Source organism: Vibrio sp. 1078-1 (assembly GCF_033340475.1).
The window spans coordinates 1-115343 of the sequence record NZ_JAWOWM010000011.1; the positions used below are offsets into that span (position 1 = coordinate 1).

Sequence of the window (115343 nt, forward strand, 5' to 3'; positions counted from 1 at the left end):
TTGAATGGGTTCATGTGCAGCTCCATCAGCAAAAGGGGATGATAAGTTTATCACCACCGACTATTTGCAACAGTGCCCATCGGCGTAGTAGTGGATGTGGTCGATGACAAAGCCGGTGCGGGTCAGCGTGCGCCGGAGGATCGGCAGAAAATCGACCAGGAACGAAGTAGCGCGTGTGACGACGGCCGGTACGCCGACACGCGCCACGGCCTCGGCCCAGCGCGCGGCCGGCGGTTGGAGCAGGCCGTTGTGCACCGAACCGTGGTAGGTGCCGACCGCCAATGTGAGCCAGCGCTCTAGCTCGCGCAGCGTCAGGGCGGCCTTGTTTTCGGAATCGTAGTCGCCGCGCTGGTCAGGGTTGGAGAAGGTCGTTCCCGGCAGTTCGTCGTGAATCATCTGCATCGCCGTGCCGATGATCCGTTCCACGATGCCGCCATAGTGCGGCTGTCCCAGCGGGCGATAGTCCAGCCGGATGCCATGCTGCTCGCAACCCCGGCGCAGGGCCTCGCTCTTGAACTCGGCCGCGTTGTCTAGGTAGAGCAGCAAGGGCTTGCCGCTCATCTGCCAATCCATTTCCACGTTCAGTCCTTCCAGCCAAGGGCGCTTGTCGCAGGCGACATGCACGAGGCACAGGCCAACCGAAACGGCAGACGGCGCTTCCAGCGTGACGACCATGCCGAGCACGCAGCGGGTGAACACGTCGATGGCGAGGGTCAGGTACGGGCGGCCAATAGGTTGCCGGTCGCGGTCATCGACCACGATCAGGTCGATGACCGTATGGTCTATCTGCACCTGCTCCAGCGGCGCGGTCACGGCAGGAGGCTCGCCGCCCACACCTTGTAGGTCACGAGCGGCATCCTGGCCTTCCCGCCGGCGGATGACCTTGCGCGGGTCAAGGCTAGCGATCCGTAAGGCCACGGTATTGCGCGCCGGCACTCGCAGTTTTTGAGCCTTGCACACCTGAGTGACTTCGCGGTGAAAGGCCGCTAGGCTGCGCTTCTGCTTGGTCAGGAACCGCTTTTGCAGTAGCTCGTGGATGACGCGCTCGACCGGTTCCGGCAAGCGCCCCTTACCTTTACCTCCACCGGACTGGCCGGGCACCAGATCCGTCACGAGGCCGCTGCCTTGCCGGGCACGCCGGATCAGAACGTATACCTGGCGCCGAGACAAGCCCAGCGCCTGAGCCGCCATATCGGCCGCTTCGTGCCCGACCGTCTCCGACTGCGCCAACGGACTGATGATCTCCGCACGACGGCGCGCACGCTCCCAAGCCTCATCAGGCAGAGTGGCCACGCCTTGTTCTGGAATCCGTGGGGTGTCCGTCGCCATGCTCACCTCGCTTTGGTGCACACGAGTATTGAGCATAGTCGAGATTGGTGCAGATCACTTCTGATATTGAACTGTCAGGAGCTGGCTGCACAACAGCCATTACGCCCAATCAACTGGTGCAGTCGTCTTCTGAAAATGACATCGTTTGCACATGGCATCTGACATCAAGTTAGGGTATGCCTCAGTCTGACAGTGATGAGTCGCAGGCGTTCGGATCGGCATCGGTTTCGCTCCCGGTCTTGGCGCGCGCCTGGAAGCGCTGATAGCACTCCAGCCCGCAGAAGTGCTCGACGTATTCCGCGCCTTCCGGGGTGAAGGCGGCATCGAGCGGGATTTCCTTGCAGCACACGCAGCAACTGGTGGCAGTCGGATCATTTGCATTCATGGTGGCACCCCTCCATTGACTGACGAAGACGGCGAATGCCGCCGCCGGCATCGGCTTGGCGAACAGGAAGCCTTGTCCTGTGTCGCAGTCCGCTTGTCGCAACAAATCAAGACTCGCCGATGTTTCCACGCCTTCGGCCACTACTTCCATGCCAAGCCCATGCGCAAGCTGAATCACGGTGCGCACGATGGTCTGGTCGCGGTGGTCGTTGGCGAGTCCGGCGACAAACGATTGGTCGATCTTGAGCGTGCTGATGGGGCAGCATTTCAGGTGTTGCAGGCAGGAATAGCCGGTGCCGAAGTCGTCGGCGGCGAAGCGCACACCGATCTGTCGCAAAGCTTCCAGGGCGGGGAAGATCGCCGGATCACCGAACGCAACCGATTCGGTCAGCTCAATTTCAAGATACGCGGCGGGCAACCCGGCATCGGCCAGCACGCCCTTTACCCACTTGTCGAAATCTGGCCCCACTTGGCTCGCCGAAACATTGACGGCCAGCCGGAACGGTTGCCATGCCAGCACCCGCCAGTCGCGCATTTGACGGCAGGCTGCGCCCAGCACCCATGCGCCGATTTCCGGCATCAGGCCGGACGATTCGATCACGGGCAGGAACTGGCCCGGCGGCAACAGTCCGAGCGTCGGATGACGCCAGCGCAACAGGGCTTCCGCGCCGACAATCTGCTCACTGCGCAAATCGACAATCGGCTGGTAGTGCAGCTCAAGCTGCCCGCGCTCGACCGCCTGCGCCAGTTGCGCCACTGTCCATTCAATTGGCTGGGAAGCGCTCATGATCGACCTCTGAAGGCCCGCAGCAGCCGCGTCACAGACAGGACAAACAAGCCGGTCAGCGTGAGGGCTGCAATACCCCAGTGCTCGCCGATGAACGCGCCGGCCGTCGTGCCGGCCAGCACAATGGCGAGAATCGGCAAATGACAGGGACAGGTGAGCACCGCCAGCGCACCCCACAGGTAGCCGGTGAACGGCTTGTGTGTCTCGGCCGGCATGCGCTCGGGGCTGTTCATGGCAAACTCTCCGCATGCTGTGCCGGCGCGGTCGGCATGGCGGCCAACTGCACTTCCAGATTGGCCAACGCTTCGCGCCGGCGTTCGACGAACTGACGCAGCACAGCAAGCTGCGCGGCAGTTTCATCGCAGTTCGCCGCATCCAGCGCCCGGCACAGCCGCGCCAATGCGCCGAGGCCGATGCCCGCCTCGAAGGCGGCCCGCACGAAGCACAGTCGCTGCAAGGCGGCGTCATCGAACAGGCCGTAGCCACCCGTGGTGCAGGCGACTGGCCGCAGCAATCCGCGCAGCAGGTAGTCGCGCACGATATGCACGCTCACCCCGGCATCAAGGGCCAGCCGGGACACCGTGTAGGCGTTCATCGAACACCTCCTTTTGGTCGGTTCACGGCAATGCATATACCGTTTCGCCGAGTTCAATCCGCGCGCTGCGAATCCGATGCCGGTGCCGTAGAACATTGGGTCGATATCCGATCACGGTGTCCTAGATGACATGGTCTGCAACAGATGTCGATTAAACTCCTGGCCCAAGCCGAAAGCCTCGTGGACACTGACGATCGCCAATCCTTCCAATCCTTGATGCTTGGAGGCCCAGTCTTCCGCCGTCGGGACAGATGCAAAGAAATGTACATGGCAACAGAAGGACTGACGAACGTCGGCTGCTTCCTGCGGCAATACCAAGGACACCGCCATGCCGGCAGGTTCGACAGCCTGTATCTCGCTGGGTGAAACCGTGAGTGAAACGGGTGCTCCGGTTGCAGCGCAATGCGATGAGACGCGAGCTGTACGGCCGATCAGCGCCGGAAATATCAAGGTGTCCAGCGCGCACCAGGCATACAGACGGCGGTCGTCAATTTCAAAGACATACGAAGTCTCGCGCAAGGTGAGGCCGTAGCCGATGATGTTCCCATCTTTGTCATATTCGGTACTGGTGGCCTGTTCGAGTACGGCGGCCACTCGCTCAGCGGGCCAGTCGAGAATCCCGGCAAGTGTCGTTCGTGAAACCGGACGCCCCTTGGCGAGTTCCCGCAGTAGCGGGACCAAGAGATCCGCAGTACCATTGGTACGATTGACCGAAGTGAGACTTTCTAAAATATATGGGGCGAGCTTCATGGTTCCATCTCCTTTCATCCTGCGCAGCAGGACAATTGTTTGACATCCTTGGTGAAGGTCTGCGCCGCGAGCTTCAGCCCCTCGACCATCGTCAGGTAGGGGAACAACTGGTCGGCCAGTTCCTGCACCGTCATGCGGTTGCGAATGGCGAGAACAGCCGTCTGGATCAATTCGCCGGCTTCCGGGGCGACGACCTGCACGCCGATGAGCCGTCCGCTACCTTCCTCGATGACCAGCTTGATAAAGCCGCGTGTGTCGAAGTTGGCAAGCGCACGCGGCACGTTGTCGAGCGTGAGCGTGCGACTGTCGGTTTCGATCCCGTCGTGATGCGCTTCCGCTTCGCTGTAGCCCACGGTTGCTACTTGCGGATCGGTGAACACCACGGCCGGCATCGCGGTTAGATTGATGGCAGCATCCCCTCCGGTCATGTTGATCGCGGCACGGGTGCCGGCCGCTGCCGCCACATAGACGAATTGTGGCTGGTCCGTGCAGTCGCCGGCCGCGTAAATGTGTGGCGTGCTGGTGCGCATGCCCTTGTCGATGACGATGGCACCCTGCGCATTGACGGTGACTCCCGCCGCGTCGAGTGCCAGGCTGCGCGTGTTCGGTGTCCGTCCGGTAGCGACCAGCAGCTTGTCGGCACGTACTTCACCGTGTCCCGTGGTCAGCACGAATTCGCCGTTCACATGCGCGACCTGGCTGGCTTGCGTGTGTTCCAGTACCTTGATCCCTTCGGCACGGAAGGCCGCTGTGACGGCCTCGCCGATGGACGGGTCGTCGCGGAAGAACAGCGTGTTGCGAGCTAGGATCGTGACCTGGCTGCCCAGCCGGGCGAAGGCTTGCGCCAGTTCCAGCGCGACCACCGACGAGCCGATCACGGCTAGGCGTTCGGGAATGGTGTCGCTGACCAAGGCCTCGGTCGAAGTCCAGTAGGGTGACTCTTTCAGGCCCGGAATCGGCGGCATGGCCGGACTGGCACCCGTGGCGACCAGGCAGCGGTCGAACATCACGACGCGCTCACCACCCTCGTTCAAACTAACGATAAGGCTCTGGTCGTCCTTGAAACGCGCTTCACCGTGCAGAACGGTGATGGCTGAATTGCCGTCCAGGATGCCTTCGTACTTGGCATGACGGAGTTCTTCGACACGGGCCTGCTGCTGGGCCAGCAGCCGCTCGCGCAAGATCGTCGGCGGTGTGGGTGGCATGCCGCCGTCGAATGGGCTTTCCCGGCGCAGATGGGCGATGTGGGCGGCGCGGATCATGATCTTGGACGGCACACAACCGACGTTGACGCAGGTGCCGCCGATGGTGCCGCGCTCAATCAGCGTGACCTGCGCGCCTTGCTCGACGGCCTTCAGTGCTGCCGCCATCGCGGCTCCACCGCTGCCGATCACGGCGACTTGCAACGGGCGCTCGCCGCCGCTGCCCTTGTCGGCGGCACCCATCCAGCCGCGCACCTTGTCGAACAGCCCAGTGCGGTTGTCGGTCGGCGGGGCATCGGCGAGCATCGCTTTGTAGCCCAGGCCAGCCACGGCGGCGGTCAGTGCGTCCGGCGCTGTGCCTGGATCAAGGGCGAGCTGGGCCGCGCCCTTGGCATAGGACACTATGGCAGATTGGACGCCGGGTACTTTTTCCAGCGCTTCCTTGACGTGCGCCGCGCACGAGTCGCAGGTCATGCCGGTGATTTTTAGATGGGTCATGCGACAGATCCTTTTTCGTTTGTGGTAGCAGACAAGGGCGTCAGATGTGCTGCGCTGCCGTTTTCAGTGCCTCACTTCTTGACGCTGGACGGATAGCCCGCGTCTTCGGTGGCCTTGGTCAGCTTCTGCACGCTGGTCTTGGCATCATCGAAGGTGACAACCGCTTCGCGTGTCTCGAAGGTCACGTTAACTTTGCTGACGCCTTCGACCTTGGAAATCGCCTTCTTAACGGTGATCGGACAAGCGGAGCAGGTCATGCCCGGTACGGACAGCGTGACGGTCTGGGTGGCGGCCCACACGGGGGCAACAACGGCAGCGATGGCGAGAGAGGCAAACAGTTTTTTCATGATGAACTCCTGTGATTAATAGAAAAATGGCATGACGTAGGGAAATCCGAGCGCGACCAGAACCAGCGCGGCCACGACCCAGAAAATGAGCTTGTAAGTAGCGCGCACTTGGGGAATCGCACACACATCCCCTGGTTTGCAGGCTTGCGCCGGTCGGTAGATGCGCCGCCAGGCGAAAAACAGCGCCACCAACGCCGCGCCGATGAAGATCGGGCGATAAGGTTCCAACACCGTCAAGTTGCCGATCCAAGCGCCGCTGAACCCCAGGGCGATCAGAACCAGCGGCCCCAGGCAGCAAGCCGAGGCGAGGATGGCGGCTAGCCCGCCAGTGAAGAGCGCCCCGCGCCCGTTTTGAGGTTCAGACATACGCTTGTCCTTTCAAATCTGGATTGGATAGCTTAAGCTTACTTCCGTACCAATGTACGGAGTCAAGCGATATGGAAAAAAATTTGGAGAATCTGACTATTGGCGTTTTCGCCAAGGCGGCCGGGGTCAACGTGGAAACAATCCGGTTCTATCAGCGCAAGGGCTTGTTGCCGGAGCCGGACAAGCCCTATGGCAGCATCCGCCGCTATGGCGAGGCGGATGTGACGCGGGTGCGCTTCGTGAAATCAGCCCAGCGGCTCGGATTCAGCCTCGACGAGATCGCAGAGCTGCTGAGGCTGGATGACGGCACCCACTGCGAGGAAGCCAGCAGCCTGGCCGAGCACAAGCTTCAGGACGTGCGCGAAAAAATGACCGACCTGGCGCGCATGGAAACCGTGCTATCCGAACTTGTGTTCGCCTGCCATGCGCGGCAAGGGAACGTTTCTTGCCCGCTGATTGCTTCGCTGCAAGGGGAGAAAGAGCCGCGTGGTGCCGACGCGGTGTAGCCGAGGGTAGTTACGCCTTAGCGTGCTTTATTTTCCGTTTTCTGAGACGACCCCTAATAGACATATTAATGTAACAGTTTTACGATGTCCGATAATTTATAACATTTCGTACGGTTGGAAAAATGTTACTAAATGCCCGTCAGGCAGGGAGGCCGATATGCCCGTTGACTTTCTGACCACTGAGCAGACTGAAAGCTATGGCAGATTCACCGGTGAACCGGATGAGCTTCAGCTGGCACGATATTTTCACCTTGATGAAGCAGACAAGGAATTTATCGGAAAAAGCAGAGGTGATCACAACCGTCTGGGCATTGCCCTGCAAATTGGATGTGTCCGTTTTCTGGGCACCTTCCTCACCGATATGAATCATATTCCTTCCGGCGTCCGGCATTTTACCGCCAGACAGCTCGGGATTCGTGATATCACCGTTCTTGCAGAATACGGTCAGAGGGAAAATACCCGCCGTGAGCATGCAGCGCTGATACGTCAGCACTATCAGTATCGTGAATTTGCCTGGCCCTGGACATTTCGCCTTACCCGTCTTTTATATACCCGGAGCTGGATAAGCAACGAACGTCCTGGCCTGCTTTTCGATCTGGCGACAGGGTGGCTTATGCAACATCGTATTATTCTCCCCGGAGCCACTACGCTGACCCGGTTGATTTCAGAGGTAAGGGAAAAGGCGACGTTGCGCCTGTGGAACAAACTGGCACTGATACCGTCAGCCGAACAGCGTTCACAGCTGGAGATGCTGCTGGGGCCAACTGATTGCAGCCGCCTGTCTTTACTGGAATCACTGAAAAAGGGCCCTGTGACCATCAGTGGTCCGGCGTTTAATGAAGCAATTGAACGCTGGAAAACTCTGAACGATTTTGGCCTGCATGCTGAAAACCTGAGTACACTCCCGGCTGTGCGCCTGAAAAATCTCGCACGTTATGCTGGTATGACTTCGGTGTTCAATATTGCCAGGATGTCACCGCAGAAAAGGATGGCGGTTCTGGTTGCCTTTGTCCTTGCATGGGAAACGCTGGCGCTGGATGATGCATTGGACGTTCTGGACGCCATGCTGGCCGTTATCATCCGTGACGCCAGAAAGATTGGGCAGAAAAAACGGCTCCGCTCGCTGAAGGATCTGGATAAATCTGCATTGGCGCTCGCCAGCGCATGTTCGTACCTGCTGAAAGAAGAAACACCGGACGAATCGATTCGTGCTGAGGTGTTCAGCTACATCCCAAGGCAAAAGCTGGCTGAAATCATCACGCTTGTCCGTGAAATTGCCCGGCCCTCAGACGATAATTTTCATGAAGAAATGGTGGAGCAGTACGGGCGCGTTCGTCGTTTCCTGCCCCATCTGCTGAATACCGTTAAATTTTCATCCGCACCTGCCGGGGTTACCACTCTGAATGCCTGTGACTACCTCAGCCGGGAGTTCAGCTCACGGCGGCAGTTTTTTGACGACGCACCAACGGAAATTATCAGTCGGTCATGGAAACGGCTGGTGATTAACAAGGAAAAACATATCACCCGCAGGGGATACACGCTCTGCTTTCTCAGTAAACTGCAGGATAGTCTGAGGCGGAGGGATGTCTACGTTACCGGCAGTAACCGGTGGGGAGATCCTCGTGCAAGATTACTACAGGGTGCTGACTGGCAGGCAAACCGGATTAAGGTTTATCGTTCTTTGGGGCACCCGACAGACCCGCAGGAAGCAATAAAATCTCTGGGTCATCAGCTTGATAGTCGTTACAGACAGGTTGCTGCACGTCTTTGCGAAAATGAGGCTGTCGAACTCGATGTTTCTGGCCCGAAGCCCCGGTTGACAATTTCTCCCCTCGCCAGTCTTGATGAGCCGGACAGTCTGAAACGACTGAGCAAAATGATCAGTGATCTACTCCCTCCGGTGGATTTAACGGAGTTGCTGCTCGAAATTAACGCCCATACCGGATTTGCTGATGAGTTTTTCCATGCTAGTGAAGCCAGTGCCAGAGTTGATGATCTGCCCGTCAGCATCAGCGCCGTGCTGATGGCTGAAGCCTGCAATATCGGTCTGGAACCACTGATCAGATCAAATGTTCCTGCACTGACCCGACACCGGCTGAACTGGACAAAAGCGAACTATCTGCGGGCTGAAACTATCACCAGCGCTAATGCCAGACTGGTTGATTTTCAGGCAACGCTGCCACTGGCACAGATATGGGGTGGAGGAGAAGTGGCATCTGCAGATGGAATGCGCTTTGTTACGCCAGTCAGAACAATCAATGCCGGACCGAACCGCAAATACTTTGGTAATAACAGAGGGATCACCTGGTACAACTTTGTGTCCGATCAGTATTCCGGCTTTCATGGCATCGTTATACCGGGGACGCTGAGGGACTCTATCTTTGTGCTGGAAGGTCTTCTGGAACAGGAGACCGGGCTGAATCCAACCGAAATTATGACCGATACAGCAGGTGCCAGCGAACTTGTCTTTGGCCTTTTCTGGCTGCTGGGATACCAGTTTTCTCCACGCCTGGCTGATGCCGGTGCTTCGGTTTTCTGGCGAATGGACCATGATGCCGACTATGGCGTGCTGAATGATATTGCCAGAGGGCAATCAGATCCCCGAAAAATAGTCCTTCAGTGGGACGAAATGATCCGGACCGCTGGCTCCCTGAAGCTGGGCAAAGTACAGGTTTCAGTGCTGGTCCGTTCATTGCTGAAAAGTGAACGTCCTTCCGGACTGACTCAGGCAATCATTGAAGTGGGGCGCATCAACAAAACGCTGTATCTGCTTAATTATATTGATGATGAAGATTACCGCCGGCGCATTCTGACCCAGCTTAATCGGGGAGAAAGTCGCCATGCCGTTGCCAGAGCCATCTGTCACGGTCAAAAAGGTGAGATAAGAAAACGATATACCGACGGTCAGGAAGATCAACTGGGCACACTGGGGCTGGTCACTAACGCCGTCGTGTTATGGAACACTATTTATATGCAGGCAGCCCTGGATCATCTCCGGGCGCAGGGTGAAACACTGAATGATGAAGATATCGCACGCCTCTCCCCGCTTTGCCACGGACATATCAATATGCTCGGCCATTATTCCTTCACGCTGGCAGAACTGGTGACCAAAGGACATCTGAGACCATTAAAAGAGGCGTCAGAGGCAGAAAACGTTGCTTAACGTGAGTTTTCGTTCCACTGAGCGTCAGACCCCTATCAATGTGATCAGCTAACAAATAAACTCTATTCGAAACGACAGCAGTATTTTCTTTAAATAACTCACTGTAAATAGCTAACGTACTCTCAATTAAGTTGAGGAATCCGTAAAACTTTTCAACATCATTGCCATAATTATTAACAAGAGATTTGAGCCTCCACAATTGCTCTTCCAACTTGTCACCTTTCTGCCCAGCGTAAATAAGAGCTTTAATATCTTTTCTTGTCTCCTTGTATGCTGCTTTTTTGAGTAAGGATTTCAGATAACGCATAACAATCGCATTTCGCTGGTGGAGAGGCACAAACCGACGTGTATCGCTACATTCCATATAAAGGTGTAACAATGTATTGATTACTAAGTCATTTACCAATTGTGGATAATCACCACTTTTTCTTCTCATTTATCACACCTCGCACTTAAAGAGTTGGTTTAGAACTGGTGTACCGAAAGTACAGTAATCGGTACACCTTACAACCTGTTCATTCTCGATTTAAACCATAATAACATCCTTAAATATCAGTCTGTTATGATTATTTATCTAGATGCAAAACAATCAAACTGTACCGCCATTCAATTCTAACGTATTAAAGGTACACTTGTTTGTAACTGTACCGTATTTGGCATACTATTGACGGTATACTTGATTTTTTTGAAGAGAAATGATTATGGAAAAGCGGCAACAAAGTCCTGCATTGACTTATTCAGACGTAAAAGGTGTCTGTGACCGTCTACATGCTTCCGGAGAAAAGATAAGCGGCAATCGAGTGATCGCAGAACTTGGCAGAGGTTCCAAAGGAACGGCTCTAGGCTTTGTTAGGCAGTGGCGTGAAGAGCTCGAAGCATCCCAGGCTCATTTAATGGAATCAATGGGATTCAGTGATGCATTTGCTGACTCATTTATGAAAGAGATGGGCAGGTTTCAAACTGCTATTGAATCTCGCTTTGAAGAAACGCTACGTGCTGCTAAAAGTTCCGAAGCAGAGGCTCTTTCTGCCTTAGCTGATGCTGAAAGCAAAATAGAGCGCCTTCAATTTGAAGTTCAAAAGAAAGAACAGTTGGCACAGGAACATAGCGAACAACATGCAGCGGCCAAATCATCTTGGACTACTACTGAACAGACACTGCGTGATCAACTAGAAGAAAAGAGTAGGGTGATTGTTGAACATCGAACTCAGATTGACCGATTAACCACAGACTTAGCCAAAGCGGAGATGCGTCTTGAGGACAGCAGTAAGCTGGTAGAAGAGGCTCAATCTAACCGTGAACAACTACGCTCTGAGTTAAAAGATATCCGCGAAAAACTCACCCAAGCAGAAACACAAAACGCGACTATAAGTGCTCAAAATGAAGCACTCCGTGAATCTTTAAAAGCAGAGAAAGAATCGCATCAAACAACTCAGGATAGAGTTAACCATCTTCAAGAGCGGCTTATGCAATCAGAGAAAGGGTTGGGGCGACTGGAGACAATTAGCGAAGCTCTCGATACCGAAAAAGCAGCTCACGCGGCCACTTCAAAAGCAAAAAGCAAACTTGAATCTGATTTGAATTCCGAACGCAAAGCTCATATCAGTACAAAGAAAAAATTGTCGCAACTTGAGGTGAAAGATTAGTTATGAGCGAAACTAAATTGTTTGGTGAAGCTTTTAAAATCTATAACAAACACCAGCGTGTTGTAGTTCAGTTCCAGTATACAGAGACCCAAAAGGATGAATATCCTTCGGTCACAATCGAGATTGCGCCACTTCTTGGCACTGATGCAAACTGGCAGGAAAAAATTTCCATCCAGTTGACAAGGTATGAGCTTACCAGCTTTACTCAGGTACTGTTCGGCCTTGCTCGTTTATCTGAGGGGGCTTATCACGGTTCTAAGCGTAACAAAGGTTTCAAATTACAACATAATGGACCCGAAGGGATTTCACTATCCTTATCAGAAGCAGGGCAGGTTAAACAGTGTTTGTTTAATCCGCAAGAACGTACTGAATTAGGTTCGTTTATCATTCGACGTCTTGCTATGGGATGGAAAATGACGGTTGCTGATGTGTTGGCAATACTCCGCCAAAGCGCTTTGCTTGAGAGAACAGCTAAAAAAACAGAGAGCTAGCGTTTTGAAACCATAGCGATCATCAGCAATATTACCCACCAAGGCATAGAAAATACAATTGTGGCAGACATAATAGATACACTGTAAAGCCAATAACCAACCACCATTTCGGTTAGTGGATAATAAGCCTCGAAAATGAAGACAATCCCCGTTAATAACACTCCTACGGCTATCGCTCCCTTCCATGCGCTCTGCATATCAGCTTTGCTTGGTGTCGAGTGAAACGCCACAACGCTGCTGATCAGCATCCAGAGCCAGAACTGAGGCTCCGAGCTCACGGAAAGAATCGCAATACCAGCACCAGAAATGCCGTACTGCACAGCATAGAAAGCATCTTTGACTGGATCGCCCGTTATTCCCATAGGAATTTCTACTATGCGCCAAGCCAGCGTATCCAATAAGCCTGGAAGCATTAGCTTTGTAGTTAAGTATATGACTGCACCAGCTCCTATCAAAGGAGCAATACCAATAAAGAAAAGCCCGACATTTTGCAACGGTGACAACACGTTCCATTGATGCTCGACGTATCCCAAGCGGCCATGCCCAGCTGTGTATTCAAAAAACTTTATTTTGGTTATTCGGTGCCGAAAAAGGAACGCCGCAATAGCATGACTGAGTTCATGAATAGGCACTCCAATAGCTGCTGTAGCTAAGTACACCCCCCGGCTGGCTTTATTGCGAAGCGCAATAGGGGTTAACAACTTTCCAATAAGGTTTTGAATAATGACCACCAGCACAATGGGCAGCAAACCAACTAAAAACCATGTCAGAAATGATACGAGCATGTTAAATTACCAACCTCTTACTTGCATTTCGCATTTGCTCATCTTTGATGCGAATATACCTTTGAGTGGTAGTAACGCTAGCATGTCCCATCATATCCTTTAAGGTCATGATATCAACGCCAGTTTCCAATAAGTCGTTCGCGTAAGTCCGACGCAAATCATGAGGAGAGCAATGCTCTAACCCAGCTTCCATTCGTCGAGTTCTCAAGATTTCGTAGATTGCCTGATCTGTCATTCGACTGTCTTGTACATCATCATGTCGTCGAATTCTTGGAAAAAGAGGCCCAGGCTGTTCACCTCGAACATCATTAACCCACAATTTTAATCTTCTAAGCGTTCCGTCGGGCATAAAGGCCAATCGTTCTTTATTACCTTTACCCATAACTGTAATTGCTTGTTCTCGCCAATTTATATGGCCTAGATCTAGGGCCACTATTTCACCTCTCCTTAAACCGCAGCCTAAAAGCACCCCAAAAATTGCACTATCTCTAACTCCTTTACATCGTGAGTCTTCATCACACACTTTGAAAAGCTGGGCAACTTCATGACGTTCTAGCGCTCTCCCTTTGGGAATTCTTTCGCCACGCACATTCTTTATTTGCTTGATATGGTGATAACTTTCCATATCAATCTGCTTCATTGTCCATGCTTCAAGAGCGACGCCTTTTAACCCAGCAAGATAGGTGTTAATGGTGTCTGGAGCTCTTCCTGCATCAATAAGCAAGTCAATAATACCCTGGACATGGTGGCGTCTCATTGTCCCCCAGTCACAATGAAACATGCTTTGGTTGCCCGTCATTTTGGCTACATTATTCAGGAAGTAACCCATTTTTTGACGGCTAAGCTTTGAGCGGAGACTAAGTAAATAGGCTGATGCCGCGTTAGTTTTTATACTGCTCTTAATCTGTTCTGCGGTGATCAGCTCTCCTTGTTGTTCCGCAGTTATTATGTTGTTAGCGTGATATTCCATGTTGGTTTCTCTTCTTTTCATGCACGTTGTATCGAGAGTAGGGGCCACATTCACTGATTATTTTTTAAGCCCTAAAGCTACCATCAATAAATCTACGAACTTCTGGGATATTGTTGGTTGCTTTTCTTCTTTAGGAGCTTTAGCAGCTTGTTCATATTGCTGGATCAAGGGTTCAAACCGTGCTGGATTACATAGCAATTTATATACAGTCATATTTGGGCTCTCAATTGGTTTATTGCTTTCAAAACCGAACTGATCCACCAGGTATTTAGCAACAGCTCCACTGCGTGAACGACCAAAATAGCAGTGAACGTAGATTTTATTCACTCCAGAAGAGATTAGTTGAGATATGAAATTTTTTAGTTTCTCTGCCTGTTCTGAATCAATATAAGAACAATAGCGCATTCGAAACTCATCTTTATGGATGTGGATAGCGTCTTCACTATAGCCTCCATCAAAAAAAGAATCTCTGTATATCAGCTCCCAGGAACCTAGTTCAGCTAAAGGTTTTCCCGGATCGGTGATAGAAATCATTGCTACTCCGGGCTCTGGGTGAATAGTCTCAGCCTCTCTCTGGCTAACAAAAATAACTTTTCCGTTACACATTGGCTTCTCTTCGAGTGTTCTTTTGGGGCAATAAAGGGAATTTTGTCTTTGTTTTGTTAGAACAGCTTTGTATCTGGCTGTTTTTTAATTACTTTTACTCTTTGTTCGTTTGGTGCAATCTTGGTTTTGCTCGCTGTTTCACTAGAACAGTCAATACCTGCTTGCGTCTTTGGGGTGGGAATCTAATAGTTCTTTGGCCTGGCGTTCACCTTCTGCTGTATTAACTGGAAGGGTTGTATAAACACCATAATGGCGCATGTCTACAATATAGTCTCTACAGCATAGAGCTACATTATGAACTTTGCCCTCTGCATCGAGACCACCAAAGGTATGACATGGCTGAGTAAACATTCGCTTGCACTTTGAGCAACGAGCGCTGTTTTTGTTGATCACTCTACTTAGAACTTTTTCAAACTTTGTTTTATTTAGCATATGTTACCTCCAGAACCTAAGCATCTTCCGTGACCGCGTAACAAATAAAATCCATAGCTCCTCGTTAACACCGTGCTCAAGAGTATGTTTTTTCATGTCCTCTTTTAGTTTATAGAACTCCCTTTTAAACAAGACATGCCGTATAAGGGTAACTGCAAAACCAAGAGTTGAAAGTACTGCTGCTACTAGTGCCATTTCAGTTAAATCCACGATTTTCCGCCTCCGTACCTTGTTGTGCCGAAATATGAAAATAAAAGTGTGTAGGTAAAATAAAGTTTGCCAACATACAACTCTATGTAGAATAGAGTTCGCCAAAATGGATAACGCCACTGCTAAACCACCCGGTATATCATGGTTTTAGAATAGGACGGCTATCGTTCCTTTTATCCACTCAAAAAGGTGCTTATACGTGACTTTATGCCCCTCGTGCGCGAAAAGTGAGTCGCAAACTATTCGACCTTTAAATTTTACAAGCTCTACTTTGGAAAAGGTACATTTTCGTAAGTAGAGAATTTAAGGTTAATATTACACCAGTTATTGGCTGTTCTGGAACAATAAAGTTTGTACAGTGACCAGAAAGTTTGTACATAAAGGCAGGTTTGGAATAATAAAGTTTGTACACTAATTTCTAACCTTCGCTAAATCAGAACCTTAGAGACCATGAGTTTTGTAGGGCAGAGCTAGGTCCAGACGCAGCAGCAAGCAGACAATACGCGATAGTAACAAAACTTTATTGTACCGATTGCTGTAAGTGCCTGATCTACTGTCCTAGCTGTGTACAAACTATATTGTGCGAAAACATTGGCTTGTGGCGACAAAAAAGTCCTCCCTCAGGTTGCATATTTCACCACCAGCCAATCCGGTTGGTTTTCGGCTAAAGTCTTGCGAATTATTCCACTCGGAATAATTGACCTTTGGGTGTATAATCCCACGGGGTTCTTATGGGTGAAACAGCATGTTCTTGTTAAACAATACAAATTTTGACATTAGCACTGCCGAGGAGATCCCTGAACGCATTCAGTTATTGATTGACTCATCATCTCCGCTAGAGGCAAATCTAATGACAATCGTAACTCAACGGGAAATGTATCTTGCCAACTTTTCCCGGATGAATGATCAAGAGAAATCCAATTTTGTCGCTTCGTTGACGCGCATGTTCATGCGTAACTCGTGGACTAGATAATTTTCAAGGTGTTTTGTGAATTTCTATCAGAAAGGAGGAAGTGAATATTTATTTGTCTGTGACCTGTTTAAGGAGCTTCGGAAAAAAAGCAACTTATCTCAGGCTGACGCGGCCAACCATATCGGTGTTAACCAATCTTTCATTTCCAAGTTCGAAAATGGTCATACTGGGATTGACCTATTTGATGCATTAGCTCTCCTTGACTTGTATGGTATCGATCATGTTGATTTTTTCTATATGCTTGATCAGTTTAAAAAAAAGGAGATTAGAAAAGGTGCTCTACTCGACTACTTTTTATCAAGAAGCTAAACCTAATTACTCCAAATCCCTTTCATTAGATTAAACATCGAGTAGTTTAAATTCTTGCGTTCATCGCCTTGCGGGTAAGGATGCTTGTCATGATGTTCTTTAGGCACATCTGAAAGTAAAGTGTCCATAACAAGCCAATCACAACTTATTCCTTTGCTTATAAGTGAGTCCTGGACAAAAGCTTCAAAAGCCCTGGCTAACATCTCGCTTCTTTCTATCCAGTATTTTCGCGCTCCCTTCTGGCCTGCCAGTTTCTGTGATTGATTGAAATACTTAGTACCAGAGCAAAGTTGCTTAGTAATGATATTCCTCATAAGGAGAATGTTTTTCCTGAACTTATCAGGTGCGTTTTCCATGTCTACGCCAGTAATAAACTCACTGATCAATTTACCCTCATATCCTCTAGACCTTGCCAGAAGAGCATCAACTCCGTGGAACCACTCGTGAGAAATTGCACCAGGTCCACTCCGCCGAGTCAAATTGATGATATTTAGGTCTGGCTCATAATGGGCGCTTGCTTTCCCCTGCCCCCTTGCGCCGAAAGCTATGCCAAGTTGTCCTCCAAGCCCTATCCATCCGTCTGGTATCTCTAATATATGAGCTAATACCTTGAATGCATAAAAGCTATTGTTTACAAACAGTTGACGTTCTTTGTCTGGCATAGAGCTCCCAAACTGAACTCCTCTAAAATTGAACGTGTTTATGAATTGTTCTGGTGTAACATCATAGCTGAGCTGTATGTTTCTTATCGTTTCGATTTTCTTTCTGGGGATATAGGGCGATACATCTAAATTCATGTGACAACGTAATGCATTTATAGCATCCGTTTCACTTTTGAATTTGTTAGGGAACTCTTCTGTTTCTTTATATACAAACCGTTTTCCTTGTATCGAGCACAGTCGGTAGAATCCCCCCTCGAAGGCCACCGGAAATAGGTCAACATTGTATGGCTTGATTGTATAAGGCCACCCTAATTTTGGCAGCAAATGAATTAAAGATGATTGTCGTAGCGTCAAGGCAAACGGAGTTTTGTAGGTTCTATTTTCACCTCTACCAACAGCGTACAATGGGTAAACATCTCTAATATGTTGCCTACCAGTTTTCTTAGGGATACCCATCCGACTCCGAAATCGTTCCGGTAGCAACTTTACATCATCATTGTCAGCTACGTTTTCAAACAACTCTTGCAAAACAAGTAGTGATTTTTCGTATGCGTTTGTCCATTGCTCTTGACTGACAGATGGCTGAGCTGGACGGGGGTTATTCCTCCAACCAGAATAGTAAACCGATAAATATGCGCATACTTCAACTGACAGACCATCATCACACAATTCTTGCCAATTAGGTTCCGGCCAAATTGATTTAAGGCTAATGTTTGTGTCGCCGTTATCTTTCCCTAATACCAAATGCTTCTTTGCAAAAGGTAAATACTCTCCGGTGTCGTCTAACTTGCCCATATAATAAGACTCTTGGTTCTACTATAGAATTACACTTATACACCAGAGAACACTTAGTTAACTAACGCGGAAATGCCCAATCTCGGCAGATTTATAATGCATGAACAAAGCCTTAAAAATCCAGCCTTCTTACCGATGCTTGTTCGCGTACTTGAGTTGGGTTCAATTGAAGTGCTTGGTTCATATGGTGTACTCCTTTCAAATGGGTACACCAACCCCAAGAGGGTGATGTACCCTCGTGGGTTATAAAAAGTGAATTAATGCTGTTTATTTATGGCGACCAGCTATCGCACATCAGCGCTCAAGGCACTTTCCTAAGAAACCTGTTTAGGATGCTTAGGAAAGCGAGGGGTTTCCCCCTGCGCTTTTGAACTATCCCAGGTTAACGACAGGGATACTTGCAACATTGACATTGAATACCCTGTCTATAACACTTTTTGCGAACTCAGCTACGGCGTATCCAATTGCCGAGTCCTTCTTATTTACACATATTTCAATTCGGGAAAAAGGAGTCAGGGGCAATGTTTCGCCTTCATGCTCAGAGCTATATTCAACAAGACATTCCCCATTTTCATCAGTACAAACATAAAGTTTATTGTTTTTAATCAAAAACCAGTCTGTAGCAAAACTATCGTGGTAAGTAAGACTACTAGTTTTTGTTACAACGACAGCCTGATAAAACCTTTGAACCTCTCCACCAGAAGCAATGTGTTCAACAACATTAATATAGTGGTATTGATATCCATCAATATTGCTATCGGTATCAATAATCACTTCCTGCCTTAATGAAGTGTTAAAAATATACTTAATCATTGTTATCTCCTTAGTTTTTAAGGAGAGAGCCCCTAGAGGGCACATCTCCCTCCAGGGTTAAACTGAAAAATTAATATTTATTCATTCAAAGTTAAAAACCATCGCTTCATTGGAACAGTAACTTCAATCATTCCATTACCACAATAAGCTCCCCAAAAGTTATAAGTAGTCTCAAACATATCGAACTCGAATAGTGTTTGAATATGCTTATCAGTAATGGGGTTAAATGGTCCACCGCAGCCAACATGCATCGCTATGCCATAATCTCGCATATCGAAATCATCTAGGTTTTTTCCACCCACAGAAGCTATCAAATTCTCACCTCTGATTTCACCTTCACGTAAAAGCAAGACTGCTTCTTCGTAACTCGCATATTGTGTCGTTAAATTCACAATATGGCCATGCTTAGGTTTGTGTTGTTCCGATAGTGATTTCAGTAGTTGCTTCACACTCTGAAATCTTGCGTAAAGCCCTGGCGTGAATTGTCCTGCGAAAGTTAAGTTCGGACAGATCAACTCAAGCATGTCGTCAGGTATAGAACTAAGCCCCATTTGCTTTGCAAGCGGCTCAGCTTTTTTCATTGCATCTTCAACTACCATTGGGTTTCGAAGATGTTGCGGCATATCCATAGTTATTCTCCTTTGGTGAGACGAACAGACCCATCAGGTTTGGTTCCCCTCAGTAATTAGATGGTCCGGTAGCTAAAATGCTACCGGAGTTTATTAACAATCTGAGCTGCCTGTTCTGCAAACGGCCCAGAGTAATGTATGTCCATTTTTTTTGAACACCAGACAGTTCCAATTATTAATTGGTTGAAGTTTCTGTCTTTGTAACGTTGACGCATCAATTCTAGATAGGCGCTCTCATCACCTTCCCACCCCAAAGGAGGTGAGAAGGGACAAGTAGCTTCGTTACCTGGCTCAGTGTTTACTTCTGCTAGGTTATACACGCCCATAAGCACCTGCCCTACGCGCAATAAACTCGCGGAGTGTACTAATCGGCGGGAATCCCATCTGTCCTTGAGTTACCAGGACATCGTTCCAATCTATACCTTTTGCACGAGGTGGAATGGGCAGCTTAGGTAACAGCACATGAACTGTATATCCTTGCTTTTCAAGCTTAGATTTCAGCACATTTGCGGAGCGTTCCCCTGTTAGCGACTTATCCTTATCTGCAAAGATAACGACAGTGTGGATGTCTAACTCGTCTGGAACTTCAAAGTTTTCCAAAAGAGTAGCATTCACTGTGGACCATGTAGGGATGTGAGTAGCACGGAACCCAGACAATGCTGTTTCCAAGCCTTCTGCCAAACCTAATACTCCTTCTGTTGGCATACCTAAGCGAACTGCACCGCCAGTGACACTCAATCCATCAGGAACAGGCATCATCTTTTTAGCGCATTCTACTTTGGCCTTCTTACCACTTTTGGTCAGATATGTACGATGTAAAGTAACCAAGTTTCCTTTCGCGTCTCGGATGGCTTGTACTGCGGCTGGAAATTTTCCAACCTCATTACCATCTTCATCGTAATAGGACATACTTGGGTGGAATCGCAGGCTGTCTGTCTGTTCTACTACATCATGTGCAAACAAAAGTTTGCGATTGACGAAATAGGCACGTAACGGCTCAGCTGCTGCACAGTTAAAGGGCAAACATTCATTCCAGATCTTCTCAATTTTTTCACAAAGGCGAGCATTGTAAACACGTTCGCGTTGAGCTCTCTTTTGCATTTCCTCTTGAAGTTCCATCAACCAAGGCTTTGACTGCTCAGCAAAGAGCGGAACAACCTTGCTTTCTGAATGTTCTTGTTCAACTACGGCTTCTTGGTGATGCTCAACAGGGCTACATGAAGAATGATTATCCTCATGTTGTTCTGTCGGAACATTTGAATCAGCCCATGACTCTTCGTTATAAGAACCAGGAGCAGAGTGAGAGACATAGCTGCTGTTTGAAACCTTTGCCTGCGCTACAGACTCTGGTTTAGCAGTACGAACACTCTTAGTTTTCACTTCAACCAACCACGTATTGCGATGTGTTTGAACTGGTTTCTCACCAATGATCTCTCCAGTGCCTTCTTCAAATACAGGCTGCATTACGGTAACAGCTTCACGTCCCAAATTTGTGAGAGTGACTTCATCACCATATACAGCACCGCATTCTCCGATTGCTCTTTCTAGATCAACGCCCCAAATCTTACGTTCATTGCCCGTTGATAAACGAATGTAAGCAAAATAGCTTGGTTCATTTATCGGGTCGTCCTGGTAAGGAGCTTGACCGTGAGCAATTAAAGTGCCCTGATACTTAGGGCGACGATTTGGATCGTATTTGGTGTTATTCACTTTTGCCGGAGCAGATTGCTGTGCTCGGCGCGGTGAACTTGTATTATTGGAGCTTTGCTGACGCTTGAAATGCTTTGGAGCCATCAACAAGTCACCAACTTGCTGTAGGCATTCAGCAAAATCCCACCCTCTTGCTTGGTTTAATAGCTCAAAGCCATCATGCCAAGAACCGCAAGAACAAATAGCACCACCTGTTTCGTGAGCATCTTTGAACATACGGAAGTCTTTTTTTCCACCATGAAACGGACATGTAACATGGGACTTTCCCGCTTTTTTGAGTGCTGGTTCCAGTTCAGGCATTAAATGCGCCAAAATGAAAAGCCATTGACCCTTAGCGAGGCTACGAACTTCGTCTGCTTTATAGAAATATGAGTTATCCATAGTGTTTCTCCTTAGCTGAAACCCCGACATCGAGGCTTCCCTAAGTCCCCCCGTATCAGGGGCTTTAGGGAAACCCCGACACCGGGAAAAAATAGCCAAGGAGGCTCCCCTACCGGAGATGCTCTCCCCGGCTGGGGTTTGATTTTGGGCTATTGACCATTAACTCTGCGTATGGCCTTACCCAAGAAGGATTGCATCAGGTGATTACCTGATGATTTGAAGTAAGTTAGCCAGTCGATCCAATTCCACTTAGCGTAATCATCAAGAGATGGAGGATTAAAAGCTCCCCAAATCTTACTGTTTACGCCTTCGCGGAGAACGTAAGCTACTTTCTCGATTACTTCTTCTTTACTCATTAGAGTAGAGATTTTGCAAGGAGGCATCATAATGAGGCTCTCTGCTTGTTCATGAGTAATCTTCTCTATGGTGCCAGCGTTGATATCCACGACAAACGCTTTGGTTTCTGGTCCTTGTTCTGACCAGATCCAATACGTTATATGAACGGGATTAACGCCAAGTCCGACCGGAACGATTTGAGTTCCAGAAGGACGCAGTAACCAAACGAATTTACCGCTTGGGTTGCTTTTGAAACGTTCGAGCTCTTTACCATCAATCTCCAAATTAGATTTGAAATGGAGAGGTAGTTTTTCCGCATTCGAAATTTCAAGCATACGTTGTTGCAGATGTTGCAGAATTGCAATGTTAGACATAGGTGTACTCCTACAGTTTGCAGGTACACCTGGCCCATGTCGGGTTGGTGTACCCGACTGGGTTATGAAGGGTGAAAGAGAACTTTCACTTAAATTGAATGCTGTTTGTTTTTAGCGACCAGCTATCGCGTCTTCACTCTCAATGAGAGTAGAATTCGTCACTTTCCGTTAGGTGCTCTATAACACCTAAGGGAAAGTGGGGGCTTTCGCCCCTCACTGTTAATCATCGTAGAAATATCCTTGCTTGTCACACGACTCTGATGCCGAATAGGCTTCATATCGCGCATTTTCGTTAAACGAAAATTTCAGAGGATAAGCAATTGAAGGCGGAGTTTGCTTTGTTAAACGTCCATTCCATTCATGCTGTTCCATTGTGCCAGATACTCCATCGACGGTGAACATTTCATCATAACCATTTATCTTTACAATCGGGAAGTCAAACAAGCCAAGAGCTTCTATCACCATCACCTTGTCTGAACAAGCATAAACTTGCTTGTTCTTATCTCGGTAAAAATCAAAGCCACAGCTCAGATAAACCCCTATGATCCGCAAAGTTTCGTCATCCATTCCAGATGCAATGTTCTTATCTAAGTTTGCTTTTGCCAGCCAGACATGGGCGTTGACTCCACCAAATATGCCATAGCCCTCGTAAGCATTTTCCTGTAATGGTTTCTGACCATGAGGTTGTAGTAAGTAAACAGTGCGAACTTGACGTCCAGAATATACATTCGAGATGCTTTCTTTTGAATCACACGTTTTCCAGCTAAAAAATCCCATAGTGTTTCTCCTTCAATTATTTAAATCGAAGGGGGTTGCCCCACAAGGGGAGCAAGCCCCCCTCTAGGGTTAAGTAAAAATGTTAGGCCGCTTTACGAACTAACGATTCCTGCATTTGATGATGTTCTGATATAGCATTTTTGAGCTGTATTTTACGAACTTCTGCTATGGCATTACTGACCAATTCGCGGCGGTAACTTCCATAACTTCTGTCATTAACATCTATAACCAGGCCACCTATAGATTCAGATGCTAGTTCCTCTTCCGTCTCTCGGTCGAGGATCTTAGCTTCCAACCTCAGATAGCGCTGCTTACCATCAACAATATCCTGTATTGTTTGTAATGCTAACTCTTCGTCCCAGCATCCAATATCAAAGTCATGCTCGGGATGCTCTTTAAGCTGGACTGTGTAGTCAGCTGTATTAAACTCCCAGGAAACAACTTCTTCGTATGGCGTACCTTCCACCAGCGCATAGCCTTCGGCTTCAAGCTGTTGGGATGTAGATTTGATGTCATGTTCGAGACGACTCACAAAGTCGTTCCAAATGCTTTGCCATCTAGTGATGTGCTCATCAGTCACTTCACCTGTTACCAGACCAGCGGCACGAATCGCTTCAAAATGCTCCTCAGAGAAACTTTCAAAATCGACTTCATGACAAAGATCCATGCAGTTATAGTGGCTGTACCGATGCCCATGAGAGTTTCGCTCAATCGACATTCTGCAACATCCTATATCTGCTTCCCTTAATATTTCCAACATAGATAATGCTTCTTTACGAACCAAAAGGTTTTTTACGCGAAGTACGGCGTTTTCACCTGCTGTATTTGGGTCATAAATTCGCAGCATAAGCTTCTCTACATCATCCTCATCGAGGTTTCCATAGAAACTCATACCATCACCTTGACAGTAACTAAGGCTGTACTCGATTGTCAGACCTTCTGGGTAGCCAAGTTTTTTCAGTTGGTTATTGAAATGAGTTTTAATCATAGCTATCTCCTTGTTTTTTTGAGGAGACACCTCCCCCTAAGGGATTGGTGCCCCCTTAGGGTTTTAATGATTTCGGATTTAATAGTTAAGCACAGATGTCCAAAAGACCTTTCCGAGCGATCAACTGATGCTCTTCAAAGTCTTCCGGTGCAGAAGTGTCATAACCTTCACCATCGCTGTAATCTGGAGTACCCAGCACGATGATGTTGCCTACAACAGGTGAATCTGCACCATGTAATATACAACCGAGCTTGATACCGCTACTGAACAGTCCTTCTTCATCAAGATAAAGACTGACTGTTTTTCCATTCGATAGCTCCCAATCAAAGCTCTGGACCATGCTACAGCCGATTAGCTTATACATAGTTTGTAATCCGTCTTCTTTTGGAATATCGACTGGAGTGCAGCCTTCTGCGGTTATTAAATAGCCTTTGTTAGTGGCCTTAGACATTGCTTCATCACAAATTGACATGGAATCCTCCAAATATGTCATTGAGGGACACCAAGGCCCCAAAGGGGCTTTGATGCCCCGTTAGGGTTTAAAGATTGGTTTACTTATACGGTCACAGCGTCGATATCTAGGTATTGGCGGCAACCTGTTTTAGGGTGACAGCGGTGGCGAAAATTGTGCTTACCACCTTGCGTACCCATGTATTGCCAGCACTCTCCAGTAACTGACTCTTCACAAACCGCGTCGCCATTATTTAATGGATGTTGGGCCAATTCGTTCCACATTTTGTCCCATTCATCTGTATTTCTTTGTACTAGTTTGAAGTCATTATTATTCATACTTCGGTACTCCCAACCCACTGCTTTCCAAGGTATGCCTCAACTCCCATACGGGCCCATTCCGAAGAGATGGTTAACATGGAAAGTGTTTCATGAGTCCAAGGTGCAGTTGGCTTGATTCGTTTGAGCTCTTTGCCTTCGAGATCTGTCAGAATAAGATCTGATTGTTCATTTCCAGCAAGAATATCTGGCTCTCCCGGACGCTGATCAGTAACAAATTTGATGTAGCAACCTTCGTCATCGCTACATGACAGCAATTTATCTACTGACAAGTTAAGTCCAGCACCGAACCATTGATCTATTGCTTCGATCTCAGGGAAATCAGATTTCAACTGAGATACAACGCCAATCATCTTGTCGAGAGCATCTTGGAACTCCAGCGCATTGCCAGCTGCCACTTCAAGTTTGCACTTGATATATGCAGCGTAGGTATCGCAGGCTTTCACCAGTTGCTGTTCATAGCCACCTGGGGCAAATGCTTCCGCGACTGCACCTTGAAGCTCCAAAGGTAGCGTGTGAATTAACTGCTCCTCAGCAGCTTTTTCAAGTCGCTCGAACTCCCTCGCCAAAGTGTCATTAGCCTTTTTTACTGGCGTCACAACATCCTGACAGAGAACTTCGGCTACATCATGTAGTGCTGCGTGGGAAAGCATTTTGGCAAGATCGACCTTGTTCCCCTTTTGGTTTGCGACATGACCAGCGAGAAGAGCAAGCAACGTAACGGTAGCACTATGCTCCAAGACTGATTCAGGCTGTACTGAATGCATCAGTGACCAGCGTTTTATCAATCGTTGACGCAAAGCAAGTGCTAGGAATCCATAGTTTGAATTTGACATAGTATCCTCCAATGAAGTTTGAAGGGTACACAGTTACCACATAGGTCCCGTGTACCCATGTGGGTTAAGTTGTGAGAGTCCTTGTGGACTGTTCTTGAGGTGTATTTTCGGCCTGACACCGAAATATTTAATCAGATTTCTGATGGAATGTATTCCATTCAGAATGTAGTTGCTGCTTGTAGGCCAGCTACCTTTCAACGTCAGCAAAGCCGACATTTTTTTTAGTCTATCGCCAATCCAAATGGTTCACGAAACGTCTATTTGCCCTTTTAGGGCGTTTGGTTCTCATAAGTAAAAAACCCCAGCAAAAATGCCGGGGTTTTTGTTTACTAAGCCACTAATCACATCAGACATCAGCCAGTGTTTGATCACATACAGCTCTCCACCGTGCTTAGTGATCACTACTTTTGCTGCTGAACCGCCAAATTTGGCAATATTTGCAGCGCGAATGAATAACGGGTGTTTCATCAGCACAAACTGACGCAAGCATGTCAAGTTGATGTTGCATAGTATCCTCCGTAAAAAGTATGGAGGGCGCACGCCCCCACAGGGACATACACCCCCGTGGGTTTGATATTGAAATATTAAGGAATGATCGGCAGCCAATTATAAATGCGATATGCAATGTATAAACAAGGCACTCCAAATACGAGCCCCCAGAACTGCGCTACTGCATATTGTTTTGCATTCTCAAACCATGCGGCCATATCGGTAAGTAACGGGGGCCAGTCAAACGAAATGGCGACCAAAAGCGGCACCAAAACACACAAACTACCCACAACAGTCAAAACCGATACAATAATATTTCGTTTTTTATGATCGTATTGATACATAAGCTTATTTCCTTCTAGAGTGGGCTCAGAAGCACCCTTCTGGAGCTTCTGAGCTTTTGGATAGGCGTTAGCCTAAAATGATGGGAGTGATCCCAGTGAAAAAACCAAGAATGCCGAGTAATGCGCCTACCACTCCAAGACGGATTGATAAGCGAATAGAGAAGTCAGGGTGGAACCAGAACCACTGGTAAATTTCCCACCAGCGAGCTCTCCGCATTTCCAGTGATACCTCTTCTTTAAATTTCACTCCAAGAGCATCAACGGCATCGTAATCAAGACCAACAGCATTTTTGGTAATCGACATTGTTCCTGGGTTGCCCATTACATATCGAATTACTTTTGTGCCGTTATCGGGGTTATAGATCACTACTGGCTCACGTCGAAAGAAACGATTAGGATCTTTTCTCTTTGAGTCTACGTTTCGGTTATTTAACCGGACGATATTGTGACCTAAACCTGAATCTTCCATTGGAAGACGAACTACAGATTCAATTTTCATAATTGTCATCTCCATGTTGAATGGAGATAGCCCCCGGCAGGGACTATCCCCACGCGGGTTACAATAAGTACTGTTTGTTTTTGGCGACCAGCTATCGCACATAAGCGCCAAAGGCACTTTCCGAAGAATCCTGCTCTAGGATGCTTGGGAAAGTGCGGGGATATTCCCACACTTACCGCTCATTGAGCATTACTCCTGACGCATCTCATTCTTTGCTCCTTGTAAGGAGATCACATGCGTCGGATCTTCTTTATTTATATCAGCCCAAACCCGCAATTGGAGATTTCCAGCGTTGTTTTCTATCAACAATGGAAATCCAACGTTATCCTCAGAGTTGCAATCTGAGTAGCCTTTAGCACTTAGCAAAAGCTCACCACCGATATTGCCTATCTCAACCGAGGCCGAGACTTTATCACCTAACCCATCGACCAGATCGGTTATATCAGTTTGCAAGGCTGGTTTGTCAAGCGAGTACATCTTTTCGCATAGCGTGTCGATCTCTTCTCCGCTCAACGGCTTTTCGTCAGTAAAATGAGGAAGTCTTGCAAAGAAATCAGACAATTCCTTTGGGTTCGATTGCTCCATCGTCTCCTGCATCCAACGTAACGCGGCCAAAGCCATATTTAGTTCTTGGCTGGTTAATGCTTTCATTTTCCTTCACCTTTTAGTTGTGGGAAAACAAGTACCCAGAGGGCGCTTGTTCCCCCTGGGGTTAATTTACATGCCAGATCAAAGGTACTTGAGCCCGGCTGTTTTGGGATATGTAATGTCAGCAGCTTTGACGTCCGTCAGCAGAGCTTCCAGAGCTTCACCCTGTAGAGTAAATCCAGCAAACACCGCTACGTCGTCGAGCTCGTCACGCCATTGCATTGTGCTATCGAAGTGCTCGATGACACCATGCTCCACCATGATTGGCCGCAGCTTCTCATCTCGTTTCTCACAGCATTCCTTGTACCGGGCATAGCGTAGCTTGTCCTGGTACGCATCCTCAGGCAGGTCTTCGACCGTTCCGAGACAGCTATAAGGAGCTGGGTAGACGATGGTTTTCACACCATTTGAGACGCCTTTCATATCTTTATGAGTGTGCTTCCAGATCAGTTCAATTTGCTCTGGAGTACGCTCTGTTTTATTCACTTCTGTCATGACACTACTCCCTACTTGCGCGAATCTTTACTGGTGAACTGTTCAAACGTTATAGACTCAATCTTTTGAATCTGTTGGCGTAAGGCTGCTAAGCAATCGTGCTTAGCTCGCTCAAAAGCATCAGTCTTGTTGCGCTCGTGTGGGCGGGGCAGATAGTATCCGTCGATCTTCTCTACCGCGCTTCGTAGTGCATATCGGTTTAATTTAGTCATTTCTCTCTCCAGAGTTAGAGAGGGAGCTGTGCCGCACAGGGCGTCAGTTCCCCCTGTGGGTTTGTGTTAATAGGTATCAGACAATTGACATGCCGACTTGTAGTTCACCTTTATAGTCTTTGGGAAGATCTGCAAGCTCCCAAGACATACAAGGCGTTGATACTGGCGTGGTGATCATACAAACATTGTTGCGAACGATGTAATTATAAACACCCCACTCGGCATACTCAGGTTCTCCTTCTTTTGATAAAGCCCATTCGTTACCGAACTGGTCTTCACACAAGTAAACATCGAATTCTGAGTCATGCTCATCAGCTTGTTTAACAACTGTCAGTTTGTGTACGGTTGCAATTTGATCGAATTTTGACATATCTATATCTCCATAAGTTTTTGGAGATAGCCTCCTGCCGGAGAGCTATCCCCGGTAGGGTTATTAGTAATGCTGTTTGTTTTTGGCGACCAGCTATCGCACATCAGCGCACAAGGCACTTTCCAAAAACGTCTCTAACAAACGCCTTTAGAAAATGTCAAGAATGACACCAAGAGGTAAGGATGCAGAGCTATCAAGCTCCGCATCCACCTTAGAGTAAGTTAATTCATAAAGAACAATGAATTAAAATACCATTTTCACTTTTCGCTGCTTCAACTCGCTTGTTTAAACGAAAATCGAAGCAAGCATCCAGAATTTGTCTTTGAAGATACTTAACAAGCTCTCCTGCACTTCGAACTGTTTCTCGTGAACCATTTAATGGCTCAACAAAACAATCATCGTACCAAGAACACGCATCTGGATTATCATGGACATACTTTTTCAACATGCACCAATCTAATGGAGATATAGTTTCTCCCTGCTTAATATTTCCGACGATGCCTTCTATACGTGAATGAATCACCCCGGCTTCGTTATAGCCACTGGGTTCTTGCATTTCGTCATATGGCCCATCATCAATATCGCCACAACCAGCCGGACAGCAATTTGCATCTATGCCGTGGGAGCAATAATGAACGTCATCATTCCAATGCTCTTCATGGCTTTCAGTTTGCTGCTCCGCTGTAATGACTTCGTAACCGTAATTTTCAGCAAGCTTGATAACCTGTTCTTTAACTCCTTTAGGTAAGTCGAGAACAAGGTTATCAATCGCATCTATATACCGGTTTGCGAAGAGTTCATAAATCAGTCCACATCCTTTGTGAGCATCTTGAGCAAGCTTTTCAACCTTCTCAGGGTAATTCTCACAAGGCCACTGGTTTACCTTTTCAAAGTGGTCAATTAACTCATCCAACTCCCAAAAGATATTGTTTATGACTGTACCGAAGACCAAATCGTCTCGGCCAGCTGCGTTGCAAACTGTTTGTATGACAGAATACATATCACTTAAATATGTCACTCTACCAGCTGGACCATCTACAAATTCAGGTTCAAGCTCATCCCCTGTTGAGTGGTAAACAGCTGCACATTTTAGAGCTTCCGTATACGAACCGTGTTCAGCACGATAAATAGATAATTTACACATAGATTTCTCCTGGTAAGGCTGAGGAACCCCTTCTGGGAATCACCTCAGCTATTGGTAGTGTTAAGCGGCCATAACGCGAATTTCATCTCCAGCCATTTGGATTGGAATTGATTTTGCTGGTTGATGACCGCAACTTGTGTCCGGACCATCCGCCGCAGCGAAATAGACCGAATTGTTCATTACATTGATAGGCATACCCAAGGCTTCACCTGCTGGTGCGAGCTTGAGCATTCCTGATCGTTCGATTAAAGCCGGAGCCCAGTGGAAGTCTTCGCCGCCGATATAAGGCTGCTCGGTATCCACCACTTCGACTAGTACCGGAGTCTTGTCCGCCAGCTGCCAGCAGCTTCGGCCTAATTCGTAGGCCAGAGCTTCAAACGCAGGAAAGACAATAAAAGAATCTTGTGAGGTGTGAATGTCGTGTTAAACCATATCGCTTTTCCACTGAAAGCTGAAAAAATCCAGCCCCCCGCTTTAGCTCGATGATTTATAGCTTCTTTTTGTGAATCAAACTCAATAAATTTAGCGGCCATAGGTGTCTCCTTAGATAAAGAGCACACCTGTACCCTACGGGCACAAGTGCGCCCGTGGGCTAGTGTTTGAAATGAACTACCTCATAGGTTTAGGCAGATTCTTGAAGTTTAAGGTTGTCGAGGCAAATTGCATGATATAAGCGATGTCTCTGATCTAGGAGGAAATCCTGATCTGGCCGCCATGTGCTGCGATTGTATTCCTCAGTAAAACCGTTATAAGCGTTTACTTCTGCTGGGGACAATTTCTTACCTGTGTACACACAGGAAAGCCGTCCTACCTCGACAATAGACTGTTTGGGTAGTGGGGTATTAGCCTCTTCAACAGTGTATGAGCGCTTTGTTCGATGGTCGATAATCTTGGACTTTAATTGCTCGTGATTTAGACCTCGTAACGATATATACATGCCTTTCTCCTAAATTAAAGGAGCGGAACTATCCCATAGGACGTTTCCGCCCCTATGGGGTTTATATTTGTTTCTTGATTATGTATTTGTATGGGGGAGAGGTTACTTCGCTTTCCACAAGTTGATGATCCATGTGGCGACAAAAGTCAGGTATATCTCTCGTGGTAGCTGGGTCATCAGCTTTCACTTCGAGTGTTTCTCCTGGCCCCATACGACGAATTGCACGACGAACCACCATTAATGGCTCAGGGCATCGCAATCCCATCACGTCAATAAACTGATCTACATTCATTGGTTATCACCCTTGCCTATAGCAGTCTAATCACGCGACAGAAGACTTACTGTTTTCTTCGTAGCGCATTTTCGCTTGTTCGTTTAAATCAAGTTCACCGTCTTCTAGCTTTAGAATATTTTCTAGAAGATTGGCTTTGTGCATTAAAAGTTCAGCAACAGCCTCATCAATATCCTCGATTATCTGTTTCTGTTTTTTGATGGTGTAGCTATTCAGTTCTTCAACCAGAGGCCACGCTACACTCGAATGAGTATTTAGTGTGGGATATTCTGCTTCAACCTCACAGACAACGCCATTGGCACCTTCTCGACAGTGTGGATAGCCTATACGTAGACCAACGCATCGGTCTAGTTTGGGATAAACACAGAACTCCAAAGGGGTGCGATTAGTAAAAATATCGTTAGTGTTTTTAGACATGATCTTCTCCATGCAATTATTGGTTATTGACGGAGAGCTCCCGACGGGAGGCTCTCCCGTCAGGGTTGATATATTGCTGTTTATTTGCGACGTCCAGCTAACGTACTCAAGCACCAAAGGCACTTTCCAAAAAAGTCTCTATGTACGTACAAACTGCTTTGGAAAGCGAGGGGGCATTTCCCCCTGCGCTTGTTATTTCTACCTTATAGTTTCCTACAAGGCTACATCGTGTGATTCACATTGTTCGATATTCGGCCAATAATAGATTGTACCTTTGCCCATTTGATCTTGACGTGGTGTACCTAGAAATTTGAATAAATTTCCCATGCAACTTGCCACTGCTGAAAGATCTTTTCCTGGGGGGACATCTATCCCAAGACAAGTACGACCATACATAAACCGTCCAGAATATGAACGAACATGGAATTTAGTTTGCTCACTCTCAGGTTCATCTCGATTTACCTTATCTACAGCAAGTACTACCGCTTTGTTTAGAACGATAGTTTGACACGCCTTATCAAGCTCACCGAAGCGTTCAACGTCGATACCACAGAACTTATCAAGTCCCGAGGCAGCATCATGAACAATCAGTTGCTTGGTGTCAGCCAATTCATTTTCCATCGGCTTCCAAATGTTTTCAGCCTCTTTATCAATGAATTGCACTACCTCATGCCATGACCAAAACTCAACATCATCTCTGATGGCACAATGTTCAGGTTCTCGATCTTGCTGCATACATTCCAGCAAAAGCAAATAGCCGTCATACCATGTTCCTTTATATTCATTATTGAATTTAAGGACTTGTGCAGCGGCCAATCCAATTGCTTTCTGTTTCAGTGAAGTAGTCATTGTAATCTCCTCGAACTTGGAGGAGTCCACCAGCAGGTGATCCCCCTCCTGGTGGCTACTTATTTCTTTTAGCTAACTGTCTGAGTGTGTATTGGCAAAGGTTACGCACTTCATCAGGGTCGTAACCAGATAACACACAACAGGTAACAAATGAAAATGGATGAACTTCATCAGAGTTCAACCATTCATAAGCTTCATCTTTTGCTTTTTTACCAGAGCGTCCGTCAGCAAGGACATTTAAGCTATACCGCAAAAATGCCTCTCTTAGCTCTTTAATCTGCCCATCAGTCCAGGTTTCGATTTCAGTTTCAAACTCTTGCTCGACTGTACGATCAGAACATGATGCTACGATTGTTAAGGGAGTAACCTTTTCAATCGGCTCTTCATCATTTTCTAATAGCAGATCATCAAAAATGAAGGGGAGTTGTAATTGTGCATCGTAGGTTAATACGCTTGCAGTATTCACGGGTTGCTCCTAAAAATTTAATTGAGAGGCAACCCACTCCCAAAAGGGCATAGGTATGCCCCTTTGGGGTTAAGTTTCATATGTTAAAATCCAACAATCTGAGAGTTAATTTGCTCTTCCAGCCAAAGCTCCAATGATTCGAGCTCTTTTCTTTCCGACGATGAATTTGCTTTTAAAGCATCACATCTAACGGCCAGCTGCATCGAGCGAACTTCCTCTACAGTTTCCACGTTGTTTCCAGCAAACATAACTAGTTGCGAATTTGGCATGGTCATAACTCACCTCCCTGAGTTTATAAGCCAGTATCTAATGCCTAGATTCAAGGTTGGCGTTAAACCAATCTGCGGGACATTCAATCACCGCATGGGTTACGACATCTCGCTCTGAGTAACCTTGAACCAAAGCATCGGTACACTTCTCAGGAGAAGTACCTTGAGGGACCAACAATTCAAGATGAATTCCATCCGAACCAACCAAATCATCCCCGTAAGGGAAGCCATTGATCGTTTGGTTGTGTCGCTTACACCATTTAATGATATTGGCAATACGACCATGCTCATCTTGACTAGCTATTCGTTTATTCAGCTTCATTGGACACCTCCTGACATGCACCTAGTTCTACCATGCTTTGCATACATAGCTGGTTCATATCCATTGTGAGTGTGTCATTTATGGCCGAATAAACGATCCCCTCTTTCGCAAGTTTTAACACCTGTTTCAACAGAGAAAGAATAGATTGAGCCTCATCGTCTATACGATCTGCTATATCTTTCCATTCCCAATGTTCAAATGGTTGCCATGCAGTTAAATCGGGCTCTTCACCTTTCTCAACGCATTCTATTAGGTACTCGTAAGCCATGAACCAATTGTCAGCACTTCCTAATTCTGACAGGTACTGAGCAGTTGCTTGGGCGTATGCGAGTTCTTCTAATTTTGGCTTGGTGGTTAAGGACATTCTTAAACGCTCTAGAGCTTCTTCTGCATCATTACGAGTTAAGAAGAAGTGTTCTACAGACGAACGGCAACGTTTGCCTTCCGCATAGTAAAGAATGCTTTCCTCTGTACAATCTGGAGTGGCTAAACCGTACTCCTCAATTGTTACAGGCTTGATGGTTAATGACTCGTCACACAATTCATAAACAACAACAGGGAAAGTGCTATTGCGGTAAAAATCGTGATGGTATTGATTGGTCATACATATTTCCTCTTTGTAAAGAGGAGCCCAACCCGTAGGTTAAAGCTCCTCAGGGTTGGGGTTAGATATCGACAGTTACATCTGACGTTGCTGTAGCACAGCAAGGCAAAATTTCACCATCATTAAGATATGCTATAGGTTCAGCACGGTAAGAAATGTTCCCTCTTACCAGCTTGCACCGACATGCTCCGCAATACCCATTTCTGCATTGCGACTCAATAGCGATACCTTTTCTTTCTAGTTGAACCAGTAACGTACTTGTACTGGCTGGTAAGTTGACATGCATTGTCATACTCCTTATTTGAGGAGCATGACTCCCAGCAGGAGAACATGCCCCGCCAGGGTGGTTAATAGATGTGATTTTGCTGTTTATTTGCGACGTCCAGCTAACGTACTCAAGCACCAAAGGCACTTTCCAAAAAAGTCTCTTTGTAAGTTCAAACTGCTTTGGAAAGCGAGGGGGCGTTTCCCCCTGCGCTTATTACCCTGAAACGGTACGTACTCCGATTTCTCGGAGTATTAGAGTATTTCGACATAAATTCGAGAATTTTTCTAATGTGGAACTGCCCTTTCTAGGTGTCAACATTAGCTTTCACTCTGTTAGGGTATAAACCCCAGAATCCACTCGAACAAAATATCGTTCATCTTGCAGCACTTGACGAACCTTGGCTTGCCAGTGTTCGTTTTGTCGGTGTTTCGCGTAAGGTGCAATTTGTTGGTAAATGGCATCTAACGATAAGGTTTTACCCTGTAACACTCGACGCAACACTGCTTTCCATGTAACTCCAACCATATTGGCCGCACGTTTATCTGCTACTGGGATAAGCGAAAGCGATGATGATGCATTTTGCTTTTTGAATACCAGTAACTTTTCATGGGCGATACGAACCAGCTTACTGTTATTGCTGTAGTTGGTCCGGTCAGAGACACAGTTGTGTTGTACCTTGATGATCTCATCAACGAGTTTACCTGGAGCCAAACGCTCAACCAGACTGGACAAGTTATAATACTCGCCTTTACGTCGAAGGTTTCCCATCAAAATACCGTAGTGACCTCCCGGTTCACAGGCATCATGTATATTCATAATGGCTAATTCTAGAGCTTCCACGAACTCTGGCAACGATAGACGGCTCATATCCCATTTATTGGGTTCACCATACATATTGCCAGAAAAAGTGATCATGTCTGCATAAGGGGGGTGCCACCAAATAAGGTGGGCTGGCTCCCCAAGAAATGCAGACAGATCATCTCGCAGCAAATTAAACCCCTGATGCAAGTCTGTACCAATAAAACGAACTTTGAGTTCATTTGCCACATCAGTACTGGTTCCTCCCCCAATACTAGGGTCAACAACTAAGCCATTAGGTTTCATCATATATGACTCAATAAAGTCTTTAATGATGTGTCCGGTGCAATTACCTCGATACTTGTTGTCGCCATAATGACCACGATTCGGGTAAGAGCAAACAGATGTAGTAAACATGGTGTGTCCTCCTTGTGGTGGGCACACCATGCTCCCTATAGGGGCAATGGGTGCCCCTATAGGGTTAAAGGTTGTCGGTGTACCATGCATCAAGGTTTTCGTAATCCTTACGATATATCTCCTTATTGGGAGCTGTCATAAAGACCACATCACCTTCACAGTAGGTACACAATTTGAGCTCACGCTCGTTATACCAGAACGCACTATATGACGAGTCTTGATGAGCAATTCTCCAAGAGTCGTTCAGGTAGCAATTCCAAAAGGTTAGTGTATCTCCTAGTGGAAAGTGACTACGTTCGATAATCGAACCATGCTCTGTTTGTTCTGGTTTAACTCGTCCTGTTTTAAGTCGCTTCTTAATGATGCGTTTGGCACGGTTCAGCAGTGCAAATAAGCGAGCATTGTCACTGCTATACCACTGTGGATTACGCTTATTCCAGTAGAATTTTGCGTGAATCTCACCAGATAAGCGCTCCATTTCATTACGGTTTAAAGTATCTAAGAAACGGCGCATTGCCATGTCATGATTAAGCGTTGATTCTAAGGATGCGAGTGTAGTCATTGTGATTCTCCAGTTAATAGAGACCACTGCCCATTCAGAGCAAGTGGCCCCGAAAGGGTTATTTAAGGACAAGTGAAATTTGTGTTGGCGCAACGTTTAACTTGAAATAACGCTTATTAGCTTTATACGCTAAGTCAAACCAACCTACCGGAATGGATACGCTGCCATCATCACCACCAAATATCATTCGAGCAGTTTCGTAAAAGTCGTCATCTTTGTCAGGATTACATCCGTGAGCATAGACAACAGCACCTCTTGAGCGAGGACTTTCTTTTACATCTGCGTTGTTCAGAAGATACAAACCTTGATCTTTTACCAATAGCAACTGCGGTTCGACTAAAGACTTGTCTATCTGGCTGGAGTCCGGCCATCCAAAATCTTTGTGTTCCTCATCGTTTCCATTGGAATCAACAACTTTGCCTGTTTTGTATAGAGCAGGCTTAAAGAGATCATCCATTGTTGGTGAATAACTTTTCGTCTTATTAAGCTCATCCACCAGCAGTTGTACTTCTTTCATGTTAAATTTTACGATTGCCATAATGGCCTCCATTAAAAATTGAGAGGCCAGCAATGCCCTAGAGGCTTTGATGGCCCCTTAGGGTTTAGGATTTAATTTATTCCTACAAATACATTTAGAGCGCGTTTGATATCTAGCTCAAACTCATCCAAGCATGGCATTGATGCATCCATCTCGTCATACCCTTCTCGCTCTATAATTCCCCAAAAACAATCTGAAAGATTATCAACCAAATCAAATAGTTCACTTTCTTTCCACTTATTTGGGGCTCTTTCTATTTCGTCAACACATCACATCTATAGATGAGGTTTGAATATGGATAAAGATCTACAACAAAGTTATCTTCACCATACCCAAAACAATCTCCGATATTGATGTGGTTGTCCTCTGCATGTTTCAGTACAGCGGTCGTGAAATAGAAATGGTATTTTGCTTTATGTGCGTTTTTTGTGCTCATGGCTGTCTCCATAAAATTGAAGAGGCAACCAACGCCTACCAGGGCGTGATTGCCCCGTTAGGGTTAATGTATTAGATCCGGGCTTCCATAATCTGGAATTGCCCTTTTGTCTCTGAGCATAACTCTTTGAGAGAGCTATACAGTTGCTCTGCCGACAACATTGGTTTACCCAAAGCTTTCATTGCCTCAAGTGCATTTTCAGCTCCATGCTCCCCTGTTGCGTCAAAGACGTTGTAGTGGACTTCACCTATTGAAAGAATGTTTCCGCTCGCCTTCACACCAACCTGCATTTTTTCAACAGTTAATGTGAGTCGCTCACTTAAAGAACCTGAATAAAAACTTATTGTCGTATCATCATGGAATACGCCGTTATAGATTTCATCAAAGTTGATCATGATACTTTGGCTGTATTTTTCGCCAAAATAGAGTGTCAAGCAAACCTCCTCTAGTTCCGTATCTGTCACTAATGCACCATTAGCTTTAATCAGATACGGGCCGTCGATTACAGCCTTCATATCGTCATGAATTGAGTCGTATACATCACCTGCCGTCAAAGTACCATTTGGTTCTTTTTGGACAGATTTAGTACGTGTAAACACTTTTTCATCCGACAACTCAGAACTGTTATCAGTGAAGTAGTCAGGTCTCAGATCTTCTTCTTGGATTTGATAGTATCCTTCCGGAACCACCCACTCCTTCCAACCTTCAACCCAATCTGTTTCAGTGTAATCACTCCAATCAGGACTTCTTTCTCGGTTAATAACATCGAGAACCCCATCAATAGTCCAACCATAAACTTTTTGTGTTTCTAGGTCGGTAACGGGGATATGACGCTCCAACGGAGTTTCAATGGACATCAAACTAAGTTTAGTTTCATGGATTCTGAACACATCCCCATCTAATTCAATGAGGCTTTCTGGGTCCGTTAACAAGCTGTGTTTGCCTTGTGCAAGATCCAGAAAATATTCCACCCCTAGACTGATAGTGCTAACCAGATAGTCAACACTATCGACAAGCTCTGCGCAGGTCTTGAGATGAGATGGTAACAGTCGGCCAGAAAGGCTAATTCCCATATCAGAAATTTTCTTCTCTGGATTTTTGATTGCTACGTTTGCGGCCACACGATATGCCTCATAGGCATCTTGTGCAGTAGGATAATCAAAACCCTCTGTCAAAACGCAAAGGAAAGCTGATTGTATTTTCAAGTCAGTATCGGTGTGAGCGATAGTCATGGTTGTTCTCCATAAAAATTGGACACACCTATGCCGTCGAGCAAGATGTGCCCGAGGGCTGTGATAAAAAGTGAATTAATGCTGTTTATTTTTGGCGACCAGCTATCGCACATCAGCGCACAAGGCACTTTCCTTGAATCTCTCGACTTTCACATGTGAAAGTGAAAGGCTCAAGGAAAGCGCCGGGAAACCCGACGCCTATTTCTGGTAGTTGGCCCACCAGGTTCAAAATGTGTGTGAAGAAAAAGCCCAGATAAGAGACTGGGCGTATTAAATGTTATTAAAATATTGGGAACTGGTCATGAACTTGAGCATCAGCATCAATTTCAATCATGCGATACCCAGCTTTAACTGCCGAAACTAAGATATTGTGAAATTCTTCCCCCATACCGTTATATCCAAGATTGTTCTCAGGTTCATCGTACAGTTTGATGAGCCAGCCAGTATTTCGACCCATTATCATATTGCAGTCTGGAGCATAGGATAGCTCATTTAGTGCTTCATGCTCATCTAATGGAATATGACAAATGCTAACACCAAGCGTCTTATACTGATCGTTAGCCGCAGTAAGTGACCATTCAAAAAATGGATACTCAATGTCACCCTCTAATACAGCAATCATTCTAAAGTCGCGTTCAGGTCTGGTTTTTTGCAGTATTTTAAGTTCTTTAATGGCACTTTGCTCACTTAGAACCGTGCAGGGGTTGTCAGCGCGGTCAATGTTGTCATGCCAATTACGACCATGCTTATCTTCAATTTGATACCCAATAATCATGATTAAATACTCCCTAATAATATACAACGCTATCCCCCTATCAGGGAGTTAGACGCCTAAAATGAATAGGCCCCGTCCCTGACGGGATAGGGCCAATACATGGACTGATTAAGCAGCAAAAGCGGTCAACGATCGCTCCATTAACTTAAACAGTGTTTTTTGTAGATCCGCAGCATCCTCGATGACAATGTTCGTATTGAACAGTCGATTAACGGCTGTAGTTTCAATACCAATACCAATCATTTCTATGTCACTGGCTTCGCACAGTCCGATAACTTTGTGACAAGCCAGTGCATTGTTCGGCGCACCATCTGTCACAACAATCATCATTTTACGTTCCTCTCTGGTTTTGGTTAGCTCAAATGCGCTATACCAAATGCCCTCAGCCATCGGTGTACCACCGCGTGAATTGAAGACAAATTTACCAGTTTGGTTTTGTACTTTTTGACCATGCTTTACAACGCTGTACACAGGAACATTGGAGTTGTTACCGAAAAACGTTACTGCTGGATTAACCCCTGGAATGCTTTCTAAAGCTAATGCAATAGCTAAAGAGGCTTCCCTTGCAATATCTTCCCTGCGCTTACCGTTTCCGGCAGGGCTATCCATTGAGGAGCTCATATCGACCAAAATGTGAACCGCTGTATTAGGGCGCTTCTTAGCTTCTGGTCTCTGGAAAATACGAGTATCTCCAATGACAACTTTATGTAGTTGACGAGTGTCTACACGCTTTCCACTTCTTTGGTTCCTATGAGCAGTTCTTTGGCTGGCTTGCACCAATCCATAAAGCTGCTGTCGGATTTTTGAAGTTGTACTTTTCACATCTCCATTGAGACGCTGCCCTGCTTCTTTGTGATCATGGATATCCATTGCTGACCGTACTGTTTGGTAACGATCATCACCTTCTTGCTGGGCTACCAGATTCAGCTCTTGCTTCAAAGCGTCTTGCGCATTTTTAGGCAAATCACTGTTTCCAGCGCTTAGTACTTGTTGTAGCAATTGAGAAGCATTAGGAGGAGAACTGTTACCGCTCGCGTTCTCTTCACTATTATTACCTTGAACTTCGGGGCTATTTTCATTTTGCTCACTTTGCGCTCCACTACTGCCACCCTGTTGTTCTTGGCTATTTTCATCATTGCCATTAGATGACGACTGTTCCTGCCCATTTGGACTTTGAGAGTCGTCACTACTTTTATCCTTCTGCTCAGGTGATTGCTCACGTTGAGATTTCGGATTTTGCTGCTCTTCACTATCTTTCTCTTCTTCGATCATCTTAATGATGTCATCAGCAAGAGATGCAGCGTTTGCAGTTGATTTGGCGTCCACACATTTACGTAGCAAGGCATTAAGCCTTACAACAACACCTTGAGGGAAAACTCTTTCAAACACAGCTTTTGCGCCATCTAAACGCTCTTGCAATGCAGTTTGACCTACACCAACTGTTTGCAACCAATACAAGCAGTATGCAGACAGGATGGATGCCGGGTGGTCTTCATCTCTCACGGGTTCATAATGGCCTGCTTGAAGCATGTATCGAGCCATCTCGTGCAGTGTCAAAGCTGTTCCTGGATAGACCCCAGGCATTGCTCTTTCAATACGACAATCTTCAATGACGTTTGTTAGGTGAGCGTGCAAGGCGCGTCGCCTTTCTACATTGAAGTCCGTAAACCGAACGTGTGCAGCTTCATGTGCCAAGTAGCCCCAAACAGCATCCATATTTGGATAGTCATCTGGAACATTTGGAATAACGATAGTTTGACCATCAGTGCTTGCGGTATCTGACCCCAAGGCAACTTTAACACCAAACTTCTCGCCATAAGCAGCAGCTACGATGGGTAAAGCATTATAAACAGTACGTTTTTTAGACATATTTCTTCTCCAATTTGGACAGAAGAAACAAACCACCCTCGGAAAGGTGGTTGTCCCTTCCGAGGGGGTTAAAAATAACAATCCTGATCATCAAGCTCAGTTGGTTGCTGTTCAGGTTGACTTACAACATGATCATTAGAGTGAGATTGACCAAAGTCCTTGCCAACATAATCTGCTGGGTCTTGGCTATAGTCTTCCACTGGAATGTCATCACAATTTAGGTCTGCATCCCACAGAGTCTGAGAAGAGACATCGCTTTTGTCTTCCAAAGCATCATCTTCCTCGTCATCTTGGTTTGCACTGGATGTGCGGTTGGCCAAAAACGCTTCGAAGTCATCCAAAATAGTTTCAGGTTCTAAGTTATTAACTTGTTCACCATCTTCTTGGTTAACTTCTTGGCTTTGCGTTTGAACGTATGGTTGTTCCAGTGCCTCATCACTCTCAACACCTTCACTTTCATCTTCTTGATCAGAAGCTCCAGACTCTAATGAGCTGAGTTCATCTCTGGTCAAGGTTTTGGCTACATCATCAACACTAAGCGAACCACCAGCGTATTCTTGAATACGTTTGCGATCACACATGATTAATACAGCGGCCATAATTTGAAAGACGAACATACCTTCAATATTACGCTTTCCAGCTCCGTGCTTTTCGTACCCTGCTAGTGTTTGATCGAGCAGGCTAACGAGCGGAGTGAATGCGCTGTTCAAAAATGACAGTCCATCCACTTTATCACGTAGGTTTTTTAGCGTTGCGCCTGTAGCTGTTGCTACATGCATCTTCCCAGCTAAACGTTTGTTGTAAAAATCATTGGCATCATTTACCACCTCAGCAATGAGATCATCGCCCAACTCCTCAACCTTACGATTAAGTCTGTGTGCGCTTTGCTCATCTTGAGTAGGTTGAACCATAAACACCTGATATTCAAAACCAATTCGTTTTTCTACTTCTTCACGAGGAAGAGCTCCAGCACGAATAGCAGTCTCGTATTCAGGGTTTTCTCGACACCATTCATCAACGGCATTGTTGTAGCCAGTAACGAACTCGTGTTTTAACTGTTGAACTTCGACGTCAATCTTGTCCAACTTGGCGCAAATCTCATCAGTTTTTGCTACGGGTACAGCATAGCCATTCATGAATGGCATACCATAGCTAAGCAAAAAACGTCGAGTTTCTGTTTTCAAGCGATGAAAGCCTTTCAGCTTCGCTGGATCACAGATTTTTTTCGACCCTAATTGAGCTACTTTCTCTGGTGGAATTTCACCACCAGCACCCAATTTAAAGTCAGATGCAGACAAACGAGTTTGCCCACTCCAGATATCAAAATCAGCATTAATAACGCATAGATTTTCGAGATGTTTAACTTTTGACATGGTTTATTCTCCAGCAAAGTGAAAGCACACCATGTCCCGAACCGGGCATGATGTGCCCGGTTGGGCTATAAAGTTAAAGTGAGTTACGCAGGAATAATCATCCAGGTAAAGGTGGATGGAAATGAATTTCCAACACGTTGAACATTGTCGTACAAGGTGTCATTAAATACTCGGGTCATCCAGTTCGGAGAACCTTTCTTTTTATAACATAGCTTGTAGTTTTTCATGGTTGCCTCCTAGTGCAATAGACAGGAGGCTAACTCCGAACAGGAGAAGCTCCCCTGTTGGGTTAAATTGAAATGAGTTTGATGCTGTTTGTTTTTAGCGACCAGCTATCGCGTCTTCACTCTCGATGAGAGTAGAATTCGTCCTTTTCCGTTGAAGACCGAAAAAGCAATCTTCAATGGAAAAGGGGGGGAATACATTCCCCCTTTCATGTCTACATTTCACATAGGCTCAATGTACCAGGTAACACTTTTTGGGAAAGAGTTTGCCACTCTTTGTACATTGGCATAAATCGTATCTTTGTAGATACGTTCTAGCCAGCGGCCACCATGTAGGTACATGAGCTTGAAGTTCTGTGTTTTCATTGTAGATGCCCTTTGTTGCTTGTTTCTAAAACACACTGACGCGATATGCTTTAGAAACAAGCCCCAAAGGGCTTGTTATTTATGCCTAAAAATAGGCTGACTCTACTTCTAGAGACACATCGTTTAAAGGGGCTAAAACCTCTTCATCTTGAATGTACCTCGGGTTAACAGAGCCTGTAACCGTTACTCGGTAACGCTCTGAGGTCTCCTCTCTATACGAGTTAAGATCCTCAGGCTTAATATTCGAACCTTTTTCTTCAAGTAGCTTTTGGTAATTTACCCGACCAGCGGCTTTGTACTTAGTGATCATTACACCGCAATAATCCGCATGGAAATATTCACCCATCAAAGATTTCATTTTATCAAGGTGAGGTTGCCGCTTATCTTTCAACGCTTGCAACCTATCTTCCAACTGCTTAATTTCTGCGTCATAAAGTCGGTACTGCTCCGCTTCGTAAATCCACTCGTTCACTTCCTTACCTTGCGGTATAAAAAGATCTCGCTTGGGGTCTTTCTCAGGCTCTTTACGCTCAGTGACTCTTTTCCAGAAGATTGTGCCCTTAGCCACAATTTCTTTTATCATAGGCTCATCTCGGGTGATAACAAACTCCTTGAGTTGCCCATTTCGGTAGAAAACTAGCCACCCTTGCTTTGCACCAGTAACTAACAACTGATGTTGAACTTGAGGGTAATATAACTGATAAGCCTTGCTGTTTTTTAGTTCAGAACAAACATCGTTCCAGACCGTTTCGCTAGGACATTTCAGTTCAGCAGGTTCACCATTGCCTCGTAGACCATCGAGCGATGCTCTAAACAATGGATATTGAACTGACTCGACACAAACAGGTAAGAGAATATCATTGTACTTCTCCTCAAATGCACGTCTTGCTTTATCTTCGTTTTCAACCCCTTGGCGCACCAGAGGGTTTAGACTTAGATCGACTTCACGAGCATAGCCTGTTTTTTCAGCCCAGAGTCGCCATTCCGTTTTATAAGGAGAACGATTTAGTAGGATGCAGGCGTCAGTAGCAGTAATACCACCTTTACGCCATTCCAACCATTGTTCGCTCCTTTGAGATAGATTGACGATTTTCATAGCTCTCTCCTGTATTTAACAGGAGGAGTCCCCATCGCGGGGGAACTCCCCCGCAAGGGGTTAAAAGTAGTTGCCGTCACCACCCTCTTCCAGTTCAGGATCAGGTTCGTGCAAACCTTCTTCTATAGGATCAGGATCATGCTGAATCGGCTCATCTGGTAACTCAGATTGAACATCGTCAACATTTCCCTTTTCCTGGATAGAAGCTTTTTGGGTTACAGCTGGTTCCATGCTATCAATCTCTGCATCACGCAAATATTGAACCGCATACTCCAACTCGGCACCAGAGAACCGACTTTCAACATACTCGTGAGTTGCTGACCACGCATTTTGCGCAATAGCTCTATCTGCAAGTTGTTTTAAAAGTGGGTCCATTTTCTTTTTATGCTCCAAGGCCAATGGACTTGAGGCTTCAATGACAGCTGGTTGTTTTGTGGTTTGTTCTGACGATACAACATGCGCTTCACCTTCAATTATGCGTTCAGCTTCATCTTGATCGTAAATTCCAGAAAACCCCAAACCGATACGCAGACCTTGGATAAAGCCTTTGTGTCGTAACTGTCGTTTCGTGTGAGTCTGCCAAGGGCCAATAACAGTGTAAGGACCGTACTGACCCGTTGCTTCGACTGGTGGACGATAGACTTCATCAAGATATTCTCGAATACGTATAGACCGTGTACGGTCCTTTCTGTAAACGATACACTCCACCCATTCTGGACATTTCACCTTTGCTCCGGGCATTTCAATAAGATTTTCAGAGTATTCAAACTCCACCCCATCAAATTGCTTGTGCTCGTTGGCAATCCGGCTCCAGCCATCAACACCAACAACAGGTACTATGCCGCCGCTTTTATCGGGGAAAGCGTATATTTCTCGCGTAAACGGATTCAGATTGTACTGCTCCGCTACGATGAGTAATGCCATCATCTGCTCATCAGTTGGTGCGCTTCCGTCTCGCTGCTTAAAGGCTGTTAGCTTTAAAGTTTCAAAAAACTTCTTAGCATCAACCCCAAACCGCTGAGCCATTCTTTCAACTAATGATTTCGTTTCTGGTTTTGTAGACATGGTGTTCTCTCCGTTGAGATGGAAGGGACACCATGACCCCTTAGGGCACAGTGCCCCTCTAGGGGTTAAAAATAGGAATCTTCGGTTTCGCAATCAATGTTATCCAATCGAAATAGTTCGGCGACTAAACCAAGACGTTCTGCCGCTTCTCTAACTTCGTTGTAATTCCATCCGAACTCAAAAAATATTCCTTCCAAAGAATCAAATCCGTCATAAATAAACAGATCACCATCTTCTCCACAGATTTTAACCAAGCGTTTTTCATCATCTTTAAAAAACTCCTGCTCAAATCTGCGTTGTAAATAAATGAACATCAGTAAAGGCTCATAGCCATCCGAAGCAGTTAGCGTCCCAGCACCTTCCAACATCGTTGGACAGATGGTGTTTTCGCTAGCGCCGCTTTTTACAGTTAGCTCATACCCTTTATTGGTTCTCATTAAAACATCAGGTAATTGAGATTGAGATCCTTTCTCTCTGGCAACATCGAAGCCAAGCTTTGATGCACCATCAGTAAAGACCCCGACAATAAACCCTCGGAGTAGAGCATGATTTGAAGCATCAACAGGCGATGACAACAACCAGCTCAGTGAGTAACCATCTTTTGATTCTGTTTCGGCTTCAAGAGAAGACACAGCTTTTGTTGTGGCGTTTACCTGCACTTCATCGAGGAAGGAGTACCCCTCTTTAAGCAGATCATCAACATGCTGATTTTCTTTCTCTTTCACGGTGACAGGAATCGTATCTAAGCTGGTGGCTCTGATTATCTGCCCATCGAGCAAGATAGTCTCTTTCCACCCGTTTAACTCAAAGAACTCTACCAATTGGTATTCAGTTGGCCCATCAGGATCGATGGACCATTGAACTGGCTTGTAACCAAGCATTACCTTGTCGATAGTCGTTCCACGTTCACGGATGTAACGTTTGCAAATCATGTTTTGCGTATCCATGAGATCCCCCTATCGCCACTGCTCACCGAAAACGTCTTTCGCTATGCGAATGACAGCTTCTTTCTCCTCACTTGAGGCTCGGATTAGCAATGATTGTTGTAAGGCATACTCAATGGCATTTGGCGCACCACGAAATTGCAACGTTAGTTTTGCCCAGCGCACAAGTGTCCGCGTAGACATTGTGATGCTGATTTGTCCATCATCCCCGTTTTCACCCATAAATAGTTTACGAATTTCATTAGCAATTCGAACCATACCATTACGAATGTTGTCAGGAAGACGAGGAACTACTCGCTCCAGAACGCCGCGTTCATCTTGCTCTGCCATATATGGCACAACAGAGAAACGATAACGATCCATTGCGGCCAAGTTCTGCATCATTACGCCTTGGTATAATCCTGATGGATCACCTGAGCCTGTACTGTTACCAGTGACAATAACGCGGAACATTGGATGTGGTTTGATGATTTCTCCACCATTCTGAGCGATAACCAGTGGACGACCTTCAAGAATGTCGTTTAAACCGGAAAGCTCTGCTGGGTCAACCAAATCAACCTCGTTAATGAGGAGGACATGGCCTTCACGCATAGCGATTGCTAAAGGGCCATACATGAATTGCATGACGGGAGTTTCTCCAGGCTTTGGTGAAATCAAGGCATGATGTCCAACTAAATCTGTGAACTCTAAACGACCATTAGCCGTAATTTGTTGCACAGGCCAGTTGAGACGCCCTGTAATTTCTGTAATGCCAGAAGTTTTACCAGAACCTGTTGGTCCGGTGACATAGTACGCATCACCGCAGGGATCATTCAAAAATGCTAAGCATTCTCTCAAGAACTCCTTTCGGAAAACGTAATCGGCGTGAGTTTGTGGAATAAAAGGATTGCTGCTATCGGCATAGCCTTTAGCGAGAATCTTTTCCGGAATATCCGGCATACCAAAAACATCACGTACTTTGAAGTTTGCATATTGTTGAGACATAGGTGCGCTCCTAATTGGTTGTGGGCACACCTAGACCCGTACCGGGCTAAGTGTGCCCGGTTGGGCTATTTCAATTAACGTTAATTGCTGTTTGTTTTTAGCGACCAGCTATCGCATCTTCACTCTCAGATGAGAGCAAAAATCTTTTTAGGCATAATTGTCGTATGCCTAAAAAGACTTGGTAAGTTCGGCCCTAAACTGGGCCGAATTTGATTATGAATACGCGGATATAGTGTCATTTTGACCAATAATACCTAAACGCTTAGCCCAGTCAGTAATAACCTCTTGAGCTTCAATAACACTACAAAATTGTCGTGGATTGATAGATATCGTTCGGCCACTGGCTAAATACAACACACCCGCGCAATCATCATACAAGTGAACTCTCATACTATCTTATCCCCAATGCAATAATTCTCCTGACCCAATTTGCTTTGAATGAACATTTACATAATGGAAAACGAAACACACGCTACTCAGAGACAGTGAACTATTGCTGTATAAAAAGGGACGTAATTTGTATTGGATCTTACTTGGCATGAACTGTCCTCCTTAGCCTGTGTCCTTCATTGTGTAACAAAGAGCCAGGTTATGGAGGCTTTGAATTTGAAACGCCAAATACCTGAGTACCGCTAAAAGCAATACCTGATACTGGCATGTTTTTTACCATACATGACTCCTATGACGCTTGTTTTCAAAACACGTACCACTACATGCTTTGAAAACAAGCCCCATTGGAGCTTGTTTATCTTGGCTATAAAGCTAAATCAACACATTCACAACAGGAACAGATACATACCCCGTGGGTAATTGCTGACCTGTGCGTTTAACAATTTTTGCTTCTTCAAGTACATCCAGAATACCAGCCAACTCAGAGTAATCTCTGAGATCGCTGACTGGTGTGGCTTGAACTTGAAATCAGGCAAACAAACCGTTGCAACACAAACTGGCTCTCCAGGAATAATACCTTGCTGACTATTATTCTTTGTGTCCGAGGCCACCAGCTCTAGAGCTAATTGTTGATTTGGATATTGGATCTTTCTTACATCACAATCATATCCACAAAAGTGTACAGTATTCATATAAGTTACCTTGCTTGTTAAGCAGAGATACCCTATCCCTTCTGGGGTAGGTCCCCCGCCAGGGTTAAATTACTGATCACGATTATCGTGCTTTTTGTTTAACTTTTTTTCTACAATCTTCTTGGTTATCAACCCAATAACAATGATAGCTATCAGGCCCCCCAAGATGAGCGAAAAATATAACAGGCTTCCTGTTGTCATTGTTCTGTCCTCAAAGTGTCATTCAGATCCTAACGAAAATTAAGCTCAAAATTGAGCCTATTTATCCACTGTCACTAAATGCTACCAGAATGATAGAACCAACAACGTAAGCTGCCATGAAAACTAATCCCATAACAACAGCAGCGACATTAGCTCCGAGCACAGCTGCGGGATGTACACCACCAGTCATAAGACCAATACCACCAGTAATAACAGCACCAGTACCTAAGCCCAGCACTACATTCAAGATGGCTTTCCAGAAAGTAAATGTAATTTTGTTCATGATTTGTCTCCTTTTTGAACGTTTTTAAACGACAGAGACAAACTCACCCCTACGGGGTAGTTGCCCCCGTCAGGGTTTTTATTTTTAGAGATGAAAGATGAGATGTACGTGTTGTACATCTCATCAGTCAAGTCTTTTGGTTGAGCTATACCCTTAAAGATCTACTTACCAAACCAGCGTTTTTCCTTTACGGATATACGTTGGAATTTCTAGATAAGCATATTCATCGACAGGTTTAGCCGGAGTCGGTTGTTCTTGAGCAGGCTCAGGAACAACAGCAGTCTGAACAGCTTTCGCTTTTTGTTCAGCTTTTTCTTTGATAACGGCCTGTACAGACCGCGCTTTGTTACTCGCTTTGTTCCAAAAGAACAAACCTAAGTTCTGGAACTGCAACGCAAGAAAAGTAAATGCTTTCGCAAATACCATTGCTCCTACGTACAATGCGCCAAGACTAGCTACGATAACAAAAACGAAAGTGATGATGTGCATGGTGTTACTCCTTATAAAACTAAGGGGAGCAACACCCTTGGTCGGGGTATTGTTCCCCCGATTGGGTTTTGAAATGCCATACGGCATATGATTAATGCTGATTGTTTGTGGAGACCAGCTATCTCACATAAAGCCGCAGAGCGACTAAAGAGTCTTTACTATAGCACTTCTCGTAAAATGTAATAAATCGTTCTATCTGCCCGTTCTGGGCACATTTGTAGCTAAGGATTCGTCAATAGACCTTTTATCCTGTATCTGCGTTTATCTGTATCTGTATTCAATTGAAGGAGAAAGAAATGACAGACTTAGCAGAAACCTCTTTGGAACAACAACCAACCAAAAAAGAGCGCAACAATGCGGACCTTTCTCGCCCTGTATTCAAACGAGTGCTGAAAGTGAACAGTCTGCAAGCTCAACGTGTAGTCGAACGCAGCTTTCAGCGCGTTTCCGATTCACTGTTTTCGATTGATGTTATTTTGCGAATCATTGGTGAACAAGATGAAATTGACCAAGTAGAAAGCATCATCCAGGAGCACATCGAGAAAGTATCCGTTGATCTTGATACCGCCACTAATCAGCTACAAAAGCTGATGGAAGACAACGGAATTGAAGGCGCTCCAGAATATACAAGCCCAAACCAGTACGATATCGAGATCAACTCACCACAAGTAGCTCAATTTGCTCACCTAGTGCGCAAGTTAGATAACTTGATGTTGTTAGTCGATACTCTATGGCTAAATAGTATCCTCACAAGCAAACAGCGCAAAGACGCCACTTATCAATGGCAACAACGCTTAATCAAACTTGCTGGCCGAATTATTGGTATTGAGAAGAGAGCTCGCATCTCAGCGCACTCCAAAGGCAAGAAAGATGAAGTTGAAGCAGCTGCTCCAACTCAAGAAACTACTGATGAAGAAATTGCATCCGAAGCCGACAATGCTGAATCTGGGGAAGATGAAAAGGCAGCTTAACGCTTTATGTCGGTTATCTATTGAGAGCCCTTCTACAACAGAAGGGCTTTTTTGTGTTTCTCACTTTCACATGTGAAAGTCAAAAATGTCATCATTAACTTTAACTATTCGCTATTAGCCACGAGTCATCTGGAATGTGACCATTGCGTACTGCGATTTTATAAAAATCGGTAATCGTTGTTACTCCACGTTGCAAGGCATACTCAAGATAGTCACCCGATTGTCTACTTGGAACATATTTGCTCATTTGTTCTGGAGTTTTAATGTAGTGACTCAGCTTGTAATCGACCCAGCCAGTCTCTGCGTTCGGCGTCAATGTCACTGTAACTACCGTGGACATACCTTTTAATCGGAAAGCATAACCTGATTGAATGGGCTCATAGTGTTCTATCGCTTCATTTTCAAACACACCATCAATTGTCCAGCCTCGCTGGTTGTTGCTACCCTTTTCTCCCGAAATCATCTTTAAAATTTCCGATGAGTATTTCAATGTACTGTTGAAGCCATTACCACGACTATCAATTCGTGACGATTCATCATTCATCAATCGTTTGTTAGGGTTTAACAATGCGTACAACAGATTTTTATCTTCTTCACTGTTCAGATCTCCGTACAACTTTTCAAGTGTGTATTCAGGATGACTCTGCGTGTGGAAAGTAATAAATCTATGATCTTTCAATCTCTCAGAGATATGAGTACGGCCAACGAGATTGAATTGCAATAACCAGTCACGGAAAACACACCAGTCATTTAGCACGTCAGCAGGGATCGTTTCCGCTCCCCAAACATCTAGTGAAGCTCTAATTTTCCAATTACTACTAGATGTATCACCTTTGGGCTTGAGATAAATCAATTCTACATCGCGGCGATTAGGATCTACCTTAAATGCTTTTAGGGCAGAATGTTCCATAAGTACTGCGTATACATTGAATGGTGATTCTGAAAAATCGAGCTTTAGAACAGGCACATAATTTTTTCGCGTTGCCGCAGCGTTTATTTCATCTCGTATTTTCTCGAATGACCCAGAAAAATACTTACTCCCTTCATCAAGCATCATAGGCAATTTTGCTTCTGGGTGAGTATTAGACAAAACCACTTCGGCGTCATTCATTTCTAAACTTGCCCTTTCAATAATTTGAGGAGGTATATCTGGCATCTTTGACGAGAATGTTTGACTGATCGCAGTTCGAATGCTCTCGTGAAGAAAGCACCTTAAAGGTTCGCCTTGGTCGGCCTGCTTTCGAAACTGAGTCGATTGAAGTAAATCTGCGTGTCCTTTATAGCCTAAAGACTGAGCCAGCCAGTCATTACGTTTGAATGCGCTCAGAACTTTGGTTTTGGACTCTTTTGCTATAAGAGATGCAAATGACTTGGCGATATTTTTGAATGCATCCGTTTGAGACGGATAAATTGGGTATGGAGTATCCATAAGTTAATCCCTTCACTTGGCTTAAAATTTTTGCTACGTCCACCTCGCGCAAACACAGCCATTAGTTTCAGGTTAACTGGTTTGCGGTATCACGTTTTGGCACTGGTGGATGCCGAGGGAAACGCTCAAACCTCATGGATTTAATCTAACAGGTTCAGCGAATATTTCAAACAAGAAAAAAGGCGCTCAAAATGGGAGCGCCTTTAATGTGTATACAACTGGTCTTTTTAATAACCTGGAGCACCTGTATCTGGAAGGATGGAGTCTCCCGCATCTTTTCTTGTTTTATCGAGATCAGACCCCTTCAATCTCTCCTCAGCTCGCTCTTGAGCATTAAGTCGAGTTCCATCAACATTAAACGCACTACCAGATCCAGTAAGGCGGTCTAAAGTCATACCAGCAGGATCGTCAAAGTGACCATTAACTCTCAGCAAAGCTAACCATTCATCCAGATTTACCTGTGTCCAGTCAATCTCAGATAAACGATCCAGTGGAATACCATCGCACTGAGGAGCTTTTGCAGGGCCGAAGTTCATTCCTAACTGAGGTCTTACTTGCTCCTGAATAATTCGTGATAGTGGAGAGCTAAAACAGCAGTATGCTTCGCGTTTTTCGATACATGCTCCCAGCACTTTTGATTTGCAATATGAACCAACCTTAGTGCAGCTATTCAATGCTCTTTTTGCATTCAATTCAAACTCTTCTTCTTCACACTTCCAAACTATTTGAATGATCATCATAGCCACAACATAAGCGGTATACGCGGCCATAATACCACTTAGTACACTCGCTGCCTGTTGTCCTACCATTTGCTCCATCATACCTTCCGATGCGCCAGCTGGTACACCAGCGCTTCCTGATGCAGATGCATTCCCTAGAGCTTTACTGGTTATTTTGGTGATTTCATCTTTGAGAGCCTGAATTGCCTCTTTTGCCAAGTCAGTGATTGGTTTAGTAAAGTTGTCAATCGCACCTGTAATGTTCTCAATATATGAAGTGAACGGCTTGGTGATTTCGGTCCAACCACTAATGGCTGGATCACGGATGGCTTGATAAGCACCTTTAATTGCACTGCCGTTATCCAGTGACATAATGGCACCATCCAGTTTAGGAACTGACATCATAAGAGTCAGATAGTCTCCCATAGATAGGCCGCTTGGTTTCTCACAACAATCCTGAGCCCCCCCAACAGCTTTTTTACATTCACCTGGATCGCCACCAAAAGCCTTACAAATAACGTTTTCTGTACCTGTTGGGTTATCGTTACCATCAGTACCAGTACACGCCATATCTTGTGTCATAAACTGAGCAGCATTCAGCAGTGCGGCAGCTCTGGCAAAGTCGGTACTTTGTGTCTTATTAACGTCTAAGCACTCGTCACCCATGCATTTTATTGGCCCACCACATGTAAAGTTTGTTTCTTTGTCTAAAGTAGGTACATCAACATCCGTCCCGCAATCAAAGGTATCTTCTTGCACATAACATGTTCCTGAACTTCCCTGAGCACCTTCCACACACTTAGAACTAACAAAACCGCACTGCGGGTTATCTTCCAGAACCTTACATGAATCAAGGTTGCCACCTTGATTATTTGGGCACTGTATTTCTCCTTGTGGGTCAGTCCAACACTCCATTTGCCCCTTGTAGAAGTCATAGTCAGCTTTTACTCTGACTTTTGTGCATAACTTAGGTATCCCAGGCAAAGGAGGCTCACTCAACATGTCCTCGCAAACTTTAAATCCATTTTTTACTACACAACCAGACGCATTTACATCAGATGGTTGCTCAATACAAGAGAATTGACCAGAAGCAAAACCATCTCGGATACCTACAGCTGCATCGAGACAACTCTGCGGGGTCCATGTGTCTTTGAATACTGCTTTTGAACGATCGTACTTAATTTTTATCCGACCAAAACCTTCACCATTACCAGCAACAGAAACTCTGATTTTAAAACTAACCACATCGCCTGGTTTTGTGTTTTTAAAGTGAGACGTCACATCAGTGTTGGGGTTAGTTTGCCAACTTGTACTTAGCTCACATGCACCGGGAGTTTCTGGGGGGAAGTTACTATTCGGACCTTGCCATACTTTGTTTTCACTGCCAGGAGGACCTACTAATACTTGCATATAGTCATCCCACTTAGCATATTCTAGTGTCGCTGAAATGATTGCATCAGGATTATCAACTCTAACCTGTGTTGCCTGCTCATAGATTGTACACCAGCCTGACCAGTAGTTATCGCCAACTTTACCGATCCAAAGTTCAATACAATCATCCCCACACGGCTTAATGTTAAATGGGCCATCATGGTATTTTATGATTTCAGCGTCATACTCATGCAACACTTCACAATCGGCACTTTTATCCGTTACCCTTTCACAAGTTCTATAATCTGGTATATGCGTTGCAATTGTATTGTTGTTAATGATTGTTTCAGCAGAACAATCACCAAAACCTTCTGATATCACATCAATGTCTTCATAGGTTTTCTTACTAAGGTTCATCAAGGGGTCATTGCTGAAATCAGGCTTTGATTGGTTTGTTGCATCCAAGAGAACTTTGTAGGCTGCTCCTGATATGGTGGGGCTCCCACTATTAGCATCACTCCATAGAGAGCTTTTTGCATTACCACCAATAGAATCCATACCATTGTTGTCATTATAGACACCTTCTAGTTCACCTAAGTTCGGGTTTCCATCTGGGAAGTAATAACTTGAAGGGTCACTATTGGAGCTGCTTGTACCCGGAAATAAATCATTTACATTTATAGTTCCACCACCATTTTGAAATTGACCATTTTCAAGTGTTGGAAAACTAATATTTCCGTTGTTAACTCCTCCTGGAGCGGACTTGAACGAAGACACTAAATCATTTGCTAAAACTTGCGCTTCTCGTCCTGCCTCACTAGCGCTATTGCCGTTAGCATAGGCATGTATCGGCAAGAAAGGGGTTGTCACTATTAGCAGAGAAGCGACAGCCCTCATCAACCTTGTATAATTTCTCATTACTTTATTCCTGTAACCCGTTCTTATTACCCCTCAACATATATCGCCATGATAGTCGCCCGACCGAGTTTCTTTAGACTGTGGAACTGTCCATTTTGGACAACACTGGGGTCGTTTACCTACGCTGCTCATGTCCTCCATATAAAGAAAAAGCCCCAAAACGGGGCTAGTTATTAGTGATTTCTTTGTTGAGCTTTAGTTATTACAACAATCATTCCAGCGCCATATCGTGTAAATAGGATCTTGACCTATTGCTGGAATTGTTTTCCCTATCCCCCACGTTAACGTTGACTCTCCGATAACATGTGAAGAATTTGTTTCTGCGACTGGATGCAATAAGGTAAATTTGTATTGTGTTTTGGGTAATGTTGGGCTTATGACACCATTACACATTGCATCAGAACCCATCGTCTTCCATGACAAACCTCGACGATGCAAAGCTGTTAGAACACGGGTTGCAAGTAGACTACTGTCTTTGATCACCCCTTTTCCACCATTTTGGTTTCCACTTAAAGGGTAAATTGACCCCCAACTACCTGCACACCAAAACAACTGCTTGAGAGGCTTACCAATACTCGCAGCCGCAGCGTCAGCTGTACATGCTGCCGCTGCTATAGGATTAGCGACAGCAGCAGCTTCGGGATTAGTAAAAAATGCAAGTTCATCAGAGTTCCAAGTAGGGTCTAACTCGGACAGGTACATAATATCTAAATCAGAGTAACCATCAGCATTGCAGGTCTTCTTCACGAACAGTTCCAACATTGTCATAAGAGGAAAGGCGTAAAAGTGATAATGCATAAATGAGCCATCACCACCGTCCATCGTTCCTTCTCCATGATGACCTTGGAACGTTCTGTCAAAGGGGAATCTAGTTCCATTAAGCACAGAAGAGCACCCTGGAACTCGTTGAAATTCAACCAAACGAGCAGGTTCCCACATTGACGTAGTTACACCTGGTCGTGGTATCCCATTGTTATCTTGGCAAGCACACAAAGGGCTCCCAACTGCATCAGACGGATAAGAACCACCACCTCCGCTCATTGTTGCCCCTGCCACTCGAATCGGAAATATGCATGACCAACAGATATCAGTAAAAAGTTTAGGGCCAATGACTTCTGCATTCTGGCATCCTGGATCAGCTTTAGCAGTCCCCGCCAAGGCAAATAGGGCCACTAATAAAATTGAATTCAATATTTTATTCACGACATAACTCCAACTCTAACTGGCTCAGATACTTGTGCTTGTTTTATTAATGAGTTCACTTCAAGGTCGAACGTGACGGGTTTGCCATGCAAAAAACCTTGCTGCCACTCTAATCCAAGAAGTTTTGCCACTTCTGATTGAGCTACACTTTCAACTCGTTCTGCAATCGGTGTTATGTTGTTAAGACGACAATACTGAACCGCCGCGTTACCTGCCAAACCCTTCAATTGTCCTATTTCAACTTTGCAAAATTGCCAAGAGTAAGATGTTAGGCGACTAACTGATGAGTGATCTTCTCCAAAGTCATCCATAGCTAAAGCAACATTGAACTGACTAAGTAAGGACCATGCGTTATCCAACTGTTCTGGTGTTACCTTTTCCGTGATTTCTATAACTACTTGGAATGGGGCTTTATCTGTAAGCTCTTTCAACAATTTGAACCACTTCATTCGCATGTCTGAAAAGCTCAATGTCTGTGGCGATACGTTAATAAAAATACTGGGGTAAAGCCTTTCGATAACAGGGACAAGGGGAATCAGAGATTTCATTATCTCTAAATCCACCATACCCCAATTAATCGGTGTTTTGTGGTCTGCTGGACCATAGACTTGACCTTGATGGTGCCATCTAGAAAGTACTTCTGCTCCAACAGTATTGCTACCATTTGAGGTAATCGTCTGAAATGCAGGGATCAGGTTCATTCCACAGCCTCCTTAACATCAAATTCCCTTACCAAAAAGTTATTCCCTTGAGCTGTAATTACTGTTGGCGTGTACTCGACTTGGAAGCGATTAACTACATCCGGCGTAAGCAGATAAACAGGAGCGTCAACTGTGTCCGTAACATGTTTATATGAATCCCAACCACTATCGCGCTCAAACTGAGTAGCAATATATGTGACTCTTTGAACCCCACGTTCTTGCTGCACTTTAGGGACAAGTTCAGTCAACAGTTCCATTTGCTTTTTATCTAAAGGGTCGAAAATGATAACGGCCTGAGTAAACTGACGAGTTCCCGGCTTACACTCTTCGCCGTGAGCGCAAAGTGGATTTATAACCTCACCTTTACGAGCAAACACAACTCCCTCAGCGGTACTTATGTCCTTCGATAGGTATATGCTTGGGTCAAGCAATCGCTCTCTATATCGTGGTGCCCGTGGTCTTTCGTTGAACTGCTGGTTATGCCAAAACCGCTTTACTGCCTGATCTTTCTTTTCTTCCCAGTCAATACCCGCTAGTTGAGCTTTAGCTCTCTCGATAAAGTCTTGCTCCGCAATTTCAACTGCTGGACCTCGAACTCCGAAGTCGCCAGACTCACCAGCATCCACCTCTTTTCTTATCCACTCCAGCGTCGATAAACCTGTAACTTTTGCGAGTTCTTTGGGATCGTGTCCAGGCTTAGTTTCTTCTTCAAGCACGACTATTGTTGGTACTGACGTGACATTATGTTTTTGGAACAAAACAGAGTTGATAACGACATTAGGCACTGGGTCCATTTGCTCTGCTAATTTTTGAACAGCTTTGATGCCATCACCAATGCTCATACCATCCGGAATTCCACGGAAAACCACTACCACATCATCTTCACCTGATGCCGTATCAAGGACGTCTTTCAGCCCTTCTTTTCCCAATGAGTAAGATGCAAAAATAAGAGTGGAGTGCCCTGTGTAGACACTTTTTTCGGCCTGTCTTTCTGCCATTGCTTTCAGCGTGGGGTCAGATTCTTGTAATTGCTGAAAAAACTGACGTGCTTCTACCTGAGATTGATCTAGATTTTTATTCTTCGCCCAATCAGGAAGCTCTTCCATTTGGCGAGCCTTCTCTGCCAACTCTCTTCCTTGCTCGATGATAGCCATATCCTCGCTAGTTAGAGGACTGTTACTAGCAAAAACAGAACTTGAAATGAGGGCCGCAACTAATACAGACAATTTAGAAAAGCGGATATGCGCGGCCAATGATTTGCTCATCTTTTACAGCTCCCCAATAGCGTGAATCAAAACTCGATATACTTTCCCCGAGAAACCAATAATGTTTCTCTGGAAGAACACCTTTCCCAAAGAAATGACTAGCAGGAACATTCAACTTATTAGCCAGTTGTAACCCTACTTGTTTAACCTCTCCGTTCACTACAACTTCCCAGTTTTTATTGACTTCAACAGTATCGCCTGGCATCCCGGAAAGGACTTTTAACATCCTTGTTCCATCATCATAAAGTGGCTCCATACCCTTTGCTGAAAAGGCGTAAATAGCATCTCTATGGAGTTCTTTATCTTTTAGGTCGATAAGGTAGACAGAATGATTAGGTAAACATCGCTCTAATTGAGGGTCATAACCGATTCGGTAACGTCCCGCAAAGGACGTCCCAGCAACCCAAAGAAGAGCAAGTACAATTGCAGCCTTTAAAGCAAATCGCTTCCAAGATTCTTTTCTAACAATGAGCTTCATTCCAGTATTACCTCCGAAGGTAAATAAATATCCTCAGGGGCACCTAAAGTAGCGGCACCATCAATAATCAAGTACCCCGCTTCTTTGAGTTTGAAGATTGCGTTGTTTGTTTTAAGCATCAATTGTTCGATCTCAGCCTCATCAGCTCCGGATGGGTATGAGCTCGCAATTTTCGTGAAATCCACAACAACTACTGGAGGCGTTAACGCTAATCGGTCATGAAGTGCTGCGGTTTCTTTGACCATGAAGTAATAAGAACCACCAAATCCACCAGCTGCACCTAACAACGCCGCAATTAAAATTGATTTAAAGTTCATCATCCTTTCCTTTTTAGTTATGCGGCCATGCCACGTTGATGCATTACTTGACGTATTGCGTCAGTGATATTTAAGCCCTGATCTACATACTTATTGATATCTCGGATGTCATCCGGGTCTGTTGAATAAAGTAGTTTTTGGAAATCACCTACAACCAAACGGCCAACACCAATGCCAGCTTTTGATTTAATGAAGATTTCTGAATAAGCACCTAGAATGGTGTGAACAGTTTTTAGGGTATGGAAACCACCTTCGGAAAGAGACAGACGGCCACTTCGTTTTACGGATTCTACTGACTCTTCTGTCTGACCAAGTAGGTACATGGAAGCTGAGTTCTCAGCAATAGCGCGACCCACAGGGTTTTCATACAGGTCGTTGATCGACTGAGTACAAATACCAATACTTCCACCGTACTTCCTTGCCTTACGGTATTGGTGTTCCATAAATGTACTAACTTCACCCTCTTTAAGCAGATCCCATGCTTCATCAATGATGACGACTTTTTTACGGTTACGTTCACCGAGGAACATTTCCTGCTGAATCTGGTAAATCATTTGCAGCAAAACAACCTGACGTAAATGCTTGCGGCCTTGTAGCTCATCAAGCTCCAGGACTGTAAAACGGTTTTGGAAGTTAACGTTATTCGAACCAGAGAAGTAGCTACCGTAACTACCCTTTGATGTGAATGCATATAGCTGTTGACCGATGTCTTTAATTCGTTGCTCATCAGACTCACAACACTTATCAGCGATGTGGTCTACAGTCATATCACGGCCAATAACTTCCCAGAGCTCGTTCATAATTTGCTTTAAACCTGCGAGTTGGTATTCATCCAACAAGCCTTTCTCGGATGCCATAGCTTTGACGATAGAGACAACACCATCCTCTTCTTCTTTCCAGTTCGTGATCAGTTCAAATGGGTTCAAACAAATGTTGGAGCCTTCGGCGAAATGCACAAAGTCCCCTTTCAGCAGTTCACACAGGTCTTTGTATGACTTACCTGCGTCTATAACCCAAACTTGAGCCCCCTCAGACAAGTAACTGAATATCAATTCGTTGGTAAGGAAACTTTTACCCGATCCAGATTCCGCTGCGACCACTAAGTTTTTGTTCGTGTCGCTATCATGCAAAGACAAGCTCATTAGCTGTCCGTTACGAGAAATCAATGCAGAGTGGAAAGTGCCAGTCCCTTTCCACTCGCCAAATACCGGTAATAGAACTGATGCCTGTTCAGTGGTCATGGTTTTATAACGAAACAGATCTTTTACGGCTTTTCGGTCGGTACAGAATGGCAAGCAATTGATAAACATTGGTAACGAGATAAATTTGTCTTCCATCATCTCGAAGCGGTTCTCGCGCCAGATGTTACGCGCCGCTGTTGCTGCTGCTTGAGCGCGTTCAGCTGTAGGAGCAAAAAGCACCAATGAGTAACTTACACGGACAGGTTTTGAGCCTTCTTTTAATGACTCATACAAAACATCAAAGTCATGCTTTTTGTCAGCAAGTACTGGAACAAATTTCAGCATAGGCCCGTATGCTTGGTTTACTGTAAACTGACGTTTTCTTTCAAGTGCATTCTTGGTGTTTTCAACCTCTGGGAAAAACAGGTTTGTCACGACCATGTAGTTTTCACGAATAGCTGAGTTGCCCCCACTGAGATCCCCAACAAAGGTGATTGCATCACCGAAATAGAAAGAGTCGGGCATTTTCTTCGCAGACATAACCTTAACGTGATAATCGCCTAAACGTAGACCGCTCTTATCAACTTCCAAATCTGTGCCGTAATCAAAAATTTGCTCACAAATGGGCTTGTCTGTTTCCCAATCGCAACCATCTGTTCGCCATGATGCCTCAGGCCCCCAATTGAGCATGGTATTCATTGTTCTGATGTAACCGACAGCAGTTAAGGGGACAGGGTGAACACCAATCGTTCTTAGTGAAGACTCAACTTTAGTCCGTAGGTTTGCCAGAGAGTCTAGTTCTTCCTGAGACGGTTCATTGGCATGTTTGATGGGCACTTTTACGGTGACGAACAGTTTTAGGTCGTGGATTAGACCAAGATCAAATGTTCCTTTCTTACATTTGGCAACCATTCTCTCGGTCGTATGTTTTTGAAGAAACTCCATTCGCTGCTCGATTGAAGAGGTCAACAGATCATCTCTGTAACCATCACGTAACCCCATCATTCGATACATTTCATGGTTTAAGTCAGGAGATCGAAACAAGATAAACTGCATGGTGGTTTTGGCCGGGTACTCCTGGTTCATAAAACCATTAACACGCTCTTGAATCTTTTCGTCAGCCCCGCATAGAGGATGGCAGTAGAAACCAAAGCCAATGCTTTTATCATCCATCAAGAAGGTGTAATCATCTTCTGAGTACGCAAGCACGGGGACAATCCCAGCAGCTCTTAAATGCTCTGGGATAAGCTTTTCTTGGAGCTTTTTTCTTATCGTAATAATGTTCATTTATCGCTCTCCAGCCATGTTTTCAGGTCCATATTCTGTGGTCGGCCAGCGTTGACTCGCCCATCAGGTGCAATCAAATAAGGAACACCTCGAATATTTAGTAACTGTGCGGTAAGCAGAGTGAGATCATGACGTTTACTGCTGCATGATGTTGGGTAGGAACCAAGCTTTCTTTGGCTAAGCGCTTCAAACGCTTTATCTTGGTCAGTTATGCAAGACAGAGCGCGAGCTAAACGGTTTGACTTATCACCAAGAATAGGTATCACGACAAACTTAAACGTGTATTCATCTTTAAGAGCTTTCGCCTCTTCCATTAGCTGGTGGCAGGCACCACACTGAGGGTCAACAAAGACCACTACTTCTTTTGGGCCAGTCCCAAGCTTTGCCACATTCATCGCATCTATATCGACATTCATGTCACGTAGCCTAAATCGGTCAGCGACATCGCGCATTTCTGTCAACGTACTGAGAGGCTTCTTTTGCCAGAGATCGTAGATTTGTCCTGAAATAACAAAGCGTCCATTCTCTGACAAAAACACGATTTGACCGTCACTTTCTACTGCATTGATGCCATAAATTGGCAACTCAACCATTCCAGTAATCTTTGCCTCTGCTTTCTGCACATCAGCAGCAGTAAAATCTTTCGCTGTTGCTACAGTACTAAGCAGCATGAGCACTGGTGCTATTGCTTGTTTCAACATACCTATCCTTTAACCGTCAGTTACTTTTTCATCAGTTGGCAGTTTATTCGGGATATGGATACAAGCCTGCATCTGTAGTTGCCCTGTTTGGTCAATTAGAGCGGAGAGACAAAAAAGCCCGGCGAGTGCCGGGCTTGGTTTAGATAGTCATACTTTTATTGAAGGGTCACAGGATCACTGCGACCACCAGCATCATCTATACCAGTCAAAGTAACTTCTGGCATTGCATCATAGCTGCGTTTGCTGATCGTCAATCTTCGTGATGAAGAGGCAACAGGTTCACCATTAAGCGTCCATTCAAATCCTTTTACACGACCATCGACATCATCACATGAGGCATACACAAGCCATGCGAATGTACTTTCTCTGTGGTCGATAGAACAAACCGGAGCTTGGTTTTCGATAACTTTTATCTTCAACTCTTTCTCCACTTCTTTGCCCATTTCAGACTTAATACGGAAGTTAATTGTGTGTTCTCCCGCGTCAAGCGTCATTCTTCCATAACGACCAGTGTCTTCAAGAGACTTCCCATTAACGGTGTACTGCATCACATTAATTCGGTCTCTTGGGTGTCCACCTTCAATATATGGACGAACCAAAACATCCAGAGGTTCACGATCTAGCTTATTTGAACCTGAGTATTCTAGTTCTACCTTATAGTTTTCAGCTTGACCTACCGTTATCGCTAACTGAGCTTCTGCTTCGTTACCACGAGCATCGCGCACAATGACCTTCACAAGGTGCTCGCCCGGCTCTGTGATTTCAAAAGAGCGAGACGTGTCTCGTTGATCTTTAAGCTTTGCACCTTCCGGTAAGATCCATTCGTAGGTAGGCTCTTCAAGCTTGCCTCGGAATCCAACAGGACGAACAGAAGCGCTAACAATAGCTGGTGCTACATCTGCATTTGCTCTGTAGCTGAGTGCAAACTCAGGCCAGACATATTGCCATACGCGAGCTTTGTATACCGTTTCCGATGTAGAAGACTCCTTGTAACCGTCGATCCATGCTGTGTATTTGATTTCAACACGAGCTTGATCCAAGTCTGCTTGATTTGGAACGTACTCAGCAGTGTTGCCTTCAATAATGGTTCCATCAGGAAGCGTGAAGAAACCCTTAACTTCGGCATCCAAATCTCGATAAGGCAGTCGAGTATCTGCGGTTAGTTTGTAAGTAAAGTCTTTCTCTACTAAACGAGGTCCATCAATACGAATACGCGGAGCTTTAACAGCTTTAAACTCTACGGTTTTCTTGGCCTGGCTATACGCATACGCATCATCTTCTGGAGCCATCGTCGAACGTACACGAGCAATTAGCTTAACTCGTTGTGGTTCTTCTCTGGTTAGCGTGATACGTGGAGCCGCAGTAGTGTAAGTCTTACCACCATCTTCTGACCACTCAATCACAGCTTTACTTGCATCAAATGCGTTCTCGCCATCCATAATGGTCGCTGAGTATTCAGAAGAACTACCCACCAAGAGCGTATCAGGACCAGGAACATCAACTTCAAGCGCTTCATACGAAACAATTTCTACATTTTCAGTGTACTTTTCTAAGCCCGAGTTTACGTTTACAACTTTAGCTCGAACTAGATATTTACCAACACCGAAACTCTCTACGAAACTGTACTTTCTACGCTCTTCTGTAGCATGTTCATTCCATGTCTGACCATCGTCATTACTCACTTCCCAGAAGACATCTCCAACTGAACGATAATCAAGCCGATCGACAATACCTAACTTAAAAGCGGCATTGAAAGGAGCTGCACCTGATAAACGACGAGTTGTAACCTCACCATCAATTTTGTTACCACGAAGAACCGTAGCAAAAATTGGGCTTGGAGATGCCTCGATACGTTCATATCCTTCAACTGGGCTAACAAGCTTCGCTTCTGCGGTAAATCGAATGTAGCTAGAGTCTACTTTCGACATTTCAACTGCTATTTCAGCTGAACCGTTTTCTGCATCCACCCATTCTGACATTGGTTCAATCTCTCCTGGAGAGATCTGACGAGACAGACGAACCTTCCACTGCCCCATAGTTGCTTCATCATATTCGTCGTTCCCACGGTACAAATCGCGTATATCGACTTTTACGTTCAGCGTTTGGATATCGAGAAAAGTATTACCATCCATTGACAGCATTGGACGAATACCTTTGCTTGGCATTGCAATCAGTCGATATTCTTTAGTGCTCTTAATTTCAGGTACTTTTTCATATGAAGAGTCAACTTGGTAAGTTACTTCTTCCCACAGTTTGCGGTCATCTGTTCGAATACGACGATTCACCTTCATCGCTGTACCCATACCGGATGAATGCACTTCTGACTCAAGTGTTTCATTGTTCCTAGATATAGAAACCCTCAAGTCTGATGGCTTCGCATTCACTTGGACATCACCGAAATAATCACCAGTCATAGGAACGATGTAGATGTTGTCCTTGAAGTGATAATCGGTCATCAGATCAACTTGAGGAACCGCTGGGTCAACAACCTCGATGTTAAAGGTCTCATCCGCTAACGCTACACGAGCTCCACTACGAGAGAAAATGCTAACGCGCCAACTTAAAGGAACCGTTGCTTTTTCTGCCAATGAACCAATTAGTGTTGGTGTGTCGTATCGAGTATCTTGTAGCAGCCCTTCTGGAACTTCTTTCCACTCAAATAAGCAGCTTCTGTGCGCCGCTTCGGATACACGTCCACTCTCATCTTGCTTGGCTTTTTCAGCATCCATCGTCAGGATACAGCTTGGACCTGAGGTTTGTCGTAACTGAACATTTAAGTTCTGGATAACACGGTCTACTTGAGCAATATCTGACTCTGGTAAGTAAGTTACTGAACCCAAAGCAGAGACCACATTTAGCTTTCTGTTACCGCCGCCGATTTTTACCTTATCTTCGCCGTTAAACAGATATACACCATAAGTGACATCCTGTTCACCGATCTGCAATGCTTGACCAGATATACCAGCAACTCGATTACTGTTTACCACTTCGGCTTCATCTGGAATCTGCTCCCACTCAACAAAACATACAGGGTCTTTGATAGGATCTGATGATTGAGCTTCTTGCAGGTTCGTCGAATAGCGACATGGTACACCTGAGTCGGCAGAGACTTGGACATTGAAGTTGTCGATGACTTGTCGAACTTCCCAGGTATTGGCCGTTAAGCTTTCACTCGCTTTCCATGTTTTGATATTGGCTACCAAAACTGGTGAGTTAGGCGCTGTAGTCATAACCAAAAGGCTTGCTGTGCCAGCATCTGCACCATCAACAGCTCGAACTGGAATACTTAATCGTCCTCCAGTAGAAGCAAAGCTATGATTTTTCATAATGTCAGCAGTTTGGCCTGGTTCAACTCGAATACCGTTTACCACCAAAGGAATTTGAGCATCACTTCGCAATGTCACCATTACGTCGTATGAGCCAGTTACGACCGAACCATCACTTAACGTTAGAGGTTCAGTTTCGATGATGTTCTTACCGTCTGCATAGGTAAACTCATACGGAACTGCCGGAATAGCCATATTGCCGTTAAATCCGCCTGAAAGCGTAATTTCACGAGGTTTATAGTTAAACACTACGGCTTTTGTCGCTTCGTTACTCTGGTTATCTACAGCCTTTACGGTAAGAGTATAACTCTCACCTTCTGCCAGCGAAGGGAACATCACAGGGTATTCCAAACGGAATCGACCATTTGACTCTTCACGCCATGACAATTGAACAGATTCATCCGCCGGACCGCCGACTAAAGCAATCGACGTTACCTTCGGTGTACTGTCTAAGTTATCAGAAAGATTGATAACAACGTCATCCAAAGACTGGACATCATCAGTAACATTGACAGATAACGTTGGTGGCGTGTTATCGACTAAGATTTGCTCACCATAACTTTGCGTAGCACTGTTCCCATAGGTATCTATCGCTTCGGCAGACAGGGAATAGTTACCATCGGTCAGACTAGCAAAATCAAACGTCGCAATTTTAGTTTTATAGTCAGGTGAAGTGTACGATGAACGCGGCAGCTCGATCCGTTCTTCACCATTATCAGCATATGCTTTAAACACATTAGTGTCCCAATGACTTATCTGCCAGTTATTGACTCTATCATTATCAATAACCCGTACTGTCATTTGGCCTAATGTTTTATCAACAGAGACATTATCTATTGTTGGTGGATTCATATCCCAAAATGTGTACAGATACCCACCATGCACTGAAAATGATCCATCTTCTTTTGCTACATAATACTGAATTGGGCTGTATCCTCGCCCTGATGTCCTACTTACATTGACCTCAGCCTCACAAAACGTTTCATTTGCAGGGATCACACAAGCTCCAAAACCACTAAGCCAAGCTTTCTGGTTATATGGCCTTGCTTCTGAATGTATACGGACCTTATCCACCACGTAAGGGTGAGAGTAGCGTGGTCTTTCACTTGAGACCCACCCACCATCACTTAGATGATATTCAAGCTTTATTGGTTTAGGACCAAGAGAAGCCCCACCAGCTAGATTAAAATTAAAATCTGCGTAACGATGTGTTGAGTAACCACCAGCTTGGGTGAAGAAATGGAAATATGAGTATTTTTGAGGGTAGTTTAAACTTACATTTCGGTAAATAAATTCATTATCTTCCGAATCATAGGTTGTATCTCCCCATCCATATTTTGTTCCATTAAATGCAGTATGTTCCTGCTTTCTTCGTTTGTAACGAATTTGAACAGGGTTTTCATAAACATTCATACCCGATGTGTAGGGTTTCCAAATGCCTTCGGAACTATCGAATACTTCCGTCCAGACCTGGGGAACAACCTTATCAATCGTTGAAACTCTACTGATTTCTGTCTGGTTTCCTGCTTCGTCACTGATTGAAAAACCAAGAGTATACTCTGCTTGATTTTCAGGAGCCATCGAGCTACTGACTGCACTGCCGACAGGTAAAGATGCCACTCCCTGAACTGTATCCAAGGATGCGTTCGTTTCTCGTTTTTGCCCAGAAGAGTCGATGGTAAAGAATTTTGCTGACGATATACCGCTATCATCATCAATCCCTTCCAATCTCAACTCTTTACCCGCATAACCGTGGTTAAAGACATCAATACTACCCATACTAAAACCACTTCTGACCCACTGAATCTCCCCAGAAATAACAGGAGGTGTGATATCTACAATAATTGGGTATGTATCTGTTTGAACAGAATCTCCAACAGACGTAAGAATTTCTGCCTTAAATGAGTACTCGCCCTCCCCCGGAGCGGCTAGTTCTAACTCCGCACCATAATAGGACTTTCCATTAACTGTAATACGGTCTGCGCCTCCAAGCAGGTGACTCGTAGCCGAATTCACCACTGAACCGTCTGGCCTTACGATAGAGATTTTAACCTTACGGTCGATCCCTGCACTCAACGCGAACTTTATGTTCCCTGTTGGGTTGGCGTAAACGGTGCTTGGAGATAATGTGCGTTCTGCACCATCAGGTGTATTAAAGCTGTATTCTAACAATTCCGCTTGAGCTAATGGTGCAGCAATTGCGGCCATCGCACCAAGCAAGACTGGTAGCCTTAGCTTGAACTTATTCATAATGTTTTCTCCAATAGCTATTGAATAGGGTTACAAGAACCCAATACAGGAGGTTACTGGAGTAATCGGCTATACACAGACTGTGTAACTGCCCAATTTGAGCGTTTTTAAAGCGTTTTTCTGGGAGGGAAATCACTTGGCATTTTCTGACGACTGAAACCAAAAATGCCAAGTATAAAAGGAGGGGTTAAAGTGAGTATTGAGACCTTATAGCCCTAAGCCGTTACTGAACTGAATAGCTGCTGGAGCAATTTTTTCAGCTGACTCTAATGTAGCTGTCATAATCGCTTCTACAACCGTAGGGCTGTTGTATAGACCAACACCACCGCCGATACCCATTGCGAATGCCATGATACTTTGACGAGCGATACCACCAACGATACCTACCAAAATCATTGAACCAGCAATGATGCGACCCAGTGTACCTTGAGTCCAGTCGGTGATGGTGGTCCAAATGTCATCGAACTCTGTACCACCAGTACCAGCGTGAGCTTGGTTCGCAAACATAAGTCCAACGATCATTACTAAACCGACGTAGAAAAGAAGATTGGCTTTATTGTTAGCCTTATTTGTGATTTCCATGATTTTTTTCCTGATTTTCAATCTTAAAAAAGGCAGTTGAGATATTCAACTGCCCGTTATATCAAGTACTTACAAAGTACTGTTACGTATGAAATCACATACCTAATCCGTTGCTTAGTTGAATTGCAACTGGGGCAACTTTGTCAGCAGTTTCAAGAGTTGCTGTCATGATAGATTCAACAACGGTAGGGCTGTTGTACAAGCCGACACCGCCGCCGATACCCATCGCAAATGCCATCAAGCTTTGACGAGCGATGCCACCAACGATGCCTACCAAGATCATTGCACCTGCGATGATTCGGCCAAGCGTACCTTGAGTCCAGTCAGTAATGGTGGTCCAGATATCATCAAATTCTGTACCGCCTGTACCAGCGTGGGCTTGATTGGCAAACATAAAACTGATCACCAGAGCCAACGCCACCCAGAACAAAAGGTTGACTTTATTGTTTGATGTGGATGTGACGTTCATTTTGCTAAGTTCTCCTATTTAGTTTCTGAATTAGCTTTGGGTTTTATCGTTTGCAAGGGTTTGAGCATAGGTACATCTTGTTGAGTCCCTTCCCCAATTACCCACTTGCGCGGTTCTATTTCGGTGTAAACGTACCCAGTCACAATCAAGTCACCATTGGTATCCTCCCAAGGGGCTACCCATATGCGCATGACCTGTGCTGGAGTACGAATAGGCACCGGACGATTCGGGAGGCGCGGTGTGACGTAATTGTCTATCACTGAATCTCCCGTCGATGATGAGTTGGCTATCTCTCCTGGAACAGAAACAGGCTCTTCTCCAGGCTTTACTGAGCGTGGGATATTGCCATCGTTTGTCGCCGCATAGACATCTCGCGCTGACATACACTGAACACCATCAGGAATACCTGAACAGCTATACTCATCACTGCCGATTGAGGTACAGCCTGATAGCAATAAAGCGCTGCCCAAAATCATCGACACTGTAGATTTTATGGGCTTAACCATTGGAAAGCCCCCTGTGAAACTGCCCTTTCTGGTCAGCTTTTGTGTTTTTTTCGTCATTATTTTGTCCCCTGCGATTTAAGTTTTAGTTGCTGCCCCTTGGTGATAATTACGTCAATTTGACGACCTGCATCGACCTCTATTACAGGGAACATTCCCTCAGCCATATCAAGATAAAACTGAGCAACCTTCTCCATCGCACTTGATGCGCCTTTTGATATACCACTCTGCATAGTGTTTTCATTGAACACGTGTTGATATACAGGTGTGTCTGTTGGATTAGTGTTGATAACTGGAACTGGGTTTGTATCAAGCGCTTGAGCAAAGCCACTCAAGAAACCAGCCGTCAAAGATTTGGCTATCATTGCACCTTGTTTAGATACTAAGCGGCCACGTACACCAGCTTTACCATCTTCACCCACTGCATATCCGTCCAAGCGAGACTCAATTACGCCGCCGTCTTCACGAACACAGGAAATAACCTCGCCTCGTAGATATGCCCTTTCTGAGCTCAGATCGCCGTAACCGGATACAATCAAGAAACACTCACGAACATCGGCTCTGAATCGGTTAGGTAAAATAGCTTCCTTCTGGAGTCGAATTGTTGCTGGGAAAGGGTCTTTTCTTGCTCCCTTTGCGGTAGGAGCATCCATACCAGTGATCGTTACACCAGTAAGAATTGAACCCGCAGGTAAGTAGATAGAGTTGTCTTGGTCCTCCTGCTCTTCCGCCGCTTTCTCTTCTGCTTCGTTGTATTCTGTGTAGTTAACAATTCGAATGCCCGGTTGAGCGGTAGGTTTACCTGATCTATCCGATTCCTTACCCGTTGGTTTGCTGTGAGAGTTAGCTGGTAGTGGAGCTTTCTTAAAGAACTCATTAGGGTCCTTGTAATCAAGCTTTTCGGTAGAGGTGTATCCACCAGCTTGTTGAGCGCCCTGTTCCTCTGTCAAACCAGTTTCAGCGCCACCAGCTGTAGGCTTCCCTGAACGTTTTTCAGCGTCTTTCTGAGCTTTTTCTAAATCTCGCGCTAAGTTTCTATTTTCTTGAGAAAGCTCCTTAACATCGCGTTTCAGCTGTTCGAGTTCCTTACCTATATCAACTGATGCACCAGCCTTCGACTTAGTGTTCTCCAGTTCACGTTTTACTTTGTCCAGTTCACGTCGCAGTTGTTCTTGTTCAGCTTTCGTTGTTTTAAGATTGCCAACCAATGCATCCATACCCGCTTCACGAGTGCCCTTGTCAGTTAATACGTGACGGATGGTTTCTTTACGACTTTTATTGCTGGAGTCACTTGTACCTTCATCAGAAAAAAGACTCACAGCCACAAACAGAACGAAAACACCACCTGCAACAGCAACCCAACGCTTTTTGTTTGGATCGAGCTCGTTCCACCAATTCATATTAATCATCGTTTACATTCCTCCGCTCAACAGTGAAGGACGACGAGTAGCCGATTCGGTTTTCTCGCGCTGTTTTACTGCCACGTACACTTCGGTTTTCTGACCTGGCTCAAGAACCTTATGCGGCCATGAAGTCACACCAGCAACACTCCAGTTTCCGCAAGATTGCTCTTTGAACTCAATAGGTTCACTTGTGACGTTTCGAGCAATACCTACAAATACAGTCAAATGATGCCCCATCATCATTTGTCCATTTGCAAAATTGACTGAAATACCAGGCTGCGCACACTGAGGTAATTGAACATTGCTTGGAGTTCGATTCATGGAGTAGCCATTAGGGATTTCACCAAGAGCCAGTTTTCTGAATACTGTTCGAAGTGTTTCGATATATGGCTGACTTTGCTCCCAGCTTTTAGCTTTGTTGTTTGCAAACATGCCAGGTATTAAGCTGTTATTGTCGAGCTTCAAAAACACTTCACGAGGTGGGATTCTTTGAGGAACCATTGTTAAACTCAGCGCACGAGCTTCTGAGCCCTTTTCTGTAATGAACATGGTTACTGGGTATTCTTTTGCCGTAGCCACATAGATAACATTCTCTTTGATGCATATTTCCCCACATTCACCTTTATTTTGCCCCGGCTGTAAGGATGTTGACGTCACTTCCGGCTTACCAAATGGAGTAACGATTCGGTTGGGATGACCGATAGCAATAGGGATGATCTGATTAACCCCAGGCTCCATAACCAGTTGTGAGTTTTCAGTGTAACCACCAGCCAAATTCGAGCTATTGGCCTGAGTAGTTGTAGCTCTTTGTTTTGCTACTGAATCAGGGATTACGGGGGCTGGAACGTTGTTCTTCATAACACTGACAGGAACAACTGGTATTTCATCATCTGATGCATTCACTGCACTTGAAACACCAAGCGCAATTGAAAGCGCCAAAACAATCGAATTAACCTTCATTACGCTTTCTCCGGCTCTCTTCTTTACGTTCTAATTTGTCTAAAACACTCTTCGTTCGAGGGCGACCTTCATACGTGGTCATATAATCAAGGACAGGCATATAGTTCGAAACGCGGAGCTCAAACTCGTATGTTCTGTCTGTACGTTGCTCTTTTGCGTCAAAAGCAGCCCCCTTAACAAAGGAGTGCCCATACACAAAAACCTTGTCAGTCGTTTCTTCGTATTCGACGAAACGAGGTTCGAATCGCATAGTGATTCGGTCTGCTTGAATCTCTTGCGCTTGGATTTCAAGTGCATCAATAAACTCTTGATAAATAGTCGGTGCTAGAATTGGCTCCATACGTTCTTTGATGAAGTTAACGTTGCCGGGAGTTACGTTACCCATCAGCGTTCCAAGAGCCCATCCCCACGCCTCTTTGTATGATTGAGAGGCATTTTTTTGTGATACCCAAGCTTCTTCATTCAAAGTCCAAGGCTGAACGGTCACAATGGTCTCTTTGCTAAACAACTTCACAGCTAGCAGCAAGACGGTGAAGATCAGACCGAGGACGAAGACTCGCCCCCATTTATTTTCAGCCTGAGTGCCCTCCCAGGTTTTTAAATACACCTTTAAATTCAAGGGAAATACCTCCGGATAAATGGGTTTTTCAAAGATTTTGCTTTTGTTGCGATGAATCCCCCCCAATACAGCATGTGAAGCATGTAGCCATCAGGGTGGTTATCACGAAATCGACGATATAAATTGGTCACGGCCAAGCCGATTAAGAAAAAAATCAAGGCTTTGCCCATCATCACTCCGATGACAAGGCCAAGAAGCATAGGAGCCAGCTCATCTGCACTCCAGAGCAGCATGTGCGGCGGTTCGTCTATACGACGTGGGATTTTGACGGGCTTCATTCCATATCTCTTCCAATTTCCAATGTCGCCAATTCTGGAAGATTTTTTCAACAAACACGCCACGGGCTAACGCCCTTTTTGGGCAACTTGGGCGAAAAGTGGTCTTATAAAGAGAGAAACGGCATAAAGCCGTTTTTAGAGCGGGTAATGTGAAAGGTTAAAACAAGCGAACAAGATCGCCATACTGAATACCAAAAAAGAAACCTACGGCAAAGATTAACTGCCAAAGGATAATTTGCCCTACGCCCCATGATGCTCCAGAGCGTTCAGAGCTATTTGCTGTATGTGTATGAGAAGACATATAACCTCCAACTGATTGCTATTTAATTTTTCTTTATTCTCACCTGATCTCGTGCTCATTTCACAGCGCTGTATTTGTCCATTTGGGAAGCATTAAGACTTTCACATGTGAAAGTGAGTGACACAAAAAAGCGGCCAACAAATGGCCGCCTTTGCAATGTAATGTGACTTATCCGTTTTGCGCTTGCTTCTTCTGCTCTTGATATGCTGCTTTCATCGCGCTTTGGGTCTTTTCTACCCACTTCATTCCATCGTTACAGTCCACGTTGTCAGCGGCAGACTGAAAGCTAAGAGGTTTTCCATCTGGGTTCATGTTCCCCATAGCCAGAAGAAATGCATAGAGAGGATGTGTTTTCGTTACATTCTGAATATTTTCTATGGTTATCGGTTGATCGCACTTCTCTTCTAGTGTCTGAACCATAAACTCCGAAACTTCGGCGCAACTTTCACACATCAGTTCGAAGGTCTCAAAGAAAGTTTCCACTTCCTCCGTATAGGGTTTATCTGTCTTCGCCACTGCTGGACCTGCAAGCATGAATGCGGCAATGATTGTTAGAGCAGTCTTTTTCATATTGAATATCCTTTGGTTAAACTCGTTTTTGTAAATTGCCGAATGCAAGTCCCAACAACACACAACAGAGCATCATCACAGCGGGGATTACAATTGGATTTAGAGCTATGGGAGCAAAAAAGGTAATAAACAGCCCCATGCTTAGGAAGAACGTTCCTCGAATGCTATATCGGTGGACAACAGGGCTCGCATAGTCAAAGTTGGTTCGTTTGATCTTCCAACTCATCAAACCGTCATAAACCGCCGGGATGAACAAGATGAGCAGATACGGTGCCCAGGAGGACAAAAGTGCTAACCGCGTGTAGAACTGGTAAATTACATTGGTAAAGGCTTCAATTCGCCCCTCCACCCAAACGAACCATGCTTGGCCCATATTCTCCATTCCTTTCGACTTTCTACGTTCCTCTTCTGTTGGAATTAACGTGTGATACATAGCAGCATAAAAGCCAGAATCAAGCACACTAGTTTTGTACCAGTCCCCAGCTGTATCACTAATCCACTGTCTAGCTTCATAGCCTAAGTTCTGCTCCACCAGCTCTGATTCACGCTGAATTGTTTTATCTGTCCAATCACCAGGTACTAGCAAAAGAATCACCAAGACTTCAATGACTAGCAACCAAGCGACCAGCCACAACGGCTTCTTCATAATTGGTTCTCCTTAATACTGTTTTTACACTTTCGCTAGCGACTAACTGATACAAAGCCTTGCGAAGTTTGCATTCATTCTGATGTTGATGTGGAACAATGAATAATTCACCTTTATGGTCTGCAAGCCAGTGAGAAAAAGGCTCACCTTTCTCCACAGACCACTTGTTACCTAGTGAATCTTCAATCTCAATTTCTAGCGCTTTAGCTGTTTCAGTGATGATGGTTTCCAAGAAAACCCCTAGTCTTACCGGGTCCTCGTACTTACGTTTGTTCGCATGGAACACTACACCGCTATATTTATCTAATGCCTCTTCCAAAATCGGATAAATCACTGGCTCCTTATCCGATTTGATCCCATCAGTGATGAAACAACATAGTTGCTCAATCACATCATTGGTTGCAGGCCAATCAAAAAACAGCAGTGCCAGTGTGTGTGCATTTTTTCGATCACGCTTTCGGATCACGCTTAGTACTTTCTTGTGCGGATTCACATCAACCACTCTAGTAACCTCATAATTTTTATACTTATTCGCACTCATATTTCGCCATTAAGATGTCAAGATAGGTAGCCGTCCCTTGACTATCTTCCCCCCAGAGATTTTGGCTATGTACTCAAGGTTGGGCAGCATCCCCAGGAGTTGCGTAGAGAACAATTCAGCTTCTTCTTCCATAAGCCGTTCCCCTTGGTTGCCCCCATGCATAATCGGCTGCTCACCGTCCGTATTTTGGCCCTGCGTTCTCATGACGTAGTTCAAACGTGTTTTCGGTAAGTTGTCTGTAATGAACTTTTGTGTTTCAGGATCAATTACACGCAATGAGAATGTGTTGTTAATGTTTCCCAGAACCTGTAGTGCTTTATCTTTACTCCCCATCCGAGCGGCAAAGTCAGCGAATGTTTGTGTTGCAACAAATAGTCGAAGTTTCGCGCCACGACCTTTGTTGAGAAGCTGAATGAATGGGTCATTGATCACCTCTGCGGCTTCGTCCACAAAGATATTGACGGGCTTATTGTTGACACCAAAGTTGTATCTATCACCAGCAACAGCTGTTAAGTCAGATAAGAAAAGAGAGCCGATTGCAGAACCAACCATACTGTCGGTCAAACTATCCAGACCAATGTATGCAACCATGCCATTGTTTATTATTTTGGCTGAGTCACTTATTGGCCTGGAATCATCGACATCGCTTGAATCGGGAGACAGCATCTTTCCTAAATCACCCGAGGTAAGCATGTTCATGATAGGAAGCAGTGAAGCAACCATTTTCCCGAAGTGTGCCGAGTCATGTTGGAACATCGACAATAAGCCTTCCAAATCTGAGTGAGGGAACTCTGGTTGAATAACATCTTGGTAGAACTTCATCATGGCAAAGGCTTGCTTTTCTCTATTGCCATTTTTCACTTTTTCCAAATATGGTGCTGCTTTTGATTCCCAGTCTTCCATAACTCGTGCTGAATAAGCCTGTACGGCTTTGATAACCAGACCTGCGGCACCACCTTCCAAAAATCGTTTCAACAGAACAATGCTAGGACGTTCATAAGTCAGTACAAGACCTTGAGCGATATTGTTCAGTGCTTGCCAACCAAATGATTTGAATGGATCTGCACCTGCCTCCGAAGGTATCAACGCGGCCAAACGGCTCGCAATCTCCGTCACACGGCTAAAGTTACGTAAAGGGTCCAATCGCACGGATTCATCTGGGAACGCAGGGTGAAAGGAAACAAATCGCTCTGGATGGCCCATAGCTTCGCAAGCTCTCCTTGCATTGTCCCTCATTTCTTTATCACCCTTAGGGTCGATAATGATCACTGCTTCATTGCGCAAGATAGCTTGCGTGATCATAATGTCGAACATACGAGTCTTGCCTGAACCTGTTGTACCTACAATAAGCGTGTGGCCTTCTGTATGCTTCAACGGTTGCATCAACTTCTCTTCTTTTGGTTCAACACCGTGAATCCATGTTTGCCCCATTGGATCTTCTTTCTTTTTGCCTTTAAGGACGCGAACCGTCTTCTTGATTAAAGGCTCTTGAGCAGTAAAGGTGTGCCAGTCACGTTTGATGATTTCAAATACACGCTGAGCATGACGCTTTTCCCATACAAAACCATGACCAAGCCACATATCATCTTCTGAGCCAGCCATCATTTTTTCTAGCTCTTTTAAAGAGATAAATTCCAGTTCACGACCAAATAGATGCTTCTGGAGACGATGTAACATCATGGCTTTTGGGATTCGGGACATTGCCATAACACCACAAATACCAGTCATCCAATAAAACGGTTCCGGAGGCATTGACTCTGCCATTTGATTAACCGTCAAGGCCACACCGCTGGCAGCTGCCCACCCTAGCGCTGCACGACCTTCAAAATTTGGCCTCCACGGCATTTCATACCCAAGTGGGTCATAATCCATGCTCATCTATCTTTACTCCACCTCTAACCTTAAATTCCCCTGGCGAATAGTCATTCTTGGGCGTCGTTGCCCACTAGCGAGTAATGCTCTCAGCATAGATTTGCTAAGATTCGTACACTCACCAGTTACTTTCTCCAGAGCCTTATCGCTTGTTACCAAACACCCATCCTCCTTAATGACCGGACCGACTAACCATCGTCCTTTTTGGTTTTTTATCATTTCTTTCAGAAGCCTAATGGCCTCCTCTGCATCAATGTCAGACTGAGGAGGTAAAAAGTCCTCATCACTAATTTCTTTCGCCTTCTGAGGCTTTTTAGGTTCCTCGTCTTCTAGATCTATTTGCCCGACCACTTTTGTCATTGGCAGTTCTAAATCAGAATCGAAATCCAGACTCACTGGCCGCGTTTCTTTTGGTGGTTTATTTACCGTTGTCTTTGGTTTTTGGCGCTTAGGTAAACGTGACACATTTTGCTTTTCCTCATTAGAAGCACTGTTTTCACTCTCATTTTTGTGCTGTTCGGTTTGAGTTTTAGCTGCTGTGCCCTTCTTACCTTGTGCCGTTTGTTGTGCGATTCTTTTATTCTCAGATGAGCGGCCACCTGTTTGCTCTCCGGGCAGTAATGCTGAAATATCCATTGCAGGTTTAGGCTTTTTCGGCGTAGATTGGTTGGTTTTCTGGCTCTTAACTTTCTTTTCTGAGTGTGCCTTTTCAGCTTTCTTGCCAGATTGGCGTTTATCATTTAGCGCACTAACTTCACGAATTGGGTCAAAGTCTTTCTCAGCTTGTTCTATCGCAGCTTTGATAACAACTGAGATATCAGAAGAAAGTAACAACCCTTTAATGCCACTAAAATCATGAACCTTCCGGTTTGGATGAACTGGGTCAGGCACGATAGCGCCAGCGTCAAATAACGTGTTCAAGACTTCGGCTGGAGCCCCAAGCGCTCGGGCACCTTCTGGATAAAGGATCACTGCTTTTTTCTTCATAAAGCAAAGCACTTCACCTAATGTTTTGTGTCCATCCAGCACAGGAATAATGGCTTCTTTTAAAATACTTTCTGCCGCGCCGTATCCACTTAGAACATTCTCCAAATGACCACGCACATCAACATCACTCGATTTATCCTGCTGGCTGAAAGAATATGTCTCTGCATCTTGGAAATGTTCTGTTGGAACAAACTCTTCACGCTCTTCCATCTCATGGGAGTAGTCATAGGCATCCAAAGGGACAGCATCTATTGGTGCAAACATATCCTCTGGCGGCATTGGTGGGGCATCAAATATTGCGCTCGGTTCAGGGCCAAAAAACTCATTCGGTGACAAGGATGCTGCCGTGTTTGCGGATGCTTTAGGCTGACGCTTCTTGCCCGAGCGAATGTTGTCTATGCCGGGTAAAGATGTGTCTTCTTCGCTTTGTTCTGTTGGAACATTTGGCGTTTCAGCTTTGTCTTTTTGTGTTGTATCAGGCTCGGTATTGAGCCCAAATGCATCGAATGGAAAATCGCAAACTCCTAATGCCCCACCAGCATCTTTCAGCCCTTTCAATGGATCGTCTAATGCTAATGGTGCTGCGGTTTGAGCGATTTCTTGTGCTGATGGTTCTTTTGGGGCATCAGCTTTATCGTCATTCTTGCTTGTTTTGGTATCGGTGGAAGTGCCACCTTTCGGTTCCGATGATTGAGAGTCCGTTGAGGGCGGTGCTGCCATAAAATCTGGAATTTCGAATCCATCATCAAGAGAACCAATAGGCTCTGGTGTAGCGGTGAGCGAATCAGAGTTCTCATCTCCATCTTCCGGTGCATCGTCATCAAGCTCACTGGCATCAAGTTCCTGTTCGTCCTCATCGCCAATAACTTCACCCGCGATGGCCGCAGGCGGTTCAGTGGTAAAAACCAACTCCGACGATTCAAGACGCAGCATCTGCATTTTGATTTTCCCTGTGACTTCTTCCCCTTCTTGAGGTAATTCAGGGATAACTTCCCAATAACGATAGAAAACATCTTTGCCATGCTCTGGTAATACGTTTTTCAGAGCAAAACCACGCTCAATTAAAATATCAGCCAAGGTATCTGGATCACGAGGAATGCCAGGAATTTTATCTTCCGTTAACAAGTCATAAATATCACTGGCTCCCTGCTTCCATGTAATGAACACACCCTGATGTAAATGCCACACCTTCGCGCCAGGCTCATTGACTTTCCATTTGCCCGTTTTAACCAATCGACGTAAAGCATCAAATACATAACGCTCAACAGGAACACCGTAAGCAAACTCATCGACATCTAGGCGATTCTGTTTGAGGTCACGAGAAACACTTTCACCATCAGCTTTAAGCATTAACTTTGTTACCGGGTCATTGATTCTAAGACCTGATATTGCCTGTAGCATGGATTCAACAATGTCTTTACCGGGATCAGCTAGAAACTCCAAAGCCTCTGGAGTCAAAATTCGTTCGACGGTCAGCAGCGAAAATTGCTCGTGCCGTTTGTGTTCTCTATCTCTCCAACGAAGAAAATAACGACTCACATTATGGCGCTTAGCCCAGTCAACCAGAGTTTCTGAATATGGGTTCCACGTTTTACTACCATCGCTGTTTGTGATCACAACATCAGACAATGGCTTACCAACGTCATGCAATAACCCTGAGAAACAACATGCCAAACGCCATCGCGGCTCATTGTTTCTTCGTTCACGAGGGGAGCCTGAAATTGAGAAAATAACTGACTCAGATGCCTGTGTCGCCCAAAAGGCAACCTCCAGCCCATGACGAAACAATCCACCAGCTCCCCGATGATGATGAGCTTCGGATGCTGGTAATAAATGAACAAACGCCGCGTAACGGCCAATTACAGGCATGACTAAACGGTCGTACTCTTCTTGAGTAAAACCTAAAGTGCTCCTGATTTTTTGAATAAGTTCGTTCTGTGTCTGCAACACTTTATCGACTGGGGCCATTGGTAGCCCTTTGGCAAACGGCGGGTATCGAGGTATCTCTTCGTCAGCTAAATCCCTAACCTGGGAAGCTACTACCTCTACTTTTTTCTCACCGCGCCCACCAAATAATTTTTTAAAGGCACTACTTATCATCTGGTTCTTATTTACCTGCGCTTTTTCCGTGCGTATATGCTCGCAGACCCTTTTGTCTTCTCATATCTCCCCTCCTGTCCATTTTGGGCAGTTTGAGGCGTCAGAGATGATTGAGTGACCAGATAAAATACACAGCATCATTATTTGGTATCAGGAGAGTTGTATGGAAAGAACATTGCCCGATGCTGCCTATTTGGCACTTGATGCTTTAAAGCGCCAAGCACAGGCAGTAACCGCTAACAACATGCAGGGAGACAAAGAGGCTTTGCATCAGGCTCAGTCTGACATGTCTCTTGTTAATAACTGGACAACAGTCATTACTCGTAAGCTTTTAAGCAACAGTGATGGCCGGACAATCGACACCATTGATGAACAATGGTTGGAGCAACAATTCAATGGGTAAGCAGATGATTAAAAAGCAATTAGTAGTACTTGTAGGGTTAGCTATTTTGGCTGGGTGTTCCTCAACCAAAGATATCCCACCAACAAACGCAGAATTGCACCAACGCTACGGCATTCCTCAGCAGCCGACAGATCAATGGATTCAAGAGAACCTTCCTATCTACGAAGCGAAGGCTGACAAACTGCTTGCGTCTGATGATGATGTCGATGCCTATTACTTCCTTTTGAATATTGCTGAAAATCGTGGCAGTGCTGATATCGAAGCACATAAGAAGCAAGATCGTGTAGATCGTGGTCTCAATGTTTCTTATGAAGATTTAGGACTGGGTGGAGCAGCATTTCGCAAACCCGATTACATCCATGTATTAGGTCCAACAAGTAGTCTCGGCGCGAATAATGAAAGCGCATTGATAAAACAGCAGAAGGATAAAAATGGTTCCAACATGGAAGATGCCATTTCCGCATACAAAAAACTTTCTTCTGGTGTGAAAGGCAAAGGGTACTCCTTATACGAACTATCACGCTGGGAGCGTTTCTGTGATAGCGGTAATGGCATGGATGAACGCGATTGGCAGTTCATCGAGAAAGAAAAAGGCGAAACAGGCAGTATCCCAAGCGATCTGGTTGGTCAGTGCAATCCGCCACAACACACTTACCAAGATTATCTCACCGCTTGGACGCAATTTTGCACATCACAAAAAATGACGAATGAACAGCGCAAGATCGTTCGCAGTTCTACTCGCCCATTTACAGTGGTAAACCCATGCAAAGCCATAAAGTAACCACCAGCTCATCACATACTCAGTTGACGGAAGAAGAGCTTCTCGTTCTTCAAGCTAAAGCTGAGCTCTTTGATGAGCTGAACATCATGCTGGTTGAGGCCGGACAAAGTGGCACTCCGGAAGAAGCAGCAGTCGTTATCTCTGCCAACCTAGCTTTTATTGCTGGCACAGAGAAATCCCCCTTAATAGCCGATGCCTCCGAAAACTGGAAACAGCTGACCAACCTTTCTACGCAGCAAAACGGTATTCAAGACATCGCGCTCAAACCAAAGGAGTGCGCTTAAATGGATCTGTACATTTGTGAGAAGCCATCCCAAGCAAAAGACCTCGCAGCTGTGATGGGAGTAACTCAGCACGGCGACGGTTTTATTCATGATGGAAGTGGCCGGGCAATAACCTGGGCTCTTGGTCATCTATTAGAACTCTATATGCCCGATGACTATGACGAGAAATATAAAGCATGGTCCCTTGAAACACTGCCTATTTCTCCTGAATCATGGCGTAGCAAGGTGAGGCGTAGCTCTTCCAAGCAATATAAAGTGATCGAGCAGCTGGTGAAAAAAGCCAGCACAGTTTATATCTCGACTGACTATGACAGAGAAGGCGAAGCGATCGCTCGTTCCCTACTCGATAGATTCCGATACCAAGGCCCCGTAAAACGAGTTTGTTTAACTGCTCTTGATGAAAGCAGTATCAGAAAAGCACTTCGAAACATCAAAGATGGCAAGGAGACGATACCCCTTTATTACGCATCCCTATCTCGCCAGCGAGCTGACTGGGTAGTGGGTATGAACATGTCTCGCTGTTATACAGTACTTGCAAGAGAGGTTGGCTTCGGGCAAACGCTCCATATAGGACGAGTAATCACCCCCACGGTCGCCCTTGTGTGCCAGCGAGACAGTGAAATAGCCAACTTCAAACCATCACCGTTCTGGACGATGGACGTCGGTGTATCTGTTCAAAACGGTCAATTCCTTGCTCACTGGGTGCCGCCAGAAGAGTGCTCTGACGATCAAGGGCGATGTACAAACAAAGCCTATGCAGAGCAAGTAGCCGCTCAAGTAAAAGGAGCGCAAGCACTTATAAGTAAGGCTGAAACAAAAGCTGGCAAGGAATCAGCCCCTCTTCCATTTGATTTGACTAGTTTACAGCAATACGCGGCCAAACGTTGGGGGTACAGTGCGCAAGAAACACTTGATGCAGCACAAGCTTTGTACGAAAAGCACAAAGCAACCACCTACCCCCGTACAGATTGCAGATACCTGCCAGAATCACAGAAAGAGGATATCCCCGATATTCTTCAAGCTCTGATTCTTTCGGATCAGCGTGTTTCAGGGCTGGTGGCTGGAGCAGACCAATCGAGATCATCAAGAGCGTTCAATGACAAAAAAATCACCGCTCACCATGCCATCATTCCAACTCCGGCCAAAACCAACATAAGTGCCATGAGCGAAAAAGAGTTCAATCTGTACGATGCAATTCGTCGTTTCTACATCGCCCAGTTCTACAGTCCTTTTGAATTCAACAAAACTACAATTGATGTTCAATGCGGCAATCATTCGTTCACGGCCAACGGCAAAACACATTTACGTCAAGGTTGGAAAGTACTATTCAACAATGATGCAGAATCATCCCCTCAAGATGAAGGCGATGATCTTGATGGACCAAAAGAGCAAGAGAAATTACCGAAAGTTAGCCAGGGTGAACCAGCCTTGATCAATGATTCGGTAATCACTGACAAAATGACTCGGCCATCACCTCATTTCACCGAAGCCACACTACTAAGCGCGATGGAAAACATTGCTCGCTTTGTCACAGAAGAAAAGTTTAAGCAAGTCCTAAAAGACACCGCTGGCCTCGGCACCCCAGCTACCCGTGCAGGCATTATTCAGGGTGCGGTCGATAAAGGGTACTTGCAGAGAAAGAAAAAGCTCCTTATCGCCACGGATAAAGCTCACGCACTTATTGCTGTCGTACCAGCAGCGATCAAAAGCCCAGGCATGACGGCGGCTTGGGAACAGGAACTGGAGAAGATAGCGACAGGGAACGGAAACATGTCCGTCTTTATGCAGCAAATCTCAGGTTGGATTGTTCAAATGATCCAACAACTCAAGCAGAATGCTCCAACCCTAACTCAACCAGAAGGCATCTTAGCTAAGGCTTTCAAAAATGCGGAAGGTCCTACTCATGATTGTTTCAATTGTGGTGGTAAGTTGAAGCGACTAAAAGGGAAAAATGGCTTTTTTTGGGGGTGTCAGAACGAGACATGTAAAAAGACTTTTCCTGACAATCGTGGGAAACCAGAAAAGCGTATTGCTGCTGAGGATTGTCCTGATTGTCCTGACTGTGGCAAGCCAATGCGCCTACGTAAAGGCAAGGCTCCAGGTAAAAAGCGAGCTAGCTCTTTTTGGGGTTGTACTGGGTATCCTGATTGTAAATCGACGATGCCATACTCTCGGAAGAAAAAATCTCTGGAAGAGTTATTTGACTAACGTCTCGGGGCTTAGGCCCCGGTATATAACTGATAATCAAATAGGCTCACTGACACTAGAACATCCATTAAACAGAGTGATATTTAGCATTTTAAATTTTTAAGGGTCCATTATGTATCATAACCGAGAACACGCCAAAGCTGCTTTCAAACACCACACCCTGTATCTTAATCTAGGCTGGATGGATAATGATAGGCAAAGAGTGATTAATAGCCTTTATTTATATAGCTTAGCTAAATTCAAACAGGAAAAGTGTAGAGAAATAACCACTCCAACGACAGATTTCATGAATAGCGTAGATAGATACAAAAAACCAAGAATCGACAACAATTTCCCTGTGAACGCACTATCAAATAAGAGTTCTTTAGGGGTCGCTGTAGCACTGCCATTGTACAAACAATGTAAAGTAAAACGAGTAGAAAAGTTATTTTTAGGAATATTAAATAAATCTACAAGGTGTTACCTAGATCTATATGAATTCGAAATTAAGAAGCTCCTAAAGACTGAATGTAAAAAATTACACTCATTAGGCATAGGTATCTACACAAATTGAGCAAAAAATGAACGGGCCAACTCTTTCATCCTGTTGATTTCCTCTGTCGTGTAAGTGTTTAATACTTCGCACATTTGCAAGAAAACCCAGAGGCCTGCAAGTAAGGCTGAATGTGTCACTGGCTTTGAACGCTTCGTCAAACGCCCACTTAATTTCACTAAAAAACCTTTAAATTCATTCGCTTCTTCTGACTTGTCTGAGTAAAGCTTAAAAACGAGCGTGGTCGCAACACTGGCTACAATTAATCGTTTGAGTATCAATTCACCCGTTGTCTGTTGCCATTTCTCAAGCTGATGACCATTTGTTTTCAACAGTTTGAACCATGACTCAATGTTCCATCGGTGGCAATACCACATCGCTACCTCTGTCGCATCAACATCGAAAACATTCGATAATAAATACCATCTTGCTAACTCATTGCCTTTCTCATCGGTCACTAAGCTCATTACAAGGCGACATTCAGGCGCTTGCGACGCCAACTTTTCCGACTTTCTCTGCAACTCAACCTTCGTCTCACCGACAAAAAGATAACCTTCTCTCCCTCGGATTGAAACGACGCCTTTGATATCTGGGTTGTGAGCTTACGAGAAGATAGTGTACATAGGTATTAAGAAGCGGCTCTGGCCGAAAGCCAGAGCCTGTTTTGATTAGATATTGGACTGATAATTCCAGGGCAAGAACTGTTGTGGATTAGCCTTAACTTCACTTTCCATTCGCTGTATCGTATTAAAGTAATCCAGCACATTTATACCCGCTTCGGCTGATGTCGCTATCATCGCCATGATCACATCCGCAATGCTCGCACCAGCCTGTGTTTTATGGAACAGGGCATTTTTTCGGTTGCGAGCAACTAGCTTGAGTGCTTGCTCCGCTCGGTTATTATCCAGCTGTGCTCCCTCGAGACGGCAGAAGGCGGTCAGCCCCTCATAATGCTTAGTAAAATAATTAATTGCTTTACCAAGCCCGCTGTTTTCTTCTGTATTTCCCCTGTTCAGCTCGGCCTGACCCCAGTTTCGGATCTGCTCCATTACCGGAAGTGATAGCTTTTTATGCCAAGCTAACCGTTGCCCCGCGTTAAGTCCTAGCTCCCTGGCTTCATCATCGTGTCGCCAGATTTCACCATACCACTGGAGTACTTGCTCCACTTCATCTGGAAACTGATTAAGGACTTCGGCAAACTGCCGTCGTCCGTGACTGTTGCACAGACTGTGTTCGACCACGTAATCAAGCGATGGACGGTTGCTGGATAAGGCATCACTCATCAATATCGGGGGCGCGAGTGTCCGGCCACGGTCATGTAAAATCTCGTCGATGAACTCGCCGGCATGACCGATATTGGTCTGATACAACACGACAGTACGACCCTCTTTTAAGCCCGCGACTAAACCGGAGCTGTAAACACCACTGCGCTCTCGGGTTTTTGTTCCATTTCTCTGCGGCTTTTCTATCGGGACTTTGTCTAAAATTCGGTTGGTCGTGTCATCTAAATAATAGTGCTCTGCGTTTGCGGCAAACACTCTTAACAAGTTATAAATGGGTTGCAAGCTATTGGCGACTAACTCGACTTGGTCAAAGATGGTTGAGGCGGTCAGTTTAATCCCCATCAGCGCTTGCGTACTCTCCTGACGATAGTAGGGTGCACCTGCAAAAAACTTGTGAAGAGCCATCAGGCTGCGGGCACTGTAACCATACTTCTGGCTTGGCTCTCCATCATTTATCACGTCATTAGGTAACTTGGCAGTGAAGTACTGACCACAGGCATTGCAACGTAGCCGCTCCATAACGTGTTGCTCTGGGACGAACGGACTTTGCCCAGTGATCCGCAACAGCGTAGCGGGCTCGTATTTATATAACTTGCCTTTTTGACACTCGGGGCAACTATCGCCTTTCTTTAGATCGTCCAGTTTATGCTGAGTGACTTTCGGTTTCACTGGTGGTGTGCTGGGTTGGGTATTTTTAGGCTTAGGACGTTTTTGACCGCGGTTTTTGTTTTTCTTATTTTTCTGGCCGAGTAGAGTGTCCATCGTTTCTGATGACTTGACCATGCCAACCAACTTACGCAATTTATGCAGGGTGATATCGTTGTCAGACAGACGCTCTTGCAAGGCAGCCAGCGTCTTTAATGCCTTCAACAAGATGTGGCAATCTTCCGCACTCAGTGCTAAGTCGTGCTCCTTTGCCTCGTGCACTCGCTGGATAAGCCTGTCCAGCTCTTCGCTGTCAATATCGGTAAAGTCTTGTGCCATTTAAGTTCCTGTCGGCTGGCTTGCAGTGCTGATGCGCTAATTATTCCAGCATTGTGGGATCGGTCAACATGATCGTGAGGATCGATAACTTAAGGGGGAATAGTGTGCGTACGGTCATACTTTTTGCCAGCCAGGCAGCCCCACCAACAGAGCTTTAAGCTGCTTCGCGGCGACAGGGGTCACCCCATCTTGGTGATGACGGGGCCAATCTTGAAAGCGGCCTTTGCTCAGGCGTTTATTGATTAACCAGAAGCCAGAGCCGTCATAACATAATGCTCTAAGCATGGTTTGACGGCGGTTGGTAAACACAAACAGGGTTCCGCTACGAGGCGACTGTTTTAGCTGATGGCGACACAGGGCGGCGAGTCCATCAATACCACAGCGAAAATCGGCTGGTTGAGTCGCAAGCAGGATTTTACTCTCAGCAGTCAGGTGGATCATTTTACTTCTCCTGCTTCTTGTATCAGAGCTCGCAATAAGTCAGGAGAGACAAGGCCGCTGATACGGATCTGACTTGAATTAGGAAGAGTGAGCTGAAGGCTCAGGTCTGATTTAGGTAGTAAATCAGGCTCTATCTGTAACGGAACAAAATCAGGAGCGGACGACTTAACGGGAAGTTGCTTGCGCCAGTCATTGAGCTGGGTGGTGCAGATCCGTAGTGCTTTGGTCACGTGACTGATCGGATATTCTTCAAGCAGCTTGAGTGCTAAGCAGCGTAGTTCATCGGGGATACTGGCATGTTTATTAATGCGGGTTTGTCGCCAGTGCTCAAAGTCAGCAGTGGCCTGAATCAGGTTTTTCTGGTTTTGCATGGTGCCTTCCTTATATTGGATAAGCACTTAGTAAACCAGAGCTGGCGAGTTAAGTTGAGCTATGCTGCCGTAAGCTCACTCTGGGTTTAGCTTTCGACCAATTACCTCAGCCGTTTTAAACTGCCCTTCATGACGGAAGGTGGAGGTTTTTTTAGTTCGTGTTAACCAATTTATAGACCCTAAGCGTCTTAGGTCTTTTGCTGAATCCGCTTCCCTGTCGACAACGTGGACTAAAGGCTTATCTAAACGCAATTGTTCTTGCCACTGAATGCTTTCAAACAGTGAATCCAGATGGCTTTGTTTCGGTTGAATGTCTTCAGACCGACATTGATAAATGCCTTTGTCAGTCAATAAGTTCAAACCTGCTGGAGCGATAGGCTCTCCTGTATCAGCATCAATGAGCAGAGAGGCTTGGAGCTCATAACCCACATCCAGAGCATGAGACATCTGGGTCTTATCAAACTTACTATGATGCTTAGAAAAGTTGATACGACACCAATCATGAGCCATCAAAACATAACGACTTTGAGTCTCTTTTACTCCAGCTCTTGCCAGTCCGAGTATTGGACTACTCAGCATAGGAAAGGTCACATTGTCATTGTGGTAAAAGCGCCATGTGGCTTGGGTAGAAGCCCAAGATTGCGTATGGTGCTCTAATGATTTAGCCCCAGGGGCATTAGTCGAATTCACAGTCATATGTTCCATAACAATGGTCTGATAACGATTAGAGAGTCTTGATTCTAAGAGGCACGGTAGTTGATGTTGTTCGAAAAGAGTCATAATCAGTACAAGTTAAAGAATAGTTAACTCTCTTGATCATTGATCCTAGGATCAGTTCCCTTAATCAAATTAATTGCTCAATATGCGACCAATCTGTGTAGATACCTATGCTCATTAGGCTATGATAATTTTGAAGTTCGAAGCCTAATATATAACACGCATTTTTTACCCAAAAGAGTAGTGAATTCAATTGTTAGACATAGTGGAAAAACTAAATACAGCGTTAACGTCCCTAAGTTTATACTATATAGGGATTTTATAGACTCCCCCTCCATTAGTTATGTCTTAGAAAATAATGCTGTAAGTGATTTCTTCTATCATAGTTCCGTTTTCAGTAGAGGAATGCCGACTAAAAAAAATAAAACAACACTTTCTAATCAGCTCGATATATCTCGCCTTCAAGGGGCTTTGTTGCGTAATTAAATTTAGAGATAGAGCAACCCCGTTTCGCGTATTTCTTAGTCAATACGACAAGTTTCAGGCATACCTAACCTAGTAAGCTTGTTCAACGCTTTTATCATCGCGTAAGATTCACCCACCTGGGCATTGTAATTCCTTAAGCTCAGTTTCCCTCCTAGCAACTGTTTAACTCGATACATCGCTGTTTCTGAGAGTGAACGTTTGTGGTATCCATACCGCTCTTTCCAATACTTATTTGAGCCGTATAACTTCTGGCAACCCACGGCGAGATTTCGAGGATGACCACGCTCCCAGAAGGCTGCCCCTTCTCGTGGGGGAACAAGCGCAATGGCTCCCTTAATCTTAATAGCAGTGTGACACGCTCTTGTGTCATAAGCGCCATCACCAGACACCTCAAGGATACTTCGGCGTGTTTGTTTCAGTAAGTTCGGGAGTACTTCGCCATCTGTAACCGTTGATAAACTTAGTTCGGCGGCAATGATCTCATGAGTGTTTGTGTCGACGGCAATATGAAGCTTTCGCCAGACTCTCCGCTTGCCATCCGTCCCGTGTTTTTTGACTTTCCATTCACCTTCGCCATAAACCTTAAGGCCAGTTGCATCAATGGCTAGGTGTTGTATCGCTCCTCTCGTTTTAGTCTTAAATGAGACCTCTACTTGTTTGGCTCTACGACTGATGCAGGTGTAATGCGGACAACTTAGCGGTACATGGGTTAACCTAAATATCGAGTCGATAAATCCTTGCAGCGCTCTCAGCGGCATAGAAAAAACTCGTTTCACCATGAGTGCTGTCGTAATAGCTAAATCACTGAACCGACGTGGCCTCCCGCGCTTATTCTGTTTGCTTTGCGCCCAACCGCTTATCGCCTCTTCATCAATCCAAAAGGTCAGAGAGCCACGGTTAATGAGTGATTGATTGTATTGCTTCCAGTTGGTTGTTTTATAACGAGGTTTAGGCATAGGGCTACGAGAGGAAGTGAATGTAGCTAATCAGATCGTAGGTTCTGGATTTAGTTCCGCTGAATTACGCAACATATATGGACGCACCTCAGGATGCAATGACTGATTCAATGATACGGTCGCTAACATATATCCGACGTCTTTCTAGGTCTACTATGTGACCTGCGCCATGATGTAATCCGCTCCTCACTGTCTTTTCAAAGCCTCGGTTTCAATAACCTCGTTGCGTTATCAGAGTGTAGTAAGGATGGTTCACCGTTTATTCATCAGCTATTGCAAACTCAGTGGCTTCTTGAGGATATCTCCTTAGAACTTAGTATTTTTAGTCAAACAGGCTTAAATGCCTGATTAATATCGTATTCACTATTTTTCGCCAAGATGTGCCATGCTACCCGACCGAGCTTGTTTGCAAGAGCGACAATCGCTTTTGCTTTTCCTCGGCGTGCAATGAGTCCTCTCAACCATGCTCCCATAGCATCCGCTTTGTTAGCTCCGCACCGAACCACTGCGCGAGCACCGTGAATAAGTAATGCTCTCAATTCACGATTGCCATACTTCGATAGAGAGCCAAGACTACTTTTTCCGCCTGTACTATTTTGTTTTGGAACTAGGCCACACCATGCTGAGAACTGGCGACCATTTTGGAATTGGTTTCCAACACCTACCTCACTAATCAGTGCCGCTGTCAAAATCGGGCCAAACCCAGGAATATTCCGAATAGCCTCATATTTTGGATTTTGCTGACTCAACATGGTGACACTTTGGGTCATTTCATCTATCTCTTCGCTAAGACTGACAAAGTCACAGTATAAAGTTTGCAGTAAGTTCCTCATTACTGGGGAAAGGGCATTCTCTGCGTCTTCAAGAGCTAGCGGTAAATGACTTCGTAAAGCTTTAATAGAGAGAGGAAATACTACCCCGTATTCAGCAGCCAATCCTCTGATCTGGTTCGCCAAGGCAGTTCTGTTTTCTACCAAACGTTTACGGACACTGCGTATCGCTTTAAGGTCTTGTTGTTCAACAGACTTAACAGGAACGAAGTGAAGATTAGGTCTAGAATAGGCTTCGCAAATGGCTCTTGCATCATTAGCATCGTTCTTTTGCCGCCCAACAAATGGTTTTACATGCTGAGCTGGAATAAGAGCCACTGTATATCCTAGCTCTTGAAATATTCTGCCCCAATGATGAGAAGTTGCACATGACTCCATTGCTAGAGCAGTTTGCTCAGGTAGTTGGCGGACAGTATCTAGAAGCTTATCTCGCTTTACCTTTTTGTTTGATAAAATTTGTCCATTTGTACCCAGAACACACACTTGGAAGAGATTTTTCGCTATATCAATACCGACAACTTTAATAGACATACTTGTTACTCCTGCTCTTAATGGTTGTACTATTAGTTTGGTACAACGACGCTAGAAGGGAGGTGCGTCCATCACATCAAAGCCTACCAAAATACCTAAAAACTCAATCAAGATACCTGTTTCTGGAGGTTACTCCTATTCACCTGACTTTGCTTATGTAGTTAAAACTGACTCGGGTGATTACCTAAACTTCATCATTGAGACGAAAAATGTTGATGGAAAAGATAATCTTCGCAAAGAAGAAGAACGAAAAATTGAACACGCTAAAGAGCTGTTCAACCAAATTAGTAAAGATATAAAAGTTGAGTTTAAAACCCAATATGCTGGTGATAAGATCATTGAACTAGTAAAACAATCTTTTGCTGTTTAGATTTTGTAATTTCAAGGGGGGCTAAACAGCCTCCCTAGTTTTTATATATATTAGACATTAGAAAAAATATTTTTTTTAACAACAAGCTTTTCAAAGTACTTATTTTCAAATCCCTGCAAAATCCAACATACTAACCCCACTAGGTATTATTATTGGTCATTCTGTTCTAAGTTGTCAGCGATTTCACGAAGCACCTTAGCCCAGCCTTTTTGAGATTCATTTTTGAAAGGCACGTTTTCAAAACATTGTTTGAGCGAAAAAACTGCTGGTGGGATCTCTGGTGATAAGCACACATTAACTGTACCTGCATGCAACCAAATCATCAATCAACAACAATTGACGGTTTAATAGGCCACGTTAGCCCTTTTGGATCTACTTCCTGGTGCATGATTTTTCCTCTTAGTTGTTTAACTGTTCTGGCACAGCTTCAACAGCAATACTTAATAACGTTCTCTTTAGCTCCCAGAGAGATTGTACGGGCCATGATGCCCAATCTAATGGGTTGCATTCAATTTCTTCACTAAACGTAATTAGACCCGTTCTGGCTCTATTTGGAATGCTGACCTGCGTCGATTTGTACTTTTCAGCAGTCATTCTAGCTGTTTGCCCGTAATAGTAGTAATCAAGTGCAATTTGGGCATTAGCGTTATTCTCAAGGAACTGTTCTAACCTTTCCTGCTGTTCTAACATAACCATTGCACACCCAATAAACAGTTCCTTGTTATCTAACACATCCTGTCTATTGAACTTTGGCTGTCTCGCAGAGGACTCATGCACCTTCCTAGAAACCTTCTTTGCCATTTTTGGTTTAACTTTAGGCTTCTTTTTCTTAGTTGGCCGCAATTGATATCTTGTCATTCCCAGCGAATTTAAACAGTCTTTGCATACTGGCTGAGCTCCGTTCTTCGCAGCGGTGATGTTCCTATAATGAGCTCCGTTACCAGATACAACTTTTCCACAAAGTGATATCTGACGAGATGACTCAATCCGTTTAGACCTTAAAATGCACACCATAATGACTACCTAGACTTTTTCACCGTGCTTGCGCATAAAGCAATATGCAGTTTCTAAATCAGCCTCAGAATGGGTAATTCCTTTATTCATCTGAATGTAAAAACGACATGCCTCAATATCAGAATCAAACTGGTAGATGTTCACGATCAAATTCAACCTTGGGAAAATACCTCCAGATTTTAAGTCTTCCCAATACAGTTCATCAAATACAGCGAATTCACCAGAATGAAACGCCGCAATAGCGGTAAGCCTCTGTAACCCATCTAAGATAAGGGAATCATCCAGCTCTCCCCCCCTGCCTTTCACATCATAAAGCTGTACTTTCGTTTCACATCCACACAAGAGGTTTTCAACGAAACATTGCTGCATGTTTTTCGTCCACTTCTGATTGGAACGCTGAAACTCAGGGGTTAACTTTTCAAGTATCTCATAAGGAGATAAAGCTATCTCCTCTGTTAGCTCTTGCACCAAGCTATTGTAGGCAAGCAAACCACCAACGGGTTTGAATAAGTCTTTAAAGCTAACGTTTACGGAATAATTCGGAGAACGATAAAACGCACTTTGTGTCACTATTTCCTTCAACCGTTCAAGACCTGATTTCATCGTGCGGTCTCCTTCTTTAGTTCTGAAAGTTTGATTTGATAAGCATCATAGAAAAAACACGCCCAGAGATAATTCGCATAGATACGCTTCGCAAAGTTTTTCCCTGGCCTGTCCTTTACGATCTCTTTTGGAAGTGATATTGCGAGACTGTTGTACTCAACCATATCGGAAAGACGACGCTTTACTTCATCGAGGAAAGGTCCAAGCTCAGTAGAGAATGATTTTCTGGAAAGGTCCCACATATATGTCTTAGAAAAATCAAAGTTTTTCAGGTTACGTTTCTGCCACTCAATCACTAATTCATGAAGTTCGGCTTCATATTCCCTTTCACCGGATACCGCTTCGTCTAAATGGTTGGGGCACTGGATTGCTCCAAACCAGACCCCATCTTTTTTGCGCATGGTTTTATTCGGAACATGGCCGCAATGACGGCATCTTGCCATAAACACTTGATCAGGTTTGGGGGTTTGCAAAGAACTCATGTTAACTAAGGGGTAGAATTTCTTTGAGGATACATAGAGCTGATCCCGGAGTTGTTCAAATCGCTCAATTGAATCATGAGAAATATGGCTGTACTTATCTTTCAATTTATCAACGGGTGTAATTCCGATACCACTTTTCGACAGTTGACGACGAACAAAGCCTTCTTCTAGGTTATGCTCAATTTTTGCCACCAGCACCAATAGTTGAAGTTTACGCAACGTCGCGTTGTTGCTTCGGGGCATAAAGCACTGCCATTGCCCCATCTGGACAGCAGTTCCAAACTGATCGTCGTAGACGTCACAGACATCAACGTCATGCCACAGATTTAATCGTTCTTCGCACTTACCCATCGAGTTCAGTGCCTTCCGTCCCATTTGTAATAGAAGCGCTTGGTAGATAGAGTCAATTGCAGAATTCAGCATCTTTTCACTGATTTCGAACACAGGAAATTCTAGTTCTATATTCTCATCCGATTGCAACATACGCTGCTTTTGCATGTAGCCCATAAACATAAATGAAGCTGTCGCTAAAAGACTTGCAGCCTGAATGATCCCATTATGACTGGCTAGATTAACGATTGTTTTGGATGGGTTTAAAGGAAGTCCATCCCAGTACGCTGGTATGGCAAAATCGAGGAACGATGATTTAAGCTTTGTCTCAATAGAAAATGGAGCACAAATCGCACCCTTTACATTACGGTTTGGCTTAATCTTGCGTAACTTCTCACGCATAGCTTTGTAGCTACATTTTACTTCTGGCATTAGTTTTAATGCAGCATGGTTATCAACATGTAGGATATCGTATACCGGGTCCAATAGTTCATGGAGAACTTCGGAAGACTGGTATGGCTCCAATTGATCAGATACATTAACAGCGAAATGGTGGCTAAGGTCGATATCCTTCTCACCACTGTCACTATAAGCCTCTACCTGGACATGATCAGAGATTGTATTAGGAACAGGCATCACTCCTTCATATTCGGCCACACACTCGTTCCAAAGCTTCGCATCAAACTTAATGCCATCACTTAGGATTGATATTTTTTGTTCTTTCTCTTTCTGGGCCGAGATGAACAGAATCTCATTGCGCTTTTGGTTATACAGCTTAGCTATTGCATTGTGCTCTCTACACCATTTGCTGTATTCGCGCTTCAAAAAGGAATGCGCTTCGGCTAGGTTTTTGAACTTTGACCAATATGCCTCTATGTGTGTGGGCTTCCGATCTGTCTTTGTTCGGATGGTGCAACGTGAACGTTTCTGCTTATCCTGATCAATAATCTTGATAGCATTGGGCTCAAAATAACCAACATTCCAATTAGCGGGTAAGACCCCCTGTTTATACATATCCAGGCGAAAGGATAACGCTGAATTAAGCGCGTTATCACTAGATACTCCGGCATTGAAAGACTTTGTTTTTTTACCAATACGTACTTGATATCCAGTAGGCAACTGGAAAACATTTAGGAACTTTTTCATAAAATAACGCTTTATTAAGGTGCCGACGAACACTGTCAGGCACTGGTTTATCAAATTAAACTTATTGCACGGTTCGAGTGGTAGACATCCGTTCATGAAATGCTGCGAGTTGCCAGCCTTCAATCCATGCTGCTTTCGACTCGTGATCATTGTGCGGGTTTTCTGCGTATGGCGTTCCACTTTGATAAGCAAAAGCGCCTTGCTGGAGAACTCGGTGGTAGTCAGCTTCACTCATCGAACTATACACCCTTAGTTCTTTACCCCACACCTCATCACTGTTTGGGTTATATGCCATAACATTGACCTCTCAGCCAGATTACAGAATCATATATTAACCCTGTAAAAAAGTTTTGTCTATCGCTTATACAACGGTCTGTGATCGACTGGCCTCCAATTTTTTCTGGCAGATTTGACTTCGCCTCGAAGAGCCATAAGCTTTTTAAAAAGTGTCTTATCATAGTCCAGCTTCAATACTCGCCCACAACCATAGGCTATGACACCCTGTGCTTGAGGTAGCCAGAATCGCTGAATTAACCCGGTATAAAGTGTGAGCTGGTACTTTTCACGGATTGTTATTCGCCCATTGAACGCTCTGCTTTTAAATTCTCCTGCAATGTATCTAAAACGCAATGGATCAAAAAATACTGCATCAGGGGCTCCGCAGACTCCTCGGCGTTTAATAAACCAAGGCTTTTTCCAACCGCCTATATCAGCCCCCAGCACGATACAGTACCAAGGCATATGGAACTGCCTCTTTATGGACAGCCCTCTGAGAATAACCATCAATAGGCCGATTGACGCCACCAGCAAAAACACTAGTTCCCCAGTCATAACAAATCCCAGTTAATAGCAACCAATATGGCTACAACAATAATCACTAACCACGGTAAAAGACTGTTACCACTTCCTGCTTGGGCGTGAGCCTTTAATCCAGCGTTTGCAGCCTCGGAGTTGTATGCTTGTCCTCTGTGCTGGCAAAATTTAGATGGATCAGCGGCATAGGCGCTTAAATGACTTACGGATACCCAGTTTGAACGCTTTCTTCTCACCCAGCAATTCCTTGTAGTTCTTCAATTGCCTGTTCAGCTGCGTTGATGACAGATAGTGCGTTTTGGGTGTACTCATTGCTAATTTCGCCATCGAGCCCTTCACACCACAAGCCAAATTCCTCCTGGGCAACTTCATCGCTTATACCCGCAGCTCTGAACACCATTAACCAATCTTCAATATATTGATCTACGTGAGCCATACTCGGTTCCTTATTATTGTTTCTTCAATTTAATCGCTTGCATTAGTGTGGTTAGGGCAACCCAAAGCATCGTAACAATGCATACAAACCAAATGATTCCAACAAATATGAGCCATGCTGACTCACTACTTTCTGGTCCATTTGGCATCGTTATTCCTCCCAACGCGGCAGCAGCGATCATAGCTATAAGGCTTAACGCCCAGCGCTTTGAAAAATCTTTAGCGAGTGACTCCCATTCCTCATTTGGGGCTTTAAACCAACAAACCAAACCAATGACTAATGGGCCTATAAAGAAAAAATCCAGCATTACTCCCCCCCCCCTATTTTAGAAACGTACTACCGTTACATCACCGAGCAATACGTCATCAATTCTATCCGGATATAGCTCTCTGGTTTTTTCAACAATTTCAAACGCAGATGAAGTAGGAAAACTCGCTGTCAACTCCAGCTCTGTCAAACTTACCGCCACTCGCTTGCGTCTAATGCTTTGTGAAGGGATGTTTTCTTGGATCAGACTTTTACTATGAACAGCACTCTGGTAATCATCCCAATCAACCACGCTGTAAGACAAACCGCGTTCTATTGGTCTTGTCCAACCAGGTAACACTGATTCCCAAGCGAGTTCTCTTTGTCTCCATTCTGAATCAGTCACATCGTTAGGTTTATCTGTCGAGTTTTGGTAATGATAATCTTGAAATCCAACGTCGATTAAGGATTGGCGATACCCAATATCGTTTTCAACGTAGTACAAACCTAATGTATGTTGTCCCCAGGGAATTAAGCAGACATTAAAAGTGAAGTCCCAATCCGTACTACGAATACCGTCCACCAAAACTTTATGCTTTTCCTCGATAAACATAGTTCTCAGATCTGACAGAGTTTGGCAGCTTCTATCCTTTTGGAGCATGGTTACGTTTGCCGAGATATCTGCATCAAATGCAAGCTTTCTAGCTCCCAGTTTTGCGATGGCTTTTTTGGCCGTATCAACGCAACCAGAGCGCAAGGAGCATAATTTGGTTAGTGCCTGCTCTAACGTTGTATTGCGCAGAATTAACCCATTGTATATCTTAGTGCTCACTTCGAGTTCCCTCACTTCGATCCGGATTTCTCACATTAACCAGTTCAGCTAAGGCAACTCCCGAGGATGCACACCCCCACATAAACATAAGGTCGATAAAGGCAGGATTATCCCCCAGATGAAAAAGGCCACCGGACAAAACCATGAAAAGCCCTATTCCAGAGATCGTTACGATTCGTTCTAACGGGCGAGAATCTTGATTGAGAGGCTGGTGGATGAGAAACCATCGAAGAGCAAAACCAATACTCATACCACCAACAATGAACCCAGGCCATTTCAATTTTGCACTGACTAATGCCAACGAACCCAAGAACGCTATCAAAAAATACAGTCTACGTCGATTCACTGGCCTTCCCCATCACTGCTTGTTTTTTCCCACAAGTGGGCCTTATCAATAACGCTCAAAACAGCACAAATTAATGCGAATCCATTTGCGATAATTAAGAGCTTTTCTGGTAAGTAAAAATTGGTAATCAACTGAATAAAGTTCAGGGCAGCCATAGCTATAAACACGTAAATAAAAAAGCGCTTTACTTTGGAATGCAATTTATAGCCATCTAATGCCACCATTTCGTTTTGTTCCGTCACGACATTTCTCCTGTAGTAAGTGAAAGCTTCTTATCATCGCTAAAGAACATCCATTCTCCGTTAAATCGTTCGGCCAACTCTTTCGCAGTGATATCTCCAGGCATGAACATACAACCAGAAACAGAACCGCTATTCTTTGACAAGTATCGGTTTAAAGCAGACATACCTGCCGAAAGTAATGTGTCGTAGTGGCTATCGTCGTACTGTGAGATCTCCAGAGCTAACTTAACAACGGACTCATTGTGACTAGAATTCAACAAGGCTACGGTTTTTTTCTTGTTTCCCAACAAGTCGCGTACTTTCTCAACTGTTGGTTCATAACCTAAAACCAATTCAATAGATTCAACTATCCGAGCTGTAAACTCTAAGAACGCGGGATCAGACTCTTTTGAAAGTTGTTTTGTAATAACTCTCAGTGCATTGCTCATAGCCAACTCCTGTAATTTTTAGTGTTTTATCAGTATTTCATTTGGTTGGACTTCTAAAGAACCAAGATCGCACTCAAACTGTAATGAGATTCCCTGATCGTGTGCGATGGCTATCATGTACCTAGCCATACAAGAGTGCCTCTTGTGTCCCAAGCTCTACCGTTGCCGCAGCCATCTGCTCACAGAATGCCCGGTTCTTTTGCTCATTCATTATCGGAGCCTCGCTACTTTTTTAGATACAAGGGCAATCATGCCCCTACCTACGCTATATACCAATGGGAGTAATTGCCCTTTTCTGTACAAACTAGCGGGTATTTTCAGGATTGATCAAAGCCAATCGCGCAGACAGACTTGAACTCATTTTTTGAATAGTGTTGTTCAATGTAACAATCAGATTTGAACTCGTAACGTTTATTAGCGACTTGCTAACCCCATAAAATTCTGGATATTTTTCAGGGTTTAGGTTTTCTAAATGAGCAACCAGTCGCATTGCTTCACCTTTGCTCATACAGCTCAGGTTTATCACATGGGCTTTTGCTATAACGTGTAGCAACTTATCTTCAAAGTCCCGGTAAAATTTGCTTTCTTGCTTCAATTCTGAATCCATTATCAGTACATCTCCTATTACTCATTGACCTTGATTGCGAACACGCTAACGGGAGCATCACCAAAATGAGGGTGAGTAATAACCATCTCCTCAAAACCTTTCCACGGTCGAACTAAAATCTTCTCGGTATCCCCAGATTTTGGATAGCCAAGCTTGATATGCACCTCATCATACTCGCGACCCTCCAGACGTTTCCGCCAGTAATCCGTTTGAAGACGATATTCATACTTCTTTTCCCCGGTTTGCATTTGTCTGAAATACAGAGCTTTCACAGGGAGATGAAGAACTTTCATTTGAGACCTCCAAAAAACTAAAGGAGCTACCTCCTCAATATTACAGCATCACTTTATAATGCTTATAAAATTTTAAAAGTCTACAGGCATAAAAAAGCCCCGGCGCAATGCCAGGGCTAATTTGAGGTTGGATATTACAATCAGAGCTTTCCGTGCCGCAAGATGAACTTCTCACGGTCCAAAATACCCCAGTCCGTTATCATATAGTAGCCTGTAGCTCCTCGCTCTCCCCTCGATTCACGGATGAATATAATTTTCATATCAAACTCATCACGAAGCATCGCCAGTTGGCGTTTAATAGTGGACTCAGGAATCTTGGTCTCTGAATGGAGATCGTGCAAGCTGGGCTTATCTAACTTAGACAGCGCATTTACCAGTTCAAACTTGCGACTCATATCCTGAGATAACTTCATTCCATACTTACCTTACTCAACGCTTACGAGCTCGATGTCAGTCACCGCTACTTTTATTGGCTTTACTTCCTTTTTCTCACCAACAAGAGTCTTAACCCAAACCACATTTGGTTCAGTAGCAATACGATCTGTCATCAGTACACCACGCTTATTTTCACTCTCACCGATAATATTCACGGTGATGACTAACTTACGTGGGTCAGCCCCTTTCCAGTCTTTACCTTTTGCAAGAGGAGGTTCAATGCCTTCTTCTTCGGCATCATCGGTTGCATCATCACTTTCATCAACCTGCTTATCACCCGGCGCGTTTGTATCGCCTTGAGATGAAGCATCATCAGAAGTAAATTCCTCTCCCGTAGCTTGATGAACAACATTATCGCCCGTTGTATCATCAGAACTTTCCACATCACTTTGTGTAAAGTTGCCACCCTTCTCTTCACCCAATTCTGAGTCAGAATTCGAATTATTATCCTGCTCAGAGTTATTGGTTACTGCACCATCTTCATTTGAAGTTGGTTCATCACCATTCTTGATACGTTTTGCATCATTCAACAACTCACGACTTTGCTTACGTGTCATGCCATCACTCATAGCAACGGCACAGACAGCCCGGCATCGCTCTTCATTCAGTTCGAATAGCAAACGTAAGTTATTGAGTGTTTCCGTATCAGCTGTAATGTCATTATCGTATAATTCTCGAACGCAGTCAGGCATTTTTAATAATGAAAGGTGCGTTGAAACAAAAATTGTGTTCTTACCGATACGTTTTGCAACGTCTTTTTGCTGCCACCCATTATCAATGAATACTTGTAAAGCATTAGCAATTTCAAGTGCAGCCAAATCATCGCGCTGAATATTCTCTATCAATTCTCCCGCTGTTTCGTCCAAGTCCGTTTGTTCTTTTTCGTTAACAACGATGTCAATTGTTGGAATATCTTTGGCTTTACATGCTCTCCAGCGACGTTCGCCTTTTTGAATGACATATTTGCCGTCTTCATTTTTCGGGTAGACCACAATCGCGGATTGCTGGCCTTCTTCCAAAATTGAATCACCCAGTTCCTCGATATTACGGAACCGTTTACGAACCTGTTCTTTTGAAATAACTTCATCAACAGGAACCGTCAGAATTACCTTACCATCTGGCTGCTTTTTTTGGGCGGCTTGAGCTAACTGGTTGAGGTTTTTTAGGTTATTTAGTTTCATCTTAACCTACCTTCTCTACAATCTCGTCCAGCACCGCTCGCACTTCTTTTGCTGCTACATGACCATAGCGAAGAGACCATACTGGAACTCCATCTGTAGTTGCAGAATCAAGCGGTGGACGGTGTTGAATAATGTTACTAAAGATCAACTCTGGGATAGCTTTTTTCAGCTCAGTAAACGATTTGTTGTGGTTCACTGAACGATCCATATCATTGATGACAATGCCCAGGATTTCTAAGTTTTGATTGTGCTGTTGCTGAACACCGATAATGGTCGTCAGCAAGCCCTCTACACCATCAACCGCAAAGCCAGATAGTTTTACAGGACATACAACATGCGTCGCAATCATCAGTGCAGCAACCAGCTTACGGCCAAGACTCGGTGGGCAATCAATCAACACGTAATCATAGTCTTTGATTAGTTCTTTTAAGTGTCGAGCTGGGTTCATTGCTTGTTCCAATGGCACTGCCTCCATCTCAAACAAATCCGGATCGTTTTTGGGCGTGTAAATCAAATCAACACCACATGGACACTCCGTTACTTGAATGCTTGAGCAGTTATCAAGGAACAATTCAGCTACTTTAGTACCGCTATATACTGGCTCGTAGCTGCCATCTTCCAACTCCACACGAGGAGCCAAACGTGAAGATGTATTACCCTGACCATCGAAATCCAGTACCAGGACTTTTTTCTTTTTTTCTGCCAAATCGAAGGCTTGCTGGATACAGATAGTACTTTTACCCACGCCTCCCTTCTGATTGGCATAGGCGATAGCTTTTGCCATGTTTACCTCGCTCTCCGATTGCAAATGAGATTCCTAGTGACGAAACATCGCCACTTTCACATGTGAAAGATTCTAACACTCACTTTATGATACTGCAATGTCATATCGTGGTACTAACATAACAATTACAGATAAAAAAACGGCCTCAAAGGGCCGCGAGAAAAATCATCAATGTTTAGGTGAACTGTATCGACAGAACAATGTGCATCCTGTCTCAATCCAATATTACCTTGCGCTTGTTTTTTTCGGTTAGCAAGTCTTCTTTAGTTTCTTGGTTCTGGATTGGATTATTGTCAGCCAAATCCTCAATAGCTACTGGGCTCTCTGAAATTACTGGGCGTCTAGACCTGACGTAATACTCCCTTGCTAGTTCAATATCAGCGACAGGATGCAAAAGTTAAAGTTTGATCATTTTTAAGGTGCATTGTTACCAGAAGCACTGTGGAAATGACAAAGTTTGTTCAATCTCTAGCAAACTTTTGGACATAAACGCGTTAGATTAATGACTCTAACGCGCTTATCTGAGATTAGATAAAGTATCTTGAAACCTTAAACACTTGTTATGCTTCTTAGCCATCAGTGCTACTTGGCATGATTTTTTGCCAAATTTTCATATCAAAACCAATATCAGCCACATTACACGCAACTTTCGCCATTTCTAGTAATTTGTATTCACCAAAGATAAATTGGTCTTTATCTCTGATTAGCTTATATAGATAAAAGACTAATTGAACCTCTTCGATTAACATTTTTTTTGTTAACCTTGAGAATTCCTCCGTGTTCTGCGAGTTTACTTTGTTATAACTTTCTCTCTCTTTTGCACTAACAAGCAAGTCCTCTGAAAACTTGCTTGTATGAATAATCAGCTTTCTAATCTCTTGGTTTAGGACCTTTTCAGTGCCTGCTAACTCGACCATAAGAGCATTAATCAAAGACATATCAATAACAGGCACTCCTACTATATATTTATCTTTGACAGGATTAATAAAATCATCGTATTTATGCGACAAGTCAACTTTGTATTTATCTAGTAATATTTCAAGCTCAAAGTAGAAAGCTCTTTCCTGCAAATTAGCTTTCTTAGTCGCAAGCCTGATAGTCATGTAATGGCCTAATAAAACACCAACTAAACCTACAAATAAATTCTCCATTCGTACTCCGATTTACAAACTGAAGCATAACGCCCGCTTAAGGGGCAGCCAACGCCACTACTAACTTACCGCATAACACCGTAATCAACCAAAACCAACGCATAGTAAAAATGCCACGCGTTGGCTGTCCCTCTTGAAGCGTTTGTTAGCTGCAAGTCACAGTGTGTTCCTTAAGCCCCAATTTCCAAAGATTATCGATATTGTTAAGGTATGTGGATACTTGCTTTCTTGGAGCATTGATAATGACTTCACTAGATACACAGACTGAATCAGTTTCACGATCATAGTAACCAACTTCTACGCACCAAGGATCATTGGAATCCTTTGCTATATCGATTAACCTAGAACGAAAATAAGCGCACGAACCACTAGAATAATAAAATTCTTTTTCAACGATGGCAGTTACACCACCTTTACGTTCCCCGATAAACACAACGGGAGATAACAACTTAGAAAGATATAACTTCTCAATTATATTGATAATTCTTGTGTCATGATCTTCATCCCAAATAACAGCGAAATCATGAATTTGGAAGTGATTAAGATCGTCTAATAATGAGTTACAACTTTCTGTAGAGCGTAATATTGAATAGTGAGTTCCGCGACCAAGGTTTCCGATAGGAGCAGTTTCGTCGTAGATCGTTGTAAATAGTGTAGAGTAAGATGTATGCATATTAACCTCAATTTCACTTGATGTTGCAGTTTCACCTGCGTAATGGGCGATTACCTTTCGAGTAACCACAAGTCACTAATAATCCTATACATAAGCGCCAATTCTGGCAAGTGCAGCTAACGCCGCGTTAAGGGGTGAGTGCCGCCTAAACCAGCTTTCCGCAGACCACTTTCACCACCAAAATCACCGCATACCAAAAATGCCACGCGGCACGAATCCCTCTTTAACGCTTTGTTATGTTTTATTTTCAAGATTATGCTGAACCTTCAAGTATACATCCAGACACTCTTCAACCAAATTCTGCTTACCATGCTGAGCAATCAAAAGATAGATTATGTGGATCAGTATCGTTGCGCCGATATGTCTCTGAAGCTCTGACTGAATATTTTCGACACTAGGCAAATTAGTCGCGGATGCATATAACAATAAATTCCTTTTGTTAGCAGTATCTTTAATGTATTGAAATATTGACGTAATTCCTCGCTCAGATGCAACCGCACGCACTTCGTGCAGGTAATCTTTAGCATTGCCTGAAGCGTCCACATTAACCTGGCTAAGTGGTGGCTCTGGTTGGAAACTAAAGTCGCCGATCTGTAACTGAGTCTTAAGTATATCTCGACCATTACAGCTTTCTACAACTAGCTGATATGGAATTTCACTTACTTTCAATGCAACGCCTAGGAGAGTTAAAAATGGGTAAAGGCCACCCTTATGCTTATGATCATGCATCCTTAGTTCATTAGAACGAAGATATCCTTTACTTTTAATAGCAATAAATAAAGCTGTTGCAGCCTCCTCTTCAGCAGTGATAGCTAAAAACGCTGCCACTTCAGGCATTGTTCTCGCTAGTTCAAAAGCCCGTTCGACATAACGAATGCTAGATTTAGCTGCAAAACCCGAATGTCCCTTCGTACGAGATGACATTTCAAACACTTTCTTCTGAAAATCACTTAACCCCATGAAATCCTCATAAAACATAACGCCTTGTTAAGGGGTGAGTAACGCAATACCGATGCCGCCGCATACCACCTTAAACACTAAAACTAACGCATAGTAAAAATGCCACGCGTTGCGAATCCCTCTTGAACAATTTGTTAGCCCTTTGTCCAAATTTGGTACGTGTAATCAATATTTGAACTGAAACTTTGCTCAAATGTTTGCTTGAAACTCTGTGGAACTGAAGGGAAAAACACGTCGCCAGAGATGTGCTTATGAATCACTGAAAGATGGATAACATCTGCTTGTTCGATTAATGCTTTGTAAATTTCACCACCACCAGAAACAAAGACATGTGTTGTCGTGTTGTCTAAGTAAGCTAAAGCCGATTCAACGCTTGTGAAATAAACAACATCAGGATCATTCGAGACCATTTCAGTACGAGTAACCACAGCATATTTTCTATTCGGAAGTTTACCCATTGAGTCGAAAGTTTTACGACCGACTAAAAGCCAATGATTGTAAGTCATAGCTTTGAACAGGAGCTGCTCACCATATACATGCCAAGGTATATCCAATCCAGAGCCAATTACTCCATTCTCGGAAACAGCTGCCATAATGGATATTTTCATTTTTCCTCCTGAGGGCTAACGCCCTGCTAAGGGGTGAGCAATGCACTGCAAGAGCCACTGCACACCGCCTTAATCACAAAACTCACCGCATGCTGAAAATGCCACGCATTGCGAATCCCGCTTAAGCAGTTTGTTAGCTTAAATTTCAGCACCTTAGATTTACCAAGCCTGAGATTAAACCGATTTGGAAAATCAACAAACCACTTAAGCTTTGAAACCCGAATTGGCTCAAACTTTGTGGCCTTTCATGCGATTTGAAAACCCGAAAATTTTGATAAATCACTTTCGGAAAATTCAAAGCTAAAACAAAACCTCCAAAGCGACTTTGCACCAAACTGGCGAACCTCGCGCAGTCCCAAAACTCAATTGAGGCAACTGTTCGAAACTCATGTTGACAAACAATGTGGATTTGCCGTGGAACCAGAGCGAATGGCCGAAGGAAGAAAGAAAAACCACAAACAACTGATTTTTAATGTTTTAAGCTAACGCCGCGTTAAGTAGTGAGCAACATGCCACCCAACCTAAACCATTGTGCCGTAAACACTAAATTCAAAGCAAACCGAAAATGCCCAGCGTTGCGAATCTGTCTTAAACGCTTTGTTATGTGCGTAGCCGAATCTTGCGCTTAGTCAGGAACAATGATTACCCCTAATTGCTCCAGTAACTGCTCCTGTTGCCACGAGCATATTTTTACACCTGTAAGATCAATCTTTCGAGGATCTAAACCATAAAGCTCTGAATGACTTAAATCACAGCCTTGTACTCTAAACTGTTCCCAGCAGTCTTCTGAAAAAACGCCACGACTTAAATCTGATTCTTTAAATGAAGCGCCTCGAAGATTTGCACCAATCCATCTATTTTCGAACAGGTCACATTTTTCAATAAGCTGCTGCTCAAAATTGGCATAGGATAAGTTACAACCTGTTATGTATGCAGAGCAAAAGTACATTTTATTCGAAACCTGATTTACAAAACTAACTTGGCTAAAATTTGCCCCTTTAAGATCACAATCTCTCAGTTCAATACCAAAGCAATTTGCCCCCTTAAAATGGGACATTGAAAGCTGACAATCTTTAAATGAAGCATCTCGAAGATCAGCATAAGAAAAATCGCACCCTTCCAGTGCCCCCTGCTCTATGAAAGTACAGTTAATGAACTGTGTATCTCGAAGGTTTGAGCGCTTAAAATTACAATGTATAAAAGTACAATTGCTAAAGATATGTTCTTGCAAGTCCTGATGTGAGAAGTTCACTTGATTATATAATTGCTTTGATTTTTCCATGCTGTAGCTCCAAAAAACATTTGATTTGAAGACTACCATTTACCTGAAAGTTCTCAACAAAAACAAAACCAATAAAAACAGACACTTAAAACACCCCGTTTTAGCCAAGATAAGGCATCAAAATGGCATTTTAAAGGGTGCTAATTCAAAATAAGCGATGCGGCCAGCTAGAAAAAAGTTTTGGTGAACCTGGTGAGTTTTAGAGAAAGCACATAACGCTTTCTATGCGGCTTTTAGCCGTCTTTCATATTCCTATGATGCAACCTTTTTAATACCCCATCAACGTGTAATCAATAGGTTAATGAAAGTTAACGGAGGTTAGATTGCATGATGCCTTATAATTTCAGAAAAATGCTGCTACCCAAACTCCTTCGGATAACTTTTGATAGGGGAAAGTACTGTGAACTAAGTGAGCGAGAACTTTTGATCTGAATTGTTTTGGGGCATTTTTGAGTTGGAAAATGCCACGGGTAAAAATTCATCCGGTGAAGGTTTTGGACAGAAACGTGTCAGTGACTTTGCTAAATTAGAATTTAACGGATTACCTGAGGTACGGCAAAACCTCGATCTTAGTGCCCATTTTTGTTCATCCACTAAAAATAACAGAGGGAATGTGTTACGCATTCCCTTTCCAATCAATAATTAGCTCTCAGAAAGTCTATACTTTCAAAATCTTTGTACGCAAAATCCCCACTATACCCGACGTCAGAAACTCTTCTTTCACCCTTAATCCGAGTTATTATTCTTAAGCCACTAGATTTCAGTGCAGCAGTTAAGAATTCTTTATCCAAGTAGAATCTTTTCCGAGAGTTAGAGTATCCGTCTAGATCTTCAACTATATACTTTGAGATTTGTTGTCCGTCTTTGAAGTAACAAAGCCGCTCACAGTCAAACTTAAGCGCATGCTCTTTAACAAAACTAGCAGCTAGCATCGGCATAGAAAAACTACCACTTGAATGTTCCGAACTATATTCGATGATAAAATCTTTAAGCGAATGCTCCTTATATTTAGGAACAGTCATTGTATGTGTTCCAGATGTTCTTACAAAAGCACTTCCATCAAAGAACACGTTTGATTCAACTTCTATTTCTTCTTCACCATCTTCTTCCTTGATAACTTGGGGTTCAAGGCTTTTACTCCACGAGCTATAAAGCTCTCCCAAATAAACATCAGATAATTTGGCGATTTCGGGGAACTCCAATTTGCTAGATTCCTCGCTATCAAAATCAAAGTCTTTCAACGACTCATCGAAAACTAAAAAGGAGTTTACAGAAGCATAGAAATGACGATTTAATTCCTCAGATTCCTCGACTATAAATGCATCAACCAAAATCAAATTTTCATTTTCAGAACTTGCACAATCGCTGAGATGAACCAGATTCGGATCTTCCGAATAGTTAATCCATTCTTCTGTAGTTAACCCTTCATCGCCTAAGTACATTTTTTCACTAAGAGGGTAGATTTTTAACCTTTTACTAGGAAAGAAAGGGTCAATTCCTTCTATAAACCTTCCCCCCCAGAACTCCAACTGTTCCGAATCGAGTAGTTTTCCTGCCATTTGGTAGTACGCTATCCAAGAGTACTTTTTGCCATAGCGCTCTACTTTTTTTGTTTCGTGTCTCCGGTGATAACCGCTCGAAGAAATTTGATTGTCTAAGTTGCCAAATTTGTCCTCGCTCCACCCCAAATCATATACTTTCCATAGTATCTGATTACGAATTTTCGCATAAGCCTCATGTTCATAGTCGTAATTGCTACGATCTTTAACCAAACGACCAATAGTATAGTTCTCAAAATCCATTTTAAGAGGAGATAAATGCCCGCTCATACCATCAGTTATTTCTTCATTCCATTCACTTCTGGGCATTTGTTCAAAAGGTTCAGTAGCTGCTTTAACTTCTGATTCACTAATATTAATTTGAGATTCCAAACTCGCACGCTTCACTAGACATGAGGCATATTCTCTAACCAATATGTTGGTTGTAGCGTACTTCGAATCATGGCTGAAAAAAACAGCTACTATGTGTTTGCTGAACGCCTCTATCTCACCTAAGTTTTCAGATTTATCCAAAGAAATACTGACTATTGAGTAACATGCTGCAATTATCCGCTCTAATATATATTCATCATCAGCCACTAGAATAGGTTTGACTATTTCTAGGAAACTCTTAGTGTTATGCACTCCATAGTAGACTAAAGCCTCAGTTGAAACATCTCTTAGCTCAGTTACGACTGAGTTAAGGAACCAAATTGTTGTAATTAGCCTTAGTTTTTCTATTTCTGGATCTGAAAACTCTCTATTTTTCCAACATTCAGCCCTAAATCGAATGCCTTTTATCAATTCATCATGGTTTCTTCGAAAGTACTCTCCCCATGAAAGATCTCTGTCCACCATAGACATGTCTAACAATATATCACTTAGAAACTTTGCGTTTAGAGGGTGAGATATTGCGAATCGTACGTCTCCTAAAGATTCAATATATTTTTGTTTCAACCCTTCATTAAGTATTAAGTTTTTCAATTCGCATACTGTTTCATCACAAATGAAATTAGGTTCAATCAAATGCGACAAACTTAAAACTTCGTTTTTGTATGTTGAAGGAACTATTTGCCAAATGTGTGGCAGATTATACTGCGGTGCAATAGCGACAAGTGCATGTAGGATGTCCTCTGACAGCTCATGCTGTAAAGTCACATCTTCGAAAATTTTCGCTAAAAAACCTTGTGAACTAAATAGCGATACGTCTCGATTTAGACAATAGTGCTCCATTAAATAGAAAGCTATAATGTATCCACCTAGTCGATCATACGCTGGGCTTAAGCGATATTCTCCACGACGAACCAGATCTCTGAATATCAAACCTTCTTGAGATAGCAAGTTGACAATATTACTGTCCCAATCTGTCGACTGTGGATTATACTTCCGCAAAAAGTCTGTTTCTAAAACACCTCTACCGTTTGCTTCCCACAGAGCTTCGCCTAAGTAGTAGACTGCGTTTTCTACCTCAGTAATTGTGTATCTGATAGACAGGTTAGTCATTTCAGAGATAGTTTGTCCGATATGTGTGACTTGCTCTTTAAACAATGAGTATATGGATGACGGAAAACTTTGAACCACCACACAAGTCTTCCTTGGGCGATTCATAACTTCACAAAAGATTTTCAAGTTTAAAGGATGACTGAAGAAACTTTGCGGAGCCGCTATTGGATTAGCACTAATCTTATAATATCTAAAGTATGCACCTATAGCTTGGACAGTTACTTCGTCACTAAACCCTTTTAACAGTAACTCAAAGCAATCATTGGGGAGCGCTTGCTGTGCAAACCCTTCTCTTGATGAACTATTAGCTCTGACAGCACCGACATGTTTCCGAGACTGATAACCATCTCGCAATGTACAGACGAGAACTACATTTGGATATCGAGGTAATACAGTCTCTATGCTTGCCAATAAGTTCTTCCATTCTCTTGGGTCTTCAGCCTCATTTAATCCATCAATAACTATTGGAACTCGACAACGATTTCTTTCTCCCGCCGAATCTATAGCTGAAAGCAACAATTCAAACGATCTAACTTCGTTAGAGGCAAAGGACATATTTTGAACCAGAGAATCAAGCGTTCCCCCCTTACGAAGTTTTTTTCCATGAAGAAGTATTCCAGCTAGCCTGTCATCATTTTGGCTTGTAACTTCAGCAGCTAATTGTGTTTTACCTCTGCCAGCTTTACCAATAACAGCTACTAGTTGATGAGAAAACAGTTCTACAGCTTCTGACAACAGCTTTTTGATATCTTTGATAACTGCATTCGCATTGGTCAAATAAAGAGAAAGCGGTAGGTTCTGCCTTCTTGTTAACCTTAGTAACTGACTTATGTTTTTTGTCTGCTCTGAAGATTGAGCAAAGTTCGCAATTCTACCTATTTCTCTGCCTGACACTGTAGACTCAAAGACCTTACAGCTAAATATAACCTGTTTACAAAAGGCTATAAATTCTTCTAGACCAGACGAAAGATCTACATAATCCTTATGCCTCGATAACTCAGAAATAGTTGACAAATAACCGTCTAGTTTAACTTTCGCAGCATATATATCAGACCATGCGCTAGGTTCACCGAGCACTCTTCTTATATCTCTCTCTACGCCCGTAGATTGATGAACTTCATGAATCCAACGATTTCTAATCGGAGCCACTGAATTCGTATGCTGTTCATTTAACATATCTGGTGTTAAAGCCAGCTCTCCAAAATAACTAGCCCTTAACTCTGTTGCTGGGCCTGAGAGATAAGACTCTAAGTCGTTTTCATTCCAAAGATGTAATGTAAAGCCATATTTTGTTTGTAAATCATAGAACCAAGTTTGGTCAGCCTTCGCTAAGGTTTTGTGTGTCCAAAGAATCCATACATTTAAATCTGGTAAGTATTTTTTCGTTGTATCCAGCGAGTGTTTAATCTGGCTCTTTGCCCCGGTAGTTAAGCCACCGTCACTCTTATATTGGAACCATTTGCATTGCCATCCAACCTTTAACCCTTTTGTTCCCAATCTTGGGTCATCACAATCAAGCTCAAGATGGAACTCCACTCCTGGTTGATTTTTTAACTCTTTTATTGGCCCATGATTTCGAAATTGTCGAATGACTATTCCTCTACATAAGCTTTCAAAACTAAATGCATGCGCGTTAGGATGCTCTCCAGCTACATGTTCAAACTTAGCCCAATCAAGCACTAGTTAATCCTCTTTTTTAACTAAATCAGGATAATCGTGTGCTGAAAAGCATTCGACCTTCGCTCCTTCATGAATCAGTAAAGATATGAATACATTCAGGTCGTCATCTGAAGATATGGTTATCTTTGAACCTTTTCTTTCGAGGCGTTGGTCATACATAAATTGCGCTAATTGTTGGGGAGAAAAACAAAACAGATTTTGCTTGCGAAGGAACTCAAGCACTTCATCACCATATCTATCTGCATCCACGTCAAAATTCGATTCATCACTGCATAGAAAAGAACTAATCGTTGATACTAATTGCTCAAAATTTTCAGCCTTTTCTACATCCTTGAACTCACCAACGATTACTAGATTTAAAGAGTGCTCCGCACCGTAGCCCTGCCAAATTTTCATTCTAATTCAACCCTTATAGTATTTGTTAACTGACGATAAGCATTAGTTAGAGAACCACCACCTATAGGAACTCCATTCTTGTCGAACGAACTCAGTTTTAAAACACCTGACGCATCTATATGCGCAAAGCCTTGCAGGTCGCTCTCTTTCTGAAGACCGATAGCAGTGACAAATTGATTTTTGTAATCAGAGCTTATAGATACCCTCATACTTTTTGTGGTTTTTCTTCGACTGTCGACAATTTCTTTTAATTTACTTAGTGTTACATCATCGATTTTTTTACCAAACCCCACAGGTACCTCTGGTAAAATCAGAAACTCATCAGCACCTAGCTCCTTGCACAGTTCCAAGGCATTTGGTAGGTCGTCAATAGTTTTGCTGTTAACTACGTAATTTATCCCAAATGGGAGACGCCCTTTAAATAATTCTAAATTGCTTAACAGCTGCTTAAATGGTCTCTTCCTTATAGACTCATAATTACTATAAGTTCCATCCATACTTACTCTAATAAAGTTCACATGACTTTTTAGCTGAGATATTAGTTCAGGAGTTAAACTATGACCATGCGTCGTAAAGCTAATTGCTAGCTTGGTTTCTTCTTGTCCAAACTGGCAAAGTTCAACCAAGTCTTCATGCAATGTTGGCTCACCTCCACCAAAGCCGATACCAAACACACCCATACTATCCATTTCAAGCAACCAATCTTTTACTCTACTTTTATCCAGAGTTGAACGATGCTTTGGCGCATAACAATGCGCACACCTCAAGTCACAGTTATTAGTAAGTGCGATAGAAACCTGCCTAGGACTAAGAGTCCAATCGGACTCAGGTGGGATTTCATCATCTAGAAGTATGTTAAGCCCATTTTGGCGGCTAAATAAGTGGACACCATCAGGCCCCTTTCTAATTTTGAACTCGTTGTGTTGGGTAACGCCATTTTTATTCTTTATATACAAAGTTTATTCAATACCTTAAATGGTTAGATCGCAGTGCAATATCAGCACAAGATGAAACTAATAACTAAAGGGTTACTCTTAGTCACTTCAAACATGCCAACCCTACCTATAAAATTCACTCCTACAGATGGCGAGTACATTGAATTGCCACCAAATCCATAGGCACTTTGTGACATAAGAAAAAATAGGTCAAATAACCTCGCTTAGAAATGAGGTACAGAACAGCTCTAGCTTAGAATGGGGCATTTTTGAGTTACCCGATTGCAGTATGTCGTCAGCGAAGGCAGCACATCATTTTTGTTTGCTTGCCTTTGTTATCAGCTGAAACTCCATACCAGTGCGTTTAGTGTTACGGGTTCTATAGCGCGTTGGATATTTATCAAAAAAGTCAGATAACTTCTTCAACCCGTAGTTTCGAGGGTCAAAATCTGGCTTCAGTCTCTTTAAGTACTTGCCTATTTCACCTAGTTTTGCCCAGCCCGATTCATCTCGATAGTTCTGCCAAGCTTGATGCATTAATCGCCATAATTCGCGTTCTGAGTCTTGATTAGAGCTTGGTTGTGCCTCCCCAAGATCAACATCAGCGTTTAAGTTCTCTATCGCTACAAAGTCATCACAAGCGTTTTTAAACGAAGTCGGAGTCATCGCTTTTCCTACACCGATGACGTGTATCTCCGACTCTCTTAATCTCGTAGCAAGACTTGTAAAGTCACTATCACTGGATATCAAAGCAAAAGCATCAAACCTTTGGCTGTACAAGAGATCCATTGCATCAATAATCATTAAAGAGTCTGTCGAGTTTTTTCCAGATATAGGCAAATTGCTGCTTAGCTTGAATCGCTAACTCATTCAAAGGCTGCTTCCAGTTTTTTAGTTGTTCAGCAGAAAAATCGCCATATGCACGTTTAACGATGATCTGCCCAAAACTAGAAAGCTCTTCAATAATCAGGTTTAGCTTTGAGTGTGGAGTGTTTTCTGAATCAATTAATACAGCGATTTTTCTGTTACCCATAATCCGTGCGTGACCATCCTTTATGTAGTTAGTTGCACTATCCAATTTTATTCCTTCCAAGGTTATTGTTCGCGCTCAAAAACAGTTACTAAGGTGCGACGCCCATTATCGTTAACAATAAGGTATGTGAATTTGGAAGTTGGATGCCCCCAAGCTTCTACATTGTCGGCAGTACCGTATTTTTTCGCTTTATGGGCCAAAACATTTGCAGGCAAATTTCGAATTCTCAACTCAGGATGTTTAAGTCGATTGACTAAACTCGCCCAGGGCTTTTTGGGATCTCCAGTGCTCAATCGCTCTTTATACTGTTCAACAGCGTGAGCGGTAACATAAACGGTCCCCATTGCTGGTGTTTCAACGGCATCATGCGTATTTGCATATTCCTGGCGATTTGCATCTAAGAGCACTGTTACACATGATTTTGGGTCGGCCATGAACTCACGACTTTGTGATACCTCTATTTGCACTCCAGCCATTCGGTTTTGAAGAAATGCTGCAAACTTTTGTGCATGTTTTTTCGTAGATTTACCACGGGCAAGCTTTTTGATTGCTCCCTTTGACACAACGAGTTTGTAGCCAGAACCAGAACCCGGCTCTCGACCCATTACTTTTTCTTCAAAGAGTAGGTATTGAATGGCTGATAATTCTGAAATCAAATCAGAATCTTCATGGGAAAAGTCGATTTTTACATCAAGAATTCCACTGCGTTTAGTGCCCACACGCCAGAATACTCGGCTCGTTTGGTCATCTAGTTTTTCAGAAAGAGTGGTTAGAATCATCATAGTCTTATCTCCGGTATTTAAGATCCCTTCCGGCATCGCCGTAAGGACCTCATTTAGTTAATATTCATACTTACTTTATCATGCTTTTTGAAAACGCAACCCCTCCCCTCCACTTTCACATGTGAAAGTCTAAGAAACGGTATTTTGCTCAGACTCCACGCGCTCTTTTTGCACAAACACCAAATACGATTCTGAACATTCACATTTTAACCAGTACTCTAACTTTTTCTTTGTTACCTTAGCTCTCTTGCTTCCACAATGAGCACAAGGAGTTCGCATTGAAGTGTTAGTGTCACAACAAAGACACTTTACGAAGTAACCAAACTTCCCATGACATGCTGTAAGCTGCTCAGCCTCACCACACTTTTTACAGCGGATTTTTTTTGAATCAACCTCATTACGAACAAGCATTTCGTTTTCCTGTTCTTTATGTAATGAGCCAGAGTTATCGACTGACCTGTTAGAACAAAGTTCATCCAATAAATATTCAGTTATGCTATGCAACTCTTCTTTAGTAAAAAAAGGTTCTGTTGCTAAAAACGCTTTAAGCTTTCCTTTTTCACCTATTCTCCTAACGGCATCAGCTACAGCTTCGCTTTTAATGATTCTTTCGTTAATGTCAGCAGGTATATTATCTCTGTGCAAAATACACGAGTTAGAAACAACGCATAACGAGTCCCACCGTCGGCCACCAACATTTTGCTGGACACCTAACATTTTCCCCAGGAACTTAGGAGCGTTATCAACAAGAGCTTTCTTCAATAATTGCTGTTGCAACTCAGCTTGTTTGATCGGAGAAGGAATACCTGACCAATAACCTTTATAACTTCTGGACCACTCACCACTCTCGTTAACTTTGACTTCCCCATAGATACTTTTTGATTCAAGTATTAGGAAACCGTATTTATGCAATACTAAGTGATCTATCTGTGCTTTTTCACCATTATACGTGAAGGTAAAATCGTTAAATACGTGAATTTCTTCGCTATCTTTAAACGCTCGACGTAAATAAAAAGCCACATCTCGCTCTTGTTTTTCACCTGCAATGATACGACTATCCTCTGAGTTACTTTCTGCTTTAATAGCCTTTGTTGTAATAATTGGCATATCAACACCTTTTAAATGCGAGTTCTTTATGCAGACTTTCACATGTGAAAGTCCAGCTAGTACGCCCAACTGTCAAAATCTGTATGGGTGAGAATTTCACCGTCTTTGGCCGGACGAACATAAACACTTCCATAACCCCCTTCTGTTCCAATCGCGTAACACGCAATAGAAAATGCAATTTGAGGGTTAGGTACAGTGGCAACTATTTCTTCATTGATTGTTACGACAGAACAATGACCCGTGTACGAATCTGGCAACTCAGAAATTGCGGTTGCTGCATCGAGCGTTTCACTTCCATCCGATATCAGAATGCTCATATTTAGCTACCAAACTGTACTAAAATCCAAAGAAACTACCACCAGCAAGTCCTGACGAATCGCCAACAACAGCAGCATAAATGGCAGCAGCTATTGCCGCAACGATGACAAACTTAACGATGGCAAAGCCAAAAGAGAACAGCCTCCATATTAAAAAGAACCCAATCACAGCAGCAATCCAGCGCCAATCAAAGGGTATATCACCTAAAGAACTATCAAGGGCTCTCTGAACTTCATATAGCCAGCCGTTTATCATATCCATAAGATCAATCTCCAGAGCATCATGCTCTTAGTGTACCGACATGACATTTTTTTAAGAGATGAGAACTTGCCCTTTTTTGGGCAAATTGAGGGACATGACAAAGAGCTACTTAGTAAAAGAGTGATCTGCTTTAGGATGGCAATCCTATTTGTGGTTGGTTGTGTTAAATAATCTACCACAATTCTATTTTGTGGTATCATTGATAACACAATTTACCAAAGGAGCACGACAATGGATATCTGGCATTATCCTCGTACACAGCTTGCTACGTTTATCCTTAACGGGATGGACAAAGGTCTTCTTCAACGAGTTTCAATCTTCGCTCCACGCAAGCGAGGAAAAACTCAATTCATTCAAAAAGATATCATTCCTATGGCTCGTGAACTTGGTGTCTTACCTATCTATGTAGATTTTTGGATGCAAAAAGACGACCCAGAAGGCATCTTCATTAAATCCGTCATTGATGCTTGTGAAAGGAATGAAGGATTTCTACATAAGCTTGGCAAAGCTCTCAACTTCAAAAAGTTAGGTTTTAGTGCAGCTGGTGGCAAAGTTGAAGTAGAGCGTTCTCAGGGAGAACTGAGAGCTGACTTGTTCGCTGTATTTCAACGCTTAAACGAGCTGGATATGCCTGTTTTACTGTTGCTTGACGAAGTTCAACATTTGGCTACTCGCAAAGAATTTGACTCGTTTACGGCAGCTCTACGCAGTTTTGTAGTGAACAGAGAGGATAACAACGTCAAATGCATCTTCACAGGTTCAAGTAGAGAGGGGTTAAGTCGCTTATTCAAAGACAACAAGGCTCCATTCTACAACTCCAGCCAAACCCAGATATTTGAAGAGCTGGATATGGATTTCGTTGAATTCGAGTTGGCCGCATTCAAAAATGTCACTGGTGGTGTCGAACTCGACAAACACAAAGCCCTAGAAATCTTAATCAAACAAAATCGCGCTCCCGCTCGGTTTGTTGAAATG

At 44.2% G+C, this 115343-nt stretch carries 126 protein-coding genes and 4 pseudogenes (1 of these 130 running past the window's edge); 12 read left to right on the forward strand and 118 right to left on the reverse strand.

The annotated features are described in order from the left end of the window. Positions 1-78: 78 nt before the first annotated feature. The 8 genes and pseudogenes from R7190_RS18040 to R7190_RS18080 form a co-directional block, all read right to left on the reverse strand. Positions 79-1329 (reverse strand): annotated as a pseudogene (locus R7190_RS18040) (transposase); the annotation flags it as partial. 181 nt (positions 1330-1510) lie between these two features. Then, positions 1511-2500, reverse strand: a complete 990-nt coding sequence (locus R7190_RS18050; protein WP_001276635.1) for a DUF3330 domain-containing protein — start codon at positions 2498-2500, stop codon at positions 1511-1513. Next, entirely contained in the window at positions 2497-2733 is a 237-nt protein-coding gene (gene merE, locus R7190_RS18055) for a broad-spectrum mercury transporter MerE (RefSeq protein WP_001087810.1), read from the reverse strand. The genes R7190_RS18050 and merE overlap by 4 nt, the downstream gene beginning before the upstream one ends. Then, a complete protein-coding gene (merD, locus tag R7190_RS18060) occupies positions 2730-3095 on the reverse strand; it encodes a mercury resistance co-regulator MerD (RefSeq protein ID WP_000995361.1) in 366 nt (121 codons plus the stop codon). The genes merE and merD overlap by 4 nt, the downstream gene beginning before the upstream one ends. 111 nt (positions 3096-3206) lie before the next feature. After that, complete coding sequence (merB, locus tag R7190_RS18065; RefSeq protein WP_172686136.1) at positions 3207-3845, reverse strand: organomercurial lyase MerB; 639 nt, start codon at positions 3843-3845, stop codon at positions 3207-3209. Positions 3846-3859: 14 nt separating this feature from the next. Next, positions 3860-5545 carry a mercury(II) reductase gene (merA, locus tag R7190_RS18070; protein WP_000149288.1) on the reverse strand — a complete coding sequence of 562 codons (1686 nt, stop codon included), beginning with the start codon at positions 5543-5545 and terminating at the stop codon, positions 3860-3862. Between the two features lie 71 nt (positions 5546-5616). After that, positions 5617-5892, reverse strand: coding sequence for a mercury resistance system periplasmic binding protein MerP (gene merP, locus R7190_RS18075; protein WP_000732290.1), 276 nt, complete (start codon positions 5890-5892; stop codon positions 5617-5619). A gap of 15 nt (positions 5893-5907) precedes the next feature. Beyond that, positions 5908-6258: a mercuric transport protein MerT gene (locus R7190_RS18080; RefSeq protein ID WP_001294666.1), complete on the reverse strand. Its 351-nt coding sequence runs from the start codon at positions 6256-6258 to the stop codon at positions 5908-5910. 71 nt (positions 6259-6329) lie between these two features. On the opposite strand from R7190_RS18080, the gene R7190_RS18085 reads away from it, so the two are divergent. Further along, positions 6330-6764 (forward strand): mercury resistance transcriptional regulator MerR, encoded by a 435-nt coding sequence (locus R7190_RS18085; protein ID WP_000414383.1) that lies wholly within the window; start codon positions 6330-6332, stop codon positions 6762-6764. A gap of 157 nt (positions 6765-6921) precedes the next feature. Next, positions 6922-9927, forward strand: coding sequence for a Tn3-like element Tn3 family transposase (locus tag R7190_RS18090; protein WP_001143760.1), 3006 nt, complete (start codon positions 6922-6924; stop codon positions 9925-9927). Here the strand turns inward: R7190_RS18090 and R7190_RS18095 are convergent. Beyond that, on the reverse strand, positions 9851-10363 hold the full coding sequence (locus R7190_RS18095) for a DUF2913 family protein (RefSeq protein WP_172686135.1): 513 nt from the start codon (positions 10361-10363) through the stop codon (positions 9851-9853). The genes R7190_RS18090 and R7190_RS18095 overlap by 77 nt on opposite strands. A gap of 259 nt (positions 10364-10622) precedes the next feature. Here R7190_RS18095 and R7190_RS18100 point away from each other — a divergent pair, with 259 nt between their 5' ends. Together R7190_RS18100 and R7190_RS18105 are read left to right on the forward strand one after the other, a co-directional pair. Continuing rightward, positions 10623-11573 carry a DNA-binding protein gene (locus R7190_RS18100; RefSeq protein WP_032073031.1) on the forward strand — a complete coding sequence of 317 codons (951 nt, stop codon included), beginning with the start codon at positions 10623-10625 and terminating at the stop codon, positions 11571-11573. Positions 11574-11575: 2 nt separating this feature from the next. Continuing rightward, positions 11576-12064: a hypothetical protein gene (locus R7190_RS18105; RefSeq protein WP_172686134.1), complete on the forward strand. Its 489-nt coding sequence runs from the start codon at positions 11576-11578 to the stop codon at positions 12062-12064. Here R7190_RS18105 and R7190_RS18110 read toward each other — a convergent pair. The 5 genes from R7190_RS18110 to R7190_RS18130 all read right to left on the reverse strand — a co-directional run bounded on the left by R7190_RS18110 (position 12061) and on the right by R7190_RS18130 (position 15067). Then, positions 12061-12849, reverse strand: a complete 789-nt coding sequence (locus R7190_RS18110) for a hypothetical protein (protein ID WP_102558614.1) — start codon at positions 12847-12849, stop codon at positions 12061-12063. The two genes, R7190_RS18105 and R7190_RS18110, sit on opposite strands and share 4 nt — an antisense overlap. A gap of 1 nt (position 12850) precedes the next feature. Further along, entirely contained in the window at positions 12851-13819 is a 969-nt protein-coding gene (locus R7190_RS18115; RefSeq protein WP_014386790.1) for a tyrosine-type recombinase/integrase, read from the reverse strand. A gap of 57 nt (positions 13820-13876) precedes the next feature. Then, positions 13877-14425, reverse strand: a complete 549-nt coding sequence (locus R7190_RS18120) for a hypothetical protein (protein WP_276456099.1) — start codon at positions 14423-14425, stop codon at positions 13877-13879. Between the two features lie 150 nt (positions 14426-14575). Then, positions 14576-14857, reverse strand: a complete 282-nt coding sequence (locus R7190_RS18125; RefSeq protein ID WP_014386788.1) for a hypothetical protein — start codon at positions 14855-14857, stop codon at positions 14576-14578. A gap of 3 nt (positions 14858-14860) precedes the next feature. Next, positions 14861-15067 (reverse strand): hypothetical protein, encoded by a 207-nt coding sequence (locus R7190_RS18130; RefSeq protein ID WP_014386787.1) that lies wholly within the window; start codon positions 15065-15067, stop codon positions 14861-14863. A 988-nt stretch (positions 15068-16055) separates the two neighbouring features. On the opposite strand from R7190_RS18130, the gene R7190_RS18135 reads away from it, so the two are divergent. Further along, on the forward strand, positions 16056-16349 hold the full coding sequence (locus R7190_RS18135) for a helix-turn-helix domain-containing protein (protein WP_014386779.1): 294 nt from the start codon (positions 16056-16058) through the stop codon (positions 16347-16349). Positions 16350-16351: 2 nt separating this feature from the next. Here the strand turns inward: R7190_RS18135 and R7190_RS18140 are convergent, their stop codons facing one another. From R7190_RS18140 to R7190_RS18360, 45 genes are all read right to left on the reverse strand, one after another. Beyond that, positions 16352-17806 carry an LPD1 domain-containing protein gene (locus tag R7190_RS18140; RefSeq protein ID WP_014386778.1) on the reverse strand — a complete coding sequence of 485 codons (1455 nt, stop codon included), beginning with the start codon at positions 17804-17806 and terminating at the stop codon, positions 16352-16354. A 372-nt stretch (positions 17807-18178) separates the two neighbouring features. Then, entirely contained in the window at positions 18179-18619 is a 441-nt protein-coding gene (locus tag R7190_RS18145; protein WP_014386777.1) for a hypothetical protein, read from the reverse strand. 77 nt (positions 18620-18696) lie between these two features. Continuing rightward, a complete protein-coding gene (locus tag R7190_RS18150) occupies positions 18697-19248 on the reverse strand; it encodes a hypothetical protein (RefSeq protein ID WP_032073025.1) in 552 nt (183 codons plus the stop codon). Between the two features lie 312 nt (positions 19249-19560). Next, entirely contained in the window at positions 19561-21339 is a 1779-nt protein-coding gene (locus R7190_RS18155; protein WP_041154738.1) for a toprim domain-containing protein, read from the reverse strand. 149 nt (positions 21340-21488) lie between these two features. Then, on the reverse strand, positions 21489-22049 hold the full coding sequence (locus R7190_RS18160) for a hypothetical protein (protein WP_014386773.1): 561 nt from the start codon (positions 22047-22049) through the stop codon (positions 21489-21491). A 219-nt stretch (positions 22050-22268) separates the two neighbouring features. Next, on the reverse strand, positions 22269-22826 hold the full coding sequence (locus tag R7190_RS18165; RefSeq protein ID WP_014386772.1) for a hypothetical protein: 558 nt from the start codon (positions 22824-22826) through the stop codon (positions 22269-22271). A gap of 82 nt (positions 22827-22908) precedes the next feature. Next, on the reverse strand, positions 22909-23814 hold the full coding sequence (locus R7190_RS18170; protein ID WP_138221991.1) for an NgrC: 906 nt from the start codon (positions 23812-23814) through the stop codon (positions 22909-22911). Positions 23815-23899: 85 nt separating this feature from the next. Continuing rightward, positions 23900-24286 (reverse strand): hypothetical protein, encoded by a 387-nt coding sequence (locus R7190_RS18175; protein WP_014386770.1) that lies wholly within the window; start codon positions 24284-24286, stop codon positions 23900-23902. Positions 24287-24369: 83 nt separating this feature from the next. After that, entirely contained in the window at positions 24370-24603 is a 234-nt protein-coding gene (locus tag R7190_RS18180; protein ID WP_014386769.1) for a hypothetical protein, read from the reverse strand. Next, on the reverse strand, positions 24600-25439 hold the full coding sequence (gene yfbR, locus R7190_RS18185; RefSeq protein ID WP_014386768.1) for a 5'-deoxynucleotidase: 840 nt from the start codon (positions 25437-25439) through the stop codon (positions 24600-24602). Before yfbR ends, R7190_RS18180 begins: the two co-directional genes overlap by 4 nt. A 285-nt stretch (positions 25440-25724) precedes the next feature. After that, the gene (locus R7190_RS18190; RefSeq protein ID WP_138221989.1) at positions 25725-25907 is read right to left on the reverse strand and encodes a hypothetical protein; all 183 of its coding nucleotides are present in this window, start codon (positions 25905-25907) and stop codon (positions 25725-25727) included. Positions 25908-26023: 116 nt separating this feature from the next. Further along, complete coding sequence (locus tag R7190_RS18195) at positions 26024-26272, reverse strand: hypothetical protein (protein WP_014386766.1); 249 nt, start codon at positions 26270-26272, stop codon at positions 26024-26026. A gap of 67 nt (positions 26273-26339) precedes the next feature. Continuing rightward, a complete protein-coding gene (locus R7190_RS18200; protein ID WP_014386765.1) occupies positions 26340-26771 on the reverse strand; it encodes a hypothetical protein in 432 nt (143 codons plus the stop codon). A 189-nt stretch (positions 26772-26960) separates the two neighbouring features. Beyond that, positions 26961-27422: a hypothetical protein gene (locus R7190_RS18205; protein WP_014386764.1), complete on the reverse strand. Its 462-nt coding sequence runs from the start codon at positions 27420-27422 to the stop codon at positions 26961-26963. Positions 27423-27500: 78 nt separating this feature from the next. Then, complete coding sequence (locus R7190_RS18210; RefSeq protein ID WP_014386763.1) at positions 27501-27914, reverse strand: hypothetical protein; 414 nt, start codon at positions 27912-27914, stop codon at positions 27501-27503. A gap of 11 nt (positions 27915-27925) precedes the next feature. Further along, on the reverse strand, positions 27926-28126 hold the full coding sequence (locus R7190_RS18215; RefSeq protein ID WP_014386762.1) for a hypothetical protein: 201 nt from the start codon (positions 28124-28126) through the stop codon (positions 27926-27928). 76 nt (positions 28127-28202) lie between these two features. Beyond that, positions 28203-28496: a hypothetical protein gene (locus R7190_RS18220; protein ID WP_014386761.1), complete on the reverse strand. Its 294-nt coding sequence runs from the start codon at positions 28494-28496 to the stop codon at positions 28203-28205. A 226-nt stretch (positions 28497-28722) separates the two neighbouring features. Beyond that, a complete protein-coding gene (locus tag R7190_RS18225) occupies positions 28723-29640 on the reverse strand; it encodes a hypothetical protein (protein ID WP_014386760.1) in 918 nt (305 codons plus the stop codon). A gap of 60 nt (positions 29641-29700) precedes the next feature. Continuing rightward, entirely contained in the window at positions 29701-29871 is a 171-nt protein-coding gene (locus tag R7190_RS18230) for a hypothetical protein (RefSeq protein WP_159408529.1), read from the reverse strand. A 122-nt stretch (positions 29872-29993) separates the two neighbouring features. Continuing rightward, complete coding sequence (locus R7190_RS18235) at positions 29994-30173, reverse strand: hypothetical protein (protein WP_014386758.1); 180 nt, start codon at positions 30171-30173, stop codon at positions 29994-29996. 465 nt (positions 30174-30638) lie between these two features. Then, complete coding sequence (gene tusA / locus R7190_RS18240) at positions 30639-30869, reverse strand: sulfurtransferase TusA (protein ID WP_014386756.1); 231 nt, start codon at positions 30867-30869, stop codon at positions 30639-30641. Between the two features lie 30 nt (positions 30870-30899). After that, the gene (locus R7190_RS18245) at positions 30900-31286 is read right to left on the reverse strand and encodes a hypothetical protein (protein ID WP_014386755.1); all 387 of its coding nucleotides are present in this window, start codon (positions 31284-31286) and stop codon (positions 30900-30902) included. Positions 31287-31499: 213 nt separating this feature from the next. After that, a complete protein-coding gene (locus R7190_RS18250) occupies positions 31500-32135 on the reverse strand; it encodes a hypothetical protein (RefSeq protein ID WP_014386754.1) in 636 nt (211 codons plus the stop codon). A gap of 55 nt (positions 32136-32190) precedes the next feature. Beyond that, positions 32191-32601 carry a hypothetical protein gene (locus R7190_RS18255; protein ID WP_014386753.1) on the reverse strand — a complete coding sequence of 137 codons (411 nt, stop codon included), beginning with the start codon at positions 32599-32601 and terminating at the stop codon, positions 32191-32193. 83 nt (positions 32602-32684) lie between these two features. Then, the gene (locus tag R7190_RS18260) at positions 32685-32876 is read right to left on the reverse strand and encodes a hypothetical protein (protein ID WP_014386752.1); all 192 of its coding nucleotides are present in this window, start codon (positions 32874-32876) and stop codon (positions 32685-32687) included. Between the two features lie 31 nt (positions 32877-32907). After that, a complete protein-coding gene (locus R7190_RS18265) occupies positions 32908-33192 on the reverse strand; it encodes a hypothetical protein (RefSeq protein ID WP_014386751.1) in 285 nt (94 codons plus the stop codon). Further along, positions 33179-33796, reverse strand: coding sequence for a hypothetical protein (locus tag R7190_RS18270; RefSeq protein ID WP_014386750.1), 618 nt, complete (start codon positions 33794-33796; stop codon positions 33179-33181). The genes R7190_RS18265 and R7190_RS18270 overlap by 14 nt, the downstream gene beginning before the upstream one ends. Positions 33797-33857: 61 nt before the next feature. Continuing rightward, a complete protein-coding gene (gene yfaE / locus R7190_RS18275; protein ID WP_014386749.1) occupies positions 33858-34082 on the reverse strand; it encodes a class I ribonucleotide reductase maintenance protein YfaE in 225 nt (74 codons plus the stop codon). A gap of 306 nt (positions 34083-34388) precedes the next feature. After that, on the reverse strand, positions 34389-35279 hold the full coding sequence (locus R7190_RS18280) for a restriction endonuclease subunit M (protein WP_014386748.1): 891 nt from the start codon (positions 35277-35279) through the stop codon (positions 34389-34391). A 64-nt stretch (positions 35280-35343) separates the two neighbouring features. Continuing rightward, the gene (locus R7190_RS18285; protein ID WP_014386747.1) at positions 35344-35841 is read right to left on the reverse strand and encodes a hypothetical protein; all 498 of its coding nucleotides are present in this window, start codon (positions 35839-35841) and stop codon (positions 35344-35346) included. Between the two features lie 58 nt (positions 35842-35899). Next, a complete protein-coding gene (locus R7190_RS18290) occupies positions 35900-36379 on the reverse strand; it encodes a DUF3085 domain-containing protein (protein WP_014386746.1) in 480 nt (159 codons plus the stop codon). Between the two features lie 253 nt (positions 36380-36632). Beyond that, the gene (locus R7190_RS18295) at positions 36633-36815 is read right to left on the reverse strand and encodes a hypothetical protein (protein ID WP_014386745.1); all 183 of its coding nucleotides are present in this window, start codon (positions 36813-36815) and stop codon (positions 36633-36635) included. 71 nt (positions 36816-36886) lie between these two features. Further along, the gene (locus R7190_RS18300; protein ID WP_159408530.1) at positions 36887-38047 is read right to left on the reverse strand and encodes a hypothetical protein; all 1161 of its coding nucleotides are present in this window, start codon (positions 38045-38047) and stop codon (positions 36887-36889) included. Positions 38048-38327: 280 nt separating this feature from the next. Beyond that, positions 38328-38822 carry a hypothetical protein gene (locus R7190_RS18305; protein WP_014386743.1) on the reverse strand — a complete coding sequence of 165 codons (495 nt, stop codon included), beginning with the start codon at positions 38820-38822 and terminating at the stop codon, positions 38328-38330. A gap of 108 nt (positions 38823-38930) precedes the next feature. Beyond that, positions 38931-40691 carry a VWA domain-containing protein gene (locus tag R7190_RS18310; protein WP_014386742.1) on the reverse strand — a complete coding sequence of 587 codons (1761 nt, stop codon included), beginning with the start codon at positions 40689-40691 and terminating at the stop codon, positions 38931-38933. A gap of 68 nt (positions 40692-40759) precedes the next feature. Next, a complete protein-coding gene (locus tag R7190_RS18315) occupies positions 40760-42064 on the reverse strand; it encodes a DUF3150 domain-containing protein (RefSeq protein ID WP_014386741.1) in 1305 nt (434 codons plus the stop codon). A gap of 446 nt (positions 42065-42510) precedes the next feature. After that, entirely contained in the window at positions 42511-42654 is a 144-nt protein-coding gene (locus R7190_RS18320) for a hypothetical protein (protein ID WP_164496844.1), read from the reverse strand. Positions 42655-42739: 85 nt separating this feature from the next. Beyond that, the gene (locus tag R7190_RS18325) at positions 42740-43750 is read right to left on the reverse strand and encodes a YqaJ viral recombinase family protein (protein WP_053309197.1); all 1011 of its coding nucleotides are present in this window, start codon (positions 43748-43750) and stop codon (positions 42740-42742) included. A gap of 60 nt (positions 43751-43810) precedes the next feature. Next, positions 43811-44815, reverse strand: coding sequence for a phage recombination protein Bet (gene bet / locus R7190_RS18330; RefSeq protein ID WP_014386738.1), 1005 nt, complete (start codon positions 44813-44815; stop codon positions 43811-43813). A 65-nt stretch (positions 44816-44880) separates the two neighbouring features. Beyond that, positions 44881-45762 (reverse strand): hypothetical protein, encoded by an 882-nt coding sequence (locus R7190_RS18335; protein ID WP_014386737.1) that lies wholly within the window; start codon positions 45760-45762, stop codon positions 44881-44883. Positions 45763-45771: 9 nt separating this feature from the next. Next, positions 45772-46743 carry an AAA family ATPase gene (locus R7190_RS18340; RefSeq protein WP_014386736.1) on the reverse strand — a complete coding sequence of 324 codons (972 nt, stop codon included), beginning with the start codon at positions 46741-46743 and terminating at the stop codon, positions 45772-45774. Between the two features lie 213 nt (positions 46744-46956). Then, complete coding sequence (locus tag R7190_RS18345; protein ID WP_014386735.1) at positions 46957-47133, reverse strand: hypothetical protein; 177 nt, start codon at positions 47131-47133, stop codon at positions 46957-46959. 386 nt (positions 47134-47519) lie between these two features. Then, a complete protein-coding gene (locus R7190_RS18350) occupies positions 47520-47825 on the reverse strand; it encodes a hypothetical protein (RefSeq protein WP_052481498.1) in 306 nt (101 codons plus the stop codon). Between the two features lie 262 nt (positions 47826-48087). Next, entirely contained in the window at positions 48088-48309 is a 222-nt protein-coding gene (locus tag R7190_RS18355) for a hypothetical protein (RefSeq protein WP_014386733.1), read from the reverse strand. 165 nt (positions 48310-48474) lie between these two features. Further along, entirely contained in the window at positions 48475-48798 is a 324-nt protein-coding gene (locus tag R7190_RS18360) for a hypothetical protein (RefSeq protein WP_014386732.1), read from the reverse strand. A 296-nt stretch (positions 48799-49094) separates the two neighbouring features. Here R7190_RS18360 and R7190_RS18365 point away from each other — a divergent pair, with 296 nt between their 5' ends. Beyond that, positions 49095-49769: a DUF1845 domain-containing protein gene (locus R7190_RS18365; protein ID WP_014386731.1), complete on the forward strand. Its 675-nt coding sequence runs from the start codon at positions 49095-49097 to the stop codon at positions 49767-49769. Positions 49770-49869: 100 nt separating this feature from the next. On the opposite strand, the gene R7190_RS18370 is transcribed toward R7190_RS18365, so the two are convergent. From R7190_RS18370 to mobH, 23 genes are all read right to left on the reverse strand, one after another. Continuing rightward, on the reverse strand, positions 49870-51198 hold the full coding sequence (locus R7190_RS18370) for a hypothetical protein (RefSeq protein WP_138221979.1): 1329 nt from the start codon (positions 51196-51198) through the stop codon (positions 49870-49872). 227 nt (positions 51199-51425) lie between these two features. Then, positions 51426-54206 carry a conjugal transfer mating pair stabilization protein TraN gene (gene traN, locus R7190_RS18375; RefSeq protein WP_014386723.1) on the reverse strand — a complete coding sequence of 927 codons (2781 nt, stop codon included), beginning with the start codon at positions 54204-54206 and terminating at the stop codon, positions 51426-51428. A 195-nt stretch (positions 54207-54401) separates the two neighbouring features. Beyond that, positions 54402-55400, reverse strand: a complete 999-nt coding sequence (locus R7190_RS18380) for a TraU family protein (RefSeq protein ID WP_395238665.1) — start codon at positions 55398-55400, stop codon at positions 54402-54404. Between the two features lie 5 nt (positions 55401-55405). Next, positions 55406-56110, reverse strand: a complete 705-nt coding sequence (locus R7190_RS18385; RefSeq protein WP_014386721.1) for an EAL domain-containing protein — start codon at positions 56108-56110, stop codon at positions 55406-55408. Next, on the reverse strand, positions 56107-57375 hold the full coding sequence (locus tag R7190_RS18390) for a TrbC family F-type conjugative pilus assembly protein (protein WP_014386720.1): 1269 nt from the start codon (positions 57373-57375) through the stop codon (positions 56107-56109). The genes R7190_RS18385 and R7190_RS18390 overlap by 4 nt, the downstream gene beginning before the upstream one ends. Next, a complete protein-coding gene (locus R7190_RS18395; protein WP_069541826.1) occupies positions 57338-57853 on the reverse strand; it encodes a S26 family signal peptidase in 516 nt (171 codons plus the stop codon). Before R7190_RS18395 ends, R7190_RS18390 begins: the two co-directional genes overlap by 38 nt. Further along, the gene (locus R7190_RS18400) at positions 57850-58173 is read right to left on the reverse strand and encodes a hypothetical protein (protein WP_014386718.1); all 324 of its coding nucleotides are present in this window, start codon (positions 58171-58173) and stop codon (positions 57850-57852) included. Before R7190_RS18400 ends, R7190_RS18395 begins: the two co-directional genes overlap by 4 nt. 14 nt (positions 58174-58187) lie before the next feature. Further along, entirely contained in the window at positions 58188-60638 is a 2451-nt protein-coding gene (traC, locus tag R7190_RS18405) for a type IV secretion system protein TraC (protein ID WP_014386717.1), read from the reverse strand. Further along, positions 60635-61339, reverse strand: coding sequence for a DsbC family protein (locus R7190_RS18410; protein ID WP_014386716.1), 705 nt, complete (start codon positions 61337-61339; stop codon positions 60635-60637). The genes traC and R7190_RS18410 overlap by 4 nt, the downstream gene beginning before the upstream one ends. A gap of 155 nt (positions 61340-61494) precedes the next feature. After that, positions 61495-66915, reverse strand: a complete 5421-nt coding sequence (locus tag R7190_RS18415; RefSeq protein WP_276456100.1) for an Ig-like domain-containing protein — start codon at positions 66913-66915, stop codon at positions 61495-61497. A gap of 207 nt (positions 66916-67122) precedes the next feature. Continuing rightward, a complete protein-coding gene (gene traA / locus R7190_RS18420) occupies positions 67123-67497 on the reverse strand; it encodes a TraA family conjugative transfer protein (protein WP_109320306.1) in 375 nt (124 codons plus the stop codon). 94 nt (positions 67498-67591) lie between these two features. Then, entirely contained in the window at positions 67592-67966 is a 375-nt protein-coding gene (gene traA, locus R7190_RS18425; RefSeq protein WP_014386714.1) for a TrbC/VirB2 family protein, read from the reverse strand. A gap of 14 nt (positions 67967-67980) precedes the next feature. Then, positions 67981-68529, reverse strand: a complete 549-nt coding sequence (traV, locus tag R7190_RS18430; protein WP_014386713.1) for a type IV conjugative transfer system lipoprotein TraV — start codon at positions 68527-68529, stop codon at positions 67981-67983. Further along, positions 68529-69878, reverse strand: a complete 1350-nt coding sequence (locus tag R7190_RS18435) for a TraB/VirB10 family protein (protein WP_014386712.1) — start codon at positions 69876-69878, stop codon at positions 68529-68531. The genes traV and R7190_RS18435 overlap by 1 nt, the downstream gene beginning before the upstream one ends. 3 nt (positions 69879-69881) lie before the next feature. Beyond that, the gene (locus R7190_RS18440; RefSeq protein WP_014386711.1) at positions 69882-70832 is read right to left on the reverse strand and encodes a type-F conjugative transfer system secretin TraK; all 951 of its coding nucleotides are present in this window, start codon (positions 70830-70832) and stop codon (positions 69882-69884) included. After that, on the reverse strand, positions 70822-71451 hold the full coding sequence (locus tag R7190_RS18445) for a TraE/TraK family type IV conjugative transfer system protein (protein ID WP_014386710.1): 630 nt from the start codon (positions 71449-71451) through the stop codon (positions 70822-70824). The genes R7190_RS18440 and R7190_RS18445 overlap by 11 nt, the downstream gene beginning before the upstream one ends. Beyond that, entirely contained in the window at positions 71448-71729 is a 282-nt protein-coding gene (traL, locus tag R7190_RS18450; protein WP_014386709.1) for a type IV conjugative transfer system protein TraL, read from the reverse strand. The genes R7190_RS18445 and traL overlap by 4 nt, the downstream gene beginning before the upstream one ends. A gap of 157 nt (positions 71730-71886) precedes the next feature. After that, a complete protein-coding gene (locus tag R7190_RS18455; RefSeq protein WP_153274586.1) occupies positions 71887-72030 on the reverse strand; it encodes a hypothetical protein in 144 nt (47 codons plus the stop codon). A 168-nt stretch (positions 72031-72198) separates the two neighbouring features. Further along, positions 72199-72600 (reverse strand): hypothetical protein, encoded by a 402-nt coding sequence (locus tag R7190_RS18460; protein ID WP_014386708.1) that lies wholly within the window; start codon positions 72598-72600, stop codon positions 72199-72201. Between the two features lie 16 nt (positions 72601-72616). Next, entirely contained in the window at positions 72617-73246 is a 630-nt protein-coding gene (locus R7190_RS18465) for a DUF4400 domain-containing protein (protein WP_014386707.1), read from the reverse strand. Further along, the gene (locus R7190_RS18470) at positions 73203-73787 is read right to left on the reverse strand and encodes a hypothetical protein (protein ID WP_046224205.1); all 585 of its coding nucleotides are present in this window, start codon (positions 73785-73787) and stop codon (positions 73203-73205) included. The genes R7190_RS18465 and R7190_RS18470 overlap by 44 nt, the downstream gene beginning before the upstream one ends. A gap of 9 nt (positions 73788-73796) precedes the next feature. Beyond that, on the reverse strand, positions 73797-75665 hold the full coding sequence (gene traD, locus R7190_RS18475) for a conjugative transfer system coupling protein TraD (protein WP_084735634.1): 1869 nt from the start codon (positions 75663-75665) through the stop codon (positions 73797-73799). A gap of 6 nt (positions 75666-75671) precedes the next feature. After that, the gene (mobH, locus tag R7190_RS18480) at positions 75672-78746 is read right to left on the reverse strand and encodes a MobH family relaxase (RefSeq protein WP_276456101.1); all 3075 of its coding nucleotides are present in this window, start codon (positions 78744-78746) and stop codon (positions 75672-75674) included. 163 nt (positions 78747-78909) lie between these two features. On the opposite strand from mobH, the gene R7190_RS18485 reads away from it, so the two are divergent. The 4 genes from R7190_RS18485 to R7190_RS18500 are packed head-to-tail and all read left to right on the forward strand — an operon-like array spanning position 78910 to position 82422. After that, positions 78910-79149, forward strand: a complete 240-nt coding sequence (locus tag R7190_RS18485) for a hypothetical protein (protein WP_014386703.1) — start codon at positions 78910-78912, stop codon at positions 79147-79149. A gap of 4 nt (positions 79150-79153) precedes the next feature. Next, entirely contained in the window at positions 79154-79930 is a 777-nt protein-coding gene (locus R7190_RS18490; protein WP_128740496.1) for a hypothetical protein, read from the forward strand. Then, entirely contained in the window at positions 79912-80214 is a 303-nt protein-coding gene (locus R7190_RS18495; protein WP_014386701.1) for a hypothetical protein, read from the forward strand. Before R7190_RS18490 ends, R7190_RS18495 begins: the two co-directional genes overlap by 19 nt. After that, complete coding sequence (locus tag R7190_RS18500; protein WP_014386700.1) at positions 80215-82422, forward strand: DNA topoisomerase 3; 2208 nt, start codon at positions 80215-80217, stop codon at positions 82420-82422. It begins immediately after the preceding gene. Between the two features lie 540 nt (positions 82423-82962). Here the strand turns inward: R7190_RS18500 and R7190_RS18505 are convergent. The 7 genes and pseudogenes from R7190_RS18505 to R7190_RS18535 form a co-directional block, all read right to left on the reverse strand. Continuing rightward, positions 82963-83550, reverse strand: a pseudogene (locus R7190_RS18505) (transposase); the annotation flags it as partial. A gap of 72 nt (positions 83551-83622) precedes the next feature. Next, positions 83623-85164, reverse strand: a complete 1542-nt coding sequence (gene tnpC, locus R7190_RS18510) for an IS66 family transposase (protein WP_318137586.1) — start codon at positions 85162-85164, stop codon at positions 83623-83625. Between the two features lie 171 nt (positions 85165-85335). Continuing rightward, a complete protein-coding gene (tnpB, locus tag R7190_RS18515; protein ID WP_004393962.1) occupies positions 85336-85662 on the reverse strand; it encodes an IS66 family insertion sequence element accessory protein TnpB in 327 nt (108 codons plus the stop codon). After that, entirely contained in the window at positions 85659-86033 is a 375-nt protein-coding gene (locus R7190_RS18520; protein ID WP_020433901.1) for a hypothetical protein, read from the reverse strand. Before R7190_RS18520 ends, tnpB begins: the two co-directional genes overlap by 4 nt. A 78-nt stretch (positions 86034-86111) precedes the next feature. Next, a pseudogene (locus R7190_RS18525) lies at positions 86112-86819 on the reverse strand (transposase); the annotation flags it as partial. A 452-nt stretch (positions 86820-87271) separates the two neighbouring features. Next, complete coding sequence (locus R7190_RS18530) at positions 87272-88192, reverse strand: IS5 family transposase (RefSeq protein WP_159408532.1); 921 nt, start codon at positions 88190-88192, stop codon at positions 87272-87274. Positions 88193-88518: 326 nt separating this feature from the next. Continuing rightward, a complete protein-coding gene (locus R7190_RS18535) occupies positions 88519-89553 on the reverse strand; it encodes an IS110 family transposase (protein ID WP_222802168.1) in 1035 nt (344 codons plus the stop codon). A gap of 91 nt (positions 89554-89644) precedes the next feature. Between R7190_RS18535 and R7190_RS18540 the strand changes: the two genes are divergently transcribed. Continuing rightward, positions 89645-89923 carry a hypothetical protein gene (locus tag R7190_RS18540; RefSeq protein WP_276456104.1) on the forward strand — a complete coding sequence of 93 codons (279 nt, stop codon included), beginning with the start codon at positions 89645-89647 and terminating at the stop codon, positions 89921-89923. A gap of 399 nt (positions 89924-90322) precedes the next feature. Here R7190_RS18540 and R7190_RS18545 read toward each other — a convergent pair whose 3' ends face one another. From R7190_RS18545 to R7190_RS18690, 29 genes and pseudogenes are all read right to left on the reverse strand, one after another. Next, positions 90323-90655 carry a hypothetical protein gene (locus tag R7190_RS18545; RefSeq protein WP_133305456.1) on the reverse strand — a complete coding sequence of 111 codons (333 nt, stop codon included), beginning with the start codon at positions 90653-90655 and terminating at the stop codon, positions 90323-90325. 291 nt (positions 90656-90946) lie between these two features. Then, a complete protein-coding gene (locus tag R7190_RS18550; protein WP_014386695.1) occupies positions 90947-91540 on the reverse strand; it encodes a hypothetical protein in 594 nt (197 codons plus the stop codon). Then, positions 91537-93498 (reverse strand): hypothetical protein, encoded by a 1962-nt coding sequence (locus tag R7190_RS18555; RefSeq protein ID WP_014386694.1) that lies wholly within the window; start codon positions 93496-93498, stop codon positions 91537-91539. The genes R7190_RS18550 and R7190_RS18555 overlap by 4 nt, the downstream gene beginning before the upstream one ends. A gap of 61 nt (positions 93499-93559) precedes the next feature. Continuing rightward, on the reverse strand, positions 93560-93793 hold the full coding sequence (locus R7190_RS18560; protein ID WP_014386693.1) for a hypothetical protein: 234 nt from the start codon (positions 93791-93793) through the stop codon (positions 93560-93562). Positions 93794-93852: 59 nt separating this feature from the next. Then, a complete protein-coding gene (locus R7190_RS18565; protein ID WP_046224213.1) occupies positions 93853-94329 on the reverse strand; it encodes a hypothetical protein in 477 nt (158 codons plus the stop codon). Between the two features lie 214 nt (positions 94330-94543). After that, positions 94544-94747 (reverse strand): hypothetical protein, encoded by a 204-nt coding sequence (locus R7190_RS18570; RefSeq protein WP_014386690.1) that lies wholly within the window; start codon positions 94745-94747, stop codon positions 94544-94546. 13 nt (positions 94748-94760) lie between these two features. Next, complete coding sequence (locus tag R7190_RS18575; protein ID WP_032073016.1) at positions 94761-95054, reverse strand: hypothetical protein; 294 nt, start codon at positions 95052-95054, stop codon at positions 94761-94763. An 18-nt stretch (positions 95055-95072) separates the two neighbouring features. Then, on the reverse strand, positions 95073-95825 hold the full coding sequence (locus tag R7190_RS18580) for a hypothetical protein (RefSeq protein WP_046224215.1): 753 nt from the start codon (positions 95823-95825) through the stop codon (positions 95073-95075). Positions 95826-96167: 342 nt separating this feature from the next. Then, entirely contained in the window at positions 96168-96413 is a 246-nt protein-coding gene (locus R7190_RS18585; protein WP_014386686.1) for a hypothetical protein, read from the reverse strand. Further along, complete coding sequence (locus tag R7190_RS18590; RefSeq protein ID WP_046224216.1) at positions 96410-96841, reverse strand: hypothetical protein; 432 nt, start codon at positions 96839-96841, stop codon at positions 96410-96412. Before R7190_RS18590 ends, R7190_RS18585 begins: the two co-directional genes overlap by 4 nt. Before the next feature lie 304 nt (positions 96842-97145). Further along, a complete protein-coding gene (locus tag R7190_RS18595; RefSeq protein WP_014386683.1) occupies positions 97146-97448 on the reverse strand; it encodes a hypothetical protein in 303 nt (100 codons plus the stop codon). 17 nt (positions 97449-97465) lie between these two features. After that, positions 97466-97741 (reverse strand): hypothetical protein, encoded by a 276-nt coding sequence (locus R7190_RS18600; RefSeq protein WP_014386682.1) that lies wholly within the window; start codon positions 97739-97741, stop codon positions 97466-97468. Positions 97742-97881: 140 nt separating this feature from the next. Further along, a complete protein-coding gene (locus R7190_RS18605; protein WP_014386681.1) occupies positions 97882-98154 on the reverse strand; it encodes a helix-turn-helix domain-containing protein in 273 nt (90 codons plus the stop codon). Between the two features lie 12 nt (positions 98155-98166). Further along, the gene (locus tag R7190_RS18610) at positions 98167-99357 is read right to left on the reverse strand and encodes a ParB/RepB/Spo0J family partition protein (RefSeq protein ID WP_014386680.1); all 1191 of its coding nucleotides are present in this window, start codon (positions 99355-99357) and stop codon (positions 98167-98169) included. Position 99358: 1 nt separating this feature from the next. Further along, the gene (locus R7190_RS18615) at positions 99359-100141 is read right to left on the reverse strand and encodes a ParA family protein (RefSeq protein ID WP_041154764.1); all 783 of its coding nucleotides are present in this window, start codon (positions 100139-100141) and stop codon (positions 99359-99361) included. A 569-nt stretch (positions 100142-100710) separates the two neighbouring features. Further along, the gene (locus R7190_RS18620) at positions 100711-101292 is read right to left on the reverse strand and encodes a hypothetical protein (protein WP_101905921.1); all 582 of its coding nucleotides are present in this window, start codon (positions 101290-101292) and stop codon (positions 100711-100713) included. A gap of 145 nt (positions 101293-101437) precedes the next feature. Beyond that, the gene (locus R7190_RS18625) at positions 101438-101965 is read right to left on the reverse strand and encodes a hypothetical protein (RefSeq protein ID WP_000557529.1); all 528 of its coding nucleotides are present in this window, start codon (positions 101963-101965) and stop codon (positions 101438-101440) included. Positions 101966-102199: 234 nt separating this feature from the next. Next, positions 102200-102925 (reverse strand): hypothetical protein, encoded by a 726-nt coding sequence (locus R7190_RS18635; RefSeq protein WP_159066178.1) that lies wholly within the window; start codon positions 102923-102925, stop codon positions 102200-102202. Between the two features lie 134 nt (positions 102926-103059). Next, positions 103060-103533, reverse strand: a complete 474-nt coding sequence (gene dfrA46 / locus R7190_RS18640; protein ID WP_101905916.1) for a trimethoprim-resistant dihydrofolate reductase DfrA46 — start codon at positions 103531-103533, stop codon at positions 103060-103062. A gap of 625 nt (positions 103534-104158) precedes the next feature. Beyond that, positions 104159-104815, reverse strand: coding sequence for a quinolone resistance pentapeptide repeat protein QnrVC6 (locus R7190_RS18645; RefSeq protein WP_032495607.1), 657 nt, complete (start codon positions 104813-104815; stop codon positions 104159-104161). A gap of 635 nt (positions 104816-105450) precedes the next feature. Further along, on the reverse strand, positions 105451-109536 hold the full coding sequence (locus tag R7190_RS18650) for a hypothetical protein (protein ID WP_101905915.1): 4086 nt from the start codon (positions 109534-109536) through the stop codon (positions 105451-105453). Between the two features lie 3 nt (positions 109537-109539). Next, positions 109540-109932: a DUF6375 family protein gene (locus R7190_RS18655; protein WP_101905914.1), complete on the reverse strand. Its 393-nt coding sequence runs from the start codon at positions 109930-109932 to the stop codon at positions 109540-109542. Then, complete coding sequence (locus R7190_RS18660; RefSeq protein ID WP_101905913.1) at positions 109929-110888, reverse strand: radical SAM protein; 960 nt, start codon at positions 110886-110888, stop codon at positions 109929-109931. The genes R7190_RS18655 and R7190_RS18660 overlap by 4 nt, the downstream gene beginning before the upstream one ends. A 291-nt stretch (positions 110889-111179) precedes the next feature. Beyond that, complete coding sequence (locus tag R7190_RS18665) at positions 111180-111533, reverse strand: OST-HTH/LOTUS domain-containing protein (RefSeq protein ID WP_250155127.1); 354 nt, start codon at positions 111531-111533, stop codon at positions 111180-111182. A gap of 9 nt (positions 111534-111542) precedes the next feature. Next, positions 111543-111900: pseudogene (locus R7190_RS18670) on the reverse strand (NYN domain-containing protein); the annotation flags it as partial. A gap of 62 nt (positions 111901-111962) precedes the next feature. Next, positions 111963-112682 (reverse strand): hypothetical protein, encoded by a 720-nt coding sequence (locus R7190_RS18675; RefSeq protein ID WP_032073007.1) that lies wholly within the window; start codon positions 112680-112682, stop codon positions 111963-111965. A gap of 129 nt (positions 112683-112811) precedes the next feature. Further along, positions 112812-113789, reverse strand: coding sequence for a nuclease-related domain-containing protein (locus R7190_RS18680; RefSeq protein ID WP_032073006.1), 978 nt, complete (start codon positions 113787-113789; stop codon positions 112812-112814). A 56-nt stretch (positions 113790-113845) separates the two neighbouring features. After that, positions 113846-114106 (reverse strand): hypothetical protein, encoded by a 261-nt coding sequence (locus R7190_RS18685; protein WP_014386658.1) that lies wholly within the window; start codon positions 114104-114106, stop codon positions 113846-113848. Positions 114107-114125: 19 nt separating this feature from the next. Further along, positions 114126-114368 carry a hypothetical protein gene (locus R7190_RS18690; RefSeq protein ID WP_014386657.1) on the reverse strand — a complete coding sequence of 81 codons (243 nt, stop codon included), beginning with the start codon at positions 114366-114368 and terminating at the stop codon, positions 114126-114128. A 231-nt stretch (positions 114369-114599) separates the two neighbouring features. Between R7190_RS18690 and R7190_RS18695 the strand changes: the two genes are divergently transcribed. After that, positions 114600-115343: the 5' portion of a hypothetical protein gene (locus tag R7190_RS18695; RefSeq protein ID WP_014386656.1), read on the forward strand. It continues 351 nt past the right edge of the window; 744 of the gene's 1095 nt are visible here — the first part of the coding sequence; it begins with the start codon at positions 114600-114602; its stop codon lies beyond the right edge, outside the window.

What these genes read in the sequence shown, in the direction of transcription:
- R7190_RS18225 (WP_014386760.1), bottom strand. Translation starts at nt 29,640, where the DNA reads ATGTGTAAATTATCTATTTATCGTGCTGAACACGGTTCGTATACGGAA.
- R7190_RS18495 (WP_014386701.1), top strand. Translation starts at nt 79,912, where the DNA reads ATGCAAAGCCATAAAGTAACCACCAGCTCATCACATACTCAGTTGACG.
- R7190_RS18080 (WP_001294666.1), bottom strand. Translation starts at nt 6,258, where the DNA reads ATGTCTGAACCTCAAAACGGGCGCGGGGCGCTCTTCACTGGCGGGCTA.
- traV (WP_014386713.1), bottom strand. Translation starts at nt 68,529, where the DNA reads ATGACGAAAAAAACACAAAAGCTGACCAGAAAGGGCAGTTTCACAGGG.
- R7190_RS18550 (WP_014386695.1), bottom strand. Translation starts at nt 91,540, where the DNA reads ATGAAATCAGGTCTTGAACGGTTGAAGGAAATAGTGACACAAAGTGCG.
- R7190_RS18265 (WP_014386751.1), bottom strand. Translation starts at nt 33,192, where the DNA reads ATGAAGCTGAATAAACGAATAGCTAGTCAAGATGAGCATGGTCGTATT.
- R7190_RS18340 (WP_014386736.1), bottom strand. Translation starts at nt 46,743, where the DNA reads ATGTCTCAACAATATGCAAACTTCAAAGTACGTGATGTTTTTGGTATG.
- R7190_RS18665 (WP_250155127.1), bottom strand. Translation starts at nt 111,533, where the DNA reads ATGACTCCGACTTCGTTTAAAAACGCTTGTGATGACTTTGTAGCGATA.
- R7190_RS18335 (WP_014386737.1), bottom strand. Translation starts at nt 45,762, where the DNA reads ATGGATACGCAAAACATGATTTGCAAACGTTACATCCGTGAACGTGGA.
- R7190_RS18150 (WP_032073025.1), bottom strand. Translation starts at nt 19,248, where the DNA reads ATGGATATGCCGCAACATCTTCGAAACCCAATGGTAGTTGAAGATGCA.
- R7190_RS18485 (WP_014386703.1), top strand. Translation starts at nt 78,910, where the DNA reads ATGGAAAGAACATTGCCCGATGCTGCCTATTTGGCACTTGATGCTTTA.
- R7190_RS18605 (WP_014386681.1), bottom strand. Translation starts at nt 98,154, where the DNA reads ATGAAGTTATCTCAGGATATGAGTCGCAAGTTTGAACTGGTAAATGCG.
- R7190_RS18315 (WP_014386741.1), bottom strand. Translation starts at nt 42,064, where the DNA reads ATGTCAAAAGTTAAACATCTCGAAAATCTATGCGTTATTAATGCTGAT.
- R7190_RS18410 (WP_014386716.1), bottom strand. Translation starts at nt 61,339, where the DNA reads ATGTTGAAACAAGCAATAGCACCAGTGCTCATGCTGCTTAGTACTGTA.
- R7190_RS18200 (WP_014386765.1), bottom strand. Translation starts at nt 26,771, where the DNA reads ATGAAAATTGAATCTGTAGTTCGTCTTCCAATGGAAGATTCAGGTTTA.
- R7190_RS18620 (WP_101905921.1), bottom strand. Translation starts at nt 101,292, where the DNA reads ATGGAGAATTTATTTGTAGGTTTAGTTGGTGTTTTATTAGGCCATTAC.
- R7190_RS18305 (WP_014386743.1), bottom strand. Translation starts at nt 38,822, where the DNA reads ATGATTATTGGGTATCAAATTGAAGATAAGCATGGTCGTAATTGGCAT.
- R7190_RS18690 (WP_014386657.1), bottom strand. Translation starts at nt 114,368, where the DNA reads ATGGATATGATAAACGGCTGGCTATATGAAGTTCAGAGAGCCCTTGAT.
- R7190_RS18675 (WP_032073007.1), bottom strand. Translation starts at nt 112,682, where the DNA reads ATGATGATTCTAACCACTCTTTCTGAAAAACTAGATGACCAAACGAGC.
- dfrA46 (WP_101905916.1), bottom strand. Translation starts at nt 103,533, where the DNA reads ATGAAAATATCCATTATGGCAGCTGTTTCCGAGAATGGAGTAATTGGC.
- yfbR (WP_014386768.1), bottom strand. Translation starts at nt 25,439, where the DNA reads ATGTCAAATTCAAACTATGGATTCCTAGCACTTGCTTTGCGTCAACGA.
- R7190_RS18395 (WP_069541826.1), bottom strand. Translation starts at nt 57,853, where the DNA reads ATGAAGCTCATTGTTAGAAAAGAATCTTGGAAGCGATTTGCTTTAAAG.
- R7190_RS18180 (WP_014386769.1), bottom strand. Translation starts at nt 24,603, where the DNA reads ATGAATAATAATGACTTCAAACTAGTACAAAGAAATACAGATGAATGG.
- R7190_RS18465 (WP_014386707.1), bottom strand. Translation starts at nt 73,246, where the DNA reads ATGAAGAAGCCGTTGTGGCTGGTCGCTTGGTTGCTAGTCATTGAAGTC.
- R7190_RS18100 (WP_032073031.1), top strand. Translation starts at nt 10,623, where the DNA reads ATGATTATGGAAAAGCGGCAACAAAGTCCTGCATTGACTTATTCAGAC.
- R7190_RS18230 (WP_159408529.1), bottom strand. Translation starts at nt 29,871, where the DNA reads ATGCTCAAGCTCGCACCAGCAGGTGAAGCCTTGGGTATGCCTATCAAT.
- R7190_RS18390 (WP_014386720.1), bottom strand. Translation starts at nt 57,375, where the DNA reads ATGAGCAAATCATTGGCCGCGCATATCCGCTTTTCTAAATTGTCTGTA.
- merD (WP_000995361.1), bottom strand. Translation starts at nt 3,095, where the DNA reads ATGAACGCCTACACGGTGTCCCGGCTGGCCCTTGATGCCGGGGTGAGC.
- R7190_RS18555 (WP_014386694.1), bottom strand. Translation starts at nt 93,498, where the DNA reads ATGAAAAAGTTCCTAAATGTTTTCCAGTTGCCTACTGGATATCAAGTA.
- R7190_RS18470 (WP_046224205.1), bottom strand. Translation starts at nt 73,787, where the DNA reads ATGAGTGCGAATAAGTATAAAAATTATGAGGTTACTAGAGTGGTTGAT.
- merB (WP_172686136.1), bottom strand. Translation starts at nt 3,845, where the DNA reads ATGAAGCTCGCCCCATATATTTTAGAAAGTCTCACTTCGGTCAATCGT.
- R7190_RS18170 (WP_138221991.1), bottom strand. Translation starts at nt 23,814, where the DNA reads ATGATTAAAACTCATTTCAATAACCAACTGAAAAAACTTGGCTACCCA.
- R7190_RS18190 (WP_138221989.1), bottom strand. Translation starts at nt 25,907, where the DNA reads ATGAAACACCCGTTATTCATTCGCGCTGCAAATATTGCCAAATTTGGC.
- bet (WP_014386738.1), bottom strand. Translation starts at nt 44,815, where the DNA reads ATGTCTACAAAACCAGAAACGAAATCATTAGTTGAAAGAATGGCTCAG.
- R7190_RS18455 (WP_153274586.1), bottom strand. Translation starts at nt 72,030, where the DNA reads ATGTCTTCTCATACACATACAGCAAATAGCTCTGAACGCTCTGGAGCA.
- R7190_RS18355 (WP_014386733.1), bottom strand. Translation starts at nt 48,309, where the DNA reads ATGAACAAAATTACATTTACTTTCTGGAAAGCCATCTTGAATGTAGTG.
- traN (WP_014386723.1), bottom strand. Translation starts at nt 54,206, where the DNA reads ATGAGAAATTATACAAGGTTGATGAGGGCTGTCGCTTCTCTGCTAATA.
- yfaE (WP_014386749.1), bottom strand. Translation starts at nt 34,082, where the DNA reads ATGCATGTCAACTTACCAGCCAGTACAAGTACGTTACTGGTTCAACTA.
- R7190_RS18415 (WP_276456100.1), bottom strand. Translation starts at nt 66,915, where the DNA reads ATGAATAAGTTCAAGCTAAGGCTACCAGTCTTGCTTGGTGCGATGGCC.
- R7190_RS18365 (WP_014386731.1), top strand. Translation starts at nt 49,095, where the DNA reads ATGACAGACTTAGCAGAAACCTCTTTGGAACAACAACCAACCAAAAAA.
- R7190_RS18325 (WP_053309197.1), bottom strand. Translation starts at nt 43,750, where the DNA reads ATGAAAATCGTCAATCTATCTCAAAGGAGCGAACAATGGTTGGAATGG.
- R7190_RS18215 (WP_014386762.1), bottom strand. Translation starts at nt 28,126, where the DNA reads ATGACTAAATTAAACCGATATGCACTACGAAGCGCGGTAGAGAAGATC.
- R7190_RS18345 (WP_014386735.1), bottom strand. Translation starts at nt 47,133, where the DNA reads ATGAGAGTTCACTTGTATGATGATTGCGCGGGTGTGTTGTATTTAGCC.
- R7190_RS18210 (WP_014386763.1), bottom strand. Translation starts at nt 27,914, where the DNA reads ATGACAGAAGTGAATAAAACAGAGCGTACTCCAGAGCAAATTGAACTG.
- R7190_RS18370 (WP_138221979.1), bottom strand. Translation starts at nt 51,198, where the DNA reads ATGGATACTCCATACCCAATTTATCCGTCTCAAACGGATGCATTCAAA.
- R7190_RS18105 (WP_172686134.1), top strand. Translation starts at nt 11,576, where the DNA reads ATGAGCGAAACTAAATTGTTTGGTGAAGCTTTTAAAATCTATAACAAA.
- traD (WP_084735634.1), bottom strand. Translation starts at nt 75,665, where the DNA reads ATGAGCATGGATTATGACCCACTTGGGTATGAAATGCCGTGGAGGCCA.
- R7190_RS18050 (WP_001276635.1), bottom strand. Translation starts at nt 2,500, where the DNA reads ATGAGCGCTTCCCAGCCAATTGAATGGACAGTGGCGCAACTGGCGCAG.
- R7190_RS18655 (WP_101905914.1), bottom strand. Translation starts at nt 109,932, where the DNA reads ATGAAAATTTGGCAGGGCTACGGTGCGGAGCACTCTTTAAATCTAGTA.
- merE (WP_001087810.1), bottom strand. Translation starts at nt 2,733, where the DNA reads ATGAACAGCCCCGAGCGCATGCCGGCCGAGACACACAAGCCGTTCACC.
- R7190_RS18285 (WP_014386747.1), bottom strand. Translation starts at nt 35,841, where the DNA reads ATGACTACACTCGCATCCTTAGAATCAACGCTTAATCATGACATGGCA.
- merA (WP_000149288.1), bottom strand. Translation starts at nt 5,545, where the DNA reads ATGACCCATCTAAAAATCACCGGCATGACCTGCGACTCGTGCGCGGCG.
- traL (WP_014386709.1), bottom strand. Translation starts at nt 71,729, where the DNA reads ATGAAGCCCGTCAAAATCCCACGTCGTATAGACGAACCGCCGCACATG.
- merP (WP_000732290.1), bottom strand. Translation starts at nt 5,892, where the DNA reads ATGAAAAAACTGTTTGCCTCTCTCGCCATCGCTGCCGTTGTTGCCCCC.
- R7190_RS18645 (WP_032495607.1), bottom strand. Translation starts at nt 104,815, where the DNA reads ATGGAAAAATCAAAGCAATTATATAATCAAGTGAACTTCTCACATCAG.
- R7190_RS18590 (WP_046224216.1), bottom strand. Translation starts at nt 96,841, where the DNA reads ATGAGCAATGCACTGAGAGTTATTACAAAACAACTTTCAAAAGAGTCT.
- R7190_RS18385 (WP_014386721.1), bottom strand. Translation starts at nt 56,110, where the DNA reads ATGAACCTGATCCCTGCATTTCAGACGATTACCTCAAATGGTAGCAAT.
- R7190_RS18290 (WP_014386746.1), bottom strand. Translation starts at nt 36,379, where the DNA reads ATGGCAATCGTAAAATTTAACATGAAAGAAGTACAACTGCTGGTGGAT.
- R7190_RS18125 (WP_014386788.1), bottom strand. Translation starts at nt 14,857, where the DNA reads ATGCTAAATAAAACAAAGTTTGAAAAAGTTCTAAGTAGAGTGATCAAC.
- R7190_RS18220 (WP_014386761.1), bottom strand. Translation starts at nt 28,496, where the DNA reads ATGTCAAAATTCGATCAAATTGCAACCGTACACAAACTGACAGTTGTT.
- R7190_RS18680 (WP_032073006.1), bottom strand. Translation starts at nt 113,789, where the DNA reads ATGCCAATTATTACAACAAAGGCTATTAAAGCAGAAAGTAACTCAGAG.
- R7190_RS18500 (WP_014386700.1), top strand. Translation starts at nt 80,215, where the DNA reads ATGGATCTGTACATTTGTGAGAAGCCATCCCAAGCAAAAGACCTCGCA.
- mobH (WP_276456101.1), bottom strand. Translation starts at nt 78,746, where the DNA reads ATGATAAGTAGTGCCTTTAAAAAATTATTTGGTGGGCGCGGTGAGAAA.
- R7190_RS18535 (WP_222802168.1), bottom strand. Translation starts at nt 89,553, where the DNA reads ATGTCTATTAAAGTTGTCGGTATTGATATAGCGAAAAATCTCTTCCAA.
- R7190_RS18615 (WP_041154764.1), bottom strand. Translation starts at nt 100,141, where the DNA reads ATGGCAAAAGCTATCGCCTATGCCAATCAGAAGGGAGGCGTGGGTAAA.
- R7190_RS18145 (WP_014386777.1), bottom strand. Translation starts at nt 18,619, where the DNA reads ATGATTAAGTATATTTTTAACACTTCATTAAGGCAGGAAGTGATTATT.
- R7190_RS18245 (WP_014386755.1), bottom strand. Translation starts at nt 31,286, where the DNA reads ATGTCTAAAAACACTAACGATATTTTTACTAATCGCACCCCTTTGGAG.
- R7190_RS18440 (WP_014386711.1), bottom strand. Translation starts at nt 70,832, where the DNA reads ATGAAGGTTAATTCGATTGTTTTGGCGCTTTCAATTGCGCTTGGTGTT.
- R7190_RS18085 (WP_000414383.1), top strand. Translation starts at nt 6,330, where the DNA reads ATGGAAAAAAATTTGGAGAATCTGACTATTGGCGTTTTCGCCAAGGCG.
- traC (WP_014386717.1), bottom strand. Translation starts at nt 60,638, where the DNA reads ATGAACATTATTACGATAAGAAAAAAGCTCCAAGAAAAGCTTATCCCA.
- R7190_RS18400 (WP_014386718.1), bottom strand. Translation starts at nt 58,173, where the DNA reads ATGATGAACTTTAAATCAATTTTAATTGCGGCGTTGTTAGGTGCAGCT.
- R7190_RS18490 (WP_128740496.1), top strand. Translation starts at nt 79,154, where the DNA reads ATGATTAAAAAGCAATTAGTAGTACTTGTAGGGTTAGCTATTTTGGCT.
- R7190_RS18460 (WP_014386708.1), bottom strand. Translation starts at nt 72,600, where the DNA reads ATGAAAAAGACTGCTCTAACAATCATTGCCGCATTCATGCTTGCAGGT.
- R7190_RS18520 (WP_020433901.1), bottom strand. Translation starts at nt 86,033, where the DNA reads ATGCAAAACCAGAAAAACCTGATTCAGGCCACTGCTGACTTTGAGCAC.
- R7190_RS18610 (WP_014386680.1), bottom strand. Translation starts at nt 99,357, where the DNA reads ATGAAACTAAATAACCTAAAAAACCTCAACCAGTTAGCTCAAGCCGCC.
- R7190_RS18270 (WP_014386750.1), bottom strand. Translation starts at nt 33,796, where the DNA reads ATGACCAATCAATACCATCACGATTTTTACCGCAATAGCACTTTCCCT.
- R7190_RS18320 (WP_164496844.1), bottom strand. Translation starts at nt 42,654, where the DNA reads ATGAAAACACAGAACTTCAAGCTCATGTACCTACATGGTGGCCGCTGG.
- R7190_RS18120 (WP_276456099.1), bottom strand. Translation starts at nt 14,425, where the DNA reads ATGTGTAACGGAAAAGTTATTTTTGTTAGCCAGAGAGAGGCTGAGACT.
- R7190_RS18160 (WP_014386773.1), bottom strand. Translation starts at nt 22,049, where the DNA reads ATGTCTAACATTGCAATTCTGCAACATCTGCAACAACGTATGCTTGAA.
- R7190_RS18625 (WP_000557529.1), bottom strand. Translation starts at nt 101,965, where the DNA reads ATGCATACATCTTACTCTACACTATTTACAACGATCTACGACGAAACT.
- R7190_RS18140 (WP_014386778.1), bottom strand. Translation starts at nt 17,806, where the DNA reads ATGGGCAAGTTAGACGACACCGGAGAGTATTTACCTTTTGCAAAGAAG.
- R7190_RS18235 (WP_014386758.1), bottom strand. Translation starts at nt 30,173, where the DNA reads ATGGCCGCTAAATTTATTGAGTTTGATTCACAAAAAGAAGCTATAAAT.
- R7190_RS18530 (WP_159408532.1), bottom strand. Translation starts at nt 88,192, where the DNA reads ATGCCTAAACCTCGTTATAAAACAACCAACTGGAAGCAATACAATCAA.
- R7190_RS18600 (WP_014386682.1), bottom strand. Translation starts at nt 97,741, where the DNA reads ATGAAAGTTCTTCATCTCCCTGTGAAAGCTCTGTATTTCAGACAAATG.
- R7190_RS18310 (WP_014386742.1), bottom strand. Translation starts at nt 40,691, where the DNA reads ATGTCTAAAAAACGTACTGTTTATAATGCTTTACCCATCGTAGCTGCT.
- R7190_RS18095 (WP_172686135.1), bottom strand. Translation starts at nt 10,363, where the DNA reads ATGAGAAGAAAAAGTGGTGATTATCCACAATTGGTAAATGACTTAGTA.
- R7190_RS18175 (WP_014386770.1), bottom strand. Translation starts at nt 24,286, where the DNA reads ATGTCAATTTGTGATGAAGCAATGTCTAAGGCCACTAACAAAGGCTAT.
- R7190_RS18295 (WP_014386745.1), bottom strand. Translation starts at nt 36,815, where the DNA reads ATGAGCACAAAAAACGCACATAAAGCAAAATACCATTTCTATTTCACG.
- R7190_RS18115 (WP_014386790.1), bottom strand. Translation starts at nt 13,819, where the DNA reads ATGGAATATCACGCTAACAACATAATAACTGCGGAACAACAAGGAGAG.
- R7190_RS18565 (WP_046224213.1), bottom strand. Translation starts at nt 94,329, where the DNA reads ATGACTGGGGAACTAGTGTTTTTGCTGGTGGCGTCAATCGGCCTATTG.
- R7190_RS18635 (WP_159066178.1), bottom strand. Translation starts at nt 102,925, where the DNA reads ATGGGGTTAAGTGATTTTCAGAAGAAAGTGTTTGAAATGTCATCTCGT.
- R7190_RS18560 (WP_014386693.1), bottom strand. Translation starts at nt 93,793, where the DNA reads ATGGCATATAACCCAAACAGTGATGAGGTGTGGGGTAAAGAACTAAGG.
- traA (WP_109320306.1), bottom strand. Translation starts at nt 67,497, where the DNA reads ATGGAAATCACAAATAAGGCTAACAATAAAGCCAATCTTCTTTTCTAC.
- R7190_RS18360 (WP_014386732.1), bottom strand. Translation starts at nt 48,798, where the DNA reads ATGCACATCATCACTTTCGTTTTTGTTATCGTAGCTAGTCTTGGCGCA.
- R7190_RS18205 (WP_014386764.1), bottom strand. Translation starts at nt 27,422, where the DNA reads ATGAAAGCATTAACCAGCCAAGAACTAAATATGGCTTTGGCCGCGTTA.
- R7190_RS18435 (WP_014386712.1), bottom strand. Translation starts at nt 69,878, where the DNA reads ATGATTAATATGAATTGGTGGAACGAGCTCGATCCAAACAAAAAGCGT.
- R7190_RS18575 (WP_032073016.1), bottom strand. Translation starts at nt 95,054, where the DNA reads ATGCTGGATTTTTTCTTTATAGGCCCATTAGTCATTGGTTTGGTTTGT.
- R7190_RS18595 (WP_014386683.1), bottom strand. Translation starts at nt 97,448, where the DNA reads ATGGATTCAGAATTGAAGCAAGAAAGCAAATTTTACCGGGACTTTGAA.
- tnpB (WP_004393962.1), bottom strand. Translation starts at nt 85,662, where the DNA reads ATGATCCACCTGACTGCTGAGAGTAAAATCCTGCTTGCGACTCAACCA.
- R7190_RS18350 (WP_052481498.1), bottom strand. Translation starts at nt 47,825, where the DNA reads ATGAATACTGTACACTTTTGTGGATATGATTGTGATGTAAGAAAGATC.
- R7190_RS18165 (WP_014386772.1), bottom strand. Translation starts at nt 22,826, where the DNA reads ATGGGATTTTTTAGCTGGAAAACGTGTGATTCAAAAGAAAGCATCTCG.
- R7190_RS18685 (WP_014386658.1), bottom strand. Translation starts at nt 114,106, where the DNA reads ATGAGCATTCTGATATCGGATGGAAGTGAAACGCTCGATGCAGCAACC.
- R7190_RS18300 (WP_159408530.1), bottom strand. Translation starts at nt 38,047, where the DNA reads ATGACTATCGCTCACACCGATACTGACTTGAAAATACAATCAGCTTTC.
- tusA (WP_014386756.1), bottom strand. Translation starts at nt 30,869, where the DNA reads ATGAATGTAGATCAGTTTATTGACGTGATGGGATTGCGATGCCCTGAG.
- R7190_RS18155 (WP_041154738.1), bottom strand. Translation starts at nt 21,339, where the DNA reads ATGGATAACTCATATTTCTATAAAGCAGACGAAGTTCGTAGCCTCGCT.
- R7190_RS18110 (WP_102558614.1), bottom strand. Translation starts at nt 12,849, where the DNA reads ATGCTCGTATCATTTCTGACATGGTTTTTAGTTGGTTTGCTGCCCATT.
- R7190_RS18195 (WP_014386766.1), bottom strand. Translation starts at nt 26,272, where the DNA reads ATGTATCAATACGATCATAAAAAACGAAATATTATTGTATCGGTTTTG.
- R7190_RS18570 (WP_014386690.1), bottom strand. Translation starts at nt 94,747, where the DNA reads ATGGCTCACGTAGATCAATATATTGAAGATTGGTTAATGGTGTTCAGA.
- R7190_RS18280 (WP_014386748.1), bottom strand. Translation starts at nt 35,279, where the DNA reads ATGTTTACTACATCTGTTTGCTCTTACCCGAATCGTGGTCATTATGGC.
- traA (WP_014386714.1), bottom strand. Translation starts at nt 67,966, where the DNA reads ATGAACGTCACATCCACATCAAACAATAAAGTCAACCTTTTGTTCTGG.
- R7190_RS18260 (WP_014386752.1), bottom strand. Translation starts at nt 32,876, where the DNA reads ATGACCATGCCAAATTCGCAACTAGTTATGTTTGCTGGAAACAACGTG.
- R7190_RS18090 (WP_001143760.1), top strand. Translation starts at nt 6,922, where the DNA reads ATGCCCGTTGACTTTCTGACCACTGAGCAGACTGAAAGCTATGGCAGA.
- R7190_RS18250 (WP_014386754.1), bottom strand. Translation starts at nt 32,135, where the DNA reads ATGACTACTTCACTGAAACAGAAAGCAATTGGATTGGCCGCTGCACAA.